The sequence below is a fragment of the Saccharopolyspora griseoalba genome (genome assembly GCF_042665275.1).
GTDB lineage: Bacteria > Actinomycetota > Actinomycetes > Mycobacteriales > Pseudonocardiaceae > Saccharopolyspora > Saccharopolyspora griseoalba.
On record NZ_JBHTCJ010000007.1, the window covers coordinates 1 to 114,257 of the forward strand.

Annotated in this window: 101 protein-coding genes and 1 pseudogene; 70 read left to right on the forward strand and 32 right to left on the reverse strand. The window is 72.3% G+C overall.

Annotated features, from left to right (window positions below):
- A partial coding sequence (locus ACFQRI_RS14695; protein ID WP_380669359.1) for a hypothetical protein occupies positions 1-178 on the reverse strand: 178 nt, incomplete at its 3' end.
- Between the two features lie 516 nt (positions 179-694).
- Between ACFQRI_RS14695 and ACFQRI_RS14700 the strand changes: the two genes are divergently transcribed.
- Positions 695-1,630, forward strand: a complete 936-nt coding sequence (locus ACFQRI_RS14700) for a heme o synthase (protein ID WP_380668776.1) — start codon at positions 695-697, stop codon at positions 1,628-1,630.
- Positions 1,631-1,734: 104 nt separating this feature from the next.
- Here the strand turns inward: ACFQRI_RS14700 and ACFQRI_RS14705 are convergent, their stop codons facing one another.
- Positions 1,735-2,703 carry a quinone oxidoreductase family protein gene (locus tag ACFQRI_RS14705; RefSeq protein ID WP_380668778.1) on the reverse strand — a complete coding sequence of 323 codons (969 nt, stop codon included), beginning with the start codon at positions 2,701-2,703 and terminating at the stop codon, positions 1,735-1,737.
- A 143-nt stretch (positions 2,704-2,846) separates the two neighbouring features.
- Between ACFQRI_RS14705 and ACFQRI_RS14710 the strand changes: the two genes are divergently transcribed.
- Entirely contained in the window at positions 2,847-3,161 is a 315-nt protein-coding gene (locus ACFQRI_RS14710) for a hypothetical protein (protein ID WP_380668780.1), read from the forward strand.
- A 93-nt stretch (positions 3,162-3,254) separates the two neighbouring features.
- On the forward strand, positions 3,255-3,752 hold the full coding sequence (locus ACFQRI_RS14715; protein ID WP_380668782.1) for a GbsR/MarR family transcriptional regulator: 498 nt from the start codon (positions 3,255-3,257) through the stop codon (positions 3,750-3,752).
- 219 nt (positions 3,753-3,971) lie between these two features.
- Here ACFQRI_RS14715 and ACFQRI_RS14720 read toward each other — a convergent pair whose 3' ends face one another.
- The 5 genes from ACFQRI_RS14720 to mptB form a co-directional block, all read right to left on the reverse strand.
- Positions 3,972-4,928, reverse strand: a complete 957-nt coding sequence (locus ACFQRI_RS14720) for a COX15/CtaA family protein (RefSeq protein ID WP_380668784.1) — start codon at positions 4,926-4,928, stop codon at positions 3,972-3,974.
- Positions 4,929-4,988: 60 nt separating this feature from the next.
- Positions 4,989-5,834, reverse strand: a complete 846-nt coding sequence (locus ACFQRI_RS14725) for an SCO6745 family protein (RefSeq protein ID WP_380668786.1) — start codon at positions 5,832-5,834, stop codon at positions 4,989-4,991.
- A 163-nt stretch (positions 5,835-5,997) separates the two neighbouring features.
- Positions 5,998-6,714, reverse strand: coding sequence for an ABC transporter permease (locus ACFQRI_RS14730; protein ID WP_380669361.1), 717 nt, complete (start codon positions 6,712-6,714; stop codon positions 5,998-6,000).
- Between the two features lie 80 nt (positions 6,715-6,794).
- Entirely contained in the window at positions 6,795-7,727 is a 933-nt protein-coding gene (locus ACFQRI_RS14735) for an ABC transporter ATP-binding protein (RefSeq protein WP_380668788.1), read from the reverse strand.
- 11 nt (positions 7,728-7,738) lie between these two features.
- Positions 7,739-9,310, reverse strand: coding sequence for a polyprenol phosphomannose-dependent alpha 1,6 mannosyltransferase MptB (mptB, locus tag ACFQRI_RS14740; protein WP_380668790.1), 1,572 nt, complete (start codon positions 9,308-9,310; stop codon positions 7,739-7,741).
- A gap of 210 nt (positions 9,311-9,520) precedes the next feature.
- Here mptB and ACFQRI_RS14745 point away from each other — a divergent pair.
- The 7 genes and pseudogenes from ACFQRI_RS14745 (at position 9,521) to ACFQRI_RS14775 (ending at position 16,027) form a co-directional block, all read left to right on the forward strand.
- Positions 9,521-10,338: pseudogene (locus ACFQRI_RS14745) on the forward strand (helix-turn-helix transcriptional regulator).
- Positions 10,335-11,789 carry a Fe-S cluster assembly protein SufB gene (gene sufB / locus ACFQRI_RS14750; RefSeq protein ID WP_380668792.1) on the forward strand — a complete coding sequence of 485 codons (1,455 nt, stop codon included), beginning with the start codon at positions 10,335-10,337 and terminating at the stop codon, positions 11,787-11,789. Before ACFQRI_RS14745 ends, sufB begins: the two are co-directional and overlap by 4 nt.
- Before the next feature lie 2 nt (positions 11,790-11,791).
- Entirely contained in the window at positions 11,792-12,970 is a 1,179-nt protein-coding gene (gene sufD / locus ACFQRI_RS14755) for a Fe-S cluster assembly protein SufD (RefSeq protein ID WP_380668794.1), read from the forward strand.
- 60 nt (positions 12,971-13,030) lie between these two features.
- A complete protein-coding gene (gene sufC / locus ACFQRI_RS14760) occupies positions 13,031-13,804 on the forward strand; it encodes a Fe-S cluster assembly ATPase SufC (RefSeq protein ID WP_380668796.1) in 774 nt (257 codons plus the stop codon).
- On the forward strand, positions 13,801-15,099 hold the full coding sequence (locus tag ACFQRI_RS14765; protein ID WP_380668798.1) for a cysteine desulfurase: 1,299 nt from the start codon (positions 13,801-13,803) through the stop codon (positions 15,097-15,099). Before sufC ends, ACFQRI_RS14765 begins: the two co-directional genes overlap by 4 nt.
- Before the next feature lie 24 nt (positions 15,100-15,123).
- The gene (sufU, locus tag ACFQRI_RS14770) at positions 15,124-15,582 is read left to right on the forward strand and encodes a Fe-S cluster assembly sulfur transfer protein SufU (protein WP_380668800.1); all 459 of its coding nucleotides are present in this window, start codon (positions 15,124-15,126) and stop codon (positions 15,580-15,582) included.
- A gap of 40 nt (positions 15,583-15,622) precedes the next feature.
- Entirely contained in the window at positions 15,623-16,027 is a 405-nt protein-coding gene (locus tag ACFQRI_RS14775; RefSeq protein WP_380668802.1) for a metal-sulfur cluster assembly factor, read from the forward strand.
- 79 nt (positions 16,028-16,106) lie between these two features.
- Here ACFQRI_RS14775 and ACFQRI_RS14780 read toward each other — a convergent pair whose 3' ends face one another.
- Positions 16,107-17,912: a GGDEF domain-containing protein gene (locus ACFQRI_RS14780; protein WP_380668804.1), complete on the reverse strand. Its 1,806-nt coding sequence runs from the start codon at positions 17,910-17,912 to the stop codon at positions 16,107-16,109.
- Positions 17,913-18,249: 337 nt separating this feature from the next.
- Complete coding sequence (locus tag ACFQRI_RS14785; protein ID WP_380668806.1) at positions 18,250-19,458, reverse strand: lycopene cyclase family protein; 1,209 nt, start codon at positions 19,456-19,458, stop codon at positions 18,250-18,252.
- 107 nt (positions 19,459-19,565) lie between these two features.
- On the opposite strand from ACFQRI_RS14785, the gene ACFQRI_RS14790 reads away from it, so the two are divergent.
- The 7 genes from ACFQRI_RS14790 (at position 19,566) to ACFQRI_RS14820 (ending at position 26,709) form a co-directional block, all read left to right on the forward strand.
- Positions 19,566-21,062 carry a deoxyguanosinetriphosphate triphosphohydrolase family protein gene (locus ACFQRI_RS14790; protein ID WP_380668808.1) on the forward strand — a complete coding sequence of 499 codons (1,497 nt, stop codon included), beginning with the start codon at positions 19,566-19,568 and terminating at the stop codon, positions 21,060-21,062.
- Positions 21,063-21,191: 129 nt separating this feature from the next.
- Positions 21,192-21,893: an acVLRF1 family peptidyl-tRNA hydrolase gene (locus ACFQRI_RS14795; protein WP_380669363.1), complete on the forward strand. Its 702-nt coding sequence runs from the start codon at positions 21,192-21,194 to the stop codon at positions 21,891-21,893.
- A 149-nt stretch (positions 21,894-22,042) separates the two neighbouring features.
- Complete coding sequence (locus ACFQRI_RS14800; protein ID WP_380668810.1) at positions 22,043-23,671, forward strand: ABC-F family ATP-binding cassette domain-containing protein; 1,629 nt, start codon at positions 22,043-22,045, stop codon at positions 23,669-23,671.
- 281 nt (positions 23,672-23,952) lie between these two features.
- Positions 23,953-24,162 carry a helix-turn-helix domain-containing protein gene (locus ACFQRI_RS14805; protein ID WP_010310662.1) on the forward strand — a complete coding sequence of 70 codons (210 nt, stop codon included), beginning with the start codon at positions 23,953-23,955 and terminating at the stop codon, positions 24,160-24,162.
- 37 nt (positions 24,163-24,199) lie between these two features.
- Complete coding sequence (locus ACFQRI_RS14810) at positions 24,200-25,000, forward strand: enoyl-CoA hydratase/isomerase family protein (RefSeq protein ID WP_380668812.1); 801 nt, start codon at positions 24,200-24,202, stop codon at positions 24,998-25,000.
- 142 nt (positions 25,001-25,142) lie between these two features.
- Positions 25,143-25,772 (forward strand): TetR/AcrR family transcriptional regulator, encoded by a 630-nt coding sequence (locus ACFQRI_RS14815; protein WP_380668814.1) that lies wholly within the window; start codon positions 25,143-25,145, stop codon positions 25,770-25,772.
- A gap of 214 nt (positions 25,773-25,986) precedes the next feature.
- Entirely contained in the window at positions 25,987-26,709 is a 723-nt protein-coding gene (locus ACFQRI_RS14820; RefSeq protein WP_380668816.1) for an Imm1 family immunity protein, read from the forward strand.
- A gap of 15 nt (positions 26,710-26,724) precedes the next feature.
- Here the strand turns inward: ACFQRI_RS14820 and ACFQRI_RS14825 are convergent, their stop codons facing one another.
- Positions 26,725-27,396: a TetR/AcrR family transcriptional regulator gene (locus tag ACFQRI_RS14825; RefSeq protein ID WP_380668818.1), complete on the reverse strand. Its 672-nt coding sequence runs from the start codon at positions 27,394-27,396 to the stop codon at positions 26,725-26,727.
- Positions 27,397-27,480: 84 nt separating this feature from the next.
- On the opposite strand from ACFQRI_RS14825, the gene ACFQRI_RS14830 reads away from it, so the two are divergent.
- The 5 genes from ACFQRI_RS14830 (at position 27,481) to nikE (ending at position 34,115) form a co-directional block, all read left to right on the forward strand.
- On the forward strand, positions 27,481-28,653 hold the full coding sequence (locus tag ACFQRI_RS14830; RefSeq protein ID WP_380668820.1) for an acyl-CoA dehydrogenase family protein: 1,173 nt from the start codon (positions 27,481-27,483) through the stop codon (positions 28,651-28,653).
- A 159-nt stretch (positions 28,654-28,812) separates the two neighbouring features.
- Complete coding sequence (locus ACFQRI_RS14835) at positions 28,813-30,606, forward strand: ABC transporter substrate-binding protein (RefSeq protein ID WP_380668822.1); 1,794 nt, start codon at positions 28,813-28,815, stop codon at positions 30,604-30,606.
- Between the two features lie 4 nt (positions 30,607-30,610).
- Entirely contained in the window at positions 30,611-31,648 is a 1,038-nt protein-coding gene (locus ACFQRI_RS14840) for an ABC transporter permease (protein WP_380668824.1), read from the forward strand.
- Entirely contained in the window at positions 31,645-32,538 is an 894-nt protein-coding gene (locus ACFQRI_RS14845; RefSeq protein ID WP_380668826.1) for an ABC transporter permease, read from the forward strand. The genes ACFQRI_RS14840 and ACFQRI_RS14845 overlap by 4 nt, the downstream gene beginning before the upstream one ends.
- Complete coding sequence (gene nikE / locus ACFQRI_RS14850; protein WP_380668828.1) at positions 32,535-34,115, forward strand: nickel ABC transporter ATP-binding protein NikE; 1,581 nt, start codon at positions 32,535-32,537, stop codon at positions 34,113-34,115. Before ACFQRI_RS14845 ends, nikE begins: the two co-directional genes overlap by 4 nt.
- Before the next feature lie 115 nt (positions 34,116-34,230).
- On the opposite strand, the gene ACFQRI_RS14855 is transcribed toward nikE, so the two are convergent.
- Complete coding sequence (locus tag ACFQRI_RS14855) at positions 34,231-34,863, reverse strand: nucleoside/nucleotide kinase family protein (protein WP_380668830.1); 633 nt, start codon at positions 34,861-34,863, stop codon at positions 34,231-34,233.
- A 135-nt stretch (positions 34,864-34,998) separates the two neighbouring features.
- On the reverse strand, positions 34,999-35,931 hold the full coding sequence (locus ACFQRI_RS14860; protein WP_380668832.1) for a S66 peptidase family protein: 933 nt from the start codon (positions 35,929-35,931) through the stop codon (positions 34,999-35,001).
- Between the two features lie 246 nt (positions 35,932-36,177).
- Here ACFQRI_RS14860 and ACFQRI_RS14865 point away from each other — a divergent pair, with 246 nt between their 5' ends.
- From ACFQRI_RS14865 to ACFQRI_RS14875, 3 genes are all read left to right on the forward strand, one after another.
- A complete protein-coding gene (locus ACFQRI_RS14865; RefSeq protein WP_380668834.1) occupies positions 36,178-36,744 on the forward strand; it encodes a DUF3090 domain-containing protein in 567 nt (188 codons plus the stop codon).
- 5 nt (positions 36,745-36,749) lie between these two features.
- Positions 36,750-37,556 (forward strand): SCO1664 family protein, encoded by an 807-nt coding sequence (locus tag ACFQRI_RS14870; RefSeq protein WP_380668836.1) that lies wholly within the window; start codon positions 36,750-36,752, stop codon positions 37,554-37,556.
- 139 nt (positions 37,557-37,695) lie between these two features.
- Positions 37,696-38,691: an MBL fold metallo-hydrolase gene (locus ACFQRI_RS14875; protein WP_380668838.1), complete on the forward strand. Its 996-nt coding sequence runs from the start codon at positions 37,696-37,698 to the stop codon at positions 38,689-38,691.
- Here ACFQRI_RS14875 and ACFQRI_RS14880 read toward each other — a convergent pair.
- A complete protein-coding gene (locus tag ACFQRI_RS14880) occupies positions 38,670-39,908 on the reverse strand; it encodes a serine hydrolase domain-containing protein (RefSeq protein WP_380668840.1) in 1,239 nt (412 codons plus the stop codon). The genes ACFQRI_RS14875 and ACFQRI_RS14880 overlap by 22 nt on opposite strands.
- A gap of 155 nt (positions 39,909-40,063) precedes the next feature.
- Here ACFQRI_RS14880 and ACFQRI_RS14885 point away from each other — a divergent pair, with 155 nt between their 5' ends.
- Both ACFQRI_RS14885 and ACFQRI_RS14890 read left to right on the forward strand, forming a co-directional pair.
- Positions 40,064-41,458: an ATP-binding protein gene (locus ACFQRI_RS14885; protein WP_380669365.1), complete on the forward strand. Its 1,395-nt coding sequence runs from the start codon at positions 40,064-40,066 to the stop codon at positions 41,456-41,458.
- On the forward strand, positions 41,458-43,410 hold the full coding sequence (locus ACFQRI_RS14890) for a VWA domain-containing protein (protein ID WP_380668842.1): 1,953 nt from the start codon (positions 41,458-41,460) through the stop codon (positions 43,408-43,410). Before ACFQRI_RS14885 ends, ACFQRI_RS14890 begins: the two co-directional genes overlap by 1 nt.
- A 58-nt stretch (positions 43,411-43,468) precedes the next feature.
- Here the strand turns inward: ACFQRI_RS14890 and ACFQRI_RS14895 are convergent, their stop codons facing one another.
- The 3 genes from ACFQRI_RS14895 to ACFQRI_RS14905 are packed head-to-tail and all read right to left on the reverse strand — an operon-like array spanning position 43,469 to position 46,294.
- Entirely contained in the window at positions 43,469-44,362 is an 894-nt protein-coding gene (locus tag ACFQRI_RS14895) for a glycine betaine ABC transporter substrate-binding protein (protein WP_380668844.1), read from the reverse strand.
- 32 nt (positions 44,363-44,394) lie between these two features.
- Entirely contained in the window at positions 44,395-45,285 is an 891-nt protein-coding gene (locus tag ACFQRI_RS14900) for an ABC transporter permease (protein WP_380668846.1), read from the reverse strand.
- Positions 45,278-46,294 (reverse strand): quaternary amine ABC transporter ATP-binding protein, encoded by a 1,017-nt coding sequence (locus ACFQRI_RS14905; protein WP_380668848.1) that lies wholly within the window; start codon positions 46,292-46,294, stop codon positions 45,278-45,280. The genes ACFQRI_RS14900 and ACFQRI_RS14905 overlap by 8 nt, the downstream gene beginning before the upstream one ends.
- Positions 46,295-46,787: 493 nt before the next feature.
- Between ACFQRI_RS14905 and mshC the strand changes: the two genes are divergently transcribed.
- Positions 46,788-48,023, forward strand: a complete 1,236-nt coding sequence (mshC, locus tag ACFQRI_RS14910; RefSeq protein WP_380668850.1) for a cysteine--1-D-myo-inosityl 2-amino-2-deoxy-alpha-D-glucopyranoside ligase — start codon at positions 46,788-46,790, stop codon at positions 48,021-48,023.
- 240 nt (positions 48,024-48,263) lie between these two features.
- Positions 48,264-49,499: a styrene monooxygenase/indole monooxygenase family protein gene (locus ACFQRI_RS14915; protein ID WP_380668852.1), complete on the forward strand. Its 1,236-nt coding sequence runs from the start codon at positions 48,264-48,266 to the stop codon at positions 49,497-49,499.
- Between the two features lie 61 nt (positions 49,500-49,560).
- On the opposite strand, the gene ACFQRI_RS14920 is transcribed toward ACFQRI_RS14915, so the two are convergent.
- A complete protein-coding gene (locus ACFQRI_RS14920; protein WP_380668854.1) occupies positions 49,561-50,466 on the reverse strand; it encodes a PAC2 family protein in 906 nt (301 codons plus the stop codon).
- Between the two features lie 193 nt (positions 50,467-50,659).
- On the opposite strand from ACFQRI_RS14920, the gene ACFQRI_RS14925 reads away from it, so the two are divergent.
- The 6 genes from ACFQRI_RS14925 (at position 50,660) to ACFQRI_RS14950 (ending at position 57,052) form a co-directional block, all read left to right on the forward strand.
- Entirely contained in the window at positions 50,660-52,966 is a 2,307-nt protein-coding gene (locus tag ACFQRI_RS14925) for a lysylphosphatidylglycerol synthase domain-containing protein (protein ID WP_380668856.1), read from the forward strand.
- Positions 52,967-53,154: 188 nt separating this feature from the next.
- A complete protein-coding gene (locus ACFQRI_RS14930; protein WP_380668858.1) occupies positions 53,155-53,844 on the forward strand; it encodes an HAD family hydrolase in 690 nt (229 codons plus the stop codon).
- On the forward strand, positions 53,841-54,770 hold the full coding sequence (locus tag ACFQRI_RS14935) for a homoserine dehydrogenase (protein ID WP_380668860.1): 930 nt from the start codon (positions 53,841-53,843) through the stop codon (positions 54,768-54,770). Before ACFQRI_RS14930 ends, ACFQRI_RS14935 begins: the two co-directional genes overlap by 4 nt.
- Positions 54,771-54,845: 75 nt before the next feature.
- Entirely contained in the window at positions 54,846-55,109 is a 264-nt protein-coding gene (locus ACFQRI_RS14940) for a phosphoribosyl-ATP diphosphatase (RefSeq protein ID WP_344135778.1), read from the forward strand.
- Between the two features lie 42 nt (positions 55,110-55,151).
- Positions 55,152-56,000: an ATP phosphoribosyltransferase gene (hisG, locus tag ACFQRI_RS14945; protein WP_380668863.1), complete on the forward strand. Its 849-nt coding sequence runs from the start codon at positions 55,152-55,154 to the stop codon at positions 55,998-56,000.
- A gap of 206 nt (positions 56,001-56,206) precedes the next feature.
- Positions 56,207-57,052, forward strand: coding sequence for a VOC family protein (locus ACFQRI_RS14950; RefSeq protein ID WP_380668865.1), 846 nt, complete (start codon positions 56,207-56,209; stop codon positions 57,050-57,052).
- Positions 57,053-57,115: 63 nt separating this feature from the next.
- Here ACFQRI_RS14950 and ACFQRI_RS14955 read toward each other — a convergent pair whose 3' ends face one another.
- Positions 57,116-58,009: a RecB family exonuclease gene (locus ACFQRI_RS14955; RefSeq protein ID WP_380668867.1), complete on the reverse strand. Its 894-nt coding sequence runs from the start codon at positions 58,007-58,009 to the stop codon at positions 57,116-57,118.
- A gap of 85 nt (positions 58,010-58,094) precedes the next feature.
- Here ACFQRI_RS14955 and ACFQRI_RS14960 point away from each other — a divergent pair, with 85 nt between their 5' ends.
- Both ACFQRI_RS14960 and ACFQRI_RS14965 read left to right on the forward strand, forming a co-directional pair.
- The gene (locus tag ACFQRI_RS14960) at positions 58,095-59,234 is read left to right on the forward strand and encodes a site-2 protease family protein (protein ID WP_380668869.1); all 1,140 of its coding nucleotides are present in this window, start codon (positions 58,095-58,097) and stop codon (positions 59,232-59,234) included.
- A gap of 206 nt (positions 59,235-59,440) precedes the next feature.
- Positions 59,441-60,274 carry a tRNA (adenine-N1)-methyltransferase gene (locus tag ACFQRI_RS14965; RefSeq protein WP_380668871.1) on the forward strand — a complete coding sequence of 278 codons (834 nt, stop codon included), beginning with the start codon at positions 59,441-59,443 and terminating at the stop codon, positions 60,272-60,274.
- Positions 60,275-60,347: 73 nt separating this feature from the next.
- On the opposite strand, the gene ACFQRI_RS14970 is transcribed toward ACFQRI_RS14965, so the two are convergent.
- Both ACFQRI_RS14970 and ACFQRI_RS14975 read right to left on the reverse strand, forming a co-directional pair.
- On the reverse strand, positions 60,348-61,070 hold the full coding sequence (locus ACFQRI_RS14970; RefSeq protein WP_380668873.1) for a YybS family protein: 723 nt from the start codon (positions 61,068-61,070) through the stop codon (positions 60,348-60,350).
- Between the two features lie 31 nt (positions 61,071-61,101).
- A complete protein-coding gene (locus tag ACFQRI_RS14975; protein ID WP_380668875.1) occupies positions 61,102-61,776 on the reverse strand; it encodes a DUF3824 domain-containing protein in 675 nt (224 codons plus the stop codon).
- Positions 61,777-62,298: 522 nt separating this feature from the next.
- On the opposite strand from ACFQRI_RS14975, the gene arc reads away from it, so the two are divergent.
- Positions 62,299-64,092, forward strand: a complete 1,794-nt coding sequence (gene arc / locus ACFQRI_RS14980) for a proteasome ATPase (protein ID WP_380668877.1) — start codon at positions 62,299-62,301, stop codon at positions 64,090-64,092.
- A gap of 86 nt (positions 64,093-64,178) precedes the next feature.
- The gene (locus ACFQRI_RS14985; protein ID WP_380668879.1) at positions 64,179-65,129 is read left to right on the forward strand and encodes an aldo/keto reductase; all 951 of its coding nucleotides are present in this window, start codon (positions 64,179-64,181) and stop codon (positions 65,127-65,129) included.
- A gap of 41 nt (positions 65,130-65,170) precedes the next feature.
- Here ACFQRI_RS14985 and ACFQRI_RS14990 read toward each other — a convergent pair whose 3' ends face one another.
- Positions 65,171-65,659 (reverse strand): NUDIX hydrolase, encoded by a 489-nt coding sequence (locus ACFQRI_RS14990; protein WP_380669367.1) that lies wholly within the window; start codon positions 65,657-65,659, stop codon positions 65,171-65,173.
- 116 nt (positions 65,660-65,775) lie between these two features.
- Between ACFQRI_RS14990 and dop the strand changes: the two genes are divergently transcribed.
- The 5 genes from dop (at position 65,776) to pafA (ending at position 71,091) form a co-directional block, all read left to right on the forward strand.
- A complete protein-coding gene (gene dop / locus ACFQRI_RS14995) occupies positions 65,776-67,275 on the forward strand; it encodes a depupylase/deamidase Dop (protein ID WP_380668881.1) in 1,500 nt (499 codons plus the stop codon).
- 158 nt (positions 67,276-67,433) lie between these two features.
- The gene (locus ACFQRI_RS15000; protein WP_380668883.1) at positions 67,434-67,628 is read left to right on the forward strand and encodes a ubiquitin-like protein Pup; all 195 of its coding nucleotides are present in this window, start codon (positions 67,434-67,436) and stop codon (positions 67,626-67,628) included.
- 294 nt (positions 67,629-67,922) lie between these two features.
- A complete protein-coding gene (prcB, locus tag ACFQRI_RS15005) occupies positions 67,923-68,768 on the forward strand; it encodes a proteasome subunit beta (RefSeq protein ID WP_380668885.1) in 846 nt (281 codons plus the stop codon).
- 56 nt (positions 68,769-68,824) lie between these two features.
- Positions 68,825-69,574, forward strand: a complete 750-nt coding sequence (prcA, locus tag ACFQRI_RS15010) for a proteasome subunit alpha (RefSeq protein ID WP_380668887.1) — start codon at positions 68,825-68,827, stop codon at positions 69,572-69,574.
- A 158-nt stretch (positions 69,575-69,732) separates the two neighbouring features.
- Positions 69,733-71,091, forward strand: a complete 1,359-nt coding sequence (gene pafA / locus ACFQRI_RS15015) for a Pup--protein ligase (protein WP_380668889.1) — start codon at positions 69,733-69,735, stop codon at positions 71,089-71,091.
- A 108-nt stretch (positions 71,092-71,199) separates the two neighbouring features.
- On the opposite strand, the gene ACFQRI_RS15020 is transcribed toward pafA, so the two are convergent.
- Positions 71,200-71,901, reverse strand: coding sequence for an SDR family oxidoreductase (locus ACFQRI_RS15020; RefSeq protein WP_380668891.1), 702 nt, complete (start codon positions 71,899-71,901; stop codon positions 71,200-71,202).
- Between the two features lie 157 nt (positions 71,902-72,058).
- Between ACFQRI_RS15020 and ACFQRI_RS15025 the strand changes: the two genes are divergently transcribed.
- The 9 genes from ACFQRI_RS15025 to ACFQRI_RS15065 all read left to right on the forward strand — a co-directional run bounded on the left by ACFQRI_RS15025 (position 72,059) and on the right by ACFQRI_RS15065 (position 81,332).
- Complete coding sequence (locus ACFQRI_RS15025) at positions 72,059-73,030, forward strand: helix-turn-helix transcriptional regulator (RefSeq protein WP_380668893.1); 972 nt, start codon at positions 72,059-72,061, stop codon at positions 73,028-73,030.
- A complete protein-coding gene (locus ACFQRI_RS15030; protein ID WP_380668895.1) occupies positions 73,027-73,995 on the forward strand; it encodes a helix-turn-helix transcriptional regulator in 969 nt (322 codons plus the stop codon). Before ACFQRI_RS15025 ends, ACFQRI_RS15030 begins: the two co-directional genes overlap by 4 nt.
- A 27-nt stretch (positions 73,996-74,022) precedes the next feature.
- Positions 74,023-74,214: a bacteriophage holin gene (locus tag ACFQRI_RS15035; RefSeq protein WP_380669369.1), complete on the forward strand. Its 192-nt coding sequence runs from the start codon at positions 74,023-74,025 to the stop codon at positions 74,212-74,214.
- A gap of 82 nt (positions 74,215-74,296) precedes the next feature.
- A complete protein-coding gene (gene tatA, locus ACFQRI_RS15040; protein WP_380668897.1) occupies positions 74,297-74,572 on the forward strand; it encodes a Sec-independent protein translocase subunit TatA in 276 nt (91 codons plus the stop codon).
- 20 nt (positions 74,573-74,592) lie between these two features.
- On the forward strand, positions 74,593-75,543 hold the full coding sequence (gene tatC / locus ACFQRI_RS15045) for a twin-arginine translocase subunit TatC (protein ID WP_380668899.1): 951 nt from the start codon (positions 74,593-74,595) through the stop codon (positions 75,541-75,543).
- An 83-nt stretch (positions 75,544-75,626) separates the two neighbouring features.
- Positions 75,627-76,511 (forward strand): diacylglycerol/lipid kinase family protein, encoded by an 885-nt coding sequence (locus tag ACFQRI_RS15050; RefSeq protein WP_380669371.1) that lies wholly within the window; start codon positions 75,627-75,629, stop codon positions 76,509-76,511.
- Positions 76,512-76,583: 72 nt separating this feature from the next.
- Positions 76,584-79,385 carry a DEAD/DEAH box helicase gene (locus ACFQRI_RS15055; protein WP_380668901.1) on the forward strand — a complete coding sequence of 934 codons (2,802 nt, stop codon included), beginning with the start codon at positions 76,584-76,586 and terminating at the stop codon, positions 79,383-79,385.
- A gap of 167 nt (positions 79,386-79,552) precedes the next feature.
- Positions 79,553-80,080, forward strand: a complete 528-nt coding sequence (locus ACFQRI_RS15060; RefSeq protein ID WP_380668903.1) for a DUF4333 domain-containing protein — start codon at positions 79,553-79,555, stop codon at positions 80,078-80,080.
- Between the two features lie 61 nt (positions 80,081-80,141).
- Positions 80,142-81,332: a GNAT family N-acetyltransferase gene (locus ACFQRI_RS15065; protein ID WP_380668905.1), complete on the forward strand. Its 1,191-nt coding sequence runs from the start codon at positions 80,142-80,144 to the stop codon at positions 81,330-81,332.
- Between the two features lie 709 nt (positions 81,333-82,041).
- On the opposite strand, the gene ACFQRI_RS15070 is transcribed toward ACFQRI_RS15065, so the two are convergent.
- Both ACFQRI_RS15070 and ACFQRI_RS15075 read right to left on the reverse strand, forming a co-directional pair.
- A complete protein-coding gene (locus ACFQRI_RS15070; protein WP_380669373.1) occupies positions 82,042-82,959 on the reverse strand; it encodes a 5'-3' exonuclease in 918 nt (305 codons plus the stop codon).
- Between the two features lie 65 nt (positions 82,960-83,024).
- On the reverse strand, positions 83,025-84,659 hold the full coding sequence (locus ACFQRI_RS15075; RefSeq protein ID WP_380668907.1) for a putative PEP-binding protein: 1,635 nt from the start codon (positions 84,657-84,659) through the stop codon (positions 83,025-83,027).
- Between the two features lie 110 nt (positions 84,660-84,769).
- Here ACFQRI_RS15075 and ACFQRI_RS15080 point away from each other — a divergent pair, with 110 nt between their 5' ends.
- From ACFQRI_RS15080 to ACFQRI_RS15110, 7 genes are all read left to right on the forward strand, one after another.
- Complete coding sequence (locus ACFQRI_RS15080; RefSeq protein WP_380668909.1) at positions 84,770-85,531, forward strand: DeoR/GlpR family DNA-binding transcription regulator; 762 nt, start codon at positions 84,770-84,772, stop codon at positions 85,529-85,531.
- Complete coding sequence (gene pfkB / locus ACFQRI_RS15085) at positions 85,528-86,472, forward strand: 1-phosphofructokinase (protein WP_380668911.1); 945 nt, start codon at positions 85,528-85,530, stop codon at positions 86,470-86,472. Before ACFQRI_RS15080 ends, pfkB begins: the two co-directional genes overlap by 4 nt.
- The gene (locus ACFQRI_RS15090) at positions 86,469-86,921 is read left to right on the forward strand and encodes a PTS sugar transporter subunit IIA (protein WP_380668913.1); all 453 of its coding nucleotides are present in this window, start codon (positions 86,469-86,471) and stop codon (positions 86,919-86,921) included. Before pfkB ends, ACFQRI_RS15090 begins: the two co-directional genes overlap by 4 nt.
- On the forward strand, positions 86,918-88,387 hold the full coding sequence (locus ACFQRI_RS15095; RefSeq protein ID WP_380668915.1) for a PTS fructose transporter subunit IIC: 1,470 nt from the start codon (positions 86,918-86,920) through the stop codon (positions 88,385-88,387). The genes ACFQRI_RS15090 and ACFQRI_RS15095 overlap by 4 nt, the downstream gene beginning before the upstream one ends.
- A 37-nt stretch (positions 88,388-88,424) precedes the next feature.
- Positions 88,425-88,700, forward strand: a complete 276-nt coding sequence (locus ACFQRI_RS15100) for an HPr family phosphocarrier protein (RefSeq protein ID WP_380668917.1) — start codon at positions 88,425-88,427, stop codon at positions 88,698-88,700.
- A 146-nt stretch (positions 88,701-88,846) separates the two neighbouring features.
- Complete coding sequence (locus ACFQRI_RS15105) at positions 88,847-89,977, forward strand: M24 family metallopeptidase (protein ID WP_380668919.1); 1,131 nt, start codon at positions 88,847-88,849, stop codon at positions 89,975-89,977.
- A 26-nt stretch (positions 89,978-90,003) separates the two neighbouring features.
- Positions 90,004-90,444, forward strand: a complete 441-nt coding sequence (locus ACFQRI_RS15110) for an Lrp/AsnC family transcriptional regulator (protein WP_380669375.1) — start codon at positions 90,004-90,006, stop codon at positions 90,442-90,444.
- Between the two features lie 28 nt (positions 90,445-90,472).
- Here ACFQRI_RS15110 and ACFQRI_RS15115 read toward each other — a convergent pair whose 3' ends face one another.
- On the reverse strand, positions 90,473-91,528 hold the full coding sequence (locus tag ACFQRI_RS15115) for a GDSL-type esterase/lipase family protein (RefSeq protein ID WP_380668921.1): 1,056 nt from the start codon (positions 91,526-91,528) through the stop codon (positions 90,473-90,475).
- Positions 91,529-91,668: 140 nt separating this feature from the next.
- Between ACFQRI_RS15115 and ACFQRI_RS15120 the strand changes: the two genes are divergently transcribed.
- The 3 genes from ACFQRI_RS15120 (at position 91,669) to hrpB (ending at position 96,424) form a co-directional block, all read left to right on the forward strand.
- A complete protein-coding gene (locus ACFQRI_RS15120) occupies positions 91,669-92,211 on the forward strand; it encodes an FxsA family protein (RefSeq protein ID WP_380668923.1) in 543 nt (180 codons plus the stop codon).
- 168 nt (positions 92,212-92,379) lie between these two features.
- The gene (locus tag ACFQRI_RS15125; RefSeq protein ID WP_380668925.1) at positions 92,380-93,999 is read left to right on the forward strand and encodes an amidohydrolase; all 1,620 of its coding nucleotides are present in this window, start codon (positions 92,380-92,382) and stop codon (positions 93,997-93,999) included.
- Complete coding sequence (gene hrpB / locus ACFQRI_RS15130; RefSeq protein ID WP_380668927.1) at positions 93,983-96,424, forward strand: ATP-dependent helicase HrpB; 2,442 nt, start codon at positions 93,983-93,985, stop codon at positions 96,422-96,424. Before ACFQRI_RS15125 ends, hrpB begins: the two co-directional genes overlap by 17 nt.
- Here hrpB and ACFQRI_RS15135 read toward each other — a convergent pair.
- The 5 genes from ACFQRI_RS15135 to ACFQRI_RS15155 form a co-directional block, all read right to left on the reverse strand.
- Entirely contained in the window at positions 96,421-96,828 is a 408-nt protein-coding gene (locus ACFQRI_RS15135; protein WP_380668929.1) for a hypothetical protein, read from the reverse strand. The two genes, hrpB and ACFQRI_RS15135, sit on opposite strands and share 4 nt — an antisense overlap.
- 66 nt (positions 96,829-96,894) lie before the next feature.
- A complete protein-coding gene (locus tag ACFQRI_RS15140; protein ID WP_380668931.1) occupies positions 96,895-98,064 on the reverse strand; it encodes an SGNH/GDSL hydrolase family protein in 1,170 nt (389 codons plus the stop codon).
- Positions 98,065-98,151: 87 nt separating this feature from the next.
- Positions 98,152-99,318: a MalY/PatB family protein gene (locus ACFQRI_RS15145; protein ID WP_380668933.1), complete on the reverse strand. Its 1,167-nt coding sequence runs from the start codon at positions 99,316-99,318 to the stop codon at positions 98,152-98,154.
- A 61-nt stretch (positions 99,319-99,379) separates the two neighbouring features.
- Entirely contained in the window at positions 99,380-100,090 is a 711-nt protein-coding gene (locus ACFQRI_RS15150; RefSeq protein ID WP_380669377.1) for a GNAT family N-acetyltransferase, read from the reverse strand.
- A complete protein-coding gene (locus ACFQRI_RS15155; RefSeq protein WP_380668935.1) occupies positions 99,997-101,400 on the reverse strand; it encodes an Nramp family divalent metal transporter in 1,404 nt (467 codons plus the stop codon). Before ACFQRI_RS15155 ends, ACFQRI_RS15150 begins: the two co-directional genes overlap by 94 nt.
- Positions 101,401-101,769: 369 nt before the next feature.
- Here ACFQRI_RS15155 and ACFQRI_RS15160 point away from each other — a divergent pair, with 369 nt between their 5' ends.
- From ACFQRI_RS15160 to ACFQRI_RS15170, 3 genes are all read left to right on the forward strand, one after another.
- Complete coding sequence (locus tag ACFQRI_RS15160; RefSeq protein ID WP_380668937.1) at positions 101,770-104,133, forward strand: xanthine dehydrogenase family protein molybdopterin-binding subunit; 2,364 nt, start codon at positions 101,770-101,772, stop codon at positions 104,131-104,133.
- A 297-nt stretch (positions 104,134-104,430) separates the two neighbouring features.
- Positions 104,431-105,774, forward strand: coding sequence for an MFS transporter (locus tag ACFQRI_RS15165; protein ID WP_380668939.1), 1,344 nt, complete (start codon positions 104,431-104,433; stop codon positions 105,772-105,774).
- A 254-nt stretch (positions 105,775-106,028) separates the two neighbouring features.
- Positions 106,029-106,847, forward strand: a complete 819-nt coding sequence (locus ACFQRI_RS15170; protein WP_380668941.1) for an alpha/beta fold hydrolase — start codon at positions 106,029-106,031, stop codon at positions 106,845-106,847.
- A gap of 3 nt (positions 106,848-106,850) precedes the next feature.
- On the opposite strand, the gene ACFQRI_RS15175 is transcribed toward ACFQRI_RS15170, so the two are convergent.
- On the reverse strand, positions 106,851-107,303 hold the full coding sequence (locus tag ACFQRI_RS15175; protein ID WP_380668943.1) for an NUDIX hydrolase: 453 nt from the start codon (positions 107,301-107,303) through the stop codon (positions 106,851-106,853).
- A 66-nt stretch (positions 107,304-107,369) separates the two neighbouring features.
- Here ACFQRI_RS15175 and ACFQRI_RS15180 point away from each other — a divergent pair, with 66 nt between their 5' ends.
- Entirely contained in the window at positions 107,370-108,401 is a 1,032-nt protein-coding gene (locus ACFQRI_RS15180) for a DNA polymerase IV (RefSeq protein ID WP_380668945.1), read from the forward strand.
- A gap of 15 nt (positions 108,402-108,416) precedes the next feature.
- On the opposite strand, the gene ACFQRI_RS15185 is transcribed toward ACFQRI_RS15180, so the two are convergent.
- A complete protein-coding gene (locus tag ACFQRI_RS15185) occupies positions 108,417-108,893 on the reverse strand; it encodes an Lrp/AsnC family transcriptional regulator (RefSeq protein ID WP_380668947.1) in 477 nt (158 codons plus the stop codon).
- Positions 108,894-109,022: 129 nt separating this feature from the next.
- Here ACFQRI_RS15185 and ACFQRI_RS15190 point away from each other — a divergent pair, with 129 nt between their 5' ends.
- From ACFQRI_RS15190 to ACFQRI_RS15200, 3 genes are all read left to right on the forward strand, one after another.
- Positions 109,023-111,326: a transketolase-like TK C-terminal-containing protein gene (locus tag ACFQRI_RS15190; protein ID WP_380668949.1), complete on the forward strand. Its 2,304-nt coding sequence runs from the start codon at positions 109,023-109,025 to the stop codon at positions 111,324-111,326.
- A 191-nt stretch (positions 111,327-111,517) separates the two neighbouring features.
- Positions 111,518-113,212 carry a TIGR03767 family metallophosphoesterase gene (locus ACFQRI_RS15195; RefSeq protein ID WP_380668951.1) on the forward strand — a complete coding sequence of 565 codons (1,695 nt, stop codon included), beginning with the start codon at positions 111,518-111,520 and terminating at the stop codon, positions 113,210-113,212.
- Positions 113,213-113,281: 69 nt separating this feature from the next.
- Positions 113,282-114,151, forward strand: coding sequence for a universal stress protein (locus ACFQRI_RS15200; RefSeq protein WP_380668953.1), 870 nt, complete (start codon positions 113,282-113,284; stop codon positions 114,149-114,151).
- Positions 114,152-114,257: the final 106 nt, after the last annotated feature.

The following is a 114,257-nucleotide window of genomic DNA, read 5'->3' on the forward strand; positions in this document are numbered from 1 at the left end:
AGAGCGCGTAGGCGGCCGGCGCCAGGCTCATCGCGGTGCCCGGGTGACCGCTGCCGCAGCGCTCCACCGCGTCGGCGGCCAGCACGCGGGCGGTGTCCACCGCACGCTGATCGAGCTCGGTCCAGTCTTCGGGCAGTCGCTTGGTGGTCAAGCGGGCAATGTCGTCGGTGACGGACACGGACGCAGCTCCAGTTTTCCTTCGGCGGTATTTCCCTCAACGCGGCGAACGGTCGCTGGACCGATTCGGGCGCTGTAATCCCTCGTCCGTCGGGCAGCCTAGCCGTTTGGCGATCTGGTACCCGGCGGCCCGTCTGAATTGGTGTTCCCCCACCCCGCAGGGGGCTCGTCGTCGCTGGTGAGCACGGGCCTCCGGCGCGCCGGGACGCACGAGTCGTGGGGATTCGGCGACTCGATGACCACCTCGTCTTCGCGCTGGTGAGCTGCCGGGTGACCGGCTGATCGCCGAACGGTTCCAGGATAGCTCCAAACGCGCGGTTATCACGGGTGCGCGGGTTGTCGCGGTCGCCACCCCCGGTGGTGGGAATGCGCTCGCGCGTTGGTGGTGGTGGCCACCCGCACGCGGCGATGTTCAGTAGCGCGGCTACTATTGAGGGTCGTTTGCGGCGCCGTTCCGCGAGCGCCGAAGCCGTGGTGCTAGTGCAGGGAGAGTCATGTCGCCGGTTGGTGCTGCATCGTGACCGCCACCGTCGACGCGCCCCGCGCGCGGTTCGCGCGAAAGCCCGCTGAGCTGCTGAAAGCCTATCTCGGGCTGGTCAAGCCGCGGGTCATCGAACTGCTGCTGGTGACCACCATCCCGGCGATGCTGCTGGCCGAGCGGGGCATCCCCTCGCCGGTGCTGGTGCTGGCGACCCTGCTCGGCGGCACGATGGCCGCGGGCAGCGCGAACGCGCTCAACTGCGTGGCCGACGCCGACATCGATCAGGTGATGAAACGCACGCGGGCGCGCCCGCTGGTGCGGCACACCGTGTCCAACCGGCACGCGCTGGTGTTCGGCATCGCGCTGGGCGCCGGGTCGTTCCTGGTGCTGTGGGTGAGCGCGAACCTGCTGGCGGCCGCGCTCGCGGTGGCCACGATCCTGTTCTACGTCTTCGTCTACACCCTGGTGCTCAAGCGCCGCACCGCGCAGAACATCGTCTGGGGCGGTGCCGCGGGCTGCATGCCGGTGGTGATCGGCTGGGCCGGGGTCACCGGCGGCATCGACTGGCCGGCGCTGGTGATGTTCGGCGTGGTGTTCTTCTGGACGCCGCCGCACACCTGGTCGCTGGCGATGAAGTACAAGGACGACTACGAGCGCGCCGGGGTGCCGATGCTGCCGGTGGTCGCCGAGCCGGCCGCGGTGTCCCGGCAGATCGTCGTGTTCACCTGGTTGATGGTGGTCTGGACGCTGCTGCTGGTGCCCGCCACCGGTTGGCTCTACGCCGTGTTCGCCGCGGCGACCGGGGCGTGGTTCCTGGTGCTGGCGCACCGGCTGCACGCCCAGGTCAAGCGGGGCGTGCCCGCCAAGCCGATGCGGCTGTTCCACCTGTCGAACACCTACCTGATGCTGGTGTTCGTGGCCCTGGCGGTCGACTCCGCGCTCGGCCTCCCGGTCCTCGGCTGGCCCTGGTAGGCCTGGCGCGGGGCGGTCCCCTCGTTCATCAGAAGTCCCCGGGCGCGACGTGGACCGTCAGCGCCCGGAGCCTTCTGATGAACGAGGAAAGTCCGGCCGCGGGATCAGGGGAGCAGCAGGAGCTTGCCGGTGGTCTTGCGGGCCTGGAGGTCCTCGTGCGCGGCGCGGGCCTCGGCCAGCGGGTAGGTCGCGCCGACGCGGATGCGCAGCGCGCCCGAGCCGATCCAGTCGAGCAGCTCGCCCGCGCGCCACTCCAGCTCCTGGCGGGTGAGGAGGTGGTCGCCGAGCTTCGGGCGGGTCAGGAACACCGATCCCGCCGAGTTCAGCGCCTGCGGGTCCACCGGCGGCACCGGGCCGCTGGCCGCGCCGAACAGCGCGAGCATCCCGCGCGTGCGCAGGCTGGCGAGGCTGGCCTCGAAGGTGGACCGGCCGACCCCGTCGTAGACGACGTCCACGCCTCGCCCGTCGGTGAGGTCGTCGACCTCGGCGGCCACGTCCCGCTCGGTGTAGCGGATGACCTCGTCGGCCCCGGCCTCGCGGGCCAGCGCCTCCTTCTCCGCGGTTGACACGGTGCCGATCACGTTGCCGCCGCGGTGCTTGATCAGCTGGGTCAGCAGCAGGCCCATGCCGCCGGCCGCGGCGTGCACCAGCGCGGTCTCGCCGGTGCGGATCGGGTAGGTCGAGCTGATCAGGTAGTGCGCGGTCAGGCCCTGCAGCATCGCGGCGGCCGCGGTGCGCTGGTCCACGCCGTCGGGCAGGGCGACCGCCGCGTCGGCCGGCACCAGCACCTTCTCGGCGTAGCTGCCGGGCGCGCCGGCCCAGGCCACCCGGTCGCCGACGGCGAAGTCCTCGACCCCGGTCCCGGCCGCGATGACCTCGCCCGCGCCTTCCGAGCCGGGGGTGAACGGGAGCTGCATCGAGTAGATGCCGCTGCGCTGGTAGGTGTCGATGAAGTTGACCCCGGCCGCGGCCACCTTGACCAGCAGTTGGCCCGCGCCGGGTTCGGGCGCCTCCAGCTCGGTGTGCTCGAGCACCTCGGGGCCGCCGTGGGCCGTCACCCGGATCGCGCGCATCGCTTCCTCCCGCATTCCGCTCGCCGCAAGACCGCCACCGATCTTCCTCGCACGCGCAAGTCCGTGCCAGCGGGCACGATCAAGATCGGTGGCGTTCGCAACGCCGGGTTCGCCGGCGGGTGGTCGCGCCTTAGGATGCCGGCATGACCGCACCGGACAAGGACACCGAGCAGACTCCCGCGCCCGCCTCGAAGGCGCTGGCGACGGCCAAGGCGTTCGTCGCCGACCACGGCGGGTCGGCCCGCGCGGTGGTGGAGAACATCGGCCGGATGGGTGCTCGCGTGGTGCTCGTCGGCGAGGACGGCCGGCTCGGCGACGTGATGGTGCCCGACGTGGCCACCGGCGAGGCGCTGGTGGCGGAGGTCGAGGGGCTGACCTCCAACGAGTGGGACGCCGAGACCACCGCGGCGCTCAAGATCGGTGCGGCGCACCGCAGGAAGATGGCCAATCCGCTCTGATCGGCGCCGACACGCCGCCGCACCGGCTGGTCGAAGCGTTCGCCGTGGTTTATCTTTTCAGCGAATGCTGAACTCGATCACCGTGGAGGCGGCGTGTCCGAGGAGTACCTGCAGCGCACCGAGCGGCCCGCCATGCAGGAGTGGATCGAGCAGATGGCGGCCCACTTCGAGGCCAGCGAGGGCATGCCGCTGATCGCGGGCCGCGTTCTGGCGTTCCTGCTGATCTGCGACCCGCCGGAGCGCACGGCGGCCGAGCTGTCCTACGCGCTGGCCGCGAGCACCGGTTCGATCAGCACCAACGTGCGGCTGCTGATGCGGCTCGGCGTGGTCTCCAAGACCACGCGCCAGGGGCGCGAGGCCGCTCTCTACAAGGTCGAGGAGGACCGCTGGCCCGCGCTCGTGCGCCAGCGCATGGAGCGCGTCACCGACCTGGAGGAGCTCACCGCCTCGGGCCTGCGCATGTTCAGCGGCCAGGGCGAGCGCGCCCGCCGCCTGCGCACCGTCCACGAGTTCTACAAGTGGTTGTCCGGCGAGATGCCCGAGCTCTGGCGCCGCTGGGAGCGCGAGGGCCGCCCCCAGCTCCGCTTCTGATGCGGCATCACCCGAGCGGTGGGCGCCAGCTCCCGCGGCCAGGTCGATGCCGGGGAGCGCCGCGGCGAGCTGACCGCATGGCGATGATCGAGGCCGAAGGCCCGCGCAAGACCTACCACGCCGCGACGTCCTGCGCCTCTTCGCCGAGCTCGAGGTGAACGACCGGGCGGCCGCCGTGGCCTGGGCTTACCAGCGGGCCCCTCGGGCGCTGAGGCGGGCTCAGGCCGCCAGCGACTGCTCCGGCCGGGAGGCGGGCGCGGGCAGCGGGCCGCGGTGGCGGGACTCGCCCCAGAGGGCCGCGGTGGTGATGATGACGCCGGTGGCGGCGGCGACGTGCAGGACGACCAGGGCCTCGGGGACGCCGAGGTAGTACTGGACCGAACCGATGGCGCCCTGCACCAGCACCATCGCGCAGGCGGCGCCGTAGGCCTTGAGCAGGGACCTCGTCGGCCGGGCGCTGCGCAGCCAGACGCCGAAGACCGCGAGGATGAGCACGTAGGCCATCACCAGCATGCCGTGCACCTGCACCAGCGTCGGCACCGGGAAGCCCAGGCGCGGGGTGGCCGGGTCACCGGCGTGCGGGCCGGCGGCGGTGACCAGGGTGCCCGCGACCAGCGTCGCGGCGGTCACCACCACCAGCGCGACCAGCAGGCGCCGCATCGCGGGCGGCACCACGCCGACCGGCGCGCGGTCGCCCTCGGCGGTGGCCTTGACCAGGATTCCGGCCAGGTAGATCAGCACGGCCGAGGCCATGAAGTGCACCATCACGCTCCACCAGGCCAGGTCGACCCGGACCGTGATGCCGCCCAGGACCGCCTGCACGACCACGCCCACCGGCATGATCAGCGCCAGCCGCACCAGCCGCTTGCGGTGCGGCAGGCAGCGCCAGGCCGCCAGCAGGCAGGCCAGCGCGATGAAGCCGACGACCCCGGTCAGCAGCCGGTTGCCGAACTCGATCACCTGGTGCAGCGGGGCGATCTCGGCGTGCGACACGGGCACCATGCTGCCCGGGAAGCACTGCGGCCAGGTGGGGCAGCCCAGGCCGGAGCCGGTGACCCGCACCGTCGCTCCGGTCACCGCGATCAACGACTGCGTCACCAGCACCGCCACGGCCAGCGCGCGCACGACGCGCGGGGACGGGCGGGAGATCCAATTCGGAAGCGGCACGCAACGCATGGTATTCCGCTCGTCGGATCAACCCGCCCGCAGGTGCGCAATATGTGGTCCGGCTATCGATCACGCGAACAGGTCGGAGGGCACCGCGCCGGCCTTGTACAGCGCCTTGCTGACCGCCCCGCCACCGGAGATGAGCTCCTGCAGCTGCTCCTGGTCCAGCCGCTGCCACGGGGCCACCGACATCGCGTCGGTGGCGACCTCGACCTCCTCGCGCAGCTTCTCGCCCTCCTCGGTGATGTGGTCGTCGGCGTCGACCAGGTCCCGCTCGCGCAGCTGGTCGGCCGCCTGCGACCACTGCTGGTCGGACCACTCGCGCAGCAGCCGCGCCGCTTCGGGCTTGAACCCGCCGGGCAGCGTGCTGTGCAGCACCAGGGATTGGATGCCGGAGATGCCGGCGTGCTGCAGCGCGGCGATGTGCGCGTCGCCGCGGAACTCGCGCAGCAGGGTGACCGCGTGCCAGAGCCGCAGGTGCGGTGGCTCGGGCCAGGCGAGGTCGGCGTGCGCGGCGTAGAGCGGCTTGCCCTCGGGGGTGCAGCCCTCGGCGGCCTCGCGGGCCAGGTCGGCCGCGCGGGCGATGTCGGGCGAGCTGGCGATCTCGTCGCCGAGCATCCGCCGCAGCGCGGCGTCGGCCGCGTCCAGGCGGGCGTCGAGGACCCGCGAGGGCGAGGCGATCTCCCAGGCGGCCGGGATGTGCTCGGCCACCGACTCGGGGTTGAAGTTGTAGAAGGTCGCCGCCACCACGCCGGGGCCGACCGGGCCCATCGCGGCCGAGCGGCTCGCGTAGTAGCCCATCCGGCCCTTCTTCAGGCCCAGTGCGGTGTAGCGCTCCTCGCCCTCCGGGGCGAAGTAGATCATCGCGTGGATCAGTTCCAGAGCGGCCTTGGCGTGCCGCGCGATCTTGGTCATACCCGCAACCATAGGGGAGCGGACGCGAGTCGCTTTCGCGTTGGGGGTGGCCTTTTTCATCAGAAGTCCCCTGCGCGCGGCGTTGAGCGGCTTCCGGGGTCGGACTATTGATGAAGAAGGGCCCGGAGCGCTCAGGGGCGTTCGACGGGAGAAGGCGCAGAGCTCACGTCAGGCGGGTGGTCTTCAGGGCGGCCGCTCCGCAGGCGGCGAACCAGCCGAGCAGGACCAGCACCGGGGTGAGCCCCGGCAGCGCGCCGCGGGTGAGCGTGGCGTCGAGGACCTCGGCCAGCGCGCCGGAGGGCAGGAAGCCCGCCAGGGTGCCCAGCGGACCGGGCAGATCGGCGGCCGGCAGCGCGAGGCCACCGGCCAGCAGCAGCACGAACCAGATCGCGTTGGCCACCGCCAGCACGATCTCGGCGCGCATCGACCCCCCGACCAGCACGCCCGCCGCGCCGAAGGCGAGCGTGCCCAGCACCAGCATCAGCAGCGCGGGCGCGATCCCCACCGCCGAGGGCGTCCAGCCCAGCACCAGCGCGGTGACGCCGAGCACCACGGCCTGCAGCGCGACCACGACGAGCGTGGCCAGCACCCGGCCGGAGATCAGCGTCCAGCGGGGCAGCGCGGTGGCCGACAGCCGCTTGAGCACCCCGTAGCGGCGGTCGAAGCCCAGCGCGATCGCCTGCCCGGTGAAGGCCGTGGACATCACCGCCAGCGCCATGATCCGCGGGAACACCGAGTCCACCCTGGGCTCGGGCAGCTCGCCGATGTGCAGCTCGCTGAGCCCGATCAGCAGGGCGAGCGGGATGATCAGGGTCAGCAGGGCCTGCTCTCCGTGCCGGATGATCAGCAGCGCCTCGATGCGGGTCTGGGCGGCCAGCATCCGCCCGGCGCGCCCCCGGCCGGGACGCGGGGCGAAGGTGCCCTCCTGGAACCGGAGGCCGGTGCCGTTGCTTTCCGCGCTCACGATCGAAGCTCCCGTCCGGTCAGGTCCAGGAAGACGTCCTCCAGGCTGCGGCGGGTCACGCGCAGCTCTTGGGCCAGCACGCCGTGCTGCGCGCACCAGGCGGTGACCGTCGAGATGACCTGCGGGTTGATCTCCCCGCGCACCGCGTAGTCGCCGGGCCGCAGCTCCTCGGCCGAGTAGCCCTCGGGCAGCGCGGCCAGCAGCAGCTCCAGGTCCAGGCCGACCTGGGAGCGGAACCGCAGCTCCTGCTTGCCGTCGGCCGGTGCGGTGAGCTCCTCCGCGGTGCCGTCGGCCACCGCGCGACCGCGGTCGATGATGACCACCCGGTCGGCCAGCGCCTCGGCCTCGTCCATCAGGTGCGTGGTCAGCAGCACCGTCACCCCGTCGCGGCGCAGCGCCGAGATCAGGTCCCAGACCATGCGGCGGGCTTGCGGGTCGAGCCCAGCGGTCGGCTCGTCGAGGAAGACCAGCTCCGGGCGGCCGACCAGCGCGCAGCCCAGCGACAGCCGCTGCTGCTGCCCGCCCGACAGGCGCTTGTAGGAGGTGCGTCGCACGCCTTCGAGACCGAGGACCTCCAGCAACCAGGCGGGGTCCAGCGGGTCGGCCGCGCAGGTGGCGACCAGGTCCAGCATCTCCTCGGCGCGCACGCCCGGGTAGGCGCCGCCGCCCTGCGGCATCACGCCGATCCGCGGGCGCAGGCGCTCCCCCTGCGCGCGCGGGTCCAGGCCGAGCACGCGGACCTCGCCGCGGTCGGGGCGCTGGAAGCCCTCGCAGATCTCCACCGTCGTGGTCTTGCCCGCGCCGTTGGGGCCCAGCAGGGCCAGCACGCTGCCGTGCGGCACGCGCAGGTCCAGCCCGGCGACCGCGGTGGTGTCCCCGAAGCGCTTCTCCAGCCCGCGCAGCAGGACGGCCGGACTCTCGTAGCTCACGACCTCACACTTTATTGCGTTGCCGGACGCGCCAGGCCGAGGGATGGCATCCGGCCCCTGACCAGCAGCAGCGCGATGACGAACGCGACGATGGCGGCGATCACCGCCAGCGGGATCTGATACGCGCGGAGCACGAACCCGGCACCGGTGGGCGGGATGACCAGCGAGGAGGCGGCGCAGATCAGCATCGCGGTGGTGCGGAACCGCCCGTTGTTGGTCGACAGCGCCAGCGGCACCACCGACCACAGCAGGTACCAGGGCCACAGCACGGGCACCGCCAGCGCCAGGGTCAGGAAGGTGACGCCCATCGCGGCCAGCGGGTGCATCCGGCCGCGGAAGGACACCCACAGCATCCACAGGCACACCGCGGCCACGATCAGGTAGCCGATCACCTTGGTGATCGACAGCATCGCGTCGATCGTGTTGCCCAGGCCCAGCAGCGTGGACAGCCCGCCGCCGGCCATGCCGAAGGCGGTCAGCGGGGCCATCGCGGTCTTGACCCGGTTGGGCACGTCGAAGGTGTCGATCCAGCCCAGGCCCCAGCCGCTGCCCACGGTGATCACCGTCATGGTCGCCAGGAACACGGCCAGCAGCAGCGCGCCGGTGCGGAACAGGTCTCGCCACCGCCCGCCGCGGGCCAGCGCCACGCAGATGCCGAAGAAGCCCAGCGCCACCCAGCCCGGCGGTTTGATCGCCCCGGCGACGGTGAGCAGCATGCCGGTGACCAGGGTTCCGGTGGTGTTGACGTGGCGCAGGCCCAGCTCGATGGCGGGCAGCATGATGCCGACCATCAGCGCCTCGTTGTGCATCCCGCTGACCACGTGGAAGAGCACGATCGGGTTGGCCACGCCGAGCCACAGCGCGGCGCTGGGGTGCACGCCGCAGCGCCGCGCCAGCTTCGGGATCGCCCAGATCGCCGCGGCCAGCGCGCAGAGCATGATCGCGCGCCAGACCAGCACGCCGAAGACCACGTTGTCGCCGATCAGGCGGGAGACCAGCTGGCCGAACATGAGGAACAGCGGCCCGTAGGGCGAGGGCGTGTCCCGCCAGATGTTGGGCACGTTGCTGGTGAACGGGTGGTCCACGCCGAGCGCGACGGCGGGGGAGACCAGGTAGGGGTCGAAGCCGCGCGCGGCCACCTCGCTCTGCGCGAGGTAGCTGTACATGTCGGTGGAGAACAGCGGCGGGCACAGCGCCAGCGGGATGGCCCACATGGCCAGGGTCCGGGCCAGGTCGCGCGGGTCGAGCATCCGCTCGCGCCCGGGCAGGCACAGCCGCCCCATCCACAGCCAGGCGGCCACCAGCATCAGCATGCCCAGCCAGCAGGCGGCCATGGCGACGGTGGGCATCCGGGTGAGCAGACCGAGCAGCCGGGTGCCGGACAGCGGGTTGATCACCGGGTTGGCGCCGGCGCCGAACGCGCCCGCGGCCAGGATCAGCGACCCGGTGGTGCCGAACCGGCGCAGCGCGGTCAGCTGCCGCTGCTCGTGCGCCGCCAGCGGCTCGGGTTCGGTCCCGCGGCCGGGGGAGGGTTCGTCTCGCGGGGTCACCGTCTCGGGATCCGCCTCATCAGCTGCCGCCACGATGACTCAGCGTATATCCGGCGCTGGGCTCGGCTCGCCCGGTGGTGCGCCCCGCCCGGCGCGACCTCCCGCTCGGAGGGCGCTGCGGCGCTCGGCGGGGCCGCGGATCCCACCCCTGGTGGCCGGTCGGAGGTATCGATCGGGGTGAGTCAGATCACGTGGGCGCCCCGCATGCTGGTGTGTGCCGAGGAAATAGGTAACATTCGTGTTGTGAAAAAGGTCGGGGCGTCCAAGCCGACCGCAGCCGGAACCGAGGGTGGCCCTGCGGGCCAGCCCGGCACGGCTGCGCAAGGCGACGGCCGGACCCGTCACACGGTTGCGCGGTTGCTGCTGGAACGGGGGCCGATCACCGCTGCTGCGGTGGCCGAAGAGCTCGGGGTCAGCCCCACCGCGGTCCGCCGGCACCTGGACGTGCTGGTGGCCGAGGGTGAGGCCTTCACCCGGGAGTCCTCGCCGCGGGGCCGTCGCGGACGTGGCCGACCCGCCAAGCTCTACCTCCTCACGGAGGTGGGCCGGGCGAGGTTCGGGCACGCCTACGACGACCTGGCGGTGGCGGCGCTGCGGTTCATCGCCGAACACGAAGGGGAACAGGCGGTTCGCGAGTTCGCCGAACGGCGGATGGCCAATCTCGTGGCCACCCACCGCCAGGCGCTGGCTTCCGCCGGTAGCCCGGCCGAGCGCGCGGAGGTCCTGGCCGACGCGCTCACCCGGGAGGGCTACGCTGCCTCGGCGCGCAGCGTCGGAAGCGGCGAGCAGCTCTGCCAGCACCACTGCCCGGTGGCGCACGTGGCTGCGGACTTCCCGCAGCTGTGCGAAGCCGAGACGGCGGCGTTCGCCGAGGTCCTCGGCACCCACGTGCAGCGGCTGGCCACCATCGCGAACGGTGATGCGGCCTGCACCACGCACGTACCAACCGCGCGGTTGACGGATCCGGACGCGAGTCCGGACCCCGAATAGACCTCTGCCGGCCCGGTCCCGAAGGGCTGGCAGACACCGCCCCGATTCCTGATGGAGGGGAGTCCGTATGACTGCCGCTGCCGAGCAGCGCACACCCACCACGTCCGATGGTCAGCTCAGCCAGGAAGAGACCCTGGCGACCCTGGGCAACTACGAGTACGGATGGGCCGACCCGGACGTCGCCGGTGCCAGCGCCAAGCGGGGCCTCGACGAGCACGTCGTCGAGGAGATCTCCGCCAAGAAGGACGAGCCCGAGTGGATGCTCGAGACTCGTCGCAAGGCGCTGGGCCTGTTCGACCGCAAGCCCATGCCGAACTGGGGCGCGGACCTGTCGGGCATCGACTTCGACAACATCAAGTACTTCGTGCGCTCCACCGAGGAGCAGGCCCAGACCTGGGACGACCTGCCCGAGGACATCAAGAACACCTACGACAAGCTGGGCATCCCGGAAGCGGAGAAGCAGCGGCTGGTCGCGGGTGTCGCCGCGCAGTACGAGTCCGAGGTCGTCTACCACCAGATCCGCGAGGACCTGGAGTCCCAGGGCGTGCTGTTCCTGGACACCGACACGGCGCTGCGCGAGCACCCGGAGATCTTCAAGGAGTACTTCGGCTCGGTCATCCCGGCCGGTGACAACAAGTTCTCCGCGCTGAACACCGCGGTGTGGTCGGGTGGCTCCTTCATCTACGTGCCGCCGGGCGTGCACGTCGACATCCCGCTGCAGGCCTACTTCCGGATCAACACCGAGAACATGGGCCAGTTCGAGCGGACCCTGATCATCGTCGACGAGGGTGCCTACGTGCACTACGTCGAGGGCTGCACCGCCCCGATCTACTCCTCGGACTCGCTGCACTCGGCCGTGGTGGAGATCGTCGTGAAGAAGGGCGGCCGCTGCCGCTACACGACCATCCAGAACTGGTCGAACAACGTCTACAACCTGGTCACCAAGCGGGCCAAGGCCGAAGAGGGCGCGACCATGGAGTGGGTCGACGGCAACCTCGGCTCCAAGGTGACCATGAAGTACCCGTCGGTGTTCCTGATGGGCGAGCACGCCAAGGGCGAGGTCCTGTCGGTGGCGTTCGCGGGCGAGGGCCAGCACCAGGACGCGGGCGCCAAGATGGAGCACATGGCGCCGCACACCTCCTCGACGATCGTGTCGAAGTCGATCGCCAGGGGCGGTGGCCGCACCTCCTACCGCGGTCTGGTCAAGGTCGCCAAGCGCGCCAACCACGCCTCGTCGAACGTCAAGTGCGACGCGCTGCTGGTCGACACGATCAGCCGCTCGGACACGTACCCGTACGTCGACATCCGCGTCGACGACGTGACCATGGGTCACGAGGCCACGGTCTCCAAGGTCAGCGATGACCAGCTGTTCTACCTGATGCAGCGCGGTCTGACCGAGGACGAGGCGATGGCCATGATCGTTCGCGGCTTCGTCGAGCCCATCGCGCGCGAGCTGCCGATGGAGTACGCGCTGGAACTCAACCGACTGATCGAGCTGCAGATGGAAGGGGCCGTCGGCTAAAGATGAGCACCACGAAGACCGACGCCCAGCACGGCCTCGGCGAGCACTCGCACGGCGGTCCCGTCGTGCCGCAGGCCTCCCGCGGGGAGCGCTTCACCTCCTACGACGTCGAGGCCTTCGAGGTCCCCGGCGGTCGCGAGGAGGACTGGCGGTTCACCCCGACCAAGCGGCTCAAGGGCCTGCACGACGGCACCGCCACCGCCACCGGCAACCTCAAGATCGAGGTCGCCGGTGACGCGGGGGTGGAGACCGTCGGCCGCGACGACGAGCGCATCGGCCAGGGCGGCATCCCGGCCGACCGGGTGGCCGCCCAGGCCTGGAGCTCGTTCACCGAGGCCACGATCGTGACGGTGCCCAAGGAGACCAAGCCGGAGGGGCCGATCACCGTCACGGTGAACGGCCCCGGCGAGGGCCAGGTGACCTACGGCCACCTGCAGGTGCGCGCCGAGCAGTTCGCCGAGGCCGTGGTCGTCGTCGACTACCGCGGCTCCGGCGTGGTCGGCGACAACGTCGAGTTCGTCGTCGCCGACGGCGCGCAGCTCAAGGTCGTGTCCATCCACGACTGGGCCGACGACGCCACGCAGGTCAGCTCGGAGCACGCCACCCTCGGCCGCGACTCGGTGTTCCGCCACTTCGCCGTCACCCTCGGCGGTGACCTGGTGCGCGTGAACACCACGGTCAACTACGCGGACAAGGGCGGCGACGCCGAGCTGCTCGGCCTCTACTTCGCCGACGCCGGCCAGCACCTGGAGCACCGGATGCTGGTGGACCACAGCGTGTCCAACTGCCGCAGCAACGTCCTCTACAAGGGCGCGCTGCAGGGCGATTCGGCGCACACCGTGTGGATCGGCGACGTGCTGATCCAGGCCGCGGCCGAGGCCACCGACACCTACGAGCTCAACCGCAACCTGGTGCTGACCGAGGGTGCGCGGGCCGACTCGGTGCCCAACCTGGAGATCGAGACCGGCGAGATCGAGGGCGCGGGCCACGCCAGCGCCACCGGTCGGTTCGACGACGAGCAGCTGTTCTACCTGCAGGCCCGGGGCATCCCGGAGGACCAGGCCCGCCGCCTGGTCGTGCGGGGCTTCTTCGGGGAGCTGCTGCAGAAGATCGACGTGCCCGAGGTCCGCGAGCGGCTCGAGGCCGAGATCGAGGAAGAGCTCGCCGTCGTGGGCGCGTGACTGCCGCACCCCCGCTGACTCCCAACTTTCGGTACCACCACACCAGGAGAATGTGAAGAAATGGCCACCCTGGAGATCAAGGACCTGCACGGCTCGGTCCTCACCGAGGAAGGCGCCAAGCCGATCCTCAAGGGCGTCAACCTGACCATCGACACCGGTCAGATCCACGCCATCATGGGCCCCAACGGCTCCGGCAAGTCGACCCTGGCCTACGCGCTGGCCGGTCACCCGAAGTACCAGATCGACTCGGGTTCGGTGCTGCTCGACGGCGAGGACGTCCTCGAGATGACCGTCGACGAGCGCGCCCGCGCGGGCCTGTTCCTCGCGATGCAGTACCCCGTCGAGGTCCCGGGCGTGTCGATGTCGAACTTCCTGCGCACCGCGGCCACCGCGGTCCGCGGCGAGGCCCCGCAGATCCGGCACTGGGTCAAGGAGGTCAAGCAGGCGATGTCCGACCTGGACATCGACCCGACCTTCTCCGAGCGCAGCGTCAACGAGGGCTTCTCCGGCGGTGAGAAGAAGCGCCACGAGATCCTGCAGCTGGACCTGCTGGACCCGAAGTTCGCCGTGCTCGACGAGACCGATTCCGGTCTGGACGTCGACGCGCTGCGCGTCGTCTCCGACGGCGTCAACAAGTTCAAGGCCAAGGGTGACAAGGGCGTCCTGCTGATCACGCACTACACCCGGATCCTCAAGCACATCACCCCGGACCGGGTGCACGTGTTCTCCGACGGCAAGGTCGTCGAGTCCGGCGGCGCCGAGCTCGCCGACGAGCTCGAGGCCAGCGGTTACGTGCGCTTCACCGGCAAGAAGGAGGCGGCCGCCCAGTCATGACCGAACAGCCTCCTCGCACCACTGGTGCGAGCACCCCACTGGACGTGGCGACGATCCGCGCGGACTTCCCGATCCTGGGACGCACCATCCGCGACGGCAAGCGCCTGGTCTACCTCGACTCCGGGGCGACCTCGCAGCGGCCGCGCCAGGTGCTCGACGCGGAGCGTTCCTTCCTGGAGACCTCCAACGCCGCGGTGCACCGCGGCGCGCACCAGATGGCCGAGGAGGCCACGGACGCCTACGAAGGTGCGCGAGAACGCATCGCCAACTTCGTCGGCGTCGGTTTCGACGAGGTGGTGTTCACCAAGAACGCCACCGAGGGCGTGAACCTCGTCGCCTACGCGATGAGCAACTCGGCCACGGCCGGGGCGGAGGCCGAGCGCTTCCGCCTCGGCCCCGGCGACGAGGTCGTGGTGACCGAGATGGAGCACCACGCCAACCTCGTGCCGTGGCAGCAGCTCTGCGAGCGCACCGGTGCCACGCTGCGCTGGTTCGGCGTCACCGACGAGGGCAGGCTGGACCTGTCCGACGTCGAGTCGGTGATCACCGACCGGGCCAGGGTCGTGGCCTTCACCCACCAGTCCAACGTGCTGGGCACGGTCAACCCGCACGAGGCGATCGTGGCCCGGGCCAAGGCGGTGGGCGCGCTGACCGTGCTCGACGCCTGCCAGTCGGTGCCGCACGCGCCGGTGGACTTCGGGGCCATGGGCGTGGACTTCGCGGTGTTCTCCGGGCACAAGATGCTCGGACCGTCCGGCGTCGGCGTGCTCTGCGGCCGCCGCGAGCTGCTGGAGGCGATGCCTCCGTTCATCACCGGTGGCTCGATGATCGAGCTGGTGCACATGGAGCGCTCCACGTTCGCCCCGCCGCCGCAGCGGTTCGAGGCGGGCGTGCCGATGACCTCGCAGGTCGTCGGGCTGGGCGCCGCCGTGGACTACCTCAACGCGCTGGGCATGGACCGGGTCGCCGAGCACGAGCGGCAGCTGACCGAGACCGCGCTGCGCGAGCTCGGCGCCGTCGAGGGCGTGCGGATCATCGGACCCACAAGCACCGACCACCGGGGCGGTGCGGTGTCCTTCGTCATCGACGGCGTGCACCCGCACGACGCCGGCCAGGTGCTCGACGACCAGGGCGTGGAGATCCGGGTGGGGCACCACTGCGCGTGGCCGCTGCACCGCCGGATGGGAATTCCCGCGACCGTGCGCGCGTCGTTCTACCTGTACAACGAACTGGACGAGGTCAAGGCGTTGGTGGACGCGGTGCGCGAGGCGCAGCGCTTCTTCGGCGTGGATTGATCTTCGACTGCCGAGGATTGCTTCATGCAGCTTGAACAGATGTACCAGGAGATCATCCTGGACCACTACCGCAACCCGCACAACCACGGGCTGCGGGAGCCGTTCGACGCGGAATCCTTCCAGGTCAACCCGACCTGCGGCGACGAGGTGACGCTGCGGGTCCACTTGACCGGCAGCGATGAGAACGCCACCGTCTCCGACGTCTCCTACTCCGGGCAGGGCTGCTCGATCAGCCAGGCCGCCGTTTCGGTGCTGACCGACCTCGTGGTCGGTCGGCCGCTGAAGGAGGCGATGGAGACCGAGGCCGCGTTCAGCGAGCTGATGCACGGCCGGGGCAAGGTGGAACCCGACGAGGACGTGCTCGCCGACGGCATCGCCTTCGCCGGCGTGGCGAAGTACCCGATGCGGGTGAAGTGCGCCCTGCTGGGCTGGATGGCCTTCAAGGACGCGGTCTCCCGCGTGGTGGCCGTGCCGCAGAACTGAGTACCGCCGACCGCCACGAACGGACTTCTTAGGAGGCACCATGAGCGACGAGACGCAGGTGGCCGAGGACGTGGAGCGCTCCGCCGAGGCGCTGCCCGAGCAGGCCGCGCCGAGCGCCGAGCTCGCCAAGGTCGAGGACGTCGAGGAAGGCATGCGCGACGTCGTCGACCCGGAGCTGGGCATCAACGTCGTGGACCTCGGCCTGGTCTACGACATCCGCGTGGAGCAGGACAACTCCGCGACCGTGGACATGACCCTGACCTCGCCGGCGTGCCCGCTGACCGACGTCATCGAGGACCAGGCGCGCTCCGCCCTCACCGGCGGGCCGTCGGGCGGCATCGTCAGCGACTTCCGGATCAACTGGGTCTGGATGCCGCCGTGGGGACCGGAGAAGATCACCGAGGAAGGCCGCGAGCAGCTGCGCGCCCTCGGCTTCACGGTCTGAACCCGGCGAGGAACTCCTCCTGGAAGGCCCGTCGCGCACCGCGCGGCGGGCCTTCTCGCGCGCAGGGGGCGCCCGCGGCTCAGTGCCGGGGCATGCCCTCCGGGTCCTGGGTGGGGAAGCCGTCGGCGGGGGGCGGGGGAGACTGGGCCAGGTTCGGGTAGCTCGGGCGCGGCACCGGGGGAGCGTCCTGCTGCTGACCGCGCAGCACCTCGATGCGCTCGGATCCCGGGCGCGACATCACCCAGCTGGAACCGGTCAGCGACTTGGCGAACTTCTTCAGCGGCGCGAGCTTGCGCGAGGCCTCGTCGTAGTCGGCGACCGTCGCCGTGGTGCACACCAGCGTCGCCAGCGACAGGCTGATGTCCACTCCGCCCGCGCTGCGGTCCGGGGCGAGGATCGTCTCGGCCAGCGTGACCAGGTCGTCGAGGTCGGCCACCAGCAGGAAGTCGTCGCCGCCGACGTGGCCGACCTGCACCGAGCTCAGCGAGGCGGCGGCGTCGGTGAGGCTGCGGCCGATGGCGCGGATGAGGTCGTCGCCGGCGGAGAACCCGGCGGTGTCGTTGACCGTCTTGAACCCGTCGATGTCCAGCCAGCTCACCGCGAAGATCTCGCCGGACGCGGTGCGGCGGGCGACGTCGCGGGCGATCGCGTCGCTGCCCGGCAGGCGGGTCAGCGGGTTGAGCGCGGCGGCCTCCTCGACCTTCATGTCGGCCATCCCGCGGATGAGGTCGCCGGCGCGCACCGCGCCGAGGCAGCGGCCCGCCTCGTCGACCACGATCGCGTCGTCGTACATCCGGTACTGGTCGGAGCGGGTGACCAGGGCCAGCGCCTCCATCGCGGTGGTGGCGGTGTTGACCACGCGCGGTTCGTCGGCCAGCCGCGAGGCCGGGCGCTTGGCGTGCAGCGCGTGCCCGTAGGGCCCGGTGACGGCGAGCAGGAAGCGGTTGCGGTCGATGGTCCACTGCGGCCGGTTGTGCTCGTCGACCAGCACCACGCCGCTGACCTCGGGGTGGTCGGCGAGCACGCCGCGCACCTTGTCCGCGGTGGCGTCGGTGGACAGCACGGTGGCGGGGGAGAGGAACTCGGTCACCCGGGGGCCGCTGGCCACGGTGTTGATCGACGGCGCCTGCGGGTCGGTGACCTCGGCGGCGACCCCGGGCACGGTGATGGCCTGCGGCGGACGCCGGTTGGCCGGGGCCAGCAGGTTGCCCTGCACCAGGCGCACGCCGTTGCGGCGCAGCGCGGTGAGCTGGCGGTCGTTCTCCACGCCCTCGGCGACCAGCTGGCTGTCGGTGGCCTCGCACAGGTGCCGCACCGACTCGACCACGGCCATCCGGGAGGGCTCGTCGGGCAGGCCCTGCACGATCGCGCGGTCGAGCTTGACCATGGCAGGTCCGGTGTCGGCGATCAGCGTCAGCGGCACGTCGCCCTGCCCGACGCCGTCCAGGGCGATCTGGAAGCCGTCGGAGCGGATCTTCTCGATGCCCTCCAGCAGCTGGTCGGTGTCCAGCCGGGCGAACGGCGTGCCGATCTCGAGGGTGATCTCCTGCTCGCGGCGGCCCACCTCGTGCAGCGTCTCGCGCAACCGGTCGAGCCGTTCGCGGTCGTGCACGACGGTGCCGCCGAAGATGTTGAGGTGCAGCGGCAGCAGCGACTCGTGCTCGGCGGTCGCCCGCAGCGCCCGCGCGGCCAGCTCGACGTCGAGCTCGGTGAGCCTGCGGCGCTTGGCAGCTTCGCGGAAGAGGTCTTGGACGTGCGCGCTCGCCGGCCGGGCCAGCGCCTCGACGGCCACGATGGCTCCGGTCTTGATGTTGATCAAGGGCTGGAACGCGAAGCGGACTTCGTCGACCAGCGCGCGCACGGAGTCGCCCCTAGCTCGACTCATGCGACCCCATTGATCTTTTCACGATCCGTTCACCGACATTCCTGCTCCTCCGGCTCGGTGGAGCGTCGCCATTGCCCACCGACCAACCTAGCGTGTTTGACCAGTGACTAACATCAGTCGACCGCCCGTTTTGTGGCCCTCGCCACGCCAGAGGGAGTCCGTTCCATCACGCTGAGTGCGCGCTGGGCAGAGCCTATCGGCTCGTCCGCTGCACGCTGTGTGAACGTTCGGGGAATTCGTCGCGGCAAATCGATGATGTGATTTACGTCGTGATCGCGCTGGCGAAAACGGCCGACATTCCGCCGGTCCCATTCGGCGAATCCGTAACGAAGATCGGCTATTCGACCTCGCCGCCCAGCCCGTGCCTGGCAGGCGGGTGCCCGAAGGTCATCCCGCCGAGCACCAGGCCGCGCCGGATCCGCCAGCCGACCCGGCTGAACAGCGCGGTCATCGCCCGCGCCGTGCCCGCCGGGGTTCCCTCGCCGGTGAGGAACTCGGCGCGCTGGGCCTCGGGCGTGCGGAAGAACGCCTCGAAGAACTCGGGCACCGCCGAGGGCGGCAGCGCCAGCATGGCCCGCAGCGCGCGCTGGCGCAGCACGTGGGTGGTCACCGCCTCCGGCGGCCACAGCACGGCCCAGGCCGCGCGCGCGGCCACCGCGGGCCCGGTGGGCAGCCCGCCCGCCAGCGCCGCGGCCAGCCAGGGCGCGCGGTGCAGCGAGCGCGCCACGCTGAACCCGCTGGCCGGGTGCACGAACCCGGCGGTCGCGCCGAAGGGCACCACCCGGCCGGGGCGGGGCAGCGGGTCGTCGACCGGGAAGCGCACCCGCTCCTCGTCGAGGCGCTGCTCCACGTCGATCCCGGCGGCGGTCAGCCGCCCGGAGAGCCTGCGGCGCAGCAGCGCCATCGGCAGCGCGGGCCGCCGGGCCAGCGAGGTCTCCTCCAGCAGCACCCGGTCGGCGTCGAGGTGCACCGCGTAGAGGAACGTCGGCCAGCCGCCCGAGGTGCGCGGCGCCGGGCTCCAGTCCATGAACACGCCCTCGTCCGGGCCGCAGAGCGCCTCGGCGGAGCGCGCGTCGAAGACCCAGCCCACGGCGGTCTGCTGGGCCGAGGGGTGCGCGGGCCTGCCGCCGGAGAGCGCGCGGGCCGCACCGGTGGCGTCCACGACCGCACCGGCGGCCAGCCGCCTGCCGTCCTTGAGCACCACGGTCGACCCGGTGGGGCCGTGCTCGGCGGCCACCGCCCGGCCGCTGACCTCGGTGATCCCGGCGCGCCACAGGTGCTTCCACAGCGCGGTGTTGTCCAGCACCGCGTACGGGCGCGCCCAGGTCCGCTCCGAGGTGCCGCGCAGCCGGACCCGCTCCATCACCGCGGCCGTGCAGCGCTCGGCGATCGCCGGCGGGAGCTCGTCGACCCAGGCGCCGAGGGTGCTGGCCCAGCCGCGCTGCGGGGCCGGATCGACCAGGGTCACGGCCAGTCCGGCATCGTTGCAGGCCGCGGCAGCGGCCCGTCCCGCCGGACCGCTGCCGACCACCACGACATCCGCCACGCGTTCATCAGATCACGTCCGGTCCCGGAACCGGAGCTCGGGCGGCCGCTCCCGCGGCGCGCGGGCGCGCGGGAGCCGGGGGAGCGGCAGGCATTAACGTGGCGGGTATGCAGCAGCGAGCAGCACGTCGCAGCGATCAGACCGGCCGGTCGATGCCGGGCGACCTCGCCACCAGCCCGTTCCGCGCGGACCGGGACCGGATCGCCGCGTCGGCGTTCTTCGCTCGACTGGGCGGGGTCACCCAGGTCGTCAGCCCGTCCGGTTCGGGACTGCTGCTGCACAACCGGCTCACCCACAGCCTCAAGGTCGCGCAGGTGGCCCGCTCCATCGCGGAGCGGCTGCTGGCCGACCCGGAGGACCGCGCCAAGCTGGAACGCCTCGGCGGCTGCGACCTCGACGTGGTGGAGGCCGCCGCGCTCGGCCACGACCTCGGGCATCCGCCGTTCGGGCACCTCGGCGAGAGCGTGCTCGACCGCATCGCCCGGCAGCGCTTCGGGCTGCCCGACGGCTTCGAGGGCAACGCGCAGACCTACCGGGTGGTCACCCGCATCGACGTGCGCGGGCTGGACGCCGAGGGACTGGACCTGACCGCGGCGACGCGCGCTGCGCTGCTGAAGTACCCGTGGACCCGGCACTCGCCGGTGCCGCGGCGGGCCGCCGAGCTGCCCCGCGGCGCCTCCGAGCCGGAGGACGCGCCGGGCATCGGGGCGGCGAAGTTCTCCTGCTACAGCACCGAGCTCGACGACATGCGGGACGCGCGCGCCCCGTTCGACGCCCTGCTGCCCGGCTGGCAGCAGAGCGTCGAGGCCTCGATCATGGACACGGCCGACGACATCGCCTACGCGATCCACGACCTGGAGGACTTCCACCGGGTCGGCATCCTGCAGTACACGACGGTCTCGCACGAGCTCACCGAGTGGCTCGGGCACGCCGTGGAGTTCGCCGCGCTCGACGAGGTCCCGGACCGCCCGGGCGCCTCGCTGGAGCGGCTGCGCCGCCGCCTGCACGACAAGGACGCCTGGATCGCCTCCGACGAGGCGTTCCTGGACGCGGTCAAGAAGGTGCGCACCGACCTGGTCGCCAACCTGCTGGAGGTGCCCTTCGACCGCTCCAAGCGCGCCGAGCAGGCCGTCTCGCGCTTCTCGGTGGACTGGACGCGGCGGCTGGTCGAGGGCATCCAGGTCAGCGAGAAGGTCGAACCGCGCTCCGGGCAGGTCGCGCTGGCCCGCGAGCAGTGGCACGAGGTGCAGGTGCTCAAGTTCGTGCACCGCCGCTTCGTGCTGCAGCGCCCGGACATGGCCCTGCAGCAGCGCGGGCAGGACCGGCTGATCAGCAACCTGGTCGCGGCCCTCGACGAGTGGTTGGTCGACGCCAGCGAGCTCGCCCCGCACCGGCTGCGCGACCTCCACGAGCTGGCCACCGCCGAGTTCGAGGAGCTGCGCAACGACCACTTCGACCTGCTGCCGGGGGCGAGCATGGAGAAGATGGCCCGCGGCCGCGCGGTGATCGACTTCGTCGCCTCGCTCACCGACGACCAGGCGATCTCCCTGCTGGACTCGCTGTCGGGCAGAACCACCCAGCCCTACACCGCCCTGGTCCTCTGACCGCGGAGGAGGAGCCGGGGCGCTCGTCGGCGGGGGCGCGCCCGCAGCGGACCCGTACTTTCGATGAAGAAGCGCACCTGCCCCGCGCCCGCGGAGCAGGTCGATCGCAGCAGCACCGGGAGGACAGCAGTGGCCAAGGCGCGGCAGTTGCCCGGAGGTGGCCGGGCCGTCGAGGTCGCCCCGCGCCGGGTGAGCGGCTGGTTCGAGCGCTTCGCCGAGTCCCACGGCGGGGCCGAGCGCACCGAGCTGAACCCGCGGCAGGTGCGGGTGCTCGCCGCCGATGGCGCTCTGGCCGAGGTCGCGGTGCCCTTCGGCGAGCTCCCGCCGCCGCACGGGACGCGGGAGGGCCTCGCGGTGGCCTCGCTGGTCGAGCACCTGCGGACCTCCCGCCGGATCGGGCTGGTGCTGGTGCGGTTGGGGGCGCACAGCGTCGGCATCGCCCGCGACGGCGCGGTCGAGCGCTCCAGCACCGACCGGCACCTGGTGCACGGGCGCAACAAGGCCGGCGGCTGGTCCCAGCAGCGCTTCGCGCGCCGCCGCGAGGGTCAGGCGCAGCGCTCGCTGGACTCCGCGGCCGACGCCGTGGCCAAGACCCTCCTGCCGGAGGCCGACGACCTCGACGCCGTCGTCCTCGGCGGTGACAAGAAGGCGCTGCGAGCGCTGCGCGAGGACTCCCGGCTGACCGGGCTGCTGGACGCCGCCGAGCCGCGGGTGCTCGACGTCCCCGAGCCGCGGCGGGCCGTGCTCGACGACGCCGCGCAGCGCGCCATCGCCGTCGAGATCGCGATCTACGACCCCGGCACCGCGAAACCGCTCGACAACGGCCGGTAGACTCGGAGCGTGGTCAGCAAGCGATTCGTGGTGCGGTTCCCCCGCGCTACCCCGCGCGTTCCCTAGCCGCGCCCCTCCACGCCCACCCGGCAGGCGTCCGGTGGGCGCGTTCTTGCCATGCCTGGCCACCTGACTTCCGGAGCATTCCTTTGATCTCTGCCACCGGCCTCGAGCTGCGCGCCGGCTCCCGCATCCTGCTCGACGACGCCACCCTGCGCGTCCAGCCCGGCGACCGGATCGGCCTGGTCGGCCGCAACGGCGCGGGCAAGACCACCACGCTGCGGGTGCTGGCGGGCGAGGGCGAACCGCACGGCGGCGAGGTCGCCCGCAGCGGTGAGCTCGGCTACCTGCCGCAGGACCCGCGCGAGGGCGACCTGTCGATCGCGGCCAAGGACCGGGTGCTCTCGGCTCGCGGCCTCGACCAGATCATGCGCGACATGGAGAAGGCGCAGACCGAGATGGCCGAGCTCGTCGACGACCGGGCGCGGGACAAGGCCATCGCCCGCTACGGCCGCCTGGAGGAGCGCTTCGCCGCCCGCGGCGGCTACGCGGCCGAGAGCGAGGCCGGGCGCATCTGCGGCAACCTCGGCCTGCCCGACCGGATCCTCAACCAGCCGCTGCGCACGCTCTCCGGTGGTCAGCGCCGCCGCGTGGAGCTGGCCCGCATCCTGTTCGCCGCCTCCGAGGCGGGCCCGGGCGGTCGCTCGGCGACCACGCTGCTGCTCGACGAGCCCACCAACCACCTCGACGCCGACTCGATCGCCTGGCTGCGCGACTTCCTGAAGAACCACGACGGCGGCCTGGTGGTCATCAGCCACGACGTGGACCTGCTGGCCGCGGTGGTCAACAAGGTGTGGTTCCTCGACGCCGTCCGCGGCGAGGCCGACGTCTACAACATGGACTGGGGCCGCTACCAGGACGCCCGCGCCGCCGACGAGAAGCGGCGCCGCCGCGAGCGCGCCAACGCCGAGAAGAAGGCCTCCACGCTGATGGCGCAGGCCGACAAGATGCGCGCCAAGGCGACCAAGGCCGTGGCCGCGCAGAACATGGCCAAGCGCGCCGAGAAGCTGCTGGCCGAGTCCGAGGGCGAGCAGGCCCAGGACAAGGTCGCCAAGATCCGCTTCCCGGAGCCCGCGACCTGCGGCAAGACACCGCTGACCGCCGACGGGCTGAGCAAGTCCTACGGCTCGCTGGAGATCTTCACCGGGGTGGACCTGGCCATCGACCGCGGCTCCAAGGTCGTGGTGCTCGGACTCAACGGCGCGGGCAAGACCACCCTGCTGCGGTTGCTGGGCGGCCAGGAGACGCCGGACTCCGGGACGGTGGAAGCGGGGTACGGCCTGCGCATCGGCTACTTCGCGCAGGAGCACGAGACGCTCGACCACGACGCCACGGTCTGGGAGAACGTGCGCAGCGCGGCACCCGACACCCCCGAGCAGCAGCTGCGCAACCTGCTGGGCACCTTCCTGTTCCAGGGCGAGCAGCTGCAGCAGCCCGCGGGCACGCTCTCCGGTGGTGAGAAGACCCGGCTGGCGCTGGCCGGACTGGTCTCCAGCCAGGCCAACGTGCTGCTGCTGGACGAGCCGACCAACAACCTCGACCCGGCCAGCCGCGAGCAGGTCCTCGACGCGCTGCGCAGCTTCACCGGCGCGGTCGTGCTGGTCACCCACGACCCGGGCGCGGTCGAGGCGCTGGAGCCGGAGCGGGTCATCCTGCTCCCCGACGGCACCGAGGACCACTGGTCCGAGGAGTACCTGGAGCTCGTGCAGCTGGCCTGAGGCCGGCCTCGCCCGCCCGCGCTGCGTGGCGGGGGTTCCTCGCACTCGTACCCGAGCGGTGGCATGCGTGCCGTAATGGTCCGGCTGGACCAACGCGCCGTGCGCGCGCTGTGGTCACTACTGCGGATGGATTAGTGCGTTCCGGTGATCGCCGGGCGTCTACCTCGACCTTCGGCCGATCTTTTTTCGATGATCGTCTGGCGTTCGGGCCTTTCCTGTTCGATCATTGCGCTGACAGGGGTCGCGAGGCCCGACCTGCTCGGAGGGAAGGCGGGGACACCGTGGCTGAGCTGAAGAAAGGCGCGCGCATCACCGGAAGTGCGCGCGACAAGCTTGCCAGCGATTTGCGTAAGAAGTACGAGAAGGGGGCTAGCATCCGCGCACTCGCGGAAGCGACCGGACGGTCCTACGGCTTCGTGCACCGAGTCCTGAGCGAATCAGGCGTGCAGCTGCGCGGCCGCGGGGGCGCGACCCGGTCCAAGAAGAAGTGAGTCCGGCGGCCACCGGCCGCCTCACCTGGAGGTCCGCTTGGCGGAGTCGATAGTGGACGCCGACCTGCTGGATCGGGGCGGTGTGGGGCTCACGATCCACGGGCGGCGCGCCACGGTCACGTTGGACCGCCCGGACCAACTCAACGCGCAGACACCGCACACCTGGCAGGCGTTGCGGGAGATCGGCCGGTCCCTGGGAGCGGAGATCCGGGTCGTCGTGCTGCGCGGTGCCGGTCGAGCCTTCTCGGCCGGTTTGGACCGGCGGTTGTTCGGATTAGCCGATGTGGATGGGGCGCCGGGCCTGGCGGACCTGGCCCGGCGCCCCACCGAACAGGCCGATGCCGACATCGCCGGTTTCCAGCAGGGCTTCAACTGGTTGCGCGAGCCCGAACGGGTCACCATCGCGGCCGTGCACGGGCACGCGATCGGCGCCGGGTTCCAGCTCGCGCTGGCCTGCGACCTGCGCGTGGCGGCGACCGACGCCCGGTTCCGGATGGCCGAGACCGGGCTGGGACTGGTGCCCGACCTCGGCGGCACGCTGCCGCTGGTGCGCGCCGCGGGGTACTCGCGCGCGGTCGACATCTGCCTGACCGGGCGCGAGGTCTGGGCGGACGAGGCCCTGGAGCTGGGACTGGTCAACCGGGTCGTCTCGCCCGAGTCGCTGGACTCGGCGGTCGACGACCTGGCCGAAGCGGTCTGCGCACCCCCGGTGGGCGCGGTGCGCGAGACGCTGTCGCTGCTGAGCATGGCCGACGAGGCGGTGGAACCCGAGCAGCAGCTGGCCGCCGAGCGCGCGGCGCAGCTGCGCCGGATCGCCGAGATCGCCGAGGATTATTAGCCGTTCGCGAGGAGCACCCGCGCGCTGCCGGCGCGCGGGTTCTTTCGCGCGAAAGGGCGCCCCCGCATCCCGGGTCGATCGCACCACCGGTGTGGTGGTGGCGATAGTGTGTTGATCACGCGGACCGAGATCGAGGGGATGCATGACGCAGCAGCGAGGGAACCGTCGGGAGTTGCTCGCCGAGGCCGCCATCGAGGTGCTGGCGAAGGAGGGTGGCCGCGGGCTGACCCACCGCGCGATCGATCGCGCGGCGCGGGTCCCGGAGGGCACCACGAAGAACTACTACCCGAACCGCAGCGCGCTGTTCGAAGCGATCGCGCACTACCTCGCCGAACGGCACACCGCCGCGCTCGAGGAGCTCTGCGACCAGATCCCGGAGGACCTGCGCCCCGAGGAGGTCACGGCGCTCTACGCCGCGATGCTGCGGCGCATGTCCGGCAGCGCGCAGACCCAGTTCCTGGCGCTGTTCGAGCTGCACCTGGAGGGCGTGCGCAATCCCGAGGTCCGCAAGATGCTCGGCGAGATCAGCCGGGCCAACGTCGACACCGCGGTGCGGTTGCACTCGGCGGTGGGCAGGCGGATCAGCGTGCGCGGGGCCGGGCTGCTCGACGCGGGCATGCTCGGGGTGGCGCTGGCGACGCTGAGCCTGCCCGATGACCTGGTCGGCGAGCTGGGCTTCGGCGACCCCGAGGCGACGTCCCGCGCGTTATTGACCCTCGCCCGCGCGCGGGGCGAGTCGAGCCTGGAGGTGCTGCGCGATTCGGCGAGCTGAGCGCCGGGGCGGCCCGCGCCGCGGTGCGCAGGGGCGTTCCCGGCCGAGGGGAACCGGTGCTCGCCGGGTCCGTCCCGCGAGCTCCGCAGCGCCTCCTACCTACGTCGGATGCGCTGCGGGGCGGGGGTATGACGCGCGGTAGCCTTCCTGCGGAACTAGATCTGGGTGGGGCGTCCTGGGGGGCGCCCACGATCGAAGTGGATGCAGGGAAGGCATGTCGAATCCAGCGCAGGACGAGCCCGACCCGCACGCGCCGCTGGAACCGCCTGCGGTGATTTTCGCGCGACTGGCCGAAGTCGGCGTCGACAACATCGACAAGCTGATCGAGGACACCCGTTCGATCTACGAGGACCTGAACAAGGTTCTCGGACATCCGTACTGGGGTGACCTGGTGTTCCACCAGGGCGCGGCGATGAAGGCGCTCAACGAGGCGCGGCTGGGGCTGGAGGGCCTGCGGGCCGAGGCCACCGGGGCGCGCAACACCGAGCTGGGGGTCACCGTGACCACCGCCGTCGTCGGTGGCGAGCGCTTCTACGCCACCAGCGAGGACGACAAGGCCGAGCTGGTCGACAAGGTGCTGCGCCCCGGCTCGGCGGGCGCCTGCCACCTGTACGTCTGGGACCGCCCGCACGCCGATCCGGAAGCTCCGGGGCCCTACGTGCAGCTCCGCGTCGTCACCGACGCGGATGACGAGGTCGGCGTCCTCAACTTCACCGAGGAGGACGACGAGGGCGAGCTGACCTCATGGCACACCTGCAACCCGGAGCCTGCGCCGGACGCACCGGCGCTGCCGTTCGACGCGGGAAGCACGCTGAAGTTCCCGCGCAACGCGGTGCTGCCGTTCCGGGAGCTGCGCGCGGCGCTCGACGAGTTCACCAAGAGCGGTGAACGTCCCGAAGCGGTCACCTGGCAGCCCGCGCGGTGGGGCGACATCTGAGGACTGGGGTCGTCGTCAGGGGCGGAAGACCTCGTCGTCGGGGATCTCGATGCCCAGCTGGGCGAGGACCTCGATGAGCACCGCGGCCACCTGCCGGGCGACCCGGTCGGCGAGCTGGTCCTCGGTCTCGTCCTGGTGGTCGAGCCACCAGACGATGCTGGCGTCGACCATGCCCATCAGGCCTGCGAGCACGCCGTCCGGGGGCTCGGCCGCGACTTCGGCGGTGCGCAGGTAGGCGCGCATCGCCTCGACGATCTCGTCGAGGAACCGGGTGCGGCCCATCCGAGCGCGGTGCAGCGCCTTGGTCTGCTGCTGGGCGGCGATGAACCGGTAGAGGTTCGGGTGCTCGGCGGCCCAGGCGATGCTGGCGGCCACGATCCCGCGCACCACCTCGAACGGGGTGCCCGCGCGGGAGAGGTGCGGGCGCACCCGGCGGATCAGCTCGGTCGCGGCGAACCGGGTCACCTCGGCGTCGAGCTGTTCCTTGCTGGTGAAGTGCCGGTAGACGTTGGGGCGCGGCAGGCCGGCCCGGTCGGCGACCTGCGCCATCCCGACCTGCGGGCCGATCTCGTCGACGGCCTCGACCGCGGCGAGCACGATCTGCGCCCGCCGCGCGTCGCTCGCCAGCGCTTCCTTCGCCGACCTGCGCCGGACCGTGGAATCGACCCACCTCGCCACGTTCACCACGGCGGACACGGTACTCGCTGATACAGCTTGTACCCAGGAGACGGGGCGTGCTACAACCTGTATCCAGAACGACGAAGTTCCGAAATGGAAGGATCCGCTGTGCCCTCTCGCCGCTCGCCCTGGATGACCGAGGACCTCGACGACCTCCGCGGACTCGCGCGCACCTTCGTCGAGAAGGAGATCAAGCCCAACATCGAGCGGTTCATCGCCAACAAGGAGGTCGACCGCGAGCTGTGGACCAAGGCGGGCGAGGTCGGGCTGCTCTGCCTGTCGATCCCCGAGGAGTACGGCGGCGGTGGTGGCACCTTCGCGCACGAGGCGGTGATGATCGAGGAGCAGGCCCGCATCGGCGACAGCTCCTGGGGCGCCTCCCTGCACAGCGGCATCGTGGCGCACTACATCCTCGCCTACGGCACCGAGGAGCAGAAGCAGGAGTGGCTGCCGAAGCTCGCCAGCGGTGAGTCGGTCGGCGCGATCGCGATGACCGAGCCCGGCACGGGCTCGGACCTGCAGAGCATCGCCACCAAGGCGATCCGCGAGGGCGACGAGTACGCGGTCAGCGGCGCCAAGACCTTCATCACCAACGGTGCGCAGGCCGACGTCGTGCTGGTGGCCGCCAAGACCGACCCGGACGAGGCCGCCTCCGGCATCTCGCTGGTGATCGTGCCGACCGACGCACCCGGCTTCCAGCGCGGCCGCGTGCTCGACAAGATCGGCATGAAGGGCCAGGACACCTGCGAGCTCTACTTCGACGAGGCCCGCGTCCCGGTGACCAACCTGCTCGGCGCGAAGGAGGGCGACGGCTTCCTGCAGCTGATGGCGCAGTTGCCGCAGGAGCGCCTGATCGTCGCGCTGGGGTGCGTGGCCGCGATGGAGTTCGCGCTCGACGCGACCTTGGAGTACGTCCACTCCCGGAACGCCTTCGGGCGGCCCATCTTCAAGTTCCAGAACACCAAGTTCGAGCTCGCCGAGGTCGCCACCGAAGCGCGGGTCGCCCGCTCGTTCATCGACGAGTGCGTCGAGCTGCACGTCAACGGCGAGCTCGACGTGCAGACCGCGGCGATGGCCAAGTACTGGTGCTCTGAGCGCGCGATGAAGGTCGTCGACCAGTGCCTGCAGCTGCACGGCGGGTACGGCTACATGGAGGAGTACCCGATCGCCCGCGCCTTCACCGACATGCGCGTGCAGCAGATCTACGCGGGCACCACCGAGATCATGAAGGAGATCATCAGCCGCTCGCTGCCGACCCCGGGCTGAGCCGGCGTCCGCGGGGGCGAGCGCGCCGGTCCCGATCGCCCCCGCGGCTGCCGCGGAGTTCTGCTGGATCTCGCGACAATGCGTGGTTAAGCATTGACGAACAGTGGCTGAAAGTGGTTCGTTCTTCTCACTCACCTGACTGAGGGGAAGGGGCCCAAGGTGCGTGGACGTCTCGTCGTGCTCCTGGTCGCGCTGCTCGCCGGAACTTCCGCACCGCTGCCGGCCACCGCGCAATCGGACTCCGGCGCGCCGCAGGGCGCCACGCTGCGGGTGGGGCTGCAGCAGCAGATCGACTCGCTGAACCCGTTCCTGGGCTACTCGCTGGCGGCCACCGACATCTTCCGCGCGGTGTACCCGACGCTGACCACCTACAGCCCGCAGGACTTCTCGGTCACTCCCGAGCTGGCCGAGAGCTGGGAGTCCTCGCCGGACAAGCTCACCTGGACCTTCCACATCCGCCGGGGCGCGCGCTGGTCGGACGGGCAGCCGATCACCGCGGGCGACGCCGCCTACACCTACGACCGGATGATGCGCGATCCCGCCGCGGCCACCGCCAACGGCAACTTCGTGGAGAACTTCGAATCGGTGACCGCGCCGGACGACTCGACCCTGGTCATCCGCACCAAGACCCCGCAGGCGACGATGCTGGCCATCGACGCGCCGATCGTGCCCGAGCACGTGTGGTCCCGGGTCGACGACGTCGCCAACTTCCCGAACGACGAGATGCCGGTGGTCGGCGGAGGTCCGTTCACCATCACCGGTTACCGGCCCGAGCAGGACGTCACGCTCACCGCCAACGAGGACTACTGGCGCGGTGCGCCGAAGATCGACCGGCTGCAGTTCATCCAGTTCAAGAACAGCGACGCGGCCGTGCAGGCGCTGCGCAAGGGCGACATCGACGTGGTCCAGAAGCTCACCCCCGCGCAGTTCGACGCCCTGGCCGGCGAGCAGGACGTCGAGCAGGTCAAGGGCCAGGGCCGCCGGTTCTTCGAGCTGATCCTCAACCCGGGAGCGGCCAACAGCCGGAACCAGCCGATCGGCACCGGGCACCCCGCGCTGCGCGACACGCGGGTGCGCCGGGCCATCGACCACGCCATCGACCGGGAGGTGCTGGTCGACCGGGTGCTCGGCGGCTACGGCCAGATCGGCGGCGGCTACCTGCCGCCGATCTTCGACGACTACCACTGGAAACCGCCGCAGCCGCGCCGGTTCGACCCCGCGCTGGCCAACCGGGTGCTCGACGAGGCCGGCTACCGCCGCGGCCCGGACGGCACCCGCCGGACCCCGGGCGGCGAGCCGCTGAACTTCGACTTCGTGCTGCACGGCGACGAGTCGATGGACAACCAGGTCGGCCAGTTCGTCCAGCGCTGGCTCGCCGACCTCGGCATCCGGGTCAACCTGCAGCCGGTGTCGGACAACCAGGTCAACGACCGCACCGAGACCGGCGACTTCGACATGGTCATCAGCGGCTGGTCGGCCAACCCCGATCCGGACTACGTGCTGCGGCTGCAGACCTGCGCCTCGCGGCCCAGCCCGGACGGCGGCGGCACGCCGGACTCGTTCCTGTGCGACCAGCGCTACGACGAGCTCTACGCGCGGCAGCTGGCCGAGTTCGACCCGGCCGAGCGGATCGACCTGGTAAAGCAGGCGCAGTCCCGGTTCTACGAGCAGGCGACCGGGCTGATCCTGTTCTACCAGAACTCGCTGGAGGCCTACCGCTCCGACCGCTACAGCGGCTTCACCACCCAACCCGCGCGCGAGGGCGTGATCACCGGGCAGCAGGGGTTCTGGGGCTACTACGGCGCCGAGCCCACCCGCGAGGCCGTCGAGGGCGACCGGGGCTCCGACTACCGGACCGTCGCCTGGGCGCTGGGCGGGCTGATCGTGCTCGTCGGCGTGGTGGTCGTGGTGGTGGTCGCGCGGCGCCGCGCCACCGCAGAGGACCGGGAGTGATCCCTTGGCCGACCTGCTGACCTCGGTGGACGTCGACGAGCCCGCCTCGGGCGAGCGCGGCAGGCTCGCCCGCTACGTCGGCGGCAAGATCGGCGGCGGGCTGGTGAGCCTGTTCCTGGTCACCGTGCTGGGGTTCTTCCTGTTCCGGGTGATGCCCGGCGACCCGGTGCGCACCATGACGCGCGGCGCGCCGATGACCGACCAGCAGATCGCCGCGCTGCGCGAGCGGCTCGGGCTCGACCAGCCGCTGTGGAAGCAGTTCCTGGACTACCTGGGCGCGCTCGCGCACGGCGACCTCGGCACCTCCTACACCTACAGCCGCCCGGTCGCCGACCTGATCGTCGAGCGCATCGGCCCGACGCTGCTGCTGGCGGGAACCGCCACGGTGCTGGCCATCGGCCTGGGGCTGTGGATGGGATCGCGCGCGGCCTGGAAGCACGGCGGTGGCTTCGACAAGATCGCGACCTCGGCGGCGCTGACGCTGTGGTCGGTGCCCACCTTCTGGCTCGGGCTGATCCTGCTGATGGCGCTGGGCGTGGGATTCGGCCCGATCCCGGGGCTGTTCCCGGTCGGCGGCATCTCCTCGCCGGACGTGCCGCCCGGCGTGCTGCCGCACGTGCTCGACGTGGCCCACCACCTGGTGCTGCCCGCGATCACGATGGTCGCGGTGATCTACGCCGAGTACCTGATGGTGATGCGCTCCTCGCTGCTGGAGGAGATGGGCGAGGGCTACCTGAACACCGCGCGCGCCAAGGGCCTCCGCGAGGACCTGGTGCGCAGCAGGCACGCGGTGCCCAACGCGCTGCTGCCCGCGGTGACGCTGATCTTCCTGCGGCTGGGCCTGGTGGTGGCCGGCGCGATCACCGTCGAGACGGTGTACTCCTGGCCCGGCATCGGGCTGCTGACCTTCGAGGCCCTGCGGGTGCCGGACCCCCCGCTGCTGCAGGGCGTTTTCCTGGTGCTCGCCGGAAGCGTGGTGGTGATGAACGTGCTGGCCGATCTGCTCTACCGGGTGCTCGACCCGCGGGTGCGGGAATCGTGACCGGCGCGGTGCGGGCCGTCCGCTCCCGCCGCCGGGCGCGCTTCGCGGAGGCGTGGCGGACGTTCCGCGCCGACCGCGCCGGACTGGCCGGGCTGGTCATCCTGGTCGCTGCGGTGCTGCTTGCGCTGCTGGCGCCGGTTCTCACCGACTCGGCCGGGCTGGACGTCACCCGGGTCAGCGGGGAGCCGCTGCAGCCGCCCAGCGCGCAGCACCCGCTGGGCACCGACGAGTCCGGGCGCAGCGTGCTGCTGCTGACCTGGTGGGGTGCGCGGGTCTCGCTGGTGGTGGGCCTGTCGGCCGCGGTGCTGTCGGTGCTCATCGGCACCCTGGTCGGGGTGTGCGCGGCGCACTTCGGCGGCTGGACCTCGCGGGTCCTGCTGCGCATCACCGACTTCTTCCTGGTGCTGCCCGCGCTGGTGCTGGCGATCGCGCTGTCGACCGTGCTCGCGCGCGGGCTGTCGACGATCGTGCTGGCCATCGGTGTGACGGCGTGGCCGCACACCGCGCGGGTGGTGCGCGCGCAGACGCTGACCATCGAGGCCCGGCCCTACATCGAGCGCGCCCGCGCGCTCGGCGCCGGGCACGCCCACGTGATCGGCAAGCACGTGCTGCCCGCGGTGCTGCCGCTGGTGCTGGCCAACACCACGCTGGCGGTGGCCAGCTCGATCATCGCCGAGTCCACGCTGTCGTTCCTGGGACTGGGCGATCCCTCGCGGGTGTCCTGGGGCGCGATGCTCAAGGCGGCGATGGACACCGGCGCGGTCACCAGCGGTGCCTGGTGGTACCTGCTGCCGCCCGGTGTCGGGATCGTGCTGGTGGTGCTCGGGTTCACGCTGTGCGGGCGGGCGCTGGAGACCGTGTTCAACCCGAGGCTGCGGGGGCGAAGGTGAGTCCGATCCTGCAACTGCGCGACGTTTCGGTGACCTACTCCGGCGCCGAACCCGCCGTGTCCGGGGTCAGCCTGAACCTCGACGAGGGCGAAACCCTCGGCCTGGCCGGGGAATCCGGCTGCGGCAAGACCACGGTGGCGATGTCGGTGCTGCGGCTGCTGCCGCGCACCGCGCGCGTCGACGGCGAGGTGCTGCTCGACGGCGAGGACGTGCGCGGCATGCGGTTCGGCAGGCTGCGGGCGGTGCGCTGGGCCTCTGCCTCGGTGGTCTTCCAGGGCGCGATGCACGCGCTGAACCCGGTGCGCACCATCGGCCACCAGATCGCGGAGCCGATGAAGCTGCACGGCGCGGCCGATCAGGACGTCGAGGCGCGCGTGGCCGAGCTGCTCGAGCAGGTGGAGCTGCCCGCCGACCGCGCGGGCGCCTACCCGCACGAGCTCTCCGGCGGGCAGAAGCAGCGGGTCATGATCGCCATGGCGCTGGCCTGCCGGCCGCGTCTGATCATCGCCGACGAGCCCACCACGGCGCTGGACGTGGTGGTGCAGGCGCAGATCCTGGCGCTGCTCAACCGGCTGGTGGCCGAGCGCGGCATCGCGCTGGTGATGATCAGCCACGACCTCTCGGTGCTGTCGGCGAGCTGCTCCCGGCTGGCGGTGATGTACCGGGGCGAGCTGGTCGAGCACGGTCCGACCGAGCGGGTGATGAGCGCGCCGCAGCACGAGCACAGCCGCGCGCTGGCCGACGCCTTCCCGACCGTCGGCGACCCGGAATTCCGCCTCACCGGCGGGGATTCGGGCGGCGAGCCGCTGCTGGCGGCCCGCGGGCTGTCGGTGGAGTTCCGCAGGCGCGGCGGCGGTGCGGTGCGCGCGGTGCGGGACGTGGACCTGGAGGTGGGCGCGAACGAGATCGTCGCGCTGGTCGGCCAGTCCGGCTCCGGCAAGACCACGCTGGCCCGCACCGCGCTCGGGCTGCAGCGGCCCACCGGCGGGTCGGTGAGCTTCGCCGGAGCACCGCTTCCCACCAGCGGTTCGGGCCTGCGCGACTACCGGCGGAAGGTGCAGCTGGTGCTGCAGGACCCCACCGGAGCGCTCAACCCGCGGCACACCGTCTACGAGGCGGTGGCCGAGGGCCTGCGCATCCACGGCATCACCGATGACGAACCAGGCCGGGTGACCGCGGCGCTGGAGGCCGCCGAGCTGCGCCCGGCCGAGGACTACCTCGGCCGGCTGCCCCAGGAGCTCTCCGGCGGCCAGCGGCAGCGGGTGGTCATCGCGGGCGCCCTGGTGCTCGAACCGGAGGTGCTCGTCGCCGACGAACCGGTGGCCTCGCTGGACGCGACCGTCCGCGGCGAGATCCTGTCCCTGCTGCTGCGCCTGCGGGTCGAGCGCGGCCTGGCCACCCTGGTCATCACCCACGACCTCGGCCTGGCCTGGAACATCGCCGACCGGGTGGCGGTGATGTTCCGCGGCGAGATCGTCGAGCAGGGCCCGGTCGACCAGGTCCTCCTCGACCCCCGCCACGACTACACCAGGACCCTCCTGGCCGCGGTCCCGGCCACCACCCGCCGCGCAGCCTGACCCGAACGCCACCGGGTGCCTTCCCGCCCGTCGCCAGGCGCTCTCCCTCTTGATGAAAAGTCCAGCGCTTCGCGGGGGACTATTCTCATCAAAGGGGAAGGCGCCCCGGGGCGGGTCAGGCGTGGAGGCTTTCGATGATCGCGGGGCGGTCGGGGTGGTCGACGCGGACGACCAGGTCGGCCAGCGCCAGCGGGTCGACCTCCGCCGCGTAGCGCTCGAACGCGGGCAGGGTCCAGCGCTGCTCGTCGGGGGTCTTGCGGTGCAGGGCCGCGTCGGGGAGCCACAGGTGGACCACGAGGTCGAAGTCCAGGCCCGCGCCCTGCAGCAGCGGTCCGTCCACGACGGCCGCCCCGCGCTCGGGCAGGGCGACGCGCTCCAGCCTGGGGGAGCGGTCGGCCTCGGCGTCCCACAAGGCGGGCAGCACGCGGCCGGTCCCGCCCTCGGCGAGGGGCTTGAGCACCTCGCGGGACAGACCGGCGGTGTCGAACCAGGACAGGTAGTAGGAGTCCGGATCGCGGTGACCGTGCTCCAGGCGCACCGAGGCGGGGCGCAGGTAGTCGGTGGCGCGCACCCGCGCGGTCTCGCGGCCCCGCTCGCGCAGCGGGTCCACCAGCCGGTCGGCGAGCTCGGCGGTGCCCGCGGCGGGCGCGCCGTCGATCGCCACCCGCGCCCAGCGCCCGCCCAGCGCGTCGACGCGCTGGACGATCTCGGCGGTCAGGACGTCCGGGGAGACGGGTCGAACGCGCATGGCTCGAAGCTATCAACCGGCCGACCGGGGAGACGGCGCGCACGACCTGCGCGCTAGGGGCTGTTTGGGAATGCCGCGGAGCCGCTGGAGGTTCTGCCACCCGCACCGCCGAGCAAAGCAATTCCCCAGCAATCCCTAGCGGAGGGCGGGCTGCAGGATCGACAGGCGGTGGGCGTCGGCGTCGAGCTCGGCGGCGACCCCGAGAGGCACCGTGCGCTGGGCCTCGCAGTGCCCGAAGCCCAGCTCCCACAGGATCGGCACCCCCAGGCCGCCCAGGAGGTCGCACATGACCGTGCGGACCTGCTCCAGCGGTCCGCAGTCGGTCCAGGAACCCAGGGCGATGCCGGCGACGCCGTCGAAGAAGCCCGCGCGCAGCAGCTGGGTGACGAAGCGGTCCAGCAGGTAGGGCTTCTCGGTGATGTCCTCCAGAAGCGCGATGCCGCGCTCCGGCGGCCGGGCGGCCGAGGTCGAGCCCAGCGAGCCCGCGAGCAGGCTGAGGTTGCCGCCGTAGGTCACGCCGCGCCCGCGCCCCCGCACCAGGGGCTCGGCGGCCGGGCGGGTCAGGATCGTCACCGACTCCGGTTCGAACAGGGTGCGCCGCAGGTGCTCGGCCGCTCGCTCGTCGTGCGCGAACGCCTTGGTGGCCACCATCGGCCCGAACACCGTGGCCAGGCCCAGCCGCGCCCCGAAGGCCTCGTGCAGCGCGGTGACGTCGCTGGAACCGACCAGCACCTTCTCGCCCGCGGCCGCCAGCCGGTCGAAGTCCAGGTGGTCGAGCATGCGCATGCAGCCGTAGCCGCCGCGGGCGCAGAACACCGCCGCGACCTCCGGGTCGCACCAGGCGTCGCGCAGGTCGGCCGCCCGGTCGGCATCGCCGCCCGCCAGGTACTCCAGCCAGGGGTGCTTCTCCTGCACGTGCTTGCCCAGGCGAACCCGCAGGCCCCAGTCCCGCAGCCGTGCGACGCCGGCCTCCAGCAGCTCGGCGGGAACGGGTCCGGCCGGGGCCACCACCGCGACGGTGTCGCCGCTGCGAAGCCTGGGCGGACGGCGTAGTTCGCGCATGCTCATCGGGCCGCCTCCTCGTCGGTGATCAGCACCGGCTCTGATCTTGCGGCGAGCCTATCGGCCGCCCGCTCAGCGCGCCGGAGTTCGCCGTCGGCGAACTCCGGGTGGATCACACCTCGATCAGGACTGTCCGGCCCCGGTCGCGGCGTTGCCCCAGCGGCGCCCAGCGCAGCGCGGGCGCCTGGTGATGAACGAAACGGGGGCCAGTCGCGCGCGGCGCGTGCGCGGTGCCCTAATGTCGGAGGGGTCATGGCTCGTGTCATCCACGTCTTCCGTCAACCTGACCGCTTCGTAGCCGGAACGGTCGGGGAGCCCGGCGAGCGCACCTTCTACCTGCAGGCGTCCGAGGACGTCCGCACGGTCAGCGTGGCACTCGAAAAGCAGCAGGTCTCGGTGCTGGCCGAGCGGATCGGCGCGCTCCTGGACGAGGTGCAGCGCCGCTTCGACACCGATCTGCCCGAGCAGACCCCCGACGACCTCGTCGACACCGACCCGCTCGCGGTCCCGGTCGACGAGGAGTTCCGCGTCGGAACCATGGGCCTGGGCTGGGACGCCGAGACCGAGGCCGTCGTCGTCGAGCTCCTGGCCGTCACCGAGGAGGAGATCGACGAGTCGGTCGTGCTCGACGACACCGAGGAGGGGCCCGACGCGCTTCGGGTGTTCCTCAGCCCGCAGCACGCCCGCGCCTTCGCCGAGCGCGCCGAGCGCGTGATCAACGCCGGTCGCAAGCCCTGCCCGCTGTGCAACGAGCCGCTGGACCCGGAGGGCCACATCTGCCCGCGCCAGAACGGTTACCGCCGCACGGAAGAGGTCTAACCGCCGTGGCGGGGGAGCTCGACCGCGGTCAGGTCGGTGAGCTGCTGCGCGACGGCACCCTGGACGTGCAGGGGCGGCTGGTCGAGGCGTCCAACGCGACGCTGCTGTGCGCCGTGGAGCTCGACGGCGTGTCCGCCGAGTGCGTCTACAAGCCGGTGCGCGGGGAGCGGCCGCTGTGGGACTTCCCGGACGGCACGCTGGCCGGTCGCGAGGTCGCCTCCTTCCTGGTCTCCGAGGCCACCGGCTGGGACCTGATCCCGCCGACGCTGCTGCGCGAGGGCCCGTTCGGACCGGGGATGGTGCAGCTGTGGGTGGACGTCGACGAGGCCGACGAGTCCCAGCTGGTCGACATCGCGCACCCGGACGACGTGCGCGAGGGCTGGCGCGCGGTGCTGCGCGCCCAGGACGAGGACGGCGATCCGGTGGTGCTCGCGCACGCCGACCACGAGCAGCTCAAACGGCTCGCGGTGCTGGACGTCGTGATCAACAACGCCGATCGCAAGGGCGGCCACGTGCTGCCCGCGCCGGACGGGCGCGTGCTGGGCGTCGACCACGGGGTCAGCCTGAACGCCGACGACAAGCTGCGCACCGTGCTGTGGGGCTGGCTCGGCGAGCCGCTGCCCGCCGACGTGCTGGACGAGCTCGGCGAGCTGCGCGCCCTGATGGAGGGCGAGCTCGGCGCCGCGCTGGACGAGCACCTCACGATCAAGGAGATCCAGGCGGTCAGCACCCGCATCGACCGCCTGCTCGACACGAAGGTCTTCCCGGCGCCTTCCGGCGACTGGCCGGCCATTCCCTGGCCCGCGTTCTAGGGACTGCTCCGCTCGCCCGCGCTGGTGGCCGACGCCGAGCGGCCTCGACGCGAAGCCCGCTCCGCCGCGGACGGGCCGTTCCCCGGGGCGCGATGCGGATCACGTGCGCGGGTGCGCGCGGACCGGGCAATCTGGACGGGTGCGAACCGACTACCGACCGCCGGTGATCCGGCGCTCCTACGAAGACCGCCTGCAAGCGCCGCTGCCCGGTTTCCGGGACGTGATGCGGCTGATGTGGACCGGCGGTTTCCGCGCCCGCGTCTCCGGTGCCGACCGCATCCCGGTGCTGCGCACCGGTCTGGAACCGGTCACCGCCGCCGAGACGGCGCTTACCTGGGTCGGGCACGCCACCTACCTGCTGCGCGCGGGCGGGGCGACGGTGCTGACCGACCCGGTGTGGTCCGGGCGGATCCCCGGTGTGCCGCGGCGGTTGACCCCGCCGGGCGTGGCCTTCGAGGAGCTGCCGCCGGTGGACGCGGTGGTGATCAGCCACAACCACTACGACCACCTCGACGCCCCGACGATCAAGCGGCTGCCGCGCGGCACGCCGGTGCTGGTGCCCGCCGGGCTGGGCCGCTGGTTCCGGCGGCGCGGGTTCGCCGAGGTCGTCGAGCTGGACTGGTGGCAGTCGGTCGAGGTGGCCGGGCTGACCTTCGACTTCGTCCCGGCCCAGCACTGGAGCCGCCGAGGCCCGCACGACACCTGCCGCAGCCTGTGGGGCAGCTGGGTGATCACCGGCGAGCACCACCGCGCGTACTTCGCCGGGGACACCGGCTACGGACCGCACTTCGCCGAGATCGGGCGGCGCTACCCGGGCATCGACGTGGCGATGCTGCCGATCGGCGCCTACGACCCGCGCTGGTTCATGAAGCCGGTGCACATGGATCCGGAGGAGGCGGTGCGCGCGGCCGCCGACCTGGGCGCTGCGCGCACCGCGACCATGCACTGGGGAACCTTCGTGCTCACCAGGGAACCGGTCACCGAGCCGCTGGCCCGGATCCGCAAGGCCTGGCGCGAAGCGGGCCACGATCCCGACGACCTCTGGGACCTGGCCGTGGGGGAGACCAGGCGACTGGCTCCCGGTTCCGCCGAACCGGGAGCCGAACCGCCCGCTCAGTCCACCAGGGCCTGGTAGACCAGCTGGTGCAGCTGCGACCGGATGGGGTGGGTGCTCGACGGCATCAGCTGGGTCATGAACTGCACCGCGATCTCCTCGGCCGGGTCCACCCAGAACGCGGTGCTGGCCAGCCCGCCCCAGGCGTACTCGCCCTGCGAGCTGATCACCTTGGCCGCCGCGGGGTCGTCGACGACCGAGAAGCCCAGGCCGAAGCCCTTGCCCGCGTTGGCGGCCTCGGAGAACGCGCCCATCGCCAGGGTCTCCAGGTCGGCGCCGCCGGGCAGGTGGTTGCGGGTCATGTAGTCGACGGTGCGGCTGCCCAGCAGCCGGACCCCGTCGAGCTCGCCGCGGTTGAGCAGGAACCGGGTGAACCGGTGGTAGTCGTGCGCGGTCGACAGCAGCCCGCCGCCGCCGGAGGGCGCCTTGGGCGGCTCGAAGGCCGCCTCGCGCGCCTGGTCGTGGCGCGGGTGCAGGCGCGCCCTGCCCTGCCGGTCGGCGAGGTAGAGCGAGGCCAGCCGGTGCTCGTCGGAGCGGTCCAGGTAGAACCCGGTGTCGGTCATGCCCAGCGGGTCGAAGATCCGGGTCTGGAAGAACCGGTCCAGGCTCTGCCCGGAGGCGGCCTCCACCACGCGGCCCAGCACGTCGGTGGCCACCGAGTAGTTCCACCGCGAGCCCGGGTCGAACAGCAGCGGCATCGCCGCCCACTGGTCGCAGCAGCTCGCCAGGTCCAGCCCGGGCGCCATGCCGTTCTCGAAGCCCGCCTCCCGGTACATCTCGTCGACCGGGTGCAGGTGGTTGAACGCGTAGGTCAGGCCCGAGGTGTGGGTGAGCAGGTGCCAGATGCGCATCGGCTCGGTGGCCGGGCGGGTCTGCGGCGCGCGGGCCGGGCCGCCGGTGTAGACCCGCAGGTCGGCGAAGGCCGGGATGAAGTCGCTGACCGGGTCGGTGAGCTCGAAGGCGCCCTCCTCGGCCAGCAGCATCGCCGCGACCGAGGTGATCGGCTTGGTCATCGAGTAGATCCGGAACACCGTGTCCCGCTCGACCGGCAGGCCGTTGGCCACGTCGCGCATGCCGCGGGTGGACAGGTGGGCGATCTTGCCCCGGCGCGAGACCAGCACCAGCCAGCCGGGCAGCTTGCCGCTCGAGACGTACTGCTCGAAGTGCCGGTCGATCCGCTGCAGCCTAGCCGCGTCGAACCCGACCTCCGAGGGGTCCACCTCGATTTCCAGAGCCACTGGCCGTCTCCTCTCGATGCTCGGTCGCGCCCCGGTCCGGGCGGTCGAACCGGGGCGGTTGACACCGTTTTCTACTCCTCCCCGTCCACTGCGCGAAATGCTTCGAGCAGTGGCGGCGTTCACGTTCGGGCGGGGGTAGCGTCGTCGAGGTGGAGATCCCGACCGCCCCCGAAGGACTGCCCCGCACCGCCGGGGAGCTGCGCGCCGCCGGGTACGCGCCGCGCGGCGTGAAGACCGAGATGCGGGAGAACCTGCTCGCCGCGCTGCGGGACGGGCGGCCTCGCTGGCCCGGCATCGTCGGCTTCGACCGGACCGTGCTGCCCCAGCTCGAACGCGCCCTGATCGCCGGGCACGACGTGGTGCTGCTCGGCGAGCGCGGGCAGGGCAAGACCCGCCTGCTGCGCGCGCTGGGCGAGCTGCTCGACGAGTGGACGCCGGTCATCGACGGCTCCGAGCTGGGCGAGCACCCGCTGGAGCCGATCACGCCGGCGTCGCTGCGCCGCGCCGCCGAGCTCGGCGACGAGCTGCCGGTGACCTGGCGCCACCGCGGCGAGCGCTACGCGGAGAAGCTGGCCACCCCGGACACCTCGGTCGGCGACCTGGTCGGCGACGTCGACCCGGTCAAGGTGGCCGAGGGCCGCTCGCTGGGCGATCCCGAGACCATCCACTACGGCCTCGTGCCGCGCGCGCACCGCGGCATCGTGACCATCAACGAGCTGCCCGACCTCGCCGAGCGGATCCAGGTGGGGCTGCTCAACGTGATGGAGGAGCGCGACATCCAGATCCGCGGCTACAGCCTGCGGCTGCCGCTGGACGTGCTGCTTGTGGCCACCGCCAACCCCGAGGACTACACCAACCGCGGCCGGATCATCACCCCGCTCAAGGACCGCTTCGGCGCCGAGATCCGCACGCACTACCCGCTGGCGCTCGCCGACGAGGTCTCGCTGATGCGCCAGGAGGCCGACTTGCCCGCCGAGATCGGCGACCACCTGCTGGAGGTGCTCGCCCGGTTCGTGCGGCACCTGCGCGAATCCGGCGCGGTCGACCAGAGCTCGGGCGTGTCGGCGCGGTTCGCGGTGGCCGCCGCCGAGACGGTCTCGGCGGCGGCGCTGCACCGCGCGGCGCTCACCGGCGAGGACCCGCCGGTGGCGCGACCGGTCGACCTGGAAGCCGTGCCGGGCGTGCTGCGCGGCAAGATCGAGTTCGAGGCCGGCGAGGAGGGGCGCGAGGACGAGCTGCTGGAGTACCTGCTGCGCCGCTCGGTGGCCGACACCGCCCGCGGCCTGTTCGCCGGGCTGGATCTCTCCGAGCTCGGCCGGGCCGTGGTCGACGGGCACCCGGTGGCCACCGGCGAGCAGGTCAGCGGTCGCGACGTGCTCACCGCGCTGCCCGAGCTGCCGGTGCTGCACCAGGTCGCCGAGCGCGTCGGCGTCGGCGCCACCGACGTGCCCGGCCGCATCGCCAGCGCCGTCGAGCTCGCGCTGGAATCGCTCTACCTGGCCAAGCAGCTGAGCAAGGACGCCGAGGACGACCGCGCGGTGTACAGCTGATGAGCTCCCGCTACCGCTACGGCAGGTGGCGCGGCGGGCCCGACCCGCTGGCGCCCCCGGTCGACCTGCGCGAGGCGCTCGACCAGATCGGCCGCGACGTCATGGAGGGCGCCTCCCCGCGCTCGGCGCTGGAGGAGCTGCTGCGCACCGGCACCCGCGACGCGGCGGGCCTGGACGAGCTGACCCGCAGGCTGTGGCAGCGGCGCAGCGAGCTGCAGCGGCGCCACCGGCTCGACGGAACCCTCTCCGAGGTGCGTCGGCTGCTGGACCGCGCGCTGGAGCAGGAGCGGCTCGCCCTGGCCACCGACGCCGGTGAGGACGCCCGCTTCCGCGAGCTGCAGCTCGACGCGCTGCCGCCGGACGCGGCGGGCCAGGTCGACGAGCTCGCCTCCTACGACTGGCGCTCCCCGGAGGCCCGCGAGGCCTTCGAGGAGATCCAGCGCAGGCTCGGCGAGGAGGTCCTCGAACAGCGCTTCCAGGGCATGAAGCGGGCCGCGCAGGAGGTGACCGGCGAGGACGTCGAGCGGGTGCGCGAGATGCTCGACGACCTGTCGGACCTGCTGGCCGCGCACGCTCGTGGCGACGCCGACGTCCAGGACCGGTTCGACGAGTTCATGGCCCGGCACGGCGAGTTCTTCCCGGAGAACCCGCGCGACGTCGACGAGCTCGTCGACGCGCTGGCCGCCCGGTCGGCCGCCGCGCAGCGGATGCTCAACTCGATGAGCGAGCAGCAGCGCCAGGAGCTGATGGCGCTGTCCCAGCAGGCCTTCGGCGACCCGCGCATCGGCCGGTCGCTGCAGCGCATCGACCAGCAGCTGCGCGGGCTGCGCCCCGGCGAGGACTGGTCCGGTCGGGCCCGCTTCCGCGGCGAGGAGCCGATGGGCATGGCCGAGGCCACCGCCGCGATGGCCGAGCTCGGCGAGATGGACCGGCTGGCCGAGCAGCTCGGCCAGTCCTACCCGGGCGCGAGCTTGGAGGACATCGACCTGGAGGCGCTGGAGCGCCAGCTGGGCGAGCAGGCCGTGGTCGACGCGCGACGGCTCTCCGAGATAGAGCGCGAGCTGCGCGGGCAGGGCCTGCTGCAGCGGGCCCCGGACGGGTCGCTTCGGCTGAGCCCGCGCGCCATGCGCAGGCTCGGCGAGACCGCGCTGCGCTCGGTGATCTCGCAGCTGAAGTCCCGGCGCGGCGAGCGCGACACCGATCGCGCGGGCGCGGCCGGTGAGCTCACCGGCACCACCCGGCCCTGGGCCCACGGCGACGCCGAGCCGTGGGACGCGGCGCGCACCGTGCGCAACTCGGTGCTGCGCCGCGCCGCCGAGGGCGCGGGCTCGCCGATGCTGGACATCTCCGACCTGGAGGTCGCCGAGACCGAGCAGCGCTCGCGCGCGGCGGTGGTGCTGTGCGTGGACACGTCCTGGTCGATGGTGCAGGACGGCCGGTGGGTGCCGATGAAGCGCACCGCGCTGGCGCTGCACCACCTGGTGGCCACCCGGTTCCGCTCGGACGCGCTGCAGCTGGTCACCTTCGGCCGCCAGGCGGGCACCGTGCAGGCGGGTGAGCTCGCGGCCATGGAGGGGGTGTGGGAGCAGGGCACCAACCTGCACCACGCGCTGCTGCTGGCCGGCCGCCACCTGCGCCGCCACCCCGACGCGCAGCCGGTGGTGCTGGTGATCACCGACGGCGAGCCGACCGCGCACCTGGAACCCGACGGCGAAGCGGTGTTCGACTACCCGCCCACCGAGCACACCCTGCGCGTGACTCTGTCCGAAGTGGACGCGCTGCGCAGGTTGGGCACGACGCTGAGCGTGTTCATGCTCGGCGAGGACCCGCGGCTGGAGGCCTTCGTGGACGTCGTCGCCCGCCGCGGCGGCGGCCGGGTCCTGGCGCCCAGCGCGGACGGGCTCGGCGCGGCGGTGGTCGGCGACTACCTGCGCACCAAGCGCTCGCGCTGAGCGCTCCGGCCGGAGGCCGCTGCCCGGCGGGACGTGGTCCCCGGCCGTCGCGCCGAGGTCATCCGCCCGCGAAGGAGTTGATGACCTCCGGGTTGGCCTCCGCCCACTCCTTGGCGGCTTGCTGCTCCTGTCCCTTCCCGGCGTTGTTGATCTCGTTCTCCAGCGAGGCCAGCTGCTGGTCGGTCAGCTTGAACCTCTTGAGCATCCCGGTGACCTCCGGGAAGTCCTGGCTGAAGCCCTGGCGACCGACGGCGTGCAGCTGCTCGGCCTCGCCCATCGCGCCCCGCGGGTCCTGCAGGTCCTTGATGGGGTAGCGGGCGTAGGCCCAGTGCGGGTGCCACAGGGTGACCACGATCGGCTGCTGCTCGTCGGTGGCCTTCTGCAGCGCGGCGAGCATGGCCGTGGTCGAGGACGTCTGCAGCTGGTACTCGCCCTCCAGGCCGTACTGGGGCAGCATCTCCTTGGTGGTTCGGCTCAGCCCCGCGCCGGGGTCGATGCCGGTGATCTTGCCGCCGAACATGCTGCCCTTGCCCTTGAGATCGGCGATCGAGTTGATGTCGGTCAGGTAGTTCGGCACGGCGATGTTCAGCGTGCCCTGGTCGTACCAGACGCCCAGGTCCTCGAGCTGCGAGCCGTACTGCTTCCAGTAGTCGGCGTGCGTGGCGGGCAGCCAGGCGTCCAGGAACAGGTCCGGGTTGCCCTGGGCGAGGCCGGCGTAGATCGGTCCGGCCTCCAGCTCGGTGATGTTCACCTGGTAGCCGCGGTCCTCCAGCAGGTGCTTGAACAGGTAGGTGACCGCGATGTCCTCGTCCCAGGCGATGTAGCCGATCTTGATCTGCTTGGACTCCTGGCCGGTGTCGGCCTCCCGCCCGCCGCAGCTGGCCGCTACCAGGACCAGCGCGGCCAGCACCGCGAACAGCGCGGTCAGCCTTCGGTGTCTGCTGCCCAACATGATGCGAACCTGCCTTTCGACGAACCCGGGTCTCACCCGGTCTTGGCGGCTTTGCGCTCGGCGCGGGCGACGGGGGAGCGGTCGGAGAGCACGGCGGTGATCCGGTCCAGGTAGACCGCGAGGATCACCACCGACAGCCCGGCTTCGAACCCCTGCCCGAGCTGGACGCGGGTGACCGCCTCGTAGATGTTGGTGCCGAGTCCGGGAGCACCGACCATGCCCGCGATGACCACCATGGACAGCGAGAGCATGATCACCTGGTTGATGCCGGCCATGATCGACGGCATGGCCAGCGGCAGCTGGATCCCGGTGAGGATCTGCCCGCTCGGCGCGCCGAAGGCCTCACCGGCCTCCACCACCTCGCTGTCGACCTGGCGGATGCCCAGCTCGGTCAGCCGCACGCCCGGCGGCAGCGCGAAGATCACGGTGGCCACCACGCCGGGGACCACGCCGATGTTGAAGAACACGATCACCGGGACGAGGTAGACGAACGCCGGGAGGGTCTGCATCAGGTCCAGCACCGGTCGGACGACCTGGCTGACCGCGCGGCTGCGCGCCGCGAGGATGCCGATCGGGATCCCGATGAGCACGGCCAGCACGCTGGAGACCAGCACCAGCGCCAGCGTCTCCATCGCGGGCGCGAACTCCTCGATGCTGGCGATGAGCCCGAACCCGAGCAGCGTGAACAGCGCGAAGCGCCAGCTGCGCAGCCACAGCGCCAGCGCGGTGAACACCAGCACCATCACCAGCTGCGGCAGCCAGGTCAGCGCCGTGGTCAGCCCGGACACCGCGCCGGTGACCACCGTCTCCACGAAGTCGAAGACCGGGCCGATGTTGCTGTTGAGCCATTCGACCGCCGCGCCGAAGGCGTCGCCGACCGGAACCCGCGGCAGCTCGAACTGCGCGGCGAGGATCTCAGGCATCCGCTGCCTCCTCGGTTCGGTGGCTCAGCGCCGCGAAGACCGCCTCGGGGGTGACCGCGCCGAGCACCCGGCCGCGGTCGACCACCGGGATCGGCCGCCCGGAGCTGCCGAACAGCGCGAACAGGTCCCGCACCGGCGTGTGCGCGGGAACCGGCTCGGTCCCGTCGCCCGCGGTGGCGGCCGGGTCGGCCAGCGCCGCGGCGGTGAGCACCCGGCTGCGGTCGACGTCCCGGACGAACTCGGCCACGTAGTCGTCGGCGGGCTCGCGCAGGATCTGCCCGGCGGTGCCGATCTGCACGATCCGCCCGCCGCGCATCACCGCGATCCGGTCGCCGAGGCGCATCGCTTCGTTGAGGTCGTGGGTGATGAAGATGATCGTCTTGCTCAGCTGGGCGTTGAGGTCCAGCAGCTGGTCCTGCATCTCGCGCTTGATCAGCGGGTCCAGCGCGCTGAAGGCCTCGTCCATCAGCAGCACGTCGGTGCCCGCCGCCAGCGCTCTGGCCAGCCCGACGCGCTGGCGCATCCCGCCGGAGAGCTGCTGGGGGTAGCGGTCCTCCCAGCCCTCCAGGCCGACCATGCCCAGCGCCTCGCGGGCCCGGGAGGCGATCTCGTCCTTGCCGATCCCGCACACCCGCAGCCCGTACCCGGCGTTGTCCAGCACGCTGCGGTGCGGGAACAGCGCGAAGTGCTGGAAGACCATGCTCATGGTCCGCTGCCGCACGCCGCGCAGCTCCCGGCCGGACATGCCGGTGATCTCGGTGTCGCCCACGAACACCTGGCCGGAGGTGGGGGCGAGCAGTCCGTTGAGCATCCGGATCAGGGTGGACTTGCCGGAGCCGGACAGCCCCATGACCACGAAGGTCTCGCCCTCGTCGACGGTGAACGAGGCGTCCACGACCGCGGCGGTGTTGCGCGCGTCCGGCTCCTCGCCCCGGTCGAGGCGCCGCATCGCCTCGGTCGGCTGCGGTCCGAAGATCTTGTAGAGCCGCTCCACTCGTACCGACGTCACCGACCGCCTCCACCTAGTCCCGCCGGGTGGGTGTTCTCGGAGCGCGCGAACGAGAATCCGATCCGCCGCATCCGGCGCTGTTCCGGTCTGCTTCCGGTCCCTCCTGCCGCTCGTTCCGCGGGGCGCGAATCGCATCGCCGGCTTCACTCCGCCGAGCGAAGATTCGATTCCTCAGCGCTGCTCGCGGTGAGTCCCGGACGGGCTGTTCAGGATCATCGCGTGGCACCTGGCCAGGCGCTCGGCGTTCGCCGTGCGGCGCGGTCCGCCGATTCCCCGTTCTCCCGACAATCCGATTCTTAGGCTCGACGACACCGATTGTCCACCGGTCGATTCGGGTGGAGTAGAATTGTCGCGCGGAAATCGCTAACGGAACGCGGGTGCTTCTCGGCGGGAATTCTCCGCTCGCATCCGGTATCGGACCGTCCCACCATGTGATACGCACGATGCCCCAGGTGGAGGCGTGTGCGCGGGGTGGACGTCTAAGGTCGAAAGCATGCAACCCTGGTCATCGGTATCCGTCCCCAAGGTGCCCGGTACGCCGCGTCCGCTGAGCCTGTTCGACACCGCCGCTGGCGCGGTCAAGCCCACCGATCCCGGCTCGGTCGCGCGGATGTACGTCTGCGGCATCACGCCGTACGACGCCACCCACCTCGGCCACGCCGCGACCTACCTCGCCTTCGATCTGGTCAACCGGGTGTGGCGGGACAACGGTCACCAGGTCCACTACGTGCAGAACGTCACCGACATCGACGACCCGCTGCTGGAGCGCGCCGAGCGGGACAACGAGGACTGGATCGTGCTCGCGATGCGCGAGACCGCGCTGTTCCGCGAGGACATGGAGGCCTTGCGGGTCGTGCCGCCCGCCGACTTCATCGGCGCCGTCGAGTCGATCCCGGAGATCGTCGAGGCCGTCGGCAAGCTGCTCGCCGCCGGTGCCGCCTACCGGGTCGACGACGAGTACCCGGACATCTACTTCCGGCGCAACGCCACCGGCCGCTTCGGCGCCGAGTCCAACTACGACGAAGCGACCATGAACAAGTTCTTCGCCGAGCGCGGCGGCGACCCGGAGCGCCCCGGCAAGGAGCACCCGCTGGACGCGCTGCTGTGGCGCGCGGCCCGCCCCGGCGAGCCCGCTTGGGAGTCCGAGCTCGGCAGCGGGCGACCCGGTTGGCACCTGGAGTGCTCGGTCATCGCGCACAACAAGCTCGGGGTGGGCTTCGACCTGCAGGGCGGCGGCTCGGACCTGATCTTCCCGCACCACGAGTTCAGCGCCGCGCACGCCGAGGCGATGACGGGCGAGCACCCGTTCGCCAAGCACTACGTGCACACCGGGATGATCGGGCTCGACGGCGAGAAGATGTCGAAGTCCAAGGGCAACCTGGTGTTCGTCTCCAGGCTGCGCGGCGACCGGGTCGACCCGATGGCCATCCGCCTGGCGCTGCTCGACGGGCACTACCGCCAGGACCGCTCCTGGACCGCCGACGCGCTCACCGGCGGCGCCGCCCGGCTGGCCCGCTGGCGCGAGGCCGTCGCGCTGCAGGCGGGCCCGGCGGCCGAGGGGGTCGTGGACGCGCTGCGCGAGCGGCTCGCCGACGACCTCGACACCGCCGCGGCGCTGCGGGCCGTGGACGCCTGGGCCGACGAGGCGCTCACCGCGGGCGGCTCGGACGCGGCGGCTCCCGGGTTGGTCCGCACGGCCGTCGACGCGCTGCTGGGCGTGGAGTTGTAGCGCGCACCGAGATCGACAACGGGTGACCGGGATGCCGACTTCGGCATCCCGGTCGCGCGTTTCTCCCCCGGGTGGAACTCCGGGAACATCGGCAAGTCAGGCGCGCGAGCCGGTGCGTCGAACCGCCTCCGCGAGGCGTGGACTTCTCCGACCCGGTCTGCTTTGATCAGCTCGGCAACTACGCTGAGCGACGAAGCAACTCCATGCTGCACACCCAGCCGAGAGGTGGTCGGGGGACACATGCGGAAGGTTCTGATCGTCGGAGCGGGGCAGTCCGGCCTGCAGCTGGCGCTGACGCTGCAGGCCGCGGACTACGACGTGACGCTCGTTGCGCCGCGCACCCCGGAGGAATTGCGCGGTGGCCGCGTCATGTCCACCCAATCCATGTACTACCGCGCGCTCGCCGTCGAGCGGCGGCACGGACTGGCCCTGTGGGACGACCGGGCGCCGCACATCACCGGGCTGCGGGTGTCGGTGGCCGGACCCGACGGCGACCGCGCCATCGACTGGCAGGCACCGCTGGCCGGTCCCGCGCTGGCCGTCGACCAGCGCGTGAAGATGGCCGCCTGGCTGGAGCTGTTCGTCGAGCGCGGCGGGGCGGTAGACCACCGCGCCGTGAACCCCTCCGAACTGGACGATCTCGCCTACGGCCACGACCTGGTCGTGGTGGCGGCGGGCAAGGGCGAGCTCGGCGGGCTCTTCGACCACCACCAGCGCCGCTCGCCCTACGCGCAGCCGCAGCGCGCGCTGTCGGTGGCCTACGTGCGCGGTGCGCGCACCGACGGGCCGGACGCCGCGGCAGCGCGCTTCAACGCGCTGGCCGGGCGCGGCGAGATCATCAGCTACCCCGGGTACACCTGCAGCGGCGAGTGCGAAATCCTGCTGCTGGAGGGCGTTCCCGGCGGTCCGCTGGACGTCTTCGGCGATCGGCCGGACCCGCGGACCCAGTGGCAGCGCACGCTCGACGTGCTGCGCGAGCACGCGCCGTGGGAGCACGAGCGCTTCGCCGATGCCCAGCTCACCGACGACGGCGGCACCCTGGCCGGCGAGCTCACCCCGGCGGTGCGCGAACCGGTCGGCCAGCTGCCCTCCGGGCGGCTGGTGCTGGGCATGGGCGATGCCGTGGTGATCAACGACCCGGTCACCGGGCAGGGCGCCAACGTCGCCTGCCACGCCGCGCAGACCTACCTGGAGAGCATCCTGGCGCGCGGCGACGAGCCCTTCGACTTCGGCTGGATGCAGCGGACCTTCGACCAGCACTGGGAGTTCGCCCAGCACGTGACCAACTGGACCAACGCGGCGCTGCAGCCGCCGCCTCCGCACGTGCTGGAGATCTTCGGCGCGGGCATGAGCTACCCGGCGGTCGGCGAGCGCTTCGCCGACGGTTTCGCCAACCCCGAGGACCTCACCTCTTGGTTCCTGGACGAAGAGGCGGCGAAGTCCTACCTCAAGGAGTGCGCGCAGGCCGCGCAGTAGCGCCCCGCCGCAGCGCAGGAGCCCCCGGCGAATCGCGCCGGGGGCTCCTGCTCCGCTCGGTTCAGCCGGGGCCGGGGCCCAGCGGTCCCTTGCCGCCGGGGCCGCGCCTGCGCAGGTAGCGCTCGAACTCCGCGGCGATCGCGTCGCCGCTGGCCTCGGTCAGCCGGACCTCGGCGTCCCCGCGCTCCTCGAGCGCGCGCACGTAGTTGCGGACGTCCTCGTCCTCCTCGGCCATCTCGCTGACCGTCTGCTCCCACTCCTCGGCCTGGTCGGGCAGGTTGCCCAGCGGTACCTCCACGTCCAGTGCCTCCTCGACCCGGTGCAGCAGCGCCAGCGTCGCCTTCGGCGAGGGCGGCTGGGAGACGTAGTGCGGCACGGCGGCCCAGAACGAGATCGCCGGGATGCCCGCTTGCACGCAGGCGTCCTGGAACACGCCGACGATGCCGGTCGGGCCCTCGTAGCGGGTGCGCTCCAGGCCGTACCGCTCGGCCGCCTCGGCGTCGTACGCGGTGCCGCTGACCGGCACCGGGCGGGTGTGCGGGGCATCGGCCAGCAGGGCGCCCAGCGTGACCACCGTGGTCGCCCCGATCCGGTTGAGCTGGTCGACCAGCTCGGAGCTGAACGAGCGCCAGCGCATGTTCGGCTCTATCCCGTGCACCAGCACGACGTCGTGATCGACTCCCGGCGGGCGGCACACCGACAGGCGCGTGGTGGGCCAGGTGACCTGACGCGTGATGCCGTCGACGAGCTTGACCGTCGGACGAGTGACCTGGAAGTCGTAGTACGGGTCCGGATCGATCTCGCTGAGCGGTTCCGCGTCCCAGATGAGCTGCAGGTGCTCGATCGCGGAGCTGGCGGCGTCCCCGGCGTCGTTCCATCCCTCGAACGCGCTGACCACGATCGGGTCGGTCAACCGAGGCAGGTCGGCGCGCGGTTGTTCGGTGGTGTGTTCGTCGCGATCGGTCACCGTGTCAGCCTACGACCTCGTGCCGACGTCAACACCAGACGTCCCGCCGGTGAAGATCATCGGACCTCGTGCGCGGGCCGACGCGGGCGCGCCCGGGCGTGTCGCGCGCTCGGTTTGACGGGTCGCGGCGTTGGTCAGAGGCTTGTGCGCAACGAGCCGCGCGGAGTGGATGCCAGTGGATCACACCCGGTCTGTGCCCAATGCGGGATCCGGTATCTCCCCGCGGTCCCGGCTGCGGCTGTCGATCGGACGGCACCCCCGCGACCTGGGCAAGCTCGGTCTGGTCGGCGGGCTGCTGGCGCTGAGCGCGCTGCTGGTGCTGGTGCCGGCCAACCCCGTCGAGCTGGCCATCTCCCAGCAGCTCGCGGCGATCCCGCCGGCGGCCGATCCGGCGTGGGTGGCGCTGACCTGGCTGGGTTCCTGGGCGGGAATCGTCGGCGTCGTGGTGGTGGCCGGCTACTTCGGCTGGATCCGGGTGGCGCTGCTGTGCGGCGGCTCGGGAGCGCTGACCTGGCTGATCGCGCAGCTGATGCACCAGGTGCTGGGCGGGGGCTTCCCGTCCGAGGAGGTCGCGCTGGTGACCGTGCTGTCCGTGGTCGCCACCGCCTACCTGGGGTCGGTCGCGCGCTACCTGGGATGGGCGCTGACCCTGCTGGTCGCGGTGGCCGTGGTGCACCTGGGCATGCACCTGCCGCTGGGCGCGGTCGGCGGGGTGCTGCTGGGCTGGGGCGTGGGGCTGCTCTCGCACCTGGTGTGGGGAGCGCCCGGGCGCCGGGTGTCCGACCTGGTCATCTTCGACGAGCTGGAGCAGGCCGGGCTGGCCCCGGTGTCGATCACCGCGCTGCGGCACCGGCTGCTGCAGCCGCGCGAGTTCGCCGTGGACACCGTGGACGGGCCCACGCTTCGCGCGAAGGTGGTGCGCCGACTCAGCCGCCGCGCGGGCGCCTGGTACAAGATCAAGCGGGTGCTCATGGTTCTCGACGTGCGCGACGAGCCGCGGCTGTCCAGCCCTCACCACGAGGTCGAGCACGAGGCCTACGCCGCGCTGCTGGCCGCGCGCGCCGGCGTGCGCACGCCGCCGGTGGTGCTGGCCTGCGACGTGCAGTACGCGCCGGCGCTGCTGGTGGTCCAGGAGGTCAGCGGGCGGCGGCTCACCGAGCTGGCGCCCGGGGAGGTCGACGACGAGCTGCTGGAGGGCATCTGGCGACAGGTGGGCAAGCTGGCCGAGGCCCGCATCGCCCACCACGACCTGCGGGCGAAGAACATCCTGGTCGACGAGGGCGGCGGCCCGTGGCTGCTGTCGTTCACCTTCAGCCACCCCGGCGCCGACGAGGCGCGCTGCGCCCAGGACCTCGCCGAGGCGCTGGTGTCGGTGGCCTCGGTCGTGGGCGTGCAGCGGGCGGTGGCCAGCGCGATCCGGGTGCTGCCGGTGGAGGCGCTGGCCGCGGCGCTGAACAACGTGGTGCCGCTGGCGCTGCCCCGGCGCATCCGCAAGCAGGCCGAGCTCGACCGCTACTTCCTCGCCGAGCTGCGCGAGACGCTCGCCGACCGGCTCGGTCTGCCCATCCCCGGCTTCCGCTCGCCGGTGCGCCCGACCACCGTGATCGGGCTGGTGCTCATCGGTGCGGCGGTCTACCTGCTGCTGCCCGAGCTCTCCGACACCCGGGCGGTCGTCGGCGCGCTGCGGCACGCGCACTGGGGCTGGCTGGCGGTCGCGGTGGTCACCGGGTTCCTCGCGGTGCTGCTGTCGTCGATCTCGGTGCAGGGCTCCAGCCGCACCCCGATCCCGTTCTGGCGCACCCTGCAGGTGCAGGTCGCGGCCGCCTTCACCGGCCGCACCACGCCCGGCGGGGCGGGCTTCTTCGGGCTGAACGTCGTCTACCTCGAACGCCTCGGGCTGCGCCGCCCGCTGGCGGTGGGGGTGACGCTGCTCAACCAAGCAGGTACCGGGGCGGTCGCCTTCCTGGTCGCGCTGGTCGGGGTGTTCGCGGTGGGGCTGACCGGGACCTTCAGCAGGCTCTCGCTGCCCGGGTGGCCGCTGCTCATCGCTTCGGTCGCGGTGGTGGTCGTGGCCGCGGGGCTGCTGATCTCGCCGCTGGGCAGGCGGCGGCTGCTGCCGCCGGTGCTGGAGGTCAGCGCGGAGCTGCTGGAGACGTTGCGCCACCCGGTGCGCGCTCTGCAGCTCTTCGGCGGCGCGCTGGGCTACCTGGTGGTCTCCGGGCTGGGCCTGGCGGCCTCGCTGGCGGCGATCCACCCGCACTTCTCCTGGGCGGGGGTGACCATCGTGTTCATCATCGGCAACACCCTCGGCCACCTGGTCCCCTCCCCGGGCGGCCTCGGCGCGGTGGAGGCGGTGCTGCTCGCGGGCCTGGGCGCGATGGGCATCCCGGCCACGGCGGCGATCACCGCCGTGCTGCTCTCCCGCTTCCTCACCTACTGGCTGCCGGTCCTCCCCGGCATCGCGATGTTCCGCTACCTCCAACACCGCAAAGTCATCTGATCGAGTGAACCTCCAAAAACCCTCGAATTCCGCCCCTCGAATTGCCTGGAATTTCGTCCCTCCAATCCCAGGTGCTTTCGACGTCGGGAGGGGGTGCGCGAGGTGTTGGACACTTTGGGTGGGGTTCGGGTGATCGGTCGTGTGTACTGGTGCCGACACCCCGCCCCGGTTGGAACGGAGAGTTCTGCGTGCCCCGCGACGCTGGTCCCAAGACGCCCGCTGCGGTGCTGTTCGACATGGACGGCACGCTCGTGGATTCCGAGAAGCTCTGGACCATCGCCCTCGACGACTACGCCGCCCACCGCGGCGGCGCGCTCTCCGAACCCACCCGCGAGCAGATGGTCGGCTCGAACATGAACCGCAGCATGGGGCTGCTGCTGACCGACCTCGGCCTTCCCGACGGCGACGCCGAGGTGGCCGCCGCCGCGCAGTGGGTGGCCGGGCGGATGGCCGAGCTGTTCGCCGAGGGCCTGCCCTGGCGGCCGGGCGCCGCCGAGGCGCTGCGCGAGGCCAAGCGCCTCGGCCTGCGCACCGCGCTGGTGACCTCCACGATCCGCTCGCTGACCGAGCGCGCGCTGGAGACCATCGGCCGGGAGAACTTCGACGTCACCGTGTGCGGCGACGAGGTCGACGGGCGCAACAAGCCCGACCCCGAGCCCTACCTCAAGGCCGCCCGCCTGCTGGGCGTGGACCCCGCCGACTGCGTGGCGGTCGAGGACTCGCCGACCGGCGTGGCCTCCGCCGAGGCCGCGGGCTGCGCGGTGATCGCCATCCCCTGCGAGGTGGCGCTGGAGGCGGGCCCGCACCGGACCCTCTACGGAGCGCTGACCGAGGTCGACCTCGCCGCCCTCGGCGAGCTGTTCGCCGACGCCGCGTGAGGACCGTCCCGATCGTGCTGGCCGGTCGCGGGCCGGTCGGCAGGAGCTACCTCGAACTGGTCGCCGAGCGCGGCCCGCGCTGGCGCGCCGAGTACGGCCTGGACCTGCGGGTGGTGGCGGTGCGCGGCCGCGACCGGCAGCGCACCGGTGAGGTAGAGGAACCGCTCACCGACCTGGCCGCGCTCGTCGAGCGCACCGGGGCCGAGGTGTTCGCCCAGGCGGTCCCCTCCGACGGCGACCCGCGCGCCGCCGAGGAGGCCCTGACGGCGCTGCGGTGCGGCGCGCACCTGGTCACCGCCACCAAGTCGCACCTGCTGACGCACTGGGAGGACCTGGCCGCCGCGGCCACCCGCTCGGCGGTGCGCATCTCCGGGGCCACCGGTGCCGCCATGCCGGCCGGGGACCTGGCCCGCTCGGTGCTGCGCGGCTTCGACGTCGAGGAGGTCACCGGCTGCGTCAACGGCACCTCGACCTTCGTGCTCGACCGCGTCGCCGAGGGCGTCGCGGTCGCCGAGGCGATCGACGAGGCGCAGCGCCGGGGCATCGCCGAGGCCGATCCGAGCGCCGACCTCTCCGGCGCGGACGCGGCCACCAAGTTCCGGCTGCTGGCCGCGCTGCTGTGGGGCTGGGACCCCGCGAGCACCCGGGTGGTCGCCGAGCCCATCGCCGAACCGCTGTCCGCCGATCGGCAGCGCCACGTCGCGCATGCCCGGCGCGACGAGCCCGGCGTGGTGCGGGTGCGGCTGCAACCGGCCACCGGGCCGCTCGGCGAGCTGCGCGGACCGGACAAGGCGGTGCGCTACGACTGCGGCGAGGCCGGGGAGATCACCCTCTCCGGTGGCCGCTCCAGCCCGCGCGGCGCGGCGCTGTCGATGCTCAAGGACACGATCGGAGCGCTCCTGGAGTCCACCACCGGATTCCGATAACCAGGGGTGATCCCGCCCGCACTAGCGGCGGGTCCGCTGCGAGACCGCCGGGGCGGGATGGAAGGATCGAGGACCGTGAAGACCTTCGACGAGTTGTTCGCCGAGCTGCAGGAACGCGCCAAGACCCGCCCCGAGGGCTCCTCGACGGTGGCCGCGCTCGACGCGGGGGTGCACGCCCAGGGCAAGAAGGTCCTGGAAGAAGCCGGTGAGGTGTGGCTGGCCGCCGAGCACGAGGGCGACGAGGAGCTCGCCGAGGAGATCTCGCAGCTGCTGTACCGGCTGCAGGTCATCATGCTGGGTCGAGGGCTGTCCCCCGAGGACGTCTACCGCTACCTGTAGCCCGCTCACCACGAGTGAAACCGAGAAGGAGAACTGGTTCCCATGCTGCGTGTCGCGGTGCCCAACAAGGGCACGCTGGCCGGTCCCGCATCCGAGATGCTCGCGGAAGCCGGGTACCGGCAGCGCCATGAGCAGCGGGACCTGACCGTCCTGGACACCACCAACGACGTCGAGTTCTTCTTCCTGCGGCCCAAGGACATCTCGATCTACGTCGGCTCCGGCGAGCTCGACCTGGGGCTGACCGGCCGCGACCTGGCGCTGGACTCCGGCGCCCCGGTCGACGAGGTGCTGTCGATGGGCTTCGGCGGCTCGACCTTCCGCTACGCGGCCCCGACCGGGGAGCGCGACTGGAAGATCGCCGACCTGCAGGGCAGGCGGATCGCCACCTCCTACCCGCGGCTGGTCGGCGACGACCTCGCCCGGCACGGGGTGACCGCCGAGGTCATCCGGCTCGACGGCGCGGTGGAGATCTCCATCCAGCTCGGCGTGGCCGACGCGATCGCCGACGTGGTCGGTTCCGGCCGCACGCTGCGCCAGCACGGGCTGGTGGCCTTCGGCGACCCGATCTGCAAGTCCGAGGCCGTGGTGATCGAGCGCCGCGGCTCCGACCAGCAGCAGGCCAAGGCCCAGCTGATCGCGCGCCTGCAGGGCGTGGTGTTCGCCCAGCAGTACGTGATGCTGGACTACAACTGCCCGCGCGAGCTGCTCGACGAGGCCACCAAGATGACCCCGGGGCTGGAGTCGCCGACCATGTCGCCGCTGGCCGACGAGCGCTGGGTCGCGGTGCGCGCCATGGTCTCCCGCAAGGAGGCCCCGGCGATCATGGACCGGCTGGCCTCGGTCGGCGCCAAGGCGATCCTGTCCTCCGACATCCGGGCCTGCCGCCTGTAGCAGCCCGCTGCCGCCGGACTCGGGCTGAACGACCCGGGCTGATCGCTGCTCTATTCGGGCGAACACGCCTCGATGCCATGTCCACCCCGGTCCGCGCGCGCCACGCTGGCTGGGGTGGATGTGCGTTTCCGGCGCATCACGGGGTCGTCACACCCGGCGAGTATGTTGGGGCTCGACGATCTTGAACTACCTTTGGGGGTGGGCCGATGGCCGTAGTGGTTCCCGGGCAGACACCACCGCAGTGGCAGCTCTACGCCGGTATGCCCTGCTGGATCGAATTGATCACGACGAACCTGGAGCAGGCCCAGGAGTTCTACGCCAACCTGTTCGACTGGCGCTACGAGACGCACAGCGATCCCGTCTCCGGTGAGCACGTGATCGCGCTGCGGGAGGGGTTCCCGGTGGCCAGCTTGCGCGCGGCCTCCGGCGAGGAGTCGTGCTGGCGGCTGTACCTGGCCACCGCCGACTGCAACCAGGCCGTGGCCGAGGCCGAGAGCCACGGCGCGACGATGACCGTCCCGGTCAACCACGTGCCCAAGGTCGGCCGCAAGGCCGTCCTGGTCGGCCCCTCCGACGCCGAGTTCGGCCTGCTCGAACCCGAGGAGAGCTGGGAGTTCGACGTCGGCCTCCCCGGCACGCTGATGTGGGCCGAGCTGGTGACCATCAGGGCGCAGACCGCCGACGTGTTCTTCCAGGAGCTCTTCGGCTACGCCCACGAGCAGTTCGGCACCGAGCACCGCTCGGACTACTCGGTCTGGTACTTGGGCGAGGACTCGGTGCTGGCGCGGGTGAGCATGATCCGCGATTTCATCACCGAGACGACCAAGCCGCACTGGCTGCTCTACCTCGGGGTCGAGGCCGAGATCGGAACCGACGAGATGGTGCGCCGCGCCATCGCCAACGGCGGGCGGGTGCGGGTCGACCCCTACGACTCCAGCATGGGCCGCATGGCCGTGCTGCGGGATCCGACCGGGGCCCGCTTCGCGGTCATCGACCAGACCCAGGCGGGCGAGTACGGAACGGCGTCCAACTTCGACCCGTACGAGGACTGAGCCCTTCTTCATCAGAAGTCCCCTGAACGCGGCGCGCTCAGGGGACTTCTGATGAAGAAGGGCTCAGTCCGTGCGGTCGAGGAGGGACTCCTCGTTGGTGGCCGGGTCCTCGGGCCAGCCCGGGTAGGGCGGGGGAGTGCCGCCGAAGGACGGGCACAGCGCCTTGTGGTCGCACCAGCCGCACAGCTTCGACGGGTTCGGGCGGAAGTCGCCGGTCTTGCCCGCGCGCAGGATCGCCTGCCAGATCGCGTCCAGGGTGCGCTCGAAGCGGCGCAGCTCCTGCTCGTCGGGGGTGTAGGCGAGCTTCTGCTGGTTGGCCAGGTACATCAGCAACAGCTGGCGGGGGATCTCGCCGCGCAACCGCCACAGCACCAGCGCGTAGAACTTCATCTGGAACATCGCCTTGGCCTCGCCGATCTCGCGCGGCGCCGACCCGGTCTTGTAGTCGACCAGCCGGATCTCGCCGGTCGGGGCGACGTCGACCCGGTCGATGAACCCGCGCAGCAGCACCCCCGAGGGCAGTTCGGCCTCCACCCGCAGCTCGCAGGACTCCGGGTCCAGCCGCTGCGGGTCCTCCATCTCGAAGTAGGCGTCGACCAGCCCGCTGGCGGTGCGCAGCCACTCGTCCAGCTCCGCGTCGTCCGGCCCGTCGAAGAGCTCGCCCAGCTCGGGCTGCCCGGCCAGCAGGTCCTCCCAGGCGGGGCGCAGCATCTGCTGGGCCCGCTCCCGGTCGCGCTCGGCCGCGGGCAGCGCGTAGAGGCGCTCCAGCACCGAGTGCACGACCGTGCCGCGCACCTGGGCCCTGGTCGGGGTCTCCGGCAGCCGGTCGACCGCGCGGAACCGGTAGAGCAGCGGGCACTGCTTGAAGTCCCCGGCGCGCGACGGCGACAGCGCCGGTCGCCGCCTGGGGGCGGCCTCGGCGGTGCTGGCAGCGGGCTCCTGCGCGGTCTCGGCCATGGTCACCGAGCCTAGACGAGCGGGCCGACAGGAGATCGGCCCCGTGGTTACAGCCGTCTTACTCGCCACGCACTACTCTTCGCGCATGCCGTCCGCCGCCCCCAACCCGCCCCGGCCCAAGATCAACGACGGTGGTCTGCTGCTCTGCCGCGTCGCCGGGGTGCCGGTGCTGCTGTCCACCTCCTGGTGGCTCGGCGCCGCGCTGATCGTGCTGCTCTACACCCCGCTGGTCGGGCGCATCCTGCCCGAAGCCGGGGTGTGGGAGTCGGCGCTGCTGGCCGCGGTGTTCACGGTGCTGCTCGCCGCCTCGGTGCTGCTGCACGAGCTCGGGCACTGCCTGGTCGCGCTGCGGCTCGGGCTGCCGGTGCGGCGGGTGCGGCTGTTCCTGCTCGGCGGGCTCTCGGAGATCTCGCGCACGCCGCCCAAGCCCGGCCAGGAGGGGTTGATCGCCGCCGCCGGTCCCGCGGTCTCGCTGCTGCTGGCGCTGATCACCGGCGTGGCCTGGTTCGCCATGGTGCCCGAGGGGGCGCTGTGGCTGCTGATCGCCCAGACCTGCGTGGCCAACCTGGCCGTCGGCCTGTTCAACCTGCTGCCCGGGCTGCCCCTGGACGGCGGGCGGATGCTGCGCGCCCTGCTGTGGCGCATCACCGGCCGGCGCGTCGCGGGCACCACCGCGGGCGTGGCCGGCGCCGGGGTGGTCGCGGTCGCGCTGCTCGGCTACGCGCTGGCCGGGCTGTTCAGCGGTGCGCAGGACCAGTGGCTGCGGCTCGGGGTGTGCGCGCTGATGGCCTGGTTCGTCATCGCCGGCGCCGTCTCCGAGCACCAGGCCGAGCAGCGCCGCCGGTGGCCGACCGGGCTGAAGCTCTCCGACCTGGTCAAACCGGTGCTGCAGCTGCCTGCCGAGAGCCCGGTGGGCGACGCGCTGGTGGCCGCCGCGGGCCGGGGAGTGGTGCTGGTGCGCGCCGACGGCATCGCGGTGGGCCTGCTGGACCAGACCGCGGCCGAGCGCCTGGCCACCCGCGCGCCCAACGAGCCCGCCGAGCGCGCCGCGGAGCCGGTCGGCCCGGACACCGTCCTGCTCGACGAGGAGTCGCCGGAGGCGATCATCGAGCGGGTGCAGTCGGTGCTGGCCTGGCAGTTCCTGGTGCTCGACGAGGAGGGCAGGCCTTCGGGAGTGCTCCGCCGCGAGGACCTGCGCGCCGCGCTGCGCTCCCGCCGCGCGTGAGCGCCACATGGCGCGCGATCTCAGGCCGAACCGCGGAGCGGCGCGCCACACCTGAACAACGGGTGCCGGTTCAACGGCGGAGGGCACGGCTCCGCCGTTGCGGTGCAGCAGCCAGCGCCCGACGGCGGGGGACCGCCGTCCATCTGCGACGATGGTTCGCCGTGCGTCGAGCACGCCCAGGTGAGCGTGGAGAAAGTAGGCAGCAGTTGAGCAGCACCGCCAGCGGTGAGTTCCAGCCCGGCGATCGGGTGCAGTTGACCGACCCCAAGGGTCGCAAGTACACGATCGTGCTGCAGGCGGGAGGGGAGTACCACACCCACCGCGGTGGGCTCGCGCACGACGACCTCATCGGCCATCCCGAGGGATCCATCGTGACCAGCGCGGGCGGGACCTCGTTCCTCGCGCTGCGCCCCCTGCTGTCCGACTACGTGCTGTCCATGCCGCGCGGCGCGCAGGTGATCTACCCCAAGGACGCCGCGCAGATCCTGATGTGGGGCGACATCGGTCCAGGCATGCGGGTGCTGGAGGCCGGAGCCGGTTCCGGTGCGCTGAGCTGCTCGCTGCTGCGCGCGGTGGGCCCGGAGGGCAGCGTGACCTCCTACGAGGTGCGCGAGGACCACCTGGAGCACGCCGAGCGCAACGTTCAGCGCTTCTTCGGCGAGGTGCCGGAGAACTACTCGCTCAACCTCGGCGACGTCGTGGACTACGACAGCGAGCCGGTGGACCGCATCGTGCTGGACATGCTGGCCCCGTGGGACGTGCTGGAGAAGGTCCAGGAGAAGCTGCGCCCCGGTGGCGTGCTGGTGGTCTACGTGGCCACCACGACCCAGCTGTCCCGGATCACCGAGGCCATCCGCGAGCAGCAGAACTGGACCGAGCCGCAGGCCTGGGAGACGCTGCTGCGCCCCTGGCACGTCGTCGGCATGGCCGTCCGCCCGGAGCACCGCATGGTGGCCCACACCGCGTTCCTGATGGTCACCCGGCGCCTGGCCGACGGCGTGACACCGCCCAAGCCCCAGCGCCGCTCCGGCAAGGGCTGAGCGCCCTCCGCGGCATCGCCCCGGTGCGCGGGAGGTCCGAGGCCTCCCGCGCACCGGGGCTGCCGGGCGGCCCTCAGCAGAGCTTCCAGGAACCGTCCTCGACGACGAGGTTGAAGCGCTCGTCGATCTCCTGGCTCGGGGCCGAGCTGAGGTCCAGGCCCGCGATGGTGCCGCTGCCCTCGAAGCTGATCTCGCCGGTGATCTGCGCGGTGGCCTTGTCCGCACCGGTCGTGCGCACCTCGCCGAGCCGGACGTCGAACCGCATCGCGTCGATGAACTTCTCGATGTCGGAGTCGGAGAGGCCGAGGGACTTGAGCTGCTCGACCTGGCCGCCCTTGCCCTGCATGACGTCGATGGCCTCCTGGAGCTGCTGCGACTGCTGCTCGCAGCTGATGCTCTGCAGCCCGGCGAAGTCCTTCTCGTTCATCATCGTCACGGCCCGCTGCGCCACCGGCTTCGGGTCGCCCGGGCCGCCGGTGAACACCACCACCAGCGTGATGACCACGCCGATCACCAGCAGCGCGCCCAGGCCGCCGAAGATCCAGGGCAGCGGCGACTTCTTCTTCGGCGGCTGGCCGTAGCCCGGGTACTGCTGCGCGAACCCCTGCTGGGGCGGGTAGCCGTACCCGGCGTAGGCCTGCGGTTGCTGACCGGGGAAGCCACCGCCCTGCTGCGGTCCCGGGTACTGGACCCCCTGCTGCGGGAACGGCTGCGACCCCGGCTGCTGGCCGGTCTGCTGCCCCCATCCTCCTCGCTGGTCCCAGCCGCCCTGCCCGGGCTGCGGTGGGTACGTCACGTCTCGATCCCCCTGGTTTTCCGTTGCGCGCTCACTGGTCGAGCGCGCAGACCTTCCACTCACCGTTCTCGACGGTCAGACCCATCGTCTGGTCGACCGGCTGCTCGGATCCCTCCGCCAGGTAGCTGCCGGACAGGTGTGCGGAAGCGCGGTCGCCCTGCTCGGTGACCTCCCCCAGCCGCACGTCGAACTTGTACTGCTCGAGCTGCTCCAGAGCCCGGTCCAGCTGCCCGCGGTTGGCCTCGCAGAACAGCTGTCCGACGCCGTTGAAGTCGCCGGCGTTGACCTTGGCCACGACCTCCTGGGCGACCGGCCGCGCCGCGCCCGGGTCGTTGCTGCTCAGCCACCACCACAGCCCGCCGCCGCCGACGGCCAGCACCAGCAGGGCGCCGACGAGCCCCAGCAGCAGCGGCGTCTTGGACTTCGGCTTCTCCGGTTCCACGTCCGCGAACCCGTTGGCCTCCGGGATCCAGTTGCCCCACTGCGGGGGCTGGGCGGGCTGTCCGGCCGGCCCGGCCTGCGGGGGCTGACCCGGGAAGGGCTGGCCCTGGACGGGCTGCTCGGGGCCCTGCTGGGGCATGCCCGCGTGCTGGTTGCCGTACCAGTTGGGCTGCTGGTTGCCCTGGCCGGGCGGTGGCGGGAAGCCGTTGCCCGCGGGTTGCTGCTCCCACCCGCCCGGTCCGGGTTGCTGCGGCGGATAGGTCATGGACTCCTCCCGGAGTGGATGTCGCCGAGTCGGTTTTGCCGCGTAAGTAGATCAGAGGACCCCCCGCCGCGGGGGCGGAGTATCCGGATTGCGACCAGCGGCGCTGCGGGAGCGGCCTGTCCGGAATGCCGGACGCAGCGGAGTTGTTCCAAATGATGGGAGAAGTTCGGAGGGGATTCGATTTCCGGTCAGGTGAACGCCACCCGGTTGCCGGAGCGGTTAACTCGGATGCCCGCACAGCGCGACCGACCCCCGTGGCTGAACGGAGAAACCCGTGGTCGTCGAGGCGTTCGGCGGCCTCGCGGCCCGTCGCGAGACGTATCGAACGGACCATGATCGCCAACCCAACGTATCCGCGAGCGCCCGCGTCGAGCGCGACCCGCCGGGACGAACCTCGTTCCGCTCATGGGTAAACGCCGATTTTTGTGGCACGCTGGGCGATCCGGCGGACCACTCGCGACGCCGCCGTCGTCGGTGATCGCCGGTACCGTGGTGGTACGAGCACGGGAGGAGGGTGCCGACATGCAGCACGACCGTCCCGGCAACCGGCCCGAGGAGGGCGACGGGGAGCAGAACGGTTCGGGTTCCGCCGAACTGCGCAGCCAGATCCGTCTCCTGGAAGACGAGGTCGCGTTGCTGCGCCGCAGGCTCAACGAGTCTCCTCAGCAGGTTCGGTTGCTGGAGAAGCGGCTGGCCGAGGCATCCGAGAGAGTGAGTCAGCTCACCGAACGGAACGCCAAACTCACCGAGACCCTGAAGGAAGCGCGGGGCCAGCTCACGGCGCTGCGCGAAGAAGTCGACCGGCTCGCCCAGCCCCCGAGCGGCTACGGCGTGTTCCTCAAGGCCTACGAGGACAGCACGGTCGACGTGTTCACGTCCGGTCGCAAGATGCGGGTAGCCGTGTCGCCGAACGTGAGCATCGAGGAACTCCGACTGGGCCAGTCGGTGCGCCTCAACGAGGCCCTGACGGTGGTGGAGGCGGGCTCGTTCGAGCAGACCGGTGAGGTGTGCACCTTCCGGGAACTGCTGACCAGCGTCGACGGGGAGCCCCCGCGGGCGCTGGTGGTCGGACACACCGACGAGGAGCGCGTGGTGTGGATGACCGACAAGCTGGCCGACGCGCCGCTGAAGGCCGGCGACTCGCTGCTGGTCGACAGCAAGGTCGGGTACGCCTACGACGTGGTGCCCAAGGCCGAGGTCGAGGACCTCGTGCTGGAGGAGGTGCCCGACGTCGGCTACACCGACATCGGCGGTCTCGCCGGTCAGATCGAGCAGATCCGCGACGCCGTCGAGCTGCCGTTCCTGCACTCCGACCTCTACGTGCAGTACCAGCTGGCACCGCCCAAGGGCGTGCTGCTCTACGGTCCACCCGGCTGCGGGAAGACGCTCATCGCCAAGGCGGTGGCCAACTCGCTGGCCAAGAAGGTGGCCGCGGCCCGAGGTGACGAGGACGGCCAGGCCAAGTCCTACTTCCTCAACATCAAGGGCCCCGAGCTGCTGAACAAGTTCGTCGGCGAGACCGAGCGGCACATCCGGATGATCTTCCAGCGAGCTCGGGAGAAGGCCTCCGAGGGCACGCCGGTGATCGTGTTCTTCGACGAGATGGACTCGATCTTCCGCACCCGCGGCAGCGGGGTGTCCTCCGATGTGGAGACCACGATCGTCCCGCAGCTGCTCAGCGAGATCGACGGTGTCGAGGGCCTGGAGAACGTCATCGTCATCGGTGCCTCCAACCGCGAGGACATGATCGACCCGGCGATCCTGCGGCCCGGCCGGCTGGACGTGAAGATCAAGATCGAGCGTCCGGACGCCGAGTCGGCCAAGGACATCTTCTCCAAGTACCTGACCACCGAGCTGCCGGTGCACGAGGAGGACCTCAAGGAGTTCGGCGGCGACCCGGCCTCGTGCCTGGACGCGATGATCCAGACCACCGTCGAACGGATGTACGCCGAGACCGACGAGAACCGGTTCCTGGAGGTCACCTACGCCAACGGGGACAAGGAGGTCCTGTACTTCAAGGACTTCAACTCCGGCGCGATGATCCAGAACATCGTGGACCGGGCGAAGAAGGCCGCGATCAAGTCGGTGCTGGAAACCGGCCAGCCCGGCCTGCGGGTGCAGCACCTGCAGGACGCCATCATCGACGAGTTCGCCGAGAACGAGGACCTGCCCAACACCACCAACCCGGACGACTGGGCACGGATCTCCGGCAAGAAGGGCGAGCGGATCGTCTACATCCGCACCCTGGTCAGCGGCAAGAACCAGGAGTCCGGTCGCGCCATCGACACGGCGACCAACACCGGTCAGTACCTGTAACCACGCCGGAATCGGGGCCGTCGACCCGCTCGGGTCGGCGGCCCCGAGCCGTGCGGAGGGGCCGTCGAGCGACTAACTTCGCCCGCATGATCCCCGTGCAACAGGCGATCGGGCGGCTCGGAGTCGGGCTGGCCGCGCTCGGCAGGCCCGCGTACATCAACATCGGGCGCGCCGAGGCGCTGCCGCAGCAGCGCACCGCGCAGGCGATGCGCGAGCAGACCCGCAAGGTCCTCGACGCCGCCCACCAGCGCGGCATCCGCTGGGTCGACACCGCCCGCTCCTACGGCAGCGCCGAGCAGTTCCTGGCCGACTGGCTCGCCGAGCGCGGCCACGACGACGTCACCGTCTCCAGCAAGTGGGGCTACGCCTACGTCGCCGAGTGGCGCATCGAGACCGAGGTGCACGAGGTCAAGGAGCACTCCCTGGAGCGGCTGCGCTCCCAGTGGGCCGAGACCCGCACGCTGCTGGGCAGGCGGATCAACCTCTACCAGGTGCACTCGCTGACCACGACCAGTCCGCTGTTCGACGACATGGCGCTGCAGCACGAGCTCGCGCGCATCCGCGACGCGGGCGTGCAGCTGGGCTTCTCCACCAGCGGAGCGGCGCAGGCCGACACCATCGAGAAGGCCTGGGAGCTCGAGGTGGGCGGGCGGCAGCTTTTCAGCGCGGTGCAGTCGACCTGGAACACCTCCGAGCCCTCGGTCGGCAGGGCGCTCAACGAGGCGCACACCGGCGGCTGGCGGGTCCTGCTCAAGGAAACCCTGGCCAACGGGCGCCTGGCGGTCGATCCGCCCGCCGAGCTGGCCGCCATCGCCGCCGAGCACGGCGTGGGTCCCGATGCCATCGCGCTGGCGCACGCGCTGCGCCAGCCCTGGGCGGACGTGGTGCTGCTCGGCGTGGCCGGCGTCGAGCAGCTCGACTCCAACCTGCGGGCCTGCCAGGTCGAGCTCGGCGACAAGGACCTCGCGACCCTGGAATCCCTGGCCCGCGACGCGGCGACCTACTGGGGCGAACGCGCCGAACTGCCCTGGCACTGAGCGCTCGGGCGGGGTGGCGTCCCGGGCGCGGGACGCCCCGCTCAGCCCTCGGCGAGCCAGCGCTCGGCGAAGCGGCGGCCGTCGGGCACGAAGGGCCGGCGCGGGTCTGCCAGGAGCTCGCGCAGCTCCGCGACCGGCGTCCACCAGCCCGCCGCCACCTCTTCGGGCTGGTGGCGCACCGGGCCGTCCCAGCGAGTGGTGTACACGAAAGCGTGATAGCGAACCGAGTCCTGGGCGAACACCTCGCGGAACAGGAACACCGGCTCGGAGGTCACCCCCAGCTCCTCGGCGAGCTCCCGCTTGGCGGTCTCCCCGGGGTCCTCGCCAGCGGCGACCACACCGCCCGCGGTGCAGTCGTGCAGGCCCGGGTAGACGTCCTTGGTGTCGGCGCGGCGGTGCACGTAGATGCGCGCACCATCACCCGAAAGCACCAGGACGGCCGAGGCCGCGTGCCACAGGCCCTCGGCGCGCATCACCGAGCGGGGCGCCTCGCCCGCGACATGCCCGGCCGCGTCGTAGACGGCCACCACTTCCTCCACGCGGCGATCCTGTCACCTCGCCGCATCGGGCGCCGCGAGCCGTGCGTCGAAGATCCTGTGGCGCGCGGCACTCTGCTTGCGCCCGAATAACCCGTACGCTGCGAAGTATGCGGCGGATCATGGGAACCGAGGTGGAGTACGGCATCGTCGTGCCCGGCGACTCCAGCGCCAACCCGGTGCTGACCTCCACGCACATCGTGCTGGCCTACGCGGCGGCTGCCGAGATCCCGCGCGCCCGGCGCGCGCGCTGGGACTACGAGGTCGAGTCGCCCCTGCGGGACGCGCGCGGCTTCGACCTGAGCACGGCGGCGCAGCAGTCCAACGGCTCGGACGGTGACGACCTCGGGGCGGCCAACGTCATCCTCACCAACGGCGCCCGGCTCTACGTCGACCACGCGCACCCGGAGTACTCCGCGCCGGAGGTCACCAACCCGCGCGACGCGGTCATCTGGGACAAGGCCGGGGAGCGCGTGATGGAGGAGGCCGCGATGCGCGCGGCCAGCGTGCCCGGCACCGCGCCGATCCAGCTGTACAAGAACAACATCGACGGCAAGGGCGCCAGCTACGGCACCCACGAGAACTACCTGATGTCCCGCGACACGCCGTTCACCTCGGTGATCGGCGGACTGACCCCGTTCTTCGCCTCGCGCCAGGTGATCTGCGGATCCGGCCGGGTCGGCATCGGGCAGGCGGGGGAGAAGCCGGGCTTCCAGCTGTCCCAGCGCTCCGACTACATCGAGGTCGAGGTCGGGCTGGAGACCACCCTCAAGCGCGGCATCATCAACACCCGCGACGAGCCGCACGCCGATGCCGACAAGTACCGGCGGCTGCACGTCATCATCGGCGACGCCAACCTCGCCGAGACCTCCACCTACCTCAAGCTAGGCGCCACGGCCCTGGTGCTCGACATGATCGAGCGCGGGCTGCGCTTCGACGACCTCAAGCTGGCCGACCCGGTGCAGGCGGTGCACCTGCTCAGCCACGACCCGACGCTCAAGCAGACCGTCGAGCTCGCCGACGGGCGCAAGTTCACCGGTGTGGACCTGCAGCGCGCCTACCACGAGCGGGCGGAGCGCTTCTGCGAGGACCACGGCGCCGAGCGCGCCGCGCGCGACGTGCTCAACACCTGGGGCGAAGTGCTGGACCTGCTGGCCGGTGACCCGATGGACTGCGCGGACCGGCTGGACTGGCCGGCCAAGCTCAAGCTGATGGAGAGCTACCGCAGCCGCGACGGCCTGGGCTGGGCCTCGCCGCGGCTGCACATGATCGACCTGCAGTACTCCGACGTGCGCCTGGACAAGGGCCTGTACAACCGGCTGGTCACCCGCGGCTCGATGAAGCGCCTGGTCAGCGAGGACGAGGTTCAGGAGGCGGTGGCCGCGCCGCCGGAGGACACCCGCGCCTACTTCCGGGGCCGCTGCTTGGAGCGGTACCCGGCCGAGGTCGCCGCGGCCTCCTGGGACTCGGTCATCTTCGACCTGGGCCGGGAATCCCTGGTGCGCATCCCGACGTTGGAACCGCTACGCGGCACCAAGGCTCACGTCGGAGCGTTGCTGGAGGCCTCGAACAGCGCCGAGGAGCTCGTCGATTCGCTGACGAAGGGGTGAGTTTCCCGCTGCGAAGTTACCTTTCGTGCACGTCAGGACGATGGGGAGATCGAAAAGACGCCCGGCTGGACGTGGGCGAACGGGTGGTCGGATAGGTAGTGTTCAAGGCAGGACGCTTCGCTCGTTGGAGCGTCCTCGGACAACCACCGGGAGGCGAGATGTCTCAGGACAAGGTTCAGCGGCACGGCGGCGGTGACGACGGCGAGGAAGAGCAGGGGCCGGAGGCCGCCGGTCAGGAACGCCGCGAAAAGCTCGGCGAGGACGTCGACGCCATCCTGGACGAGATCGACGACGTCCTGGAGGAGAACGCCGAGGACTTCGTTCGCGCCTACGTGCAGAAGGGCGGGCAGTAGGCGCCGGAGTTGGTTCGGGGGTTGCTTCGCTCGACGGTGCCGGTAGCGGGACCTGAGCGGCTTCGCGGACGGCGGGTTCCCTCCTGATGCACGGCGTCGGGAGCGTCCTCGCCGCGAAACCGCGCGGAACCCGCGGCGGTGCCGCTCGAGCCCCGCACCTGGTGCAGCGGCTCCGCAGCGTTCTCGAACAGCTCCGAGGCGTCGGGCCGGAGCGATTCGGCCCGGCGCCCACCGGCGCGCGCTGATCATGATTAGAGTGCACCCAGTCGCAGACCTAGGGAGACGATGTCGCTGATGGATTCGAGTTCGACCCTCTTCCCGGGGCAGGCACTGCCCGCCGCCTACCTCAGCCCCGGGTCCTCGTCATTCACCGACTTCCTCCGCGCCACCTCGCCCGAACTGCTGCCCGACGGGCGCAAGGCCCCCGAGGGCGCCGTCGAGGCACCGCACGGAACCACCATCGTCGCGGTCACCTTCCGCGGCGGGGTGCTGATCGCCGGCGACCGCCGGGCGACCATGGGCAACGTCATCGCCCAGCGGGACATGGAGAAGCTGTTCGTCACCGACGCCTACTCGGCCGTCGGCATCGCGGGCACCGCAGGCGTGGCGCAGGAGCTGGTCAAGCTCTACGCGGTCGAGCTCGAGCACTACGAGAAGCTCGAGGGCGTCTCGCTGTCGCTGGACGGCAAGGCGAACAAGCTGGCCACGATGCTGCGCGGCAACCTGGCGGCGGCCCTGCAGGGCCTGGCCGTGGTGCCGCTGCTGGCCGGCTTCGACGAGAACGCCGACGACCCCGAGCGGGCCGGGCGCATCGTGTCCTACGACGTGGTGGGCGGCAAGTACGACGAGGCCGGCGGCTACCACGCGGTCGGCTCCGGTTCGCAGTTCGCCAAGTCGGCGCTCAAGAAGCGCTTCGACCCGGACGCGGGCCTGGAGACCGCTGCGCGCGCGGCCTTCGAGGCGCTCTACGACGCCGCCGACGACGACTCCGCCACCGGCGGGCCGGACGTGTACCGGCGCATCTACCCGTCGCTGATCACCATCACCGGGCCGGAGGGCGCCGTGCGGATGCCGGAGGAGCGCACCTCCGAGATCGCCGGCGAGGTGGTCAACGGCCGGATGGAGAACCCGGGCGGCTGAGCCACGCCTGAGCAGAGCCCGTCGAGCGAGCAGATTCGAACCAGGAGTGCACAGACGTGACGATGCCGTTCTACACCTCCCCCGAGCAGCTGATGCGGGAGCGCTCCGAGCTGGCCCGCAAGGGCATCGCTCGGGGGCGCAGCGTGGTGGCGCTCAAATATGCCGGCGGGGTGCTGTTCGTCGCCGAGAACCCGTCCCCGACCCTGCACAAGGTCTCCGAGATCTACGACCGCATCGGGTTCGCCGCGGTCGGCCGCTACAGCGAGTTCGAGGCGCTGCGCGTGGCCGGGGTGCGCATCGCCGACGTGCGCGGTTACTCCTACGACCGCCGGGACGTGACCGGCCGGTCGCTGGCCAACACCTACGCCCAGCACCTGGGTGCCATCTTCACCGAGCAGATCAAGCCCTTCGAGGTGGAGATCTGCGTGGCCGAGGTGGGCTACACCGCTGAGGCCGACCAGCTGTACCGGCTGACCTACGACGGGTCCATCGTGGACGAACCGAAGTACGTGGTGATGGGCGGTCAGGCCGAGGCGATCAGCGGCAAGCTCAAGGACTCCTTCAGCGACGGGATGGAGCTGGGCGACGCGGTGCAGGTCTCGGTCAAGGCGCTGCAGTCCGGTGGGGACGGCAACCGCGAGCTCACCAGCGAAGCGCTGGAGGTCGCGGTCCTCGACCGGGCCCGCGAGCACCGCACGTTCCGGCGGATCAAGGGCGCGGCGCTGAAGTCGCTGCTGCCCGCATCCGGAGGGGCTTCCTCCGATTCGGACGGCGAGAAGGGCGACGGCTCCGCTACGAGCGAGTAGCTCCCACCGGTCGAGGCCCGGCTCCGCGGCGGAGCCGGGCCTCGACGTGTCCGCGGCGATCATCGTGACGGGCTGCGACCAAAATCCTTCGAACATCAATCGACCGCTGCCCGAACGGCGGACCGCCGAAAACCCCGAACAGCGCCTAGTGTGGAGGCATGCAGCGGCGGATCTTCGGCATCGAAACCGAGTTCGGGGTCACCTGCACGTTCCACGGGCAGCGCAGGTTGTCCCCGGACGAGGTGGCCAGGTACCTGTTCCGGCGGGTCGTGTCGTGGGGAAGGTCGTCGAACGTCTTCCTGCGCAACGGGGCGCGCCTCTACCTCGACGTGGGCTCGCACCCCGAGTACGCCACGGCCGAGTGCGACGACCTCACGCAGCTGGTCACCCACGACAAGGCGGGTGAGCGGATCCTGGAGGACCTGCTCATCGATGCCGAGCGCAGGCTCGCCGACGAGGGCATCGGCGGGGACATCTTCCTGTTCAAGAACAACACCGACTCGGCGGGCAACTCCTACGGCTGCCACGAGAACTACCTCGTCGGCCGGTCCGGCGAGTTCTCCCGCATCGCGGACGTGCTGCTCCCGTTCCTGGTCACCCGCCAGCTCATCTGCGGCGCGGGCAAGGTGCTGCAGACCCCGCGGGGGGCGGTGTACTGCCTGTCGCAGCGCGCCGAGCACATCTGGGAGGGCGTCTCCAGCGCCACGACGAGGTCGAGGCCGATCATCAACACCCGCGACGAGCCGCACGCCGACGCCGAGCGGTACCGGCGGCTGCACGTGATCGTGGGCGACTCGAACATGTCCGAGGTGACCACGCTGCTCAAGGTCGGCGTTGCCAACCTGGTCCTGGAGATGGTCGAGCAGGGCGTGCAGTTCCGCGACTTCAGCCTGGACAACCCGATCCGCGCCATCCGGGAGATCAGCCACGACATGACCGGCAGGCGCCCGGTGCGGCTGGCGGGCGGCCGGGAGGCCTCGGCCCTGGACATCCAGCGCGAGTACTACGGGCGGGCGGTCGACCACGTGGCCCGCCGGGGCTCGGATCCGATGACCGACCGGATCCTGGACCTGTGGGGCAGGGCGCTGGAGGCGATCGAGCAGCAGGACTACTCCAAGATCGACCGCGAGGTGGACTGGGCGATCAAGTACCGCCTGCTGGAGCGCTACCGCAGCAAGCACGGTTTGGAGCTGTCCAGCCCGCGCATCGCGCAGCTGGACCTCGCCTACCACGACATCCGGCGGGGCCGGGGCCTGTTCGACATGCTGCAGCGCAAGGACATGGTCGACCGCGCCACCGAGGACGGCGAGATCGAGGCGGCGAAGGACACCCCGCCGCAGAGCACCAGGGCCAAGCTGCGCGGCGACTTCATCGCGGCCGCGCAGGCCGCGGGCCGGGACTTCACGGTCGACTGGGTGCACCTCAAGCTCAACGACCAGGCGCAGCGCACCGTGCTGTGCAAGGACCCCTTCCGGGCCATCGACGAGCGGGTGGAACGCCTGATCAGCTCCCTGTGACCGCCGTGGCGGGGGTGCCTCGCCGCGCTGGAGCCCCGGCCGCTGCGCCGGTGCTCGGCGGAGCGGGCCTCCCCGCCCGGTTCCGCTGCGGCCCGCGGGCCGCAGCGGTCAGCTCTGCGGTGCCTGGCCGGTGGGGCGGATGGTGAGCTCGTTGACGTCGACCGAGGGCGGCTGGCCGAGCGCGTAGAGGACGCCGTTGGCGATGTCGTCGGCGTGCAGCTTGGGCACGTCGGTCCGGTTGGCGGTCATGTCGGTCTCGACCATGCCCGGCTGCACGAGCGTGACCCGCACGCCGGTGCCCACGCATTCGGCGCGGATGTTCTGCGCCATCCCGGTCACCGCCCACTTGGTGGCCGAGTAGAGGTTGCCGGGCCGGATGCCCCGCCCGGCGTTGGAGCCGGTGAGCACGAGGTGCCCCGTGCTGCGCACCAGCGCGGGCAGGGCGGCGCGGGCGGTGATGGCCGCGCCGTAGACGTTGGTCAGCACCATCTCGCGCCACTGGTCCGGCTCGGCGCCCCCGGTGCCGAGGAACGACGACGGGACGTTCATGCCGGCGTTGGCCAGCACGGCGTCCAGGCGCCCGTAGTGCTCCTCGACCTTCGCCACCGCGTCGGTGAGGCTGTCGTAGTCGGTCACGTCGCAGGGGAGCGCCATCGCGATGTGCTCGCCCAGCTCGTGCACCAGGTCGGTCAGCGAGTCGGTGGAGCGCGCCAGCAGCGCCACCTGGTAACCGTGGTCCGCGGCTCGCCGGGCGGTCGCGGCGCCGATGCCGCGGGAGGCTCCGGTGATCATCAATACCTGATCGGGCATGCACCCCACCTTAGGGAGCCGAACAACTGCCCGATCGGTTTCGCGTGCCCGATGCCGTCAGCGCCAATCGAAATCAACCGTCATTCGAATGGGTGTTCCTCGGGGAATGGCGGCCACCCGAACTCATGATCGAATGCTTCGGAGCTAGAGTGTCCTGGTGGCCACTGCGCGTGCTGAACGCTTGGTGAACTTGGTGCTCTGCCTGCTGTCGACGCGGCAGTATCTGACCGCAGAGCGGATCCGGCGGATCGTGGCCGGTTACGGCGAGGCCGCTTCGGACGAGGCGTTCTTCCGCACCTTCGAGCGGGACAAGGCCGAACTGCGCGACCTGGGGATCCCGTTGGAGACGGGTCGGAACTCGGCGTTCGACTCCGCCGACGGCTACCGCATCGCCCGCCGCGACTACGAGCTCGGCGACATCGACCTGGAGCCCGACGAGGCCGCTGCGGTGGCCCTGGCCGTGCGGCTGTGGGATTCCCCTGAGTTCACCTCGGCGGCCCGCGGTGCCCTGCTCAAGCTGCGCGCCGCAGGCGTGGAGGTCGACGAGCGCGCCGCCGGGGCCGTCGAGCCCAAGGTGCGCACCAGCGAGCCCGCGTTCGCCCCGCTGCACGCGGCGGTCCAGGAGGGGCGGGTCGTCGAGTTCGACTACCGCAGGCCGGGGACTTCCGAGGTCAAGCACCGCACCGTGGAGCCGTGGGGCGTGGTGTCCTGGCGCGGTCGCTGGTACGTCGTGGGCCACGACCGCGACCGCGAGGCCCCGCGCTGCTTCCGGCTCTCCCGCGTGCGGGGGCAGGTCGCGGTCGTGGGCGAGCCCGGTCGCGTGCAGCGCCCGCCGGACGTGGACCTGCTGCGGCTGGTCGCGGGCGACCAGCGCGAGCCACCGCCGCCGACCTCGGCCCAGGTGTGGGTCGCCGAGGGGCGCGCGCAGGGGTTGCGCAGGCGCGGCAAGGTCGTCGACGGCCTGGAGCTGGGCGGCGAGCCCGGCGACGTCCTCGAGCTCGACATCCACCCCGAGCACTCCGCCAGTTGGATCGCCGGCTACGGACCGGACGCCGCCGTGCTGCAGCCCGACACGCTGCGCAAGGCCGTCCACGAGATCCACCTCGACGCCCTGGGGGAGGGTCGATGACCAGCGCCACGCAACGACTGCCCAGGCTGCTGGCGCTGGTGCCCTACCTGCTCAGCAGGCCGGGAATCCCGATCGTCGACGCCGCCGCCGATTTCGGCGTGACCCCGCAGCAGCTGCGCAAGGACCTCGAACTGCTGTGGATGTGCGGGCTGCCCGGCTACGGGCCGGGTGACCTCATCGACCTGTCCTTCGGCAGCGACTCGATCACGGTGACCTACGACGCGGGCATGCGCAGGCCCCTGCGGCTGACCGCCTCCGAAGCGACGTCGCTGCTGGTCGCGCTGCGCGCGCTGGCCGAGACGCCGGGCGTGCCCGACTCGGACGCGGTGCAGCGCGCCCTGGCCAAGGTCGAGCACGCCGTCGGCCGCGCCCGCCCGGCCGGGGTCGTCGTCGGGCTCGGCGGCCAGGACGCGGCCGATCCCGAGGTGCGGCACGCGGTGCAGCGCGCCGCGACCGGGCGGCAAGCGTTGCGGATCCGTTACTACACCGCCTCGCGGGACGCGATCAGCGAGCGGACGGTCGATCCGATGCGTCTGCTGCTCATCGATGGGCGCAGCTACCTGGAGGCGTGGTGCCGAAGCGCGCGTGGCGTTCGGATGTTCCGGTTGGACCGAATCGACCACGCGGTGCTGCTCGACGAACCGGCCAGCCCGCCGTCCGAGGCCGAGCCGACCGACGTTTCCGCAGGTCTGTTCCAGCCCGCACCCGGCCAGCTGGTGGCCGAGCTGGAGCTGGACCCCGAGGCGCGCTGGGTCGCCGAGTACTACCAGGTCGACGAAGTCGTTGAGCTGGACGGTGGACGCGCGCGGGTGCGGATGCGCTACGCCGACGAGGCCTGGATGGCGCGGCTGCTGCTGGGGCTCGGCGGGCAGGTCAGGGTGCTCAGCCCGGAGGGGTTGGCGCGTGACGTGCGTCAACGCGCCGCTGCCGCCCTGACGCGGACCCGTCACCTGCCGTCCACCTGAGCGGGTTACGGTTGCCGCGTGCCGTACGTGTGGACTCTTGTTCTGCTCGCCGTGGGTCTGATCCTGCTGGTGTGGCTGCTGGTTCGGTCGTTCCTGGACATTCGCCGGTTCAGGGCCGTGCAGCGGCAGGTGGCGCGCGAGATCGGGGATCGGAGCGGCCTGGTAAAGGCCCGGGTCGCCGGTCTGAAGGTCGCGTTCGCGCAGCGCCGCCGCAGCTGACGAGAAGCAGAAGACGGCCTATTTGCCGGACCCTGTCCCGCGTACCATTGCGCTAGCAGGGACATCACGAAAGGTTGGAAGGATGCCAACTTTGCCAGGTGGCTGGGAACTGGTCCTGATCGTCTTGGTCCTGGTGCTGCTGTTCGGCGCCACCAAGTTGCCGCAGATGGCCCGTTCGCTCGGCCAGTCGGCCCGGGTGTTCAAGGCCGAGGCGCGCGGCATGAAGGCCGACGAGGAGAAGGCCAAGCAGGCCACGGCCGAGAAGGAGCAGAAGCCGGAGCTGACCTCGGGTGAGCCCGGTCCGCCGCCGGCCGCTTCCACGGTCGAGGACAAGCAGCAGAACGAGCAGAAGAACTGACCGAGAACGGGGAAAACGAGGTGGGTGCAAGTCCACTCAGCCGTCTGAACCCGTTCCGCGGTGATCGTCGTCGTTGGGGTCGCAGGCACAACCCCGACGGCACCATGACGCTCGTCGACCACCTCTTCGAGCTGCGCTACCGGCTCGGGGTGGCGATGACGGCCGTGATCATCGGCGCCGTCGTCGGGTTCATCTGGTTCTCCAGCGCGCCGTTCGGCTGGCCGACATTGTCGGACGTGCTGCTCCGGCCCTACTGCCAGCTCCCGGCCGAGCAGCGATTGAGCCCGCACGGCAGCTGCCAGTTGCTGCAGACCGAGCCGTTCGAGATCTTCATGCTGCGCATGAAGGTCGGCCTGTCGGTGGGTGCGCTGCTGTTCAGCCCGGTGTGGCTCTACCAGCTGTGGGCGTTCATCACCCCCGGCTTGCACGCCAACGAGCGCAAGTTCGCCCGGACCTTCGTGTTCTTCGCGACGATCCTGTTCTGCGCGGGCGCCGTGATGGCCTACTTCGTGGTGCCCGAGGCGTTGACGTTCATGGCCGGCTTCGGCGGCGGGGCCTTCTTCACCGCGCTCAGCGGTGGCAAGTACATCAGCTTCGTGCTGCTGCTGCTGGTGATCTTCGGGGTGAGCTTCGAGCTGCCGCTGCTGCTGGTGATGCTCAACCGCGCCGGGATAGTCACCTACGACAAGCTGCGCAGCTGGTGGCGCGGCATGGTGTTCGCGCTGTTCGTGTTCGCCGCCGTGGCGACCCCGGGGCAGGACCCGTTCTCGATGCTCGCCCTGGCCGCGGCGCTGAGCGTGCTGTTCGCGGTCGCGATGGCGATCTGCCGCGGGCACGACCGGCGCAAGGCCAGGAAGCTCCAGGAGCAGGGCCTGACCGAGGAGGGACTGGACGAGGCGTCCAAGATCGACGACTCTCCCTCGGAGCTGGACCCCACGCCCTCGGCGATCAAGCACGACGACGTCACGTAGGCCCCGGCCGGTGCTGCGCGAGCCGAACTGAAGATCGACAGGGCCTGGCGGAACCGGGTGCCGGTGGGATTAGATGCGTGGCCATGCGCTGTGTCCTGGTGATCAATCCCGCGGCCGGTGGAGGCCTGACCGCGAAGGTGGTCGGCGAGCTCGTCGACCACCTTCGCGCTGTCTGCGAGGTGCGGACGGTCATGGCCACCTCCGCCGAGGGCACCGAGGCGGCCGTGCGACGCGCGGTGGCCGACGAGGCCGACGTGCTGGCCGTGGTCGGCGGCGACGGCGTCGCGCACCTGGCCGTGCAGGCCTGCGCGGAGTCCGAGACCGCGCTGGCGCTCCTTCCCGCGGGAACCGGCAACGACCTGGCCCGGGGGCTCGGCATCCCCCGCGAGCCGGTCGCGGCGGCCAGGGCGATGGCCGAGGCGATCGGCTGCGAGTCGCGGCGGCGCATCGATCTGGGCAAGGTCGCGGGCACCGGCTGGTTCGCCACCGTGCTGTGCGCCGGGTTCGACGCGGCGACCAACGCTCGCGCCAACCGGATGCGCTGGCCGCGCGGTCAGCGCCGCTACGACCTGGCGACGGCGCTGGAGCTGGCCGGACTGCGGCAGCAGCCGCTGCGGGTGGAGACCGAGGGCAAGCTGCTGGACCTGAACGCGACGCTGGTCGCCCTGGGCAACACGCCCTTCTACGGCGGCGGGGTCCCGGTGTGCCCGGGCGCCGATCCCGGCGACGGGCTCTTCGACGTGACCGTCGTGGGCGAGGTGTCGCGCCGCGAGCTGCTTCGCATCCTGCCCACGGTGCGCAGCGGGGGCCACGTGGCGCACCCGGCGGTCACCACGCTGCGGGCGAGCGCGGTGCGGCTGGGCGGCGACAACGGCTGGCTGGCCTTCGCCGACGGCGAGCCCCAGGCGCGGCTGCCGCTGACCGTGCGCAACGTGCCGGGGGCGCTGGACGTGATCGACCCGGTGTGAGTTGTGGCGCATCGCACTCGCGGCTCGGGCTCGGCTGAGACAGGCGTCGCCCCGATGTGAAAACCTGGGGACGTGGCTGCCAGCCGTTCCAACCCGACCCAGCTCTCGCCGGCCGACGCGTACGCGGCGCATTCCCGCCGGAGCGCTCATCCGAAACTGGCCGAGTTCATCGCGGGGCTGTCCTTCGAACTGGACCCCTTCCAGCAGACCGCCTGCCAGGCGCTGGAGACCGGGCGAGGGGTGCTGGTGTGCGCCCCGACCGGTGCGGGCAAGACCGTGGTGGGCGAGTTCGCCGTGCACCTGGCGCTGACGGAGGGGCGCCGGTGCTTCTACACCACGCCGATCAAGGCGCTGTCCAACCAGAAGTACGCCGATCTCTGCGAGCGCCACGGCAGTGAGGCGGTCGGCCTGCTCACCGGCGACACCTCGATCAACGGCGACGCCCAGGTGGTCGTGATGACCACCGAGGTGCTGCGCAACATGCTCTACGCGGGCTCGCGAGGCCTGGACCAGCTCGGCTACGTGGTCATGGACGAGGTGCACTACCTCGCCGACCGGTTCCGCGGCGCGGTCTGGGAGGAGGTCATCCTGCACCTGCCGGACTACGTGCAGGTCGCGAGCCTGTCGGCGACGGTGAGCAACGCCGAGGAGTTCGGCGAGTGGCTGCAGGAGGTGCGCGGCGACACCACCGTGGTGGTCGACGAGCACCGCCCGGTGCCGCTCTGGCAGCACATGCAGGTCGGACCGCGGATGTTCGACCTGTTCGGCGGTGAGACGGACGACCGCGAGCTCAAGATCAACGGTCATCTGCTGCGCCACACCCAGCAGCTGGCTCGCACCCACCTGCCGCAGCGCGGGCGCCGCGGTGGCCCGCAGGACAAGCGCAAGGGCCCGCGGCCACCGCGGTTCCACCCGCCGTCGCGGCTGGAGATGCTGACCAGCCTGGACTCGGCCGGACTGCTGCCGGCGATCGTGTTCATCTTCAGCCGCAACGGCTGCGACCAGGCCGTGTCGCAGTGCGTGCGGGCGGGCCTGCGGCTGACCTCCGAATCGGACGTCGAGCAGATCCGCGAGATCGTCGACGAGCGCACCGCCAACCTGCCCGAATCGGATCTGGCGGTGCTCGGCTTCTGGGAGTGGCGCGAGGCCCTGGAGCGCGGGGTGGCCGCCCACCACGCGGGTCTGCTGCCCGCGTTCAAGGAGACCGTCGAGGAGCTGTTCGTGCGCGGCCTGGTCAAGGCCGTGTTCGCCACCGAGACCCTCGCGCTGGGCATCAACATGCCCGCTCGCACCGTGGTGCTCGAGCGGCTGGTGAAGTTCAACGGCGAGTCGCACGTCGACCTCAGCCCCGGCGAGTACACGCAGCTCACCGGCCGCGCCGGGCGACGCGGCATCGACGTCGAGGGCCACGCGGTCGTGCTGTGGCAGCCGGGCATGGACCCCAAGCAGGTGGCCGGCCTCGCCTCCACGCGCACCTACCCGTTGCGCTCGTCGTTCCGCCCGGGCTACAACATGGCGGTCAACCTGGTGCAGCGAGTGGGCCGCGACGCGGCCCGGGACCTGCTGGAGCAGTCCTTCGCGCAGTTCCAGGCCGACCGGTCGGTGGTGGGCACGGCGCGCCGGGTGGAGCGCAACACCGAGGCCCTGGAGGGCTACGCCGAGGCGATGCACTGCCACCTCGGCGACTTCGGCGAGTACTTCGAGCTGCGCAAGCGCATCAACCAGCGCGAGAAGGAGCTGTCCAAGCAGAACCGGCAATCCCGGCGCGCGGAGGCGGCCAAGTCCTTGGAGAAGCTCCGCAAGGGCGACGTGATCGCCGTGCCCGCGGGACGCCGGGCGGGGTTGGCCGTGGTGATCGACCCGGGTCTGGAACCGCTGGGCGAGCCGCGGCCCCTGGTGGTCACCGAGGACCGCTGGTCGGGCAGGCTCTCGGTCGCCGACTTCACCTCGCCGGTCGAGGCGCTGGGCAAGCTCAAGCTGCCCAAGCACGTCGACACCCGGTCTCCGAAGTCCCGCCGGGATCTGGCCTCGTCGCTGCGCAACACCGGGCTGAGCTCCGCGGACAACCGCGGCAGGCGGCGGTCGAACCCCTCCGACGACGAGGAGCTGGCCACGCTGCGCCGGGCGATGAAGGCCCACCCCTGCCACGGCTGCGACGAGCGGGAGGCGCACGCGCGCTGGGCCGAGCGCTACGAGCGGTTGCGCGTCGAGAACGAGGGCCTGCGTCGCAAGGTCAGCAGCACCACGCACTCGCTGGCCCGGTCGTTCGACCGCATCGTGGCGCTGCTGACCGAACGCGACTACCTGCCGCCCACCGAGGGCAAGCCGGGGGAGGAACCCGGCACGCAGGCCGCGCAGGTCACCGAGCACGGCCGCAGGCTCTCCCGGCTCTACAGCGAGTCCGACCTGCTGGCGGCGGAGTGCCTGCGGGTGGGTGTCTGGCGCGATCTGGGCGCCCCCGAACTCGCCGCCGTGGTGTCCGCGCTGGTCTACGAGTCGCGCCGGGAGGGGCTGGCGCCCCAGGTGCCGTCCGGTTCGATCACCGAGGCGCTGGACGCGACCTGGCGGCTGTGGGCCGAGCTGGAGGACGACGAGCGCAGGCACAAGCTGGGCCGCACGCGCGAGCCCGACGCCGGGTTCGCCTGGCCGGTGTTCCGCTGGGCCCGCGGCGAGTCCCTCGAGAAGGTGCTGACCACCGCCGAGGACAGCGGGCACGAGCTCTCCGCCGGGGACTTCGTGCGCTGGTGCAGGCAGGTCGTGGACCTGCTGGACCAGATCCGCGACGTGGTGGGCACCGCTGAGCCGGTGGGCGCGGCCGCGGCCAAGGCGGTCACCGCGATCCGCCGCGGCGTGGTGGCTGCCGGGGGCGTGTGACGGTCCGGGGCTGTCCACGCCCGCGTCCCGCTGTGGTTGGATCGTTGACCGTCGGCTCACGCCCGAGAGCTCTTCCGGAGGTGCCAATGTCGTCCCCCTACGGCCCGCAAGGGGGTTACCCCCAGTGGGGGCAGCAGCCGCAGGGGCCCGGGATGCAACCTGGTGGGATGCCGCCGGGGTACCCGCCGTCGGGCGGGTACGCCCCGCAGCAGCCGCCGCAGGCCCCGCCGCCGCAGCAGCCCGCACCGCAGGCACAACCCCAGCAGCCGCCGCAGGCCCCGCCGCAACCGCAGCAGCAGTACGGTTACGGCCAGCCGCAGCCGTTCTACCCCTCGCCGGGTGGCTTCGGCTTCCAGCCGGAGCCACCGCGCAAGAAGCGCAAGGCGCTGCCGTGGGTGCTCGGCGGTCTCGGCGGGCTGCTCGTGATCGCCGTGGTGTGCGTGCTCGGTTTCATCACGCCCGGGTGGTTCGTGAGCTCGGTGTTCGACGCCGGCAGCGTGCAGAAGGGCGTCGAGCAGACGCTCAAGGACTCCTACGGCATCCCGGGCGTTTCCGGGGTGACCTGCCCGGACGGCCAGGAGGTCGAGCCCGGCAACAGCTTCCAGTGCCAGGTCCGGGTCGACGGCCAGGACAAGACCGTCACGATCACGGTCAAGAACGCCGAAGGGGTCTACGAGGTCGGCCACCCGAAGTGATCCGGTGCGCGACCGGAAAACCGGTCGCGCACCCGCGGGTGCGCCCGGCACGATCGGGCGCGTGAGCGATCCCGATGTGCGAGTGCTGACCGAATCCGAGTACCGGGCCGCGAGCGACCTGTTCCTGCAGACGCTCCTGGTCGCCCCGATGGACGACGAGCGCTGGGCGGGGACCAAGGACCGCTACGAGGCCGGAAGGGTGCTCGGCGCCCACGTCGACGGGGAGCTCGTCGGCACCGTGATGTCGATGTCCAACGACCTGACCGTTCCCGGCGGGCGGCGGGTACCCGCGGCGGCCGTGACCGGGGTCGGCGTGCGCGCGGACCGGACCCGCCGGGGGCTGCTCACCGCGCTGATGCGCGAGCAGCTCGACGACGCCGCGGCGCGCGGCGAGGTCGTCGCGATGCTGCACGCCAGCGAGGCGGTCATCTACGAGCGCTTCGGCTACGGCCCGGCCACCCGGTGCCGCGAGGTCGAGATCGACCGCGGCCGAGCCCGGTTGCGCGAGACCGCGCCGCGCGGCGGCCGGGTCCGGATCCTGCCGCGCGAGCAGGCGGGCGAGCGAATGCGCGCGCTGTACCAGGCCTGCCGGGACGACCGGGCGGGGCTCATCGACCGGCCGGACGCCTGGTGGCCGGCCCGCAAGCAGCACCGGACCGGCAAGGGCGCCACCGTCGCGGTGCACTCCGACGAGTCGGGTGCGGACGACGGGTACGTGCTCTACGAGCCCGCGAAATCGGCTGATTCGCTCGAGGTCTACGACCTCGTGGCCGCCGACGCGACCGCAGCCGCCGAGCTGTGGCGGTTCCTGTTCGGCGTCGACCTCGTCGGCTCGATCAACGGCCACGAGCGCCCGCTCGACGAACCGATCGAGTGGTTGCTCGCCGACTCGCGGGCCTGCCGCACCACCAACGTCGGGGACGACCTGTGGTTGCGGCTGCTCGACGTGCCGACCGCTCTGCGCGCTCGCAGCTACGGCCCGGGCGACCCGGTGGTGATCGAGGTCCGCGACGCGTTCCTGCCCGCCAACGCGGGGCGGTACCGCATCACCGCGCAGGGCGCCGAGAGCACCGATGCGGCACCGGACCTCGGCCTCGACGTGGCGGTTCTGGCGGTGGTCTACCTCGGCGACCGCCGCGTCACCGATCTCGCCGCCGCCGGCCTCGTCGAGGAGCGCACGCCGGCATCGGCGGCCGCGGCCGACGCGCTGTTCGTCACGGCGCGGAGCCCGTGGTGCGGCACGGGCTTCTAGGGTGCGCATCGAAGCCGTCCTGATCGGCGGTGCGGGTGGGAGAACCTCAGCGGCCTCCCGGGCTCGCGCGTCGTTCCTCGTGCGTGCCGATCCGCGGCGTCACGACGTGCTCGCCGCGAAGCCGCTGAGAACCTCCGGCGGCGCGAGCTGCTCGCCGGCTCACCGAAAGAGGTTCGACGCGATCCCTAGCGTTCTCGTATGTCCACTCTGGAGTTTTCAAGCTGCGAGCCCGCGTCGAGGCGCTTCGGTCCGGTCGGCCGCCACCGCACCGACGGCCGGTGAAAGTGGTCGCGTCACGGGGAATCCGGCGCTCGGGCTCGCGCTCGTGGAGCGATTCCGGAGCGCGATCGGCTCGCGATCCGGCGGGCGTGCTCGGGGGTGCTGATCGGGAGCGTGGTGAACAGCGTACTGGGGACGGTGCTGAATCCGGTTGCCATGCACCGAGCATGACATCGATCAAACAGAGTTTCGATCGCTCGGTGGAGTGATTGATGGCGGACGTGTTCGAAATCCGGTGCCGCTGAACCGAATCGGGCCGTAGTCGATCCTCGACTCCGCAGCTCCCATGCCCCGCAATCGATTTCCCGACTCGCCGTCGGCGTGTCGGGACGGGGTCGCTCCGGACGTCGAGGCGCTCAGCGGGGAGCGGAGAAGCGCAGGGCCCGACACGCCGGTGGCGAGTCGGGCCCTGCGGAACGGCTGCGAGGGCTCAGCCCTCCAGCGCGGTGATGAGCCGGTCGATGCTCGCGCCCAGGCCCCAGGTCGACTGCAGTTCGCGCAGCCGGGCCACGTCCGCCGCGCCCCGCGGCAGGGCATCGCCCTCCCGGTCGGCGACGACCGGGGCGTCGCGCACCACGCGGACCACCGCGGGCGCGGCGGCGAGGTACTGCGCGGCCTCGGCCAGCTTCTCCCGGTTCCGGGGCGTCACCCGCTTGTCCCCGGAGGTCGCGCCGGCCAGCAGCGCATCCAGCGACCCGAACTGCGTGATCAGCTTCGCCGCGGTCTTCTCGCCGATCCCGGCCACGCCCGGCAGGCCGTCCGAGGGGTCGCCGCGCAGGATCGCCATGTCGGCGTAATCGTCGCCCGCGCGCTCGACGGTCAGCGCGTACTTCTCGGCCAGCTCCGCCGGTCCGTAGTCCTGCGCCTTGTTCAGCCCGGCCCCGATGTAGATCACCCGGATCTGGGGCTCGGCGCGGACCAGCTGGAACAGGTCGCGGTCGCCGGTGACCACCTCCACCGGATCGGTGCGCTCGCGGTCGGCCAGCGCGCCGATGACGTCGTCGGCCTCGTAGCCCTCGGCCTCGGCGGTGGTGATGCCCGCCGCGTCGAGGACCTCCAGGATCACCGGGATCTGCGGCGAGAGCGCATCCGGGACCTCCTCGGCATCCGAGTCCTCCTCGGCCACCCGGTGGGTCTTGTACGACGGCAGCGCCCGCACGCGGAACTCCGGGCGCCAGTCGTTGTCCAAGCACGCCACCAGCCGCGACGGGCGGCGTTCGGAGATCAGCCGGGCGAGCATGTCGCAGAACCCGCGCACCGAGTTCACCGGCGTGCCATCGGGGGCGGTCAGCGAATCCGGCAGCGCGTAGTACGAGCGGAACCACAACCCTGCCGAGTCGACGAGCATGAGCGGACCAGTCACGCGTCCCAGCTTGTCACGCCCGCAGGCGCGCTCGCGCCCGACCTGCCCGGTCAGTCCCGCAACGCGGCGTTCGCGCGCTCGCGGGCCCCGGCGGCGCCACCTGCGCCGATCGCGGCCTCGGCCGCGCGCTGCCAGTCCGGCAGGGCGTGCTCGGCCAGCGCCGCGCCGACCGCGGGCAGCGCCGCCGCGGTCATCGACAGGCTGCTGACCCCCAGCCCGACCAGCACCCCGGCCAGCGCGGGGTCGGCGGCGGCCTCGCCGCACACGCCCACCGGCTTGCCCAGCTCGCCCGCGGCCCGGCCCAGCGCGGCGATCAGCCGCAGCAGCGCCGGCTGCCACGGGTCGTTGAGCGCGGCGAGCGCGCCGGTCATCCGGTCGGCGGCGCAGGTGTACTGGGCCAGGTCGTTGGTGCCGATGCTGGCGAAGTCCACCTCGGCCAGCAGCTCCTCGGCGCACAGCGCCGCCGCGGGCGTCTCGACCATGACCCCGGCGCGGCTCGCGCCGGCCGCGCGGGCCCGCTCGGCGAACCACGCCGCTTCGTCCGGCGTGGCCACCATCGGTGCCATCACCGAGACCTCCGCTCCGGTCTCGGCGGCGGCCGAGACGATCGCGGCCAGCTGGCGGTCCAGCACCCCGGGGTGCTCGAAGGCGATGCGCAGCCCGCGCACCCCCAGCGCGGGGTTGGGCTCGGCCGCGCTCTCCAGGAACGGCAGCGGCTTGTCCGCCCCGGCGTCCAGCGTGCGCACCACGACCGGCTTGCCCGCGAAGGGGCGCAGCACCTCGGCGTAGGCCGCGCGCTGGGCGGCCTCGGACGGTTCGGTCGCCGCGTCCAGGAAGCAGAACTCGGTGCGGAACAACCCCGAACCCGCCGCCCCGGCTTCCAGGGCCGACTTCGCGTCGGCCGCGGAACCGACGTTGGCCAGCAGCTTCACCGGGTGCCCGTCGGAGGTGCCGCCGGCGCCGCGCCACCGGCGGTGGGTGCGCTCGGCGGCCTGCGGTGCGACGGCCTCGTCGACGAGCTCGACGGTTCCGGAGGCGCCGTCCACCCGGGCTCCGCCACCGGTTCCGGTGAGCACGCCGCGGGCGGCGACGACCGCGGGGATGCCCAGCGCGCGGGCCAGGATCGCGGTGTGCCCGGTCGGGCCGCCCTCCTCGGTCACCAGCGCCAGCACCAGATCGGGGTCGAGATCGGCGGTGTCGGCGGGGGCCAGGTCGCGGGCCAGCAGGACGCTCGGGCCCTCCGGGGCCGGCACTCCGGGCGCGACCGCGCCGGTCAGCTCGGCGACCACGCGGTCGCGCACGTCGTGCACGTCGCGAACCCGCTCGGCCAGGTAGCCGCCCGCGGCGGCCAGCGCATCGGCGAACTCGGCGGCTGCCTCGAACACCGCGCGCGGTGCGGGCAGCAGCCGCTCGGCGACGGCCCGTTCGGCCTTGTCCAGAAGCGCCGGGTCGGTGGCCATCGCCGCGGTCACCTCCAGCAGCGCCGCGGCCTCGCCGGCGGACGCCCCGGCGCGGTCGCGCAAGCGCCGGGCGACGGCCTCGGCGGCCGGGCGGATGCGCGCCGCCTCGGCCTCCGGGTCGGCGGGCCGCGGACCGCGATCCGGTTCGGGCAACCGGTCCGGAACCAACAACACCGGGCCCGCCGCCCGACCCGGGCTGACACCGACTCCCCGCAGCGTGGACATGCACCTCTCCCAACCGTGCCGAGGTTTCCCCCGTCTCAACGAAGCCTTGACAATATGACAACACAGGGCAGAATCAGGCAACACCAAACAGCAATCGGAGGAAAACGGGCATGTACGGGGCGGAGCGCCAGCAGCTGCTGGCGCAGCGGGCACGACGCGACGGGCGCATCGACGTCACCGCCGCGGCGGCCGAGTTCGAGGTGGCTCCCGAAACGATCCGCCGCGATCTCGCCGCGCTGGAACGGCAGGGGCTGCTGCGGCGCGTCTACGGCGGTGCCATCCCGGTGGAGCGGCTCGACTTCGAGCCCGGCGTCTCGTTGCGCGACCAGACCAACGCCGGGGACAAGGAGCGCATCGCCAAGGCCGCGTTCGACCAGGTCCCCGCCCGGGGCACGGTGCTGCTCGACGCGGGCACCACGACCGCCAGGCTGGCCGGTCTGCTGCCCGCCGACCGGGAGCTGACCGTGGTGACCAACTCGCTGCCCGCGGCCAACCAGCTGGCCACCCGCACCAACTACAACGTGCACCTGCTCGGCGGCCGGATCCGCGGCACGACGCTGGCCACCGTGGAGTCCTGGGCGCTGGACGTGCTGCGCGGGCTGACCGTCGACGTCGGGTTCTTCGGCACCAACGGCTTCTCGGTCGAGCGCGGGTGCACCACGCCGGACCCGGCCGAGTCCGCGGTGAAGGCCGCGATGGTGGCGGCCAGCCGCAAGCGGGTGCTGCTAGCCGACCACAGCAAGTACGGCGACGACCGGTTCAGCCGGTTCGCCGAGCTCGCCGAGATCGACGTGGTGATCACCGACGGCGGCCTCGACGAGGCCGCCGTCGACGAGATCAAGCGCACCGAGGCGGAGGTGGTGCTGGCGTGATCGTGACCGTGACGCCCAACCCCAGCCTGGACCGCACGGTGCAGGTCGACCGGCTCGACCCCGGCGAGGTGCACCGCGCCCGGCGGGTGCACCTCGATCCCGGCGGCAAGGGCGTGAACGTGGCGCGGGCGCTGGCCGCCGCCGGCGTTCCCACGCTGGCCGTGCTTCCCTCCGGGGGCGCCGAGGGCGCGCGGCTGGCCGAGCTGCTCGCGCCCGAAGCGGTGCCGGTGGTCGAGGTGCCGGTGCACGCGCCCACCCGCAGCAACATCGCGGTGGTCGAGTCCGACGGCACCACCAGCAAGTTCAACGAGCCCGGCCCGCAGCTGACCGCGGCCGAGGTCGCCGCGCTGGAGACCTCGGTGGCCGAGCTGGCCGGGCGCGCCGAGTGGCTGGTGACCTGCGGCAGCTTGCCCGACGGATGTCCGCAGGACCTGCACGCCCGCGTCGTGACCGCGGCGCGGGCCGCGGGGACCCGGGTCGCCGTCGACACCTCCGGCGCGCCGCTGGGGCTCGCCTGCCAGGCCGGGCCCGACCTGGTCAAGCCGAACCTCGCCGAGCTGGCCGAGGTCGCGGGCGGGCCGCTGCGCGATCTCGGCGACGTGCTCGACGTCGCCGACCGGCTGCGCGCCGGTGGCGTGGGCGCCGTGCTGGTCAGCCTCGGACGGCTGGGCGCGGTGCTGGTGGGTGCGAACGGCGCGCGGTACGCCACCGCTCGCGCCACCGAGGTGCGCAGCACGGTCGGAGCGGGCGATGCGATGCTCGCCGGATTCCTGCGCGCGAGCGGAACCGAGGAGGTCGCGCTGCGCAGCGCGGTCGCCTACGGCACGGCCGCGGTCGGGCTGGCGGGAAGCCGCATGCCCGGCCCGGACGACGTCCACCCGCAAGCGGTGCGGGTGGACGCAGTGGACAGAACAGTGAGCCTCAGCGGAGTGGCTGCATGACTACCGAACTGATCACCCAGGACCTCGTCGACCTGGACCTGACCGGCACCGACCGCGAAGCCGTGGTGCGCGACCTCGCGCAGCGGCTGGTCGACGCGGGGCGGGTCACCGACCTGGAGGCCTTCTTGGCCGACGTCGAGGCCCGCGAAGCGCAGATGCCCACCGGCCTGGAAGGCGGCATCGGCATCCCGCACTGCCGCTCGGCGGCGGTGACCGCGCCGTCGCTGGCCTTCGGCCGCAGCCGCTCCGGCGTCGACTTCGGGGCCGAGGACGGCCCCGCCAAGCTCATCTTCCTCATCGCCGCGCCGGAAGGCGGCGGGGACGAGCACATGAAGGTGCTGGCCGCGCTCGCCCGGCGACTGGTGCGCGCGGAGTTCAAGCGGACGCTGCTGGAAACCACCGACAGCGCCGCGCTGGCCGCCTACGTCAGCGAGGAGGTCGCGCCGTGAAGTACGTCGCCGTCACCGCCTGCCCGACCGGCATCGCGCACACCTACATGGCCGCCGAGGCCCTGGAGCAGGCCGCCAAGGACAACGGGGACGAGCTGCAGGTCGAAACCCAGGGTTCGGCCGGCTCGACCCCGCTGGCCGCCGAGGACATCCGGGCCGCCGACGCGGTGATCTTCGCCGCCGACGTCGGGGTGCGCGACCGCGAGCGCTTCGCGGGCAAGCCGGTCGTGGAGGCCTCGGTCAAGCAGGCCATCAACGACGCTCCCGGGCTGCTCGGGCGGGCCGCCGAGGCCGCCGGCGAGCCCGCGCCCGAACCCGGCGCCGCCCCGGCCGAGGAGGCCGAATCGGCGCTGGACAGCAAGGTCGTCCCCGGAGCCGGGTTCGGCAGCAGGCTGCGGCAGTGGCTGATGACCGGCGTGAGCTACATGATCCCGTTCGTGGCCGCAGGCGGTCTGCTGATCGCGCTGAGCTTCGCCCTCGGCGGTTACCAGATCACCGACGCGCCACCGGTCACCGACCACTTCGACGCCGCCAGCCTGACCTCCTGGGCCGCGCTGGCCAACCAGATCGGCTCGGCGGCCTTCGAGTTCCTGGTGCCGGTGCTGGCCGGGTTCATCGCCTTCGCCATCGCCGACCGGCCCGCCATCGCACCGGGTTTCGTCGGCGGTGCCATCGCGACCACCGTCGGAGCGGGGTTCCTCGGCGGGCTGGTGGCCGGTCTGCTGGCCGGTGCGGTCATCGCCGCGCTCAAGACCGTCAAGGTGCCGCGCGGCATCGCCGGGATCATGCCGGTCGTGGTGCTGCCGCTGGTGGGCACGCTGGTGGTCGGCGTGCTGATGTTCGTGGTCGTCGGCAAGCCGATCGCGCTGGCCATGTCCGGGCTCACCGACTGGCTCACCGGGCTGTCCGGGGCGAACGCGGCGCTGCTGGGCGCCCTGCTGGGCGCGATGATCGCCTTCGACATGGGCGGGCCGATCAACAAGGTCGCCTACACCTTCGCGGTGGGCGGCCTGAGCATCGGCGGCACGACCTCGCTGGAGATCATGGCCGCGGTGATGGCCGCGGGCATGGTCCCGCCGCTGGCGCTGGCCCTGGCCTCGGCGGTGCGCGGCAAGCTGTTCACCCCGGCCGAGCGCGCCAACGGGCGCACCGCGTGGTTGCTGGGCGCCTCGTTCATCACCGAGGGCGCGATCCCGTTCGCCGCGGCCGATCCGCTGCGGGTCATCCCGTCGGCCGTCATCGGCGCGGCCACCACCGGTGCGCTGTCGATGACCTTCGGCGCGACCCTGCGCGCCCCGCACGGAGGCATCTTCGTGACCCCGCTGGTGGGCAACCCGCTGCCGTACCTCGCGGCGATCGTGATCGGCACGCTGGTGTCGGCGGCGGCGGTGCTGCTGGCCAAGCAGTTCGGCCGCGCCGCCGCGCAGCCCGCCGCCGCGCCGGCCGAGACCGCGGTCGCCGCCTGAGAACCACCCAGTCCCCACGAACCCGAGAGGAAATCGCATGGAACGCCGCGTCCGCATCGCCGCCTCGGTCGGCCTGCACGCCCGCCCCGCCGCCCTGTTCGCCAAGGCCGCCGCGGCGCAGACCGAGAAGGTCACCATCGCCAAGGTCGTCGACGGGCAGGCCGGCGAACCGGTCGACGCCGCCAGCGTGCTGGGCCTGATGGGCCTGGGCGCGCACCACGGCGAGGAGGTCGAGCTCAGCTGCGCCGACGAGACCGCGCTCGACGAGCTGGCCGCCATGCTGGAGCAGGACCTGGACGCCACCCCGGCCTGAGCTCCGCGCGCCGCGTTCCGGCCTCGAACCGCACGCGGATCGAGGCCGGAACGCCTTCGGCCGGTGCCGCCTGGGTGGCGGTCTTCGATCTCGCCGCGCCGGACCGCGCGGGCGGCGGGCGCGCGGCCCGGGATTAGGCTTGGACCATGGCCACTGTCTCGTTGAAGCAGGATCCCGCCGTCCTCGCAGCCCGCCTGACCCGCGCTGCGGAGACCGCAGCCGCCTCCGATCTGGACGCGCTGCTGATCACCCCCGGATCCGACCTGCAGTACCTGCTGGGAGTCGGCGGGGAGTCGCACGAGCGGCTGAGCTGCCTGGTGCTGCCCGCGACCGGCAAGCCCGCGCTGGTGGTGCCCAAGCTCGAAGCCCCCGGCTACGCCGACGTCCCGCTGGCCGAACTCGGCATCGAGGTGGTGACCTGGGTCGACGGGCAGGACTCGCACGGCATGGTCGCCGACCTGCTCGGTTCGCCCGCGCGGATCGCGGTGGCCGACGCGATGCCCGCGCTGCACACCCTGCCGCTGCGCGGCGCGCTGCCCGGTGCCGAGCAGGTGCTGGCCTCCCCGGTGCTGCGCGAGCTGCGGATGCGCAAGGACGCCGCCGAGATCGCCGGGCTTCGCGAGGCCGGTGCCGCCATCGACCGCGTGCACGCGCGGATGGCCGAGTTCCTCAAGCCCGGTCGCACCGAAGCCGAGGTCGGGGCCGACATCACCGGGGCGATCCTGGCCGAGGGGCACACCGAGGCCGCCTTCGTCATCGTCGGCTCCGGGCCCAACGGCGCCAGCCCGCACCACTCGGTCTCCGACCGGGTCATCCAGCGCGGTGACGTCGTGGTCGTCGACATCGGCGGTCCGATCAGCAGCGGGTACAACTCCGACTGCACCCGCACCTACGCCGTCGGCGATCCCGGCGACGAGGTGCGCGAGACCTACGCGGTGCTGCAGGCCGCGCAGCGCGCCGCCGTGCGTGCCGTGCGCCCGGGGGCGACCGCGGAGTCCATCGACGCCGCCGCCCGCGAGCCGATCGCCGCGGCCGGGTTCGGCGAGAACTTCGTGCACCGCACCGGGCACGGCATCGGCCTGGACGTGCACGAGGAGCCCTACATCGTGGGCGGCAACGAGCTGCCGCTGGAGGAGGGCATGGCCTTCAGCGTCGAGCCCGGCATCTACCAGCAGGGCACGTGGGGCGCCCGCATCGAGGACATCGTCATCGTCACCGCGGACGGAGTCGAGAGCGTGAACAACCAACCGCACGAGCTGGTGGTGCTACCCGCGTGAACGACAGGACGAGCGCAACGGCCGCGTTGGAGGCCACCGACCGGGCGATCCTGCGCGAGCTCGCGTGGGACGGCCGGTGCAGCTTCACCGACCTCGCCGAACGAGTCGGGCTGAGCGTGTCGGCCGTGCACCAGCGGGTGCGGCGGCTCGAACAGCGGGGAGCCCTGCAGGGCTACACCGCCAAGGTCGACGGCGACCAGATCGGGTTGCCGCTGACCGCGTTCATCTCGCTGACCCCGATCGACCCGGCGGCCCCGGACGACTACCCGCAGCGCCTGGAACACCTGCCGCAGATCGAGTCCTGCTACTCGGTGGCCGGCGACGAGTCCTACATCCTGCAGGTGCGGGTGGAATCCCCGCTGGGCCTGGAGGAGCTGCTGCGCCAGATCCGCGAGGCGGCCAAGGTCTCCACCCGCACCACCGTCGTGCTGTCCACGCCGTTCGAGAACCGCCCGCCGGCGATCTAGGAAGGTTTCGCGTGGCGGTGCGTCGCGGTTAGCGCGTCTCGCTGGCCGGTACGGCGTGCAGGTCGCCGCGCTCGTCGGGGAGGCAGGCCGCGCGGCGGTCCTCGGTGGCCATGAACTCGCCGAGGCAGCTGGCGATCTGGGCGTGCCCGGCGGCGTTGGGGTGGAACGACTCCTGCATCGCGTGCGGGGCGCGGCGGTCGTCCTGCAGGCTCTCCCAGTCGACGGTCAGGCGGGTGAACCACTCGCCCTCGGCCGTCCGGGGGTCGCCGGTGCAGGCCTCGTGCCCGCGCCCGGCCCGGGAGAGGTCCAGGAACCGCGCCCCGGCCTCGCGCGCGGCCGCCTGCAGGCCCGCCGACAGTTGCGGCACCCCGGTGTCGCGGATCCAGGCCATGTCGGTGGTCTGGAACGGGCAACCGGACAGCCCGTGCAGCTCCGGCCGGATCCCCGGGCCCACCGGCGAGGCGTAGGACTGCAGGATCAGCGAGTAGCTCGCCGGGGTGTAGCCGGCCTCGTCGAGCACCCGGCGGATGTCGCCGAGCGCGGCCAGCACCTTCGGCCGCATCTGCGCGACGTGCTGAGGCCAGGACTCGCGCAGCTGCGCCGAGCAGCCCTCCTCCGCGCGCCGCACCCAGGCCTCCACGCACCGGTTGACCGTGTCGATGAAGTCCGGGTCGTCGTTGGCGCCCACGGCCACCACGACGTCGGTGATCCGGTAGCGGCGGGCCAGCTCGCCCAGCTGCTCGGCCTGCGACCGCTCCGGGCCGGGGACGATCTGCAGGTCGGCGGACCCGGCGCCCGAGCAGGCCAGGTTGATGCGGGTCACCGTGGGCGGCAGGTGCAGCTGGTTGACCGGCGCGGCGGGGGAGCGGTGGCACCAGTTGCCGTTCTCGCCGTTGGTGCCGCGTTCGTAGTTGCCCCCGCCTTCGCCGGAGAGGGTGGAGTCGCCGACGGTGACCACGGCGGCGGGCAGCTCGGCGGGCCGCTGGGGGAGGCCGGGCAGGTAGAGATCGCTGGTCAGCACCGCCAGCCCCAGCAGGACGGCGGCGACCAGGACGAGGAGTGATCTCGATTTGCGCGCCCGCATCACCTGGAGTCTACGAACCGCGCGCCGATCGCCCCGCACGGCAGGGGTGGATGTGACCGGACGTACCACTCGCCCCTTCTGGGAGAATTTTCGCCACCCCGTTCGTTGAACGGGTGACTGCTACTCGAGGGGTGTTGTGCGTGCGGGTCCTGTTGATCCTGCTGATCGCCGGGGTGGCCGAGATCTCGGTGCTGGCCGCGCTGGGCAACGCGATCGGTGCGCTGCCCACCATCGGCCTGCTGCTGGCCGCCGCGGCGCTGGGCGTGTGGTTGCTGCGCAGGGAAGGCCGCCGCACCTTGCGCGAGTTCACCGAGGCCGCGCGGATGCGCAGGCCCGCCGACAAGGAGATCTCCGACGGGATGCTGCTGGCCGCGGCCGGCGTGCTGATCGTCGTGCCCGGGTTCATCAGCGGCCTCGCGGGCCTGCTGCTGTTGCTGCCGCCGGTGCGGGCGGTGGTGCGCAAGCGCATGATCGCGGCCGCCGAGCGGCGCTCGGAGCGGATGCAGGACGACCTGTGGCTGCACCAGCAGCGGATGCGCGGGCAGGCGGGAAGGCCCGGCGACTTCATCGACGGCGAGGTCGTTACCGTCGACGAGGACCCGCCAGCTCCGGGGGTCGGGCCCACCATCCTGCCGCCGCGATCGGTGCAGGCCGAGCGCCTCGACGAGCCGCCGCGCCACTGATCCGGCCGACGTCACGTCAGCCCGCGGCCGGCGGCGGGTAAGCTCGCTTGAACGATCGTTGCCGGGGCGGGTCGGGGGCTCGTGTTCGATCGCGGGCTCATGCACCGCGAACCGTCCGGGAGCGAGGCTGCGCAGTTGAAACCCCGGAACGCGGAAAGCACGAAGGACATGCCCGAGACCACGTTGTTGCTCGGCGGCCGAATCCACTCGCCCGCCGACGCCGCCGCCACCGCGATGGCCGTCACCGACGGCGTCGTCTCGTGGGTCGGCGCCGACGAGGTCGGCCGTGCGCTGCACCCCGATGCCAAGGTCGTCGACCTCGACGGCGCGTTCGTCGCGCCGGCCTTCGTCGACGCCCACGTCCACGCGACTTCCACCGGACTGCTGCTGCGCGGGCTGGATCTGACCGGCTGCGCATCGCTGACCGAGTTCCTGCACGCGCTGCGCGATCACGTGGCCGAGTACCCGGGCGCGCTGGTGTGGGGCCACGGCTGGGACGAGACCTGGTGGCCCGAGCGCAGGCCCCCGACGCGCGAGGAGATCGACACCGCCGCCGCGGGAGCCCCGGTATACCTCTCGCGCATCGACGTGCACTCCGCGCTGGTGTCGACCGCGCTGGTCGACCGGGCGCCGCTGGCCCGCGGCGCGGAGGGCTGGAGCGACGACGGCCCGCTGACCCGGGTGGCCCACCACCACGCGCGCCGCGCCGCCCGCGAGTCGCTGGGCTCCGGCCAGCGCAAGGAGGCGCAGCTGGCGTTCCTGCAGCAGGCCGCCTCGCGAGGGGTGGCCAGCGTGCACGAGTGCGCGGGCCCGGACATCTCCGGGGCCGAGGACCTCGCCGAGCTGCTGGCGCTCTCGCAGCAGGGCGGGGTGCCCGAGGTCGTGGGGTACTGGGGCGAGTTGGGCGCGGTCGAGCGGGCCGAGGAGCTCGGCGCCCGCGGGCTGGCCGGGGACCTGTTCGTCGACGGCGCGGTCGGTTCCCGCACCGCGGCGCTCGGCGAGCCCTACGCCGACGACCCGAGCACGTCCGGGGTGCTCTACCTCGACGCCGATGCGGTGGCCGAGCACCTGGTGACCTGCACCCGCGCGGGCCTGCAGGCGGGTTTCCACGTGATCGGCGACGCCGGGGTCGCCGAGGTCTGCGCCGGGTTCCGCAAGGCCGCCGAGATCGTCGGCGTGCCCGCGCTGGCCGCGGTGCGCCACCGCCTGGAGCACCTGGAGATGATCGACGAGGCGCAGGCCGCCGAGCTCGGCTCCTACGGCGTGGCCGCCTCGGTGCAGCCCCGCTTCGACTCCACCTGGGGCGGCACCGGCGACATGTACGCGCGGCGCCTCGGACTGCCGCGCGGCGGCCGGCTCAACCCGTTCTCGGCGCTGGCGGCCAACGGGGTGCTGCTCGCGCTCGGTTCGGACGCGCCGGTGACGCCGGTGGACCCGTGGCGCTCGGTGCAGGCCGCGGTCAACCACCGCACCGACGGCTTCGGCATCTCGCCGCGCGCGGCGTTCACCGCGCACACCCGCGGCGGTTGGCGCGCCGCGGGCGTCGACGACGGCGTGACCGGCAGCCTGGTTCCCGGCGCTCCCGCGACCTACGCGGTGTGGGAGACCGGGGAGCTCGTGGTGGCCGCGCCGGATTCGCGGGTGCAGCGCTGGTCGACCGATCCGCGCGCGGGCGTGCCCGCGCTGCCCGACCTCTCGCCGGGCGCTCCGATGCCGCGCTGCCTGCGCACGGTGCTGCGCGGCCAGACGATCTACCAGCACGATCCCGCGGATGACGACCTCGTCTGACCGCTCGCCCGAGTTGCCCGACCTGCCGATCCGGCCGGTGCTCGGCGATGTGGTGTCCCAGCTGATCGAACGCGGCTCAGCGGTGCTGGTCGCCCCGCCGGGCACGGGCAAGACGACTCTGGTTCCGCTGGCGCTGGCCGAGGCCGGCCTGCGCGTGGTGGTCGCGGAACCGCGGCGGCTGGCCACCAGGGCCGCCGCGGCCCGGATGGCCGAGCTGCTGGGGGAGGAGGTCGGCGGGCGCGTCGGCTACTCGGTGCGCGGCGAGCGCAGGCGCGGCCGGGGCACGGTGATCGAGGTGGTCACCTCGGGGCTGCTGGTGCGCCGGTTGCAGTCCGATCCGGAGCTGGCCGGGGTGGACGTGGTGGTGCTCGACGAGTGCCACGAGCGGCACCTGGACGCCGACCTGCTGCTCGCGCTGCTGCTGGACGCGCGCGGTGGGCTGCGGCCGGACCTGAAGGTGCTGGCGACCTCGGCGACCGTGGCCGCCGAACGCGTGTCGGGGCTGCTCGACGACGCCCCGGTGCTGCACGCCGAGGCGCGCACGCACCCGGTGCGCACCGAGCACCTGCCGCCGCTGCGCGGCGAACGCGTCGAGGACACCGCCGCTCGCGCCACCCGCGCCGCGCTGTCCGAACAGGACGGTGACGTGCTGGTCTTCCTGCCCGGAGCGGGGGAGATCCGGCGCGTTTCCGAGCGGCTGTCCGATCTGTCCGATGTGGACGTGCTTCCGCTGCACGGCAGGCTGGCGCACGGCGAGCAGGACGCCGCGCTGCGGCCGGGCGCGCGGCGCCGCGTCGTGCTGGCCACCGCGGTCGCCGAGTCCAGCTTGACCGTGCCCGGCGTGCGCGCCGTGGTGGACTCGGGGCTGTCCCGGGTCTCCCGGGTCGACACCCGGCGCGGCCTCGCCGGCCTGGCGACGGTGCGGGTCTCGCGCGCGGTGGCCGAGCAGCGCGCCGGGCGAGCCGGACGGCAGGGACCGGGTGCGGTCTACCGGTGCTGGCCCGAGCACGAGCACGCCACCCTGCCCGCCTACCCCGAGCCGGAGATCCGCACCGCCGAGCTCACCAGGCTGGCCCTCGAACTCGCCTGCTGGGGAACCCCGGACGGCTCGGCGCTGTCCTGGTGGGACGCCCCGCCGGGCGGTGCGCTGGCCGCCGGGCGCGAGGTGCTGCGCGGTCTCGGCGCCCTCGACGGGTCGGGTTCGGTGACCGAGCGCGGCCGCCGTATGGCCGGGCTCGGCCTGCACCCGCGCTTGGCCCGCGCGCTGCTCGACGGCGCGCAGCTGGCCGGTTCCCGGACCGCCGCCGAGGTCGTCGCGCTGCTGGACGACGACACCGCCTCCGGCGAGACCGATCTGTCCGCCGCGCTCGCCCAGCTGCGCCGCGCGGGCAACAGGCGCTGGCGCGCCGAGGTCGAGCGGCTGCGCACCGCGGTCCCGGACACCCCGGGCAGCGGGGACGAGGCGCTGGTGGCGGCTCTGGCGCAGCCGGAGCGGCTCGCCCGGCGCCGCCACGCCGACTCGACGACCTACCTGATGGCCTCGGGAACCGCGGTGGAGCTGCCCGCGGGTTCGCCGCTGCGCGGCAGCGAGTGGCTCGCCGTGGCCATCGCCGACCGCAGCCCGGGGCGCTCCACCGGGACCGTGCGGCTGGCCGCGCCCGCCGACGAGGAACTCGCCCGCCGCGCCGCGCCCGCGCTGCTGTCCCAGACCGACGAGATCGCGTGGGACGGCGGTGACGTGCGCGCCGCGCGCACCGAACGGCTCGGCGCCGTCGAGCTGGCCAGCAGGCCGCTGGCCGATCCCGACCCGGCGCGCGTCCGCGCGGCGCTGCTCGACGGTCTGCGCACCACGGGACTCGCGCTGCTGGACTGGGACGACGACGCGCGGCGGCTGCGCCAGCGCATCGGCTTCCTGCACCGCGCGCTCGGCCAGGACTGGCCGGCCACCGACGACGAATCCCTGATCGAGGCCGCCGAGCACTGGCTCGAACCCGAGCTCTCCCGGGCGCGCACGCGCGCCGACCTGCGCCTGGACGCGGGCCAGCTGTTGCGCAGGCTCATGCCGTGGTCGGCGGCGGCCCGCTTCGACGAACTCGCGCCCGACCGCCTCGAAGTGCCCTCCGGCTCGAAGATCCGCCTCGACTACAGCGGCGAGGAACCCGCGCTGCCGGTCAAGCTCCAGGAGGTCTTCGGCTGGACCCGCGCACCCCGCATCGCCGACGGCCGGGTGCCGGTGGTCCTGCACCTGCTGTCCCCGGCAGGACGCCCGGCCGCGGTCACCGGCGACCTCGAATCCTTCTGGCGCACCGGCTATCCGCAGGTCCGCGCCGAGCTCCGCGGCCGCTACCCCAAGCACCCCTGGCCCGAAGACCCCACCACCGCAACCCCGACCCGCCGCACCAACCGCCGGAACGGCGGGCCCTAGCTGCCGAGCGCCACCGGCCCGCGCAGGGCGCTGACCGCCTCGAACCACGGGGCGAGGACCGGATCGCGGGGGTGCTCGCGGAGCTCGGCGTCGAGATCGGCCGCCGCGGCGAGCAGCGATGGCAGGCACTTGCGCGAGTCGCTGAGCGCGCCCAGACCACGTCCCACGGCTTCGTCGAGATCGCCGTTGCGCGCGGCGATCGCGCCCGAGGTCAGCTTCGCCTCGTTGCGCCGCATCGGTGCGCGCGCCGCACCGTCGGAAAGCGCGCAGCAGTCCAGCACCCGGTGGGCGAATTCGGTGGCGGCGTCGCGCACGTCCAGCGTCCGGTAGACGTCCACGGCGCAGAAGTCCGCCTTGGCCGGATCGATGACGAAGTGGTGGTCGGGATTGCCGGGCGCGGGCAAGCGTTCCAGGATGCGACGGCCGCGTTCCATCGCGCGTTCAGCGCCGCTCCGGTCGCCGAGCAGGGCCTAGGCACGCGAACGCTGCGCCGTCAGCTGAACGCTGACGCACGACGTGCCGCTGATCTGCTCACCGGACGCGGCGAGCTCCGCCGCGTCCGTGGGGCGACCGGGCGTGAGCGCCATCCACGCGGCGATCTCGGACGACCAGCCGACGAGCTCGGCGTGCCCGGCTTCGCGACCCAGCTGAGCGGTCGCCTCGCGCCAGTTCTCCGCGCCCGCCGCGTTGCCCTCGTCGTAGGTCAGGCACGACACCAGCGCGGCAAGCCACCCGGACCGCACGAGGATCTCGCGGCGCCGGGCGAGCGAGAGACGCTTGTCGGTCATCGCCAGCGTGCGGTCCAACCACCACCGGGACTCGGCGAGCAGTTCGGCGGCATCGCGCACCGGGTAGTCGCGGCAGAGCCGATCCACCCGGCGGGCCAGCATCGCCCAGGTCGCTCGGAGGCGTCCGACCGGGTCAGGCGCGCCACCAGTTCGACCGCACCAGCGCAGGTGGTCCCAGCGGGTGGTGGGAACGCCGCCGGAGCAGGTCAGCGACACCTCGCCCGGGACCAGCAGGCCGAGTTCGGCGAGGCCGCCCGCGAAGGCCCTGGCCAGCAGCCGGTGTCCGAGCTCGGAGGGGTGCAGGCGATCCACGCTCCAGGCCGACGGGTGGTAGGCGTCGGGCAGGTGGTGCAGGTCCACGATCGCCGCGCCGTGGTCCTCGGCGACCTCGGTGAGGACCCGGTTGAGCGCCTCGATCCGCCGGTGCAGCAACCTCCGCAGCGGCCCCGGCAGGGGGAACACCCGCGCGTGGTCGTGGTAGCGGATGGTCACCACCGCCGCGCCGGAGTCGACCAGCGCGCGCACCGCGTGGTTGAGCTGCCACCACAGCGAGCGCGGGTCGAAGTCCGAGCGCATCGTGTCGTTCATGCCCACCATCACCACCGCGGCGTCCGGTTCGGCGCGCAGCGCGGCGGGCAGCTGGTGGCGCCGCAGGTCGGCCACCCGGGCACCGCTGGTGGCCAGGTTCGTGAAGCGGGCGGCTCCCGCCGCCTCGGCCAGCAGCGGCGCGAACCCGCGCCACCGCCTGCCGGCGATCGGATCACCCATGCCCGCGGCGACCGAATCGCCGAGGACCGCCAGGCTGCGTACTGGTCGCGGGCCGGGGCGCCCGGCCGTGATCGCGTCGTGCACGCGAACATCGTGAGCGCCGCACTTCCAGCTCCGGTAAGAGCGCGGTGACCAGTCGACGACCTGCGGGCGAAGAATCCGGTGCGCTGGTCAGCTCGGCCGGGCCCGCACCGCCTTGGCCATGGCCTGGACGGCCTGCTCCAGGATCGGCCGGGGCGTGGCGAAGTTCAGCCGGGCGTGCCCCGCGCCCTCGGCGCCGCAGGCCGGACCGTCGACTAGCACCACCCCGGCGTGCTCGTGGAAGAACTCCCCGGGGTGGTCCCCGATGCCCAGCTCGCGGAAGTCGAGCCAGGCGAGGTAGGTGCCCTCCGGCGGGGTGTAGCCCACGCCCGGCAGGTGCTCGTTCAGCATGTCGGCCAGCGCCCAGCGGTTGCCGTCGAGGTAGTCGAGCACCTCGGCCAGCCACGGCTCGCCGTGGCGGTAGGCCGCGGTGTTGGCCAGCACGCCGAGATTGGCCGCGCCGTGCGAGACCTGAGGTCCGAGCGCGGCGATCCGGTCCGCGTCGGCGTCGTTGGAGACGATCAGCTGCGCGCACTTGAGCCCCGGGAGGTTCCAGGCCTTCGACGCCGAGGTGGCGGTGATGGTGTGCCCCGCGGTCGTCTCCGACAGCGAGGCGTAGGGAACGTGCTCGTGGCCGGGGTGCACCAGCGGGGCGTGGATCTCGTCGGAGAACACCCGGCCGCCGTGCCGGTCCACGACCTCCCCGACCGCGCGCAGCTCCTCGGCGGTGAACACCCGGCCGAGCGGGTTGTACGGGTTGCACAGGACGAGCAGGCCGCCGCCCGCTTCGAAGGCCGCGTCCAGCGCGTCGAGGTCGAAGGCGGGCCTGCCCTCGGCGCGCGTCATCGGCACCGCGATCAGCTCGCGGCCGACCTGCCCCGGCACGTCCAGGAACGGCATGTAGGCCGGGGTCGGCAGGATCACCTTGCTGCCGGGCGCGCTGAAGTGCTCGATCGCCAGCTTGCAGACCTCCAGCACGTCTCCCATCGGGTGGACGCGCTCCGGCGGCACCTGCCAGCCGTGGTTGCGGTGCTGGAACTCCGCGCAGGCCAGCGCCATGTCCTCGGCCAGCTTCGGCGGCAGGTAGCCGAAGTTCGACGAGTCCACCCCTGCGTGCAGCGCCTCGAGAACCGGTGGGGCGGTGCCGAAGTCGGCCTCGGCCACCCACGCGCCCAGCGCGTCGCCGTGCAGCGTCCACTTGAGACTGCCCCGCGCGCGCAGATCGGCGACGGTGATGGAATCGAAGGCCTGGCCCACGGTCGGATCCCCTCCAAGGTTCGCGCTGACACCTCAACCCTGACCGCTGACCGCCCCCGGTTCAACCCCGCGCGCGCAGCGCGCAGACCTGCGCACGGGCGGTCACCTCAGCGGAGGGCTTCTCGAACCAGTACTCGGCGTAGGTGCCGCGGTTGTAGGCGGGGATCTCGGCGGAGCCGCGCTTGGCGTAGAGCCCTCGGGCTTCCACGAGGTCGTGCCGGGTGTCCAGGCGGATCGCGCGGTAGCCGAGCTCGCGGGCGCGCGACTGGGCGGCGACCACCAGGCGTCCGCCCGCGCCCAGCCCGCGGGCCTCCGGCCGGACGTAGAGGCGCTTGAGCTCGGCGATGCCGGGCTCCGGGGCGCGAACGCCCACGCATCCGCACGGGACGGAGTCCCGGTGCAGGGCGAGGAAGGAGCCGCGCGGTGGTTCCAGGCCGTCGTCGGGCTCCTCGGCGCGCGCGGCGGCGATGTCGGCGCCGGTCGCCGGTCTGCGGTAGTAGCGGGAGGCGAGTTCGGCGTAGTAGTAGCGCAGGATCGCGTCGGGGTCGGTCCGCCGATCGGGGTTTCGACGATGGCCCGGGTCTCGGTCACGTCTCGATTCTCGGTGCGCCGTCCGGCGAATTGCCGCTCGCGCGGGAGAGCGCCGATGTGCGGCGATCTCCCGCGCGAGCGGTGGGGTCAGCCGCCGGAGCCGGTGAAGACCTCGAAGAGGCTGTAGATGCCAAGCAGCGTGATGGCCACGCTGCTGATGGTCAGGACGGTGTTGAACCAGTTGCCGCCGCGCAGCTCCGGATCGACCTGGGTGTTGCGCAGGTACCAGGTCGCCACCACGACCGCGGGCAGGAAGATGCCGGTCACCACGCCGCCGATCTGCACCATCACCACCGGCGAGGAGATCGACAGGTAGGCCAGGCCCCACAGCGCCGGCAGAGCCACGGTGAACCCGCGGATCCACTTCCGCCGCGCGACGCCGTCGGTCCAGTCCAGCACGCCGAGGGTGGCCAGCACGTTGGTGTACATCCGCGACCAGCTCGGGATCGAGGCCCACAGCGTCGATCCGAGGACCGCGACCGCGCCGACCAGGAAGGCGACGGCGGCCCACTCGCCGATCACGTCGGTGTACATCCGGGACAGCACCGCGATCATCTCGTTGCCCTCGAGCACCATGCCCTGCGGGTTGAGCACCGACGCGCCCATGATGAAGAAGGCCAGCGTGCCGACCGTGTAGATCACCCAGGAGAGGAACACGTCCTTGTACATCACCCGGATCCAGCCGCGCGCCCGCCGCTTCCACTCGTCGCTGCCGTCGTTGGGGCCGACCCAGCGCGCGTAGCCCTTCTCCACGCACCAGTAGGTGTAGAAGGTGATCTCGTCGGCCCCGACGCCGGTGATGCCGAACATGGCCAGCGCCGCGCCGATCGCGCCCGCGGGGATGGCGAAGGTCAGCCCGCTGAGCACGTCGGTGCCGTCGTACGCGAACGGGGTGAACGGCAGGCCGAACGCGATGCAGATGGTGGCCACGGAGAACACCGCGACGAGCGCGAACGCGCCGCGCTCGATGAGGCTGTAGCGGCTGGAGTACAGCATCGCGATGCTGCCCACGACCACGATCGCGGTCCACACCGCCAGCGAGGTGGTGCTCATCGGATCGCCGCCGACCGGGATCAGCGTGCTGAGCGCGGTCGCGGTACCGCCGACGATCCCGCCGATCTGCAGGAACTTCGACAGCGCCATGATGATCCACAGCACGTTGATCCAGCCGATCCGGCCGAACTTCGGCGGTACTTCGTTGAACCCGGTCAGCGCGGGCTTGCCGGTCAGGATGGTCCAGCGCGCCAGTTCGGCCTGGACGGCGACCTTGACGGCCGTGGAGAGCACGACCATCCACAGCAGCACGAACCCGACCTTCGCGCCCAGCGCGGTGGTGGCGATGAGCTCCCCGGAGCCGACGATCGAGGCGCTGACGATCAGCCCCGGTCCGAGGTATTTCAGGCTGCCCTTCCAGCCGGTGGGCGGTTCTTTGATTCCGTCTGGGGTGAGGACGTACGGATCGGTGGTGGTGTCCGCGACGCTGCTGCTCATGACGCGCTCCTTTGCGCGGATTGTGCTTTTTCACGAATGTGAAATTCCGCTTATGGTTGTGAAAAGCTACCCACGCGAACAGGGGTGGTCAACGGCTCCGGCTAGCAAAGATCCGGCCCCGGGTAGTCGTCCGAGCGGGTGATATTAGCGAGTCGAAACCCGAACGGGGAGGCGGGCTTCCGCGCTCGGCGGCGGCGCAAGGTACGCCCTCGGACGAGGCGGGTCAACGGCCTCTTCGGGGGACGGTCCCGAACCGGTCGGGTCAATTTCCCTAGCGCGGGGAATTTCGCCCTCCGGGGCCGAGTTGAGTTCGCGACGCGGCGGCATTCGCGGCCGCCGAGGTCGCCCACTACGGATAGGGTTTCACGCATGGCGGGTTCATTGCTGGGGACTGAAGTCCAACGGGTCGAAGACCCGGATCTGCTGCGCGGGCGGGGTACCTACATCGGCAACCTCCGGCTCGACGGCATGCTGCACGTCGGTTTCGTGCGCTCACCACTGGCGCACGCCAAGATCGTCTCGGTGGACACCGGTGCGGCGGCCGCCGCACCCGGCATCGTCGGCGCCTACTCGGCCGCCGAGCTGGAGGTGCCGGCGCCGCCGCCGTTCATCCAGGTCGACGAGCGGGTGGTGCGGCCACCGCTGGCCGTCGACCGGGTGCGCTTCGTCGGGGAGCCGGTCGCGGTCGTGGTGGGGGAGGATCCCGTCGCGGTCGCCGACGCGATCGAGCTGGTCGACGTCGAGTACGACGAGCTGCCCGCGGTCGTGGACATGGAGCGGGCCATGGACCCCGGTTCCGAGCCGCAGTTCCCCGAGCTCGGCGGCAACATCGCCAGCGGCTACCGCGATCCCCGGGGCGCCTCGGTGCTCGACGGCGCCGAGGTCGTCGCGCGGGCGCGCATCGAGAACCAGCGCGTGGCGGTGGTGCCGCTGGAGGGCAACGCGGTGGCGGTCGAGCCCGGCGGCCCCGATCAGGACCACGACATCACCGTGCACGTGTCGACCCAGATGCCGCACGGCGTGCGCAGCGGGCTGGCGGCGGCCTTCGGCTTCGACGCCGAGCGGGTTCGGGTGAGCTCCCCGCACGTCGGCGGCGCCTTCGGCGGCAAGGCGGGGGCGATCCCGGAGCACGCGGTCGCCGTGGCGCTGGCGCTGCGGCACCGGCGGCCGGTGCGCTGGATCGAGGGCCGCTCGGAGAACATGCAGAGCATGCCGCACGGCCGCGCCCAGGTGCAGTACGTCGAGCTGGGGCTGCGCCGCGACGGCAGCATCGTCGGCCTGCGCTGCCGCAACATCGGCGACGGCGGCGCCTACGCCTGGTTCGGCGGATCGCTGGTGCTCGGGCCGACCCGGATGATGTCGCAGGGCGTCTACGACATCCCGCAGATCAGCTACGACGGCGCGATGGTCATGACCAACACGACGCCGGTGGGCGCCTTCCGCGGTGCCGGGCGGCCGGAAGCGGCCGCGATGCTCGAGCGGATGATCGACCTGGCCGCCGCCGAGCTGGACGTGGACCCGGTCGAGCTGCGGCGCAAGAACTTCCTCGCGCCGGAGAAGCTCCCGATGACCACGCAGGTCGGCGCGAACTACGACAGCGGCGACTACCGGCTGCCGCTGGACGAGGCCGTGCGGCTGGCCGGCTACCAGGAGCTGCGGGCCGAGCAGGCCCGTCGCATCGAGGCGGGCGAGACCGCGCTGCTGGGCATCGGGGTGAGCGCCTACGTGGAGATCACCGGCGGCGGCTCCGGTGATTACGCCGAGGTCGAGGTGCACGGCGACGGCGCGCGCATCAGGGTGGGCACCTCCGCGCACGGCCAGGGGCACGCGACCGCGTTCTCCATGATCGTGGCCGACACCCTCGGCATCCCGGTGGAGAAGGTCGAGTTCATCCAGTCCGACACCGCCGAGGTGCCGCGCGGCGAGGGGACCGGCGGTTCCCGCTCGCTGCAGATCGGCGGCAGCGCGGTGCGCGATGCCGGGGCCGAGGTGCTGCAGCGGGCCAAGGAGCTCGCCGCCGACCGGCTGGAGGCCGGCGTCGACGACATCGAGCTCACCGAGGCCGGCGAGCTGGGCGTGGCCGGGGTGCCGAGCGCGTCGGTGTCCTGGGCCGAGCTGGCCGAGCTCGCCGGTGCCGAGGGGCAGCGGCTGGCGGCCAGCGTGGACTTCGCCCCCGGCGGGGCGACCTTCCCGTTCGGCGCGCACGTCTCGGTGGTCGAGGTGGACGCCGAGACCGGCAAGGTGACCCCGCTGCGGCACGTCGCGGTCGACGACTGCGGCCGGATCCTCAACCCGCTGCTGGTGCGCGGGCAGCAGCACGGCGGCGCGGCGCAGGGGATCGCCCAGGCGCTGTGGGAGGAGGTCACCTTCGACGCCGACGGCAACCCGGAGACCGGGACGCTGGCCGACTACGCGATCCCCTCGGCGGCGGAGTTCCCGTTCTTCGAGGTGCACAACACCGAGACCCCGACACCGCACAACCCGCTGGGCGCCAAGGGGATCGGCGAGTCGGCGACCATCGGTTCGACGCCTGCGGTGCAGAACGCCGTGGTCGACGCGCTCAAGCATCTGGGCGTCCGCCACGTGGACATGCCGCTGACGCCGGAGCGGGTGTGGGAGGCGATCCAGCTGGGGCCGGAGGCGAGCTTCTGGCAGGAGCCGCCCGCGGCCTTCGGCTCGCTCGCGGAGCGCGGGGCCGACGCTCCGGACGACCCCGACGAGGCGGTCGTGTAGTTCGACGCGAGCACGAGCGGGGCGGGATCCGGCAACGGGTCCCGCCCCGCTCGCGTTCGTCCCCTTCTCTCATCACAAGTCCCGCGGCCGCGCGCCGGGACTTCTGATGAAAAAACGGGCGTCCCGGGCGGCGGGGCGTGCCGTCTCAGTGCGTGGGCGGGGCGGGTCGTCGTGGCGAGATGTGCTGGTAGCGCGGGGTGCGGTGGATCGCGCTGGAGGTCGTGTGCCCACTATGCGGGAGGGGTGTCTCGTCACGTGGTCGAGGCGAGTAAAGTCCGGATCCGTCCAATCGTGTGAATGAGGAGGTTCGGCGCCATGGCCGTCGGCCACGCCCCGGCAGCGGATGCGCGGGGATCCGAGCAAGCACCAAGGAACTCGACTCGGCAGGTCGTGCTCGCCAGCCTCGTAGGCACCTCCATCGAGTTCTACGACTTCTACGTCTACGCCACCGCCGCGGTGCTGGTGTTCCCGCACCTGTTCTTCCCCGAGGGCGACGGCATGGCCGCGACGCTGCAGTCGTTGGCGACCTTCGGCATCGCGTTCGTCGCCCGCCCGGTCGGCTCCGCGCTGTTCGGCCACTTCGGCGACCGCATCGGGCGCAAGGCGACGCTGGTCGCCTCGCTGCTGACCATGGGCATCTCGACGGTGATCATCGGCCTGCTGCCCGGCTACCAGCAGATCGGCGTCATCGCGCCGCTGCTGCTGGCGCTGTGCCGGTTCGGCCAGGGCCTGGGCCTGGGCGGCGAGTGGGGCGGCGCCGCGCTGCTGGCCACCGAGAACGCCCCGCGCCGCAAGCGCGCGCTGTTCGGCACGTTCCCGCAGCTGGGCGCGCCGATCGGGTTCTTCTTCGCCAACGGCCTGTTCCTGGTGCTGGCCGGGGTCATGGAGGACGGCGCGTTCCTGTCCTGGGGCTGGCGCATCCCGTTCCTGGTCTCGGCGGCGCTGGTGGTCGTGGGGCTGTGGGTGCGGCTGAGCCTGAGCGAGACGCCGGCGTTCACCAAGGTGCTGGAGCGCAACGAGCGGGCCAAGGTGCCCTTCGTGCAGGTCTTCCGGACCGACTTCAAGGCGCTGGTGCTGGGCACCTTCATCATGCTGGCCACCTACGTGCTCTTCTACCTGATGACGGTGTTCTCTATGGCCTACGGCACCGCGGAGGGCGGCCTGGGCTACTCGCGCACCGCGTTCCTGCAGATGCTGATGGTCGGCGTCGTGTTCTTCGCCCTGACGATCCCGATCGCGGGCCTGCTGGCCGACCGCTTCGGCCGCCGCGTCCCGCTGGCGATCACCACCGGCGTGATCATGGTCTTCGGCCTGCTGATGGGGCCGTGGTTCGGCACCCACTCGACGGTGGCCACGGTGCTGTTCCTGATCACCGGGCTGGCTCTGATGGGCTTCACCTTCGGCCCGATGGGCGCGCTGCTGCCGGAGCTGTTCCCGGCCGCGGTGCGCTACACCGGCGCCTCGGTGTCCTACAACGTGGCGAGCCTGCTGGGCGCCTCGCTCGCGCCCTTCATCGCCACCTGGCTGGCCGACTCCTACGGCCTGGGCTGGGTCGGGGTCTACCTCTCGGTGGCCGCGGCGATCACCCTGATCGCGCTGCTGGCCAGCAGGGAGACCAGGGAGACCGCGCTGGACTCCTGATCACCGCGCCGAGGCCCCGGTTCCGCCCGGAACCGGGGCCTCGCGCTATTCGCCGACGGCGCCGTCGATGGCCTCGCGCAGCAGGTCGGCGCCGTGCCGGGCGTGCTCCTCGATCACGTGCAGCACCGGGCACCGCAGCGAGCGAGCAGCATCGCGCGCTCGGCAACCGAAATCACCGGGAACTCGGGGCGCTCCGCGGGATATGGTCCGCGGTGCGCAGCCCGGTGCGGGTGCTGGGCGGGAGGGAGACCGCGATGCGGTGGGAACTGGCCGAGACCTACGAGTCCGCGCACGGCGCGGTCCGCTGGGGACACCTCGGGGAGGGAGACCCGGTCGTGCTGCTGCACGGCACGCCCTTCTCCTCCTACGTCTGGCGCGACGTGGCCACCGCGCTCGCGGCCCGCTACCGGGTGCACTTCTGGGACATGCCCGGTTACGGCCGCTCGGAGAAGCGCGCCGGTCAGGACGTGTCGCTCGCCGCGCAGCAGGAGGTGTTCACCGGGCTGCTGCGGCACTGGGGCCTGGAGCGGCCGCGCGTGGTCGCCCACGACTTCGGCGGCGCGGTGGCGCTGCGCAGCGCGCTGCTCGACGGGGTCGGCTACCGCAGCCTCGCGCTGCTCGACGCGGTCAGCGTCCGGCCGTGGGGATCCGATTTCTTCCGCCTGGTCAACCGCGAGTCCGAGGTCTTCGCCGCGCTGCCCGCGCACCTGCACGAGGCCCTGGTCCGGCGCTACATCGCCACCGCCGCGCACCGCGAGCTGCGCGCCGACGTGCTCGACGCGCTGACCGAGCCCTGGCTGGGCGAGGAGGGCCAACCGGCCTTCTACCGGCAGATCGCCCAGGCCGACGAGCGCTACACGCGCGAGGTCGAGGACCGCTACGCCGAACTGGACCACCCCGTCCTCATCGCCTGGGGCGAGCAGGACGGCTGGTTGCCCGCCGAGCGCGGCCGCGATCTGGCCCGGCGCATCCCGCACGCGCGGCTCGAATGGGTTCCCGACGCCGGTCACCTCGTGCAGGAGGACAACCCGGCCCGGGTCGCCGCTCTGCTCGCCGAGTTCCTGGCGGGCTGAGCGTCAGCCCAGGCGCTCCAGCAGGCGGTCGACGAAGGCGACCTGGGCGGGGTTGAGCTTCTCGCGGGCGGTCTCCGGGTCGCACCACAGCGCCCGGTCGACCTCCGGGAAGGCCTGCCTGCGGCCGGATCGGGGCGGCCACTCGATCTCGAAGTGGTTGCTGCGCAGCGCGTCGACGTCGAACTCGCCCTCGGCGGCCCAGGCGGTGACCAGCTTGCCGTTGCGCTGCTTGACCTCGCCGAGCTCGATCAGGTTCGCGTCCGGCGGGCGCGTGCCGGTCTCCTCGGCGAACTCGCGCAGCGCCGCGGCTCGCGGGTCCTCGTCGGGCTCGTACTCGCCCTTGGGGATCGACCAGGCCCCGGCGTCCTTCTTGCGGAAGAACGGCCCGCCCGGGTGCACCACCAGCACCTGCGGGCCGGGGCGGTACAGCAGGATCCCGGCGCTGCGCTTGCTCATCCGTCGAGTTTGCAGCATCCCGGCCGCGCCGGGCGCGGATCCTGGCGCGCGCGGGCGTTTCCGACGATGCTGAGCGGCGTGGAACGGGTGGTGCTGCACGTCGACCTGGATCAGTTCATCGTCGCCGTCGAGCTGCTGCGCCACCCCGAGCTGCGCGGACGACCCGTCCTGGTGGGCGGCAGCGGTGATCCGAACGAGCGCGGGGTGGTGGCGGGCGCCTCGTACGAGGCGCGCGAGCGCGGGGTGAAGTCGGGAACGCCGCTGCGCACGGCCGCCTCGCGGTGCCCGGAGGCGGTGTTCCTGCCGTCCGATCGGGACACCTACCTGGCCGCCTCGGCGGAGGTGATGGGCGCGCTGGGCGAGCTCGGCGGGATCCTCGAAGTCGCGGGCTGGGACGAGGCGTTCATGCTGGTCGACACCGAGGACGCGCACGAGACCGCGCGCGTGGTCCGCGAGCACGTGCGCGAGCGCACCGCGCTGCAGTGCTCGGTGGGAATCGGGGACAACAAGCTGCGCGCCAAGCTCGCCTCCGGCATGGCCAAGCCGGCCGGGGTGTTCCGGCTGGACGTGGGCAACTGGGTGGAGGTGATGTCCGAGCGGCCCACCGACGCGCTGTGGGGCGTGGGCGGCAAGACCGCGGGGAAGCTGGCCGCGCGCGGGATCGCGACGGTCGCCGACCTGGCCCGCACCCCGATGGACGAGCTGGCGGGGGAGTTCGGCAAGAACATCGGGCCGTGGCTGGTGGCGCTGGCGCACGGCTACGACTCCAGCCCGGTCACCGACGAGCCGTTCCGCGCCCGCTCGCACGGCCGGGAGGTCACCTTCCAGCGCGACCTGCGCGAGGTCGAGCCGGTCCGCGCGGAGATCACCCGGTTGTCCCACCAGGTCGCCGAGGACCTCGCGGCCGACGAGACGCTGGCGCGCCGGGTGGTGGTCAAGGTCCGCGACTCCCGCTTCGGCACGCACACCCACGGCGTGGCCCTGCCCGAGCCCACGCGCGAGGCCGCGCCGATCGAGCGGGCCGCGCAGCGCGCCCTGGACCGCTTCCCGCTGGACCGCCCGATCCGCCTGCTCGGCGTCCGCGCGGAGCTGGTGTGACGGTGCAGAGCTGCGTCAGGTCCCGGTGGTGGCGCGGTGCAGCAGGGGAGTCAGGCGGTAGGGGACCAGGGTGTGCATGGACAGCGAGAAGTGCGTGCGCTCGACGCCCGGCGTGTTGAGGATCTGGCCGGCGATCCGGTAGAGGTCGTCGGCGTCGACCGCGACGACGCGCACCAGCAGGTCCGATTCCCCGGTGAGGCCGAAGACCTCCACGACCTCCGGGATCTCGGCCAGCGATTCGGCCAGGGCGTCGAGCATCTGCTGGGTGACCTGCACGGTGATGAACGCCGAGAGCGGGTAGCCGAGGCTGGCCGCGTCGATGCGGCGTTCGAACGAACCCAGCTGCGGCTCCAGCTTGGCCAGCCTGGCCTGCACCGTGTTGCGCGACATGCCGACCTTCTCGGCCAGCGCCACCACCGTCGCCCTCGGGTCCTCGCGCAGCGCCAGCAGCAGCCGCACGTCGGTCTCGTCGAACTCCTGGGCACTGGGCAATCTGTTCACCTCCGCGCCGAGCTCCGCCACCCCTGGTGCGCAGATTGCGCAAATTCGCACCCGGTACTTGTGCAGTGATTGTGCGCTTGGTGTTCTTCTGGGCGCAATGTGGCAACGCGAGGAGGCGTGATGACGAGCGTGGTGCCTGCGCGCACGGAACGAGCGGACCTGCGCGAGGTCGAGCAGCGGGTGCTGTGGCTGTCGACCGCGATGATCGACCACGCCAACCGGGTGCGGCCGAACAACTCGGGGCTCAAGGTCGGCGGGCACCAGGCGTCCTGCGCCTCGCTGGTGACGATCATGACCGCGCTGTACTTCGAGCACCTCACCGCCGCCGACCGGGTCTCGGTCAAGCCGCACGCGTCCCCGGTGCTGCACGCGATCAACTACCTGCTGGGAAGGCTCGACGAGAAGCACCTGACCACGCTGCGCGAGTTCGGCGGGGTGCAGAGCTACCCGAGCCGGACCAAGGACCCCGACCCGGCCGACTACTCCACCGGTTCGGTGGGCATCGGCGCCACCGCCCCGATCTGGGGCGCGATCGCCCGCCGCTACGTCGACACCCACGGCGGCGGCGCGGGCACCGGGCGCCAGTACTCGCTGCTGGGCGACGCCGAGCTCGACGAAGGCGCCTGCTGGGAGGCGATCCTGGACCCGACGGTCGCCGATCTCGGAGAGGTCGTGTGGATCGTCGACCTCAACCGGCAGTCGCTGGACCGCGTGGTCCCGGGCATCGCCGCGAACCGGCTGCAGGGCATGTTCGAGTCGGCCGGGTGGCAGGTGCTCACCCTCAAGTACGGGAACCTGCTCGAAGAGCTGTTCGCCCGCCCCGGCGGCCCGGAGCTGCGCGAGCGCATCGACTCGATGCCCAATCCGGAGTACCAGCGGCTGCTGCGCTGCGGCGCGGGCGAGCTGCGCGAGCGAATTCCCGGCGGGGACGCCGCGATCGAGCGACTGGTGTCCGAACTGGACGACGAGACGCTGGTGGCGGCGATCCGCAACCTCGGCGGCCACGACCTGGGAGCGCTCGACGGGGCGTTCCGGGCCATCGACGACACCCGCCCCACGGTCATCTTCGCCTACACCATCAAGGGCCGCGGGCTGGCCACCGAAGGCCACCCGCAGAACCACGGTTCGCTGCTGGAGGCCGACCAGATGCGGCAGCTGGCCGCGCAGGTCGGCGCCGACCTGCAGGACCCGTGGCGGAAGCTCACCCCCGGCAGCGAGGCCGCGCGGCGCTGCCAGGACGCGGCGTCGAGGCTGCGCAGGCGCGAGCGCGCGCGGGTGAAGCCGCCGCGGCTGCCGGTCGACATCGGTCGCACGCCCACCGGGACGACGACCACCCAGGCCGCGCTGGGCCGAACGCTGCTGGACCTGACCCGATCCGCTCCGGAGGCCGCCGAGCGCGTCGTGACGCTGTGCCCGGACGTGAGCTCGACGACCAACCTCGGCGGCTGGCTGAACAAGGTCGGCGTGTGGTCGCCGACCGAGCGGCCGGACTGGTTCGCCGACGATCGCGAGACGATCCTGCACTGGAAGGAGCGTCCCGCGGGCCAGCACATCGAGCTGGGCATCGCCGAGACCAACCTGGTCGGCCTGCTCGGCGAGCTGGGCTCGACCTGGAGCCGCTGGGGCCAGCCGCTGCTGCCGATCGGGGTGGTCTACGACTGCTTCCTCGGGCGCGCGCTGGAGCCCTGGTCGTTCGGGGTCTACGGCGGTGGCCAGTCGATCCTGGTCGGCACGCCCTCGGGCGTGAGCCTGGCGCCGGAGGGCGGCGCGCACCAGTCGGTGCACACCCCCTCGATCGGGCTGGAGCAGCCCGGCGTGACCAGCTACGAGCCGGCCTTCGCCCAGGACGCCGAGTGGTGCCTGCTGGAGTCGATGTCCCAGCTCGGCAAGCCGGACGGGTCCTCGGCCTACCTGCGGCTGTCCACCCGGCCGGTCGACCAGTCGTCGGCCGCGGTGCCCGCCGACCCGGCCGCCCGGGAGCGCCGCCGCAAGCAGGTAGTCGGCGGCGCCTACCCGCTGCGCAGGCACGACGACCCGCAGGTGACGCTGGCGGCGATGGGCGCGGTGGTGCCCGAGGCGCTGGCGGCCGCGGATCGCCTGCAGGAGCAGGGGATCGGGGCCGACGTGGTGTGCGTGACCAGCCCGGACCTGCTGTTCCGCGCGGTGCGCGCGCGGCAGGGAGCCGGGGGCGAGGCCGGGGTGCTCGACCAGGTCTTCCCGGCGCACCGGGCGCGGCCGATGGTGACCGTCCTGGACGGCCACCCGCACGCGCTGGCGTTCCTGGCCGGGATCAACGGGGTGCGCGCCGCGCACCTGGGGGTGAGCTCCTTCGGCCAGTCCGGTTCGCTGGAGGACGTCTACCGGCACCACGGCCTCGACGCCGACGCGATCATCCGGGCGGCCCTCGACCTCACCGACGCCTGACCGGCCCGCGCAGCGCAGTTCGGCCGGGATCCGCACCCCGAACGGGAGCGCGGTTCCCGGCCGAACCGCTGACGCTCACCGGGTTCTCCGGCTGTTCGCTCCGTAGTCACCCGAATCGGGGTGTCCCGCACCCGAGGAACATGAAAGATTTTCTGATCAGTCGAGAGAGATCAGGATTCGGGGGCCGGGACATGGCGGGGATCAGCAGGCGCGGCTTCCTGGCGGCCGCGGGACTGACCGGGGCGGCGATCGGCGGGTTGCCCGGTCCGGCCTGGGCGCGAGCGGCGCACGTCGACGGCGCGGGAACGACCCTGGAGGTCGCGGCACGGCCGGTCGCCGGCGAGGGCTACCGGCGGTTGGTCGCGGGGCCGGGATGGCCGCAGGTGGTGCGCACCGACCTCGCCGCGGCAGGGGGCGGGCGCCTGGACCGGCGCACCGCGGTCGCGGCGTTCACCCAGTTCACCGACCTGCACCTGACCGACGCGCAGAGCCCGGCGCGCTTCGAGTACGTGCACCCGCTGGCGGGCGGGGCGTTCCGGCCGCAGGAGACCCTGGGCGCGCGGGCCGCCGCGCACCTGGTGCGGCGGGTCAACGCGCTGCGCACCGCGCCGGTGACCGGACGGCCGATGGACTTCGCGATCACCACCGGCGACAGCACCGACAACCACGAGCTCGCCGAGCTCGACTGGTACTTCGCGGTGCTCAACGGCGGGCGGTTCCGGCAGAACACCGGTGCCGCCGACGGGTACGAAGGCGTGCAGGACTCCGGCGACCCGCTGTACTGGCACCCCGAGGGCGGCGTGGCCGACCGCTTCCGCGAGCGCGGGTTCCCGGTGCTCGACGGGTTCTTCGCCGACGCGCTGGGCCCGGTGGACAGCCCCGGGCTGGCGGTGCCCTGGTACGCGGTGATCGGCAACCACGACAACAGCGTCATGGGCACCGTCGCCGACGAGATGATCCCGCGGGTGGCCGACTGGTACACCGGGGACCGCAAGATCATGGGCCGCGACGAGCGCGAATCCGCGGAGATCGCCGCGATGCTCGACGGGCGGCGCGAGGTCTCCGCCTCGATGCTGCGCGACGGCGGGATCGTGCGGACCGTGACCCCCGACGAGCGCCGCCACCCGTTCACCACCGAGCAGTTCGTGCAGGCCCACCTCGATCCCGCCAACGCCGGCCCGGGGCCGGTCGGGCACGGCTTCGACGCGGCGGACCCGGCGCCGCACTACACCTTCCGGATCGCGCCCGGCGTCACCGGCATCGCGCTGGACAGCACCAACACCGCCGGTTTCGCCGAGGGGTCGCTGAGCCTGCGGCAGTACCGCTGGCTGGAGGAGGTGCTCACCCGCAGCAGCTCCCGGCACTACGACCTGCTGGGGCGCGAGCAGCGCAAGCCGGTCAGCGACGAGCTGTTCGTGGTGTTCAGCCACCACACCAGCGAGACCATGACCGCGCTGATGCCCGACTTCCGGGAACCCGGCGAGCCGCGGGTGGACGGGGCCAGCGTGGTGCGGCTGCTCAACCGCTTCCCGAACGTGCTGGCCTGGGTCAACGGCCACTCGCACCGCAACGCCATCACCCCGCGGCCCGCCGAGGACCCCGCCTGCGCGTTCTGGGAGATCAACACCGCCTCGCACGTGGACTTCCCGCAGCTGGCCAGGGTCGTCGAGATCGCCGACAACCGGGACGGGACGTTGTCCCTGCTGACCACCTTGATCGAGGCGGACAGCCCCTACCGGGCGGACTACGACGATCGCTCGCCGGCCGCGCTGGCCGCGCTGTACCGGGAGCTCTCGTTCAACGACCCGAACACCGACGTCTCGCGGGTGGGGGAGCCGGGCGACCGCAACGCCGAGCTGCTGCTGGTGGGGCGGTTGCCCGAATAGCTCCGACCGCCCCTGCGCGGGGCCCGCGCGTCGACCACCCTGGGGGCAACAGCGCCGGGAGGGGTCGTGATGAGTGGTGTCGTGGTGGGCATCGACGGGTCGGCGGTGGCGCGCAACGCGGCGGCCTGGGCCGGGCGGGAAGCCGCCCGGATGGGAACCGCGCTGCGCGTGGTCTACGCGGACCAGACCGCGCAGGGCGTGTTCGCCAGGGGGCACGAGCGCTCCGGCGAGGTGCGCGAGCCGGTGCGGGAGTGGTTGGACGAGGCCGCGGCCGCCGCCGGCGAGTTCTCCGCCAAGGTCACCACCGCCGACCGGCCGGGATCGCCCGAAAGAGTGCTCATCGAGGAGTCCGAGACGGCCGATCTGCTGGTGGTCGGCGACCGAGGCTTCGGCGGGTTCGCCGGTCTGCTGGCCGGGGCGGTCGCGGTCAAGGCCGCCACCCACGCCCGGTGCTCGGTGGTCGTGGTTCCCGACGTCGGGGACCCGCCGCGGTTCCCGACCTCCGGTCCGGTGGTGGCCGGGATCGACGATCCCGAGTCGGCGGCCCCGGTGCTCGAACGAGCCTTCGGCATCGCGGCCGACCTGGGCGTTCCGCTGCGAGCGGTGCACAGCTGGGAGCTCGCGGGCCTGGACCTGAAGTGGCTGCGCGGCAAGGTCCCGGAGGAGGCGCTCGCCGCGGCCGAGCGGCGCTTCGTCGCCGAGGCGCTGGCCGGTGCCCCGGAGCGCTACCCGGACGTGCCGGTCGAACGGGTCGTGCTGCGCGGATCGCCGGTGAACCGGCTGCTCGACCAGGCCCGGGACGCCCAGCTGGTGGTCGTCGGAGCGCGCGGCCGGGGTGGTGTGGCCGGGGCCCACCTGGGCTCGACCAGCCACAAGCTCATCCACCACGCGCCCTGCCCGCTGCTCATCGTCCGGGACGCAGCGGGGCATCCCGAGTAGGGGAGCGCGGCCGGCGCCCGTCCTCCGGCTGTGTTGTTTTCTTGACTTCGGTGTGACCGAGTTCTCATGCTCGTTCGGCGATGCGTTCTTCCCCATTCAGCGAGGA

Excerpts from the sequence above, each read along its gene's own strand:
- ACFQRI_RS14705 (WP_380668778.1), bottom strand. The coding sequence starts at position 2,703 with ATGCGCGCGATCCGGGTGACGGCCCACGGCGGCCCCGAGGTGCTCGAG.
- ACFQRI_RS14710 (WP_380668780.1), top strand. The coding sequence starts at position 2,847 with ATGACCGCACCGGACAAGGACACCGAGCAGACTCCCGCGCCCGCCTCG.
- ACFQRI_RS14720 (WP_380668784.1), bottom strand. The coding sequence starts at position 4,928 with ATGCGTTGCGTGCCGCTTCCGAATTGGATCTCCCGCCCGTCCCCGCGC.
- ACFQRI_RS14725 (WP_380668786.1), bottom strand. The coding sequence starts at position 5,834 with ATGACCAAGATCGCGCGGCACGCCAAGGCCGCTCTGGAACTGATCCAC.
- ACFQRI_RS14730 (WP_380669361.1), bottom strand. The coding sequence starts at position 6,714 with ATGCTGGCCGCCCAGACCCGCATCGAGGCGCTGCTGATCATCCGGCAC.
- sufB (WP_380668792.1), top strand. The coding sequence starts at position 10,335 with ATGACTGCCGCTGCCGAGCAGCGCACACCCACCACGTCCGATGGTCAG.
- sufD (WP_380668794.1), top strand. The coding sequence starts at position 11,792 with ATGAGCACCACGAAGACCGACGCCCAGCACGGCCTCGGCGAGCACTCG.
- sufC (WP_380668796.1), top strand. The coding sequence starts at position 13,031 with ATGGCCACCCTGGAGATCAAGGACCTGCACGGCTCGGTCCTCACCGAG.
- ACFQRI_RS14765 (WP_380668798.1), top strand. The coding sequence starts at position 13,801 with ATGACCGAACAGCCTCCTCGCACCACTGGTGCGAGCACCCCACTGGAC.
- sufU (WP_380668800.1), top strand. The coding sequence starts at position 15,124 with ATGCAGCTTGAACAGATGTACCAGGAGATCATCCTGGACCACTACCGC.
- ACFQRI_RS14775 (WP_380668802.1), top strand. The coding sequence starts at position 15,623 with ATGAGCGACGAGACGCAGGTGGCCGAGGACGTGGAGCGCTCCGCCGAG.
- ACFQRI_RS14780 (WP_380668804.1), bottom strand. The coding sequence starts at position 17,912 with ATGAGTCGAGCTAGGGGCGACTCCGTGCGCGCGCTGGTCGACGAAGTC.
- ACFQRI_RS14790 (WP_380668808.1), top strand. The coding sequence starts at position 19,566 with ATGCAGCAGCGAGCAGCACGTCGCAGCGATCAGACCGGCCGGTCGATG.
- ACFQRI_RS14815 (WP_380668814.1), top strand. The coding sequence starts at position 25,143 with ATGACGCAGCAGCGAGGGAACCGTCGGGAGTTGCTCGCCGAGGCCGCC.
- ACFQRI_RS14820 (WP_380668816.1), top strand. The coding sequence starts at position 25,987 with ATGTCGAATCCAGCGCAGGACGAGCCCGACCCGCACGCGCCGCTGGAA.
- ACFQRI_RS14830 (WP_380668820.1), top strand. The coding sequence starts at position 27,481 with ATGGAAGGATCCGCTGTGCCCTCTCGCCGCTCGCCCTGGATGACCGAG.
- ACFQRI_RS14855 (WP_380668830.1), bottom strand. The coding sequence starts at position 34,863 with ATGCGCGTTCGACCCGTCTCCCCGGACGTCCTGACCGCCGAGATCGTC.
- ACFQRI_RS14860 (WP_380668832.1), bottom strand. The coding sequence starts at position 35,931 with ATGAGCATGCGCGAACTACGCCGTCCGCCCAGGCTTCGCAGCGGCGAC.
- ACFQRI_RS14865 (WP_380668834.1), top strand. The coding sequence starts at position 36,178 with ATGGCTCGTGTCATCCACGTCTTCCGTCAACCTGACCGCTTCGTAGCC.
- ACFQRI_RS14890 (WP_380668842.1), top strand. The coding sequence starts at position 41,458 with ATGAGCTCCCGCTACCGCTACGGCAGGTGGCGCGGCGGGCCCGACCCG.
- ACFQRI_RS14895 (WP_380668844.1), bottom strand. The coding sequence starts at position 44,362 with ATGTTGGGCAGCAGACACCGAAGGCTGACCGCGCTGTTCGCGGTGCTG.
- ACFQRI_RS14900 (WP_380668846.1), bottom strand. The coding sequence starts at position 45,285 with ATGCCTGAGATCCTCGCCGCGCAGTTCGAGCTGCCGCGGGTTCCGGTC.
- mshC (WP_380668850.1), top strand. The coding sequence starts at position 46,788 with ATGCAACCCTGGTCATCGGTATCCGTCCCCAAGGTGCCCGGTACGCCG.
- ACFQRI_RS14915 (WP_380668852.1), top strand. The coding sequence starts at position 48,264 with ATGCGGAAGGTTCTGATCGTCGGAGCGGGGCAGTCCGGCCTGCAGCTG.
- hisG (WP_380668863.1), top strand. The coding sequence starts at position 55,152 with ATGCTGCGTGTCGCGGTGCCCAACAAGGGCACGCTGGCCGGTCCCGCA.
- ACFQRI_RS14950 (WP_380668865.1), top strand. The coding sequence starts at position 56,207 with ATGGCCGTAGTGGTTCCCGGGCAGACACCACCGCAGTGGCAGCTCTAC.
- ACFQRI_RS14955 (WP_380668867.1), bottom strand. The coding sequence starts at position 58,009 with ATGGCCGAGACCGCGCAGGAGCCCGCTGCCAGCACCGCCGAGGCCGCC.
- ACFQRI_RS14960 (WP_380668869.1), top strand. The coding sequence starts at position 58,095 with ATGCCGTCCGCCGCCCCCAACCCGCCCCGGCCCAAGATCAACGACGGT.
- ACFQRI_RS14975 (WP_380668875.1), bottom strand. The coding sequence starts at position 61,776 with ATGACCTATCCGCCGCAGCAACCCGGACCGGGCGGGTGGGAGCAGCAA.
- arc (WP_380668877.1), top strand. The coding sequence starts at position 62,299 with ATGCAGCACGACCGTCCCGGCAACCGGCCCGAGGAGGGCGACGGGGAG.
- ACFQRI_RS14985 (WP_380668879.1), top strand. The coding sequence starts at position 64,179 with ATGATCCCCGTGCAACAGGCGATCGGGCGGCTCGGAGTCGGGCTGGCC.
- dop (WP_380668881.1), top strand. The coding sequence starts at position 65,776 with ATGCGGCGGATCATGGGAACCGAGGTGGAGTACGGCATCGTCGTGCCC.
- ACFQRI_RS15000 (WP_380668883.1), top strand. The coding sequence starts at position 67,434 with ATGTCTCAGGACAAGGTTCAGCGGCACGGCGGCGGTGACGACGGCGAG.
- prcB (WP_380668885.1), top strand. The coding sequence starts at position 67,923 with ATGGATTCGAGTTCGACCCTCTTCCCGGGGCAGGCACTGCCCGCCGCC.
- pafA (WP_380668889.1), top strand. The coding sequence starts at position 69,733 with ATGCAGCGGCGGATCTTCGGCATCGAAACCGAGTTCGGGGTCACCTGC.
- ACFQRI_RS15020 (WP_380668891.1), bottom strand. The coding sequence starts at position 71,901 with ATGCCCGATCAGGTATTGATGATCACCGGAGCCTCCCGCGGCATCGGC.
- ACFQRI_RS15030 (WP_380668895.1), top strand. The coding sequence starts at position 73,027 with ATGACCAGCGCCACGCAACGACTGCCCAGGCTGCTGGCGCTGGTGCCC.
- tatA (WP_380668897.1), top strand. The coding sequence starts at position 74,297 with ATGCCAACTTTGCCAGGTGGCTGGGAACTGGTCCTGATCGTCTTGGTC.
- ACFQRI_RS15050 (WP_380669371.1), top strand. The coding sequence starts at position 75,627 with ATGCGCTGTGTCCTGGTGATCAATCCCGCGGCCGGTGGAGGCCTGACC.
- ACFQRI_RS15060 (WP_380668903.1), top strand. The coding sequence starts at position 79,553 with ATGCCGCCGGGGTACCCGCCGTCGGGCGGGTACGCCCCGCAGCAGCCG.
- ACFQRI_RS15070 (WP_380669373.1), bottom strand. The coding sequence starts at position 82,959 with ATGCTCGTCGACTCGGCAGGGTTGTGGTTCCGCTCGTACTACGCGCTG.
- ACFQRI_RS15075 (WP_380668907.1), bottom strand. The coding sequence starts at position 84,659 with ATGTCCACGCTGCGGGGAGTCGGTGTCAGCCCGGGTCGGGCGGCGGGC.
- ACFQRI_RS15080 (WP_380668909.1), top strand. The coding sequence starts at position 84,770 with ATGTACGGGGCGGAGCGCCAGCAGCTGCTGGCGCAGCGGGCACGACGC.
- ACFQRI_RS15090 (WP_380668913.1), top strand. The coding sequence starts at position 86,469 with ATGACTACCGAACTGATCACCCAGGACCTCGTCGACCTGGACCTGACC.
- ACFQRI_RS15100 (WP_380668917.1), top strand. The coding sequence starts at position 88,425 with ATGGAACGCCGCGTCCGCATCGCCGCCTCGGTCGGCCTGCACGCCCGC.
- ACFQRI_RS15105 (WP_380668919.1), top strand. The coding sequence starts at position 88,847 with ATGGCCACTGTCTCGTTGAAGCAGGATCCCGCCGTCCTCGCAGCCCGC.
- ACFQRI_RS15115 (WP_380668921.1), bottom strand. The coding sequence starts at position 91,528 with ATGCGGGCGCGCAAATCGAGATCACTCCTCGTCCTGGTCGCCGCCGTC.
- ACFQRI_RS15125 (WP_380668925.1), top strand. The coding sequence starts at position 92,380 with ATGCCCGAGACCACGTTGTTGCTCGGCGGCCGAATCCACTCGCCCGCC.
- hrpB (WP_380668927.1), top strand. The coding sequence starts at position 93,983 with ATGACGACCTCGTCTGACCGCTCGCCCGAGTTGCCCGACCTGCCGATC.
- ACFQRI_RS15155 (WP_380668935.1), bottom strand. The coding sequence starts at position 101,400 with ATGAGCAGCAGCGTCGCGGACACCACCACCGATCCGTACGTCCTCACC.
- ACFQRI_RS15160 (WP_380668937.1), top strand. The coding sequence starts at position 101,770 with ATGGCGGGTTCATTGCTGGGGACTGAAGTCCAACGGGTCGAAGACCCG.
- ACFQRI_RS15165 (WP_380668939.1), top strand. The coding sequence starts at position 104,431 with ATGAGGAGGTTCGGCGCCATGGCCGTCGGCCACGCCCCGGCAGCGGAT.
- ACFQRI_RS15170 (WP_380668941.1), top strand. The coding sequence starts at position 106,029 with ATGCGGTGGGAACTGGCCGAGACCTACGAGTCCGCGCACGGCGCGGTC.
- ACFQRI_RS15175 (WP_380668943.1), bottom strand. The coding sequence starts at position 107,303 with ATGAGCAAGCGCAGCGCCGGGATCCTGCTGTACCGCCCCGGCCCGCAG.
- ACFQRI_RS15180 (WP_380668945.1), top strand. The coding sequence starts at position 107,370 with ATGCTGAGCGGCGTGGAACGGGTGGTGCTGCACGTCGACCTGGATCAG.
- ACFQRI_RS15190 (WP_380668949.1), top strand. The coding sequence starts at position 109,023 with ATGACGAGCGTGGTGCCTGCGCGCACGGAACGAGCGGACCTGCGCGAG.
- ACFQRI_RS15195 (WP_380668951.1), top strand. The coding sequence starts at position 111,518 with ATGGCGGGGATCAGCAGGCGCGGCTTCCTGGCGGCCGCGGGACTGACC.
- ACFQRI_RS15200 (WP_380668953.1), top strand. The coding sequence starts at position 113,282 with ATGAGTGGTGTCGTGGTGGGCATCGACGGGTCGGCGGTGGCGCGCAAC.